This is a genomic window from Gracilibacillus sp. JCM 18860 (assembly GCF_055395245.1).
This window is the reverse complement of record NZ_AP043868.1, coordinates 518,906-634,248: the sequence shown is the minus strand read 5'-3', so window position 1 is coordinate 634,248 and position 115,343 is coordinate 518,906. Positions and strand designations below refer to the sequence as shown.

General features: G+C 35.8%; 130 protein-coding genes (1 of these 130 cut by a window edge). 113 read left to right on the top strand and 17 right to left on the bottom strand.

Going from position 1 to position 115,343, the window contains the following annotated elements; genetic code table 11:
• Positions 1-848 carry the 5' portion of a competence type IV pilus ATPase ComGA gene (comGA, locus tag ACZ5R4_RS03340; RefSeq protein WP_464368067.1) on the bottom strand. The gene continues 151 nt to the left of window position 1, outside the view, so only the first 848 of its 999 coding nucleotides appear in the window; the start codon lies at positions 846-848; its stop codon lies off the left edge, out of view.
• Between the two features lie 112 nt (positions 849-960).
• Between comGA and ACZ5R4_RS03335 the strand changes: the two genes are divergently transcribed.
• Complete coding sequence (locus ACZ5R4_RS03335; RefSeq protein ID WP_054788883.1) at positions 961-1,473, top strand: shikimate kinase; 513 nt, start codon at positions 961-963, stop codon at positions 1,471-1,473.
• 49 nt (positions 1,474-1,522) lie between these two features.
• On the top strand, positions 1,523-1,702 hold the full coding sequence (locus ACZ5R4_RS03330; RefSeq protein ID WP_054859296.1) for a YqzE family protein: 180 nt from the start codon (positions 1,523-1,525) through the stop codon (positions 1,700-1,702).
• A 47-nt stretch (positions 1,703-1,749) separates the two neighbouring features.
• On the opposite strand, the gene ACZ5R4_RS03325 is transcribed toward ACZ5R4_RS03330, so the two are convergent.
• The 3 genes from ACZ5R4_RS03325 to ACZ5R4_RS03315 form a co-directional block, all read right to left on the bottom strand.
• A complete protein-coding gene (locus ACZ5R4_RS03325) occupies positions 1,750-2,550 on the bottom strand; it encodes a YqhG family protein (protein ID WP_054859297.1) in 801 nt (266 codons plus the stop codon).
• A complete protein-coding gene (locus ACZ5R4_RS03320; protein WP_109984187.1) occupies positions 2,547-4,196 on the bottom strand; it encodes a DEAD/DEAH box helicase in 1,650 nt (549 codons plus the stop codon). Before ACZ5R4_RS03320 ends, ACZ5R4_RS03325 begins: the two co-directional genes overlap by 4 nt.
• 118 nt (positions 4,197-4,314) lie before the next feature.
• Entirely contained in the window at positions 4,315-4,710 is a 396-nt protein-coding gene (locus ACZ5R4_RS03315; protein WP_109984188.1) for a rhodanese-like domain-containing protein, read from the bottom strand.
• Between the two features lie 329 nt (positions 4,711-5,039).
• Between ACZ5R4_RS03315 and mntR the strand changes: the two genes are divergently transcribed.
• The gene (mntR, locus tag ACZ5R4_RS03310) at positions 5,040-5,456 is read left to right on the top strand and encodes a transcriptional regulator MntR (RefSeq protein ID WP_054788886.1); all 417 of its coding nucleotides are present in this window, start codon (positions 5,040-5,042) and stop codon (positions 5,454-5,456) included.
• A gap of 65 nt (positions 5,457-5,521) precedes the next feature.
• Positions 5,522-6,415: a patatin-like phospholipase family protein gene (locus tag ACZ5R4_RS03305; protein ID WP_464368066.1), complete on the top strand. Its 894-nt coding sequence runs from the start codon at positions 5,522-5,524 to the stop codon at positions 6,413-6,415.
• Between the two features lie 21 nt (positions 6,416-6,436).
• Here ACZ5R4_RS03305 and ACZ5R4_RS03300 read toward each other — a convergent pair whose 3' ends face one another.
• Entirely contained in the window at positions 6,437-6,826 is a 390-nt protein-coding gene (locus tag ACZ5R4_RS03300; protein ID WP_054859299.1) for an SA1362 family protein, read from the bottom strand.
• Between the two features lie 300 nt (positions 6,827-7,126).
• Here ACZ5R4_RS03300 and ACZ5R4_RS03295 point away from each other — a divergent pair, with 300 nt between their 5' ends.
• The 29 genes from ACZ5R4_RS03295 to ACZ5R4_RS03155 all read left to right on the top strand — a co-directional run bounded on the left by ACZ5R4_RS03295 (position 7,127) and on the right by ACZ5R4_RS03155 (position 32,427).
• Complete coding sequence (locus ACZ5R4_RS03295; RefSeq protein WP_054859300.1) at positions 7,127-7,609, top strand: YqhR family membrane protein; 483 nt, start codon at positions 7,127-7,129, stop codon at positions 7,607-7,609.
• Between the two features lie 60 nt (positions 7,610-7,669).
• Positions 7,670-8,119, top strand: a complete 450-nt coding sequence (gene aroQ / locus ACZ5R4_RS03290) for a type II 3-dehydroquinate dehydratase (RefSeq protein WP_109984191.1) — start codon at positions 7,670-7,672, stop codon at positions 8,117-8,119.
• Complete coding sequence (locus tag ACZ5R4_RS03285; protein WP_109984192.1) at positions 8,112-9,182, top strand: M24 family metallopeptidase; 1,071 nt, start codon at positions 8,112-8,114, stop codon at positions 9,180-9,182. Before aroQ ends, ACZ5R4_RS03285 begins: the two co-directional genes overlap by 8 nt.
• A 52-nt stretch (positions 9,183-9,234) precedes the next feature.
• Positions 9,235-9,792, top strand: a complete 558-nt coding sequence (gene efp / locus ACZ5R4_RS03280; protein ID WP_109984193.1) for an elongation factor P — start codon at positions 9,235-9,237, stop codon at positions 9,790-9,792.
• 214 nt (positions 9,793-10,006) lie between these two features.
• A complete protein-coding gene (gene spoIIIAA / locus ACZ5R4_RS03275) occupies positions 10,007-10,927 on the top strand; it encodes a stage III sporulation protein AA (protein WP_109984194.1) in 921 nt (306 codons plus the stop codon).
• The gene (gene spoIIIAB, locus ACZ5R4_RS03270; RefSeq protein WP_109984195.1) at positions 10,924-11,436 is read left to right on the top strand and encodes a stage III sporulation protein SpoIIIAB; all 513 of its coding nucleotides are present in this window, start codon (positions 10,924-10,926) and stop codon (positions 11,434-11,436) included. The genes spoIIIAA and spoIIIAB overlap by 4 nt, the downstream gene beginning before the upstream one ends.
• A 14-nt stretch (positions 11,437-11,450) precedes the next feature.
• Positions 11,451-11,657, top strand: coding sequence for a stage III sporulation protein AC (gene spoIIIAC / locus ACZ5R4_RS03265; protein WP_054788890.1), 207 nt, complete (start codon positions 11,451-11,453; stop codon positions 11,655-11,657).
• Between the two features lie 6 nt (positions 11,658-11,663).
• Complete coding sequence (gene spoIIIAD / locus ACZ5R4_RS03260) at positions 11,664-12,056, top strand: stage III sporulation protein AD (protein WP_054788891.1); 393 nt, start codon at positions 11,664-11,666, stop codon at positions 12,054-12,056.
• A 19-nt stretch (positions 12,057-12,075) separates the two neighbouring features.
• Positions 12,076-13,245, top strand: coding sequence for a stage III sporulation protein AE (spoIIIAE, locus tag ACZ5R4_RS03255; RefSeq protein WP_109984196.1), 1,170 nt, complete (start codon positions 12,076-12,078; stop codon positions 13,243-13,245).
• 15 nt (positions 13,246-13,260) lie between these two features.
• Positions 13,261-13,875, top strand: coding sequence for a stage III sporulation protein AF (gene spoIIIAF, locus ACZ5R4_RS03250; RefSeq protein WP_054859304.1), 615 nt, complete (start codon positions 13,261-13,263; stop codon positions 13,873-13,875).
• Position 13,876: 1 nt separating this feature from the next.
• Positions 13,877-14,518 carry a stage III sporulation protein AG gene (spoIIIAG, locus tag ACZ5R4_RS03245; RefSeq protein WP_054859305.1) on the top strand — a complete coding sequence of 214 codons (642 nt, stop codon included), beginning with the start codon at positions 13,877-13,879 and terminating at the stop codon, positions 14,516-14,518.
• 20 nt (positions 14,519-14,538) lie between these two features.
• Positions 14,539-15,132: a SpoIIIAH-like family protein gene (locus tag ACZ5R4_RS03240; RefSeq protein ID WP_109984198.1), complete on the top strand. Its 594-nt coding sequence runs from the start codon at positions 14,539-14,541 to the stop codon at positions 15,130-15,132.
• Positions 15,133-15,415: 283 nt separating this feature from the next.
• Positions 15,416-15,916, top strand: a complete 501-nt coding sequence (gene accB, locus ACZ5R4_RS03235) for an acetyl-CoA carboxylase biotin carboxyl carrier protein (protein ID WP_109984199.1) — start codon at positions 15,416-15,418, stop codon at positions 15,914-15,916.
• Between the two features lie 12 nt (positions 15,917-15,928).
• Entirely contained in the window at positions 15,929-17,284 is a 1,356-nt protein-coding gene (accC, locus tag ACZ5R4_RS03230; RefSeq protein WP_054788893.1) for an acetyl-CoA carboxylase biotin carboxylase subunit, read from the top strand.
• A 35-nt stretch (positions 17,285-17,319) separates the two neighbouring features.
• Positions 17,320-17,712, top strand: coding sequence for an Asp23/Gls24 family envelope stress response protein (locus tag ACZ5R4_RS03225; protein WP_054859308.1), 393 nt, complete (start codon positions 17,320-17,322; stop codon positions 17,710-17,712).
• 170 nt (positions 17,713-17,882) lie between these two features.
• The gene (locus ACZ5R4_RS03220; RefSeq protein ID WP_347834113.1) at positions 17,883-18,035 is read left to right on the top strand and encodes a hypothetical protein; all 153 of its coding nucleotides are present in this window, start codon (positions 17,883-17,885) and stop codon (positions 18,033-18,035) included.
• Positions 18,013-18,396, top strand: a complete 384-nt coding sequence (gene nusB, locus ACZ5R4_RS03215) for a transcription antitermination factor NusB (protein WP_054788894.1) — start codon at positions 18,013-18,015, stop codon at positions 18,394-18,396. Before ACZ5R4_RS03220 ends, nusB begins: the two co-directional genes overlap by 23 nt.
• Before the next feature lies 1 nt (position 18,397).
• Positions 18,398-19,261, top strand: a complete 864-nt coding sequence (gene folD, locus ACZ5R4_RS03210) for a bifunctional methylenetetrahydrofolate dehydrogenase/methenyltetrahydrofolate cyclohydrolase FolD (RefSeq protein ID WP_109984200.1) — start codon at positions 18,398-18,400, stop codon at positions 19,259-19,261.
• A gap of 153 nt (positions 19,262-19,414) precedes the next feature.
• Positions 19,415-20,755, top strand: a complete 1,341-nt coding sequence (gene xseA, locus ACZ5R4_RS03205) for an exodeoxyribonuclease VII large subunit (RefSeq protein WP_109984201.1) — start codon at positions 19,415-19,417, stop codon at positions 20,753-20,755.
• A 4-nt stretch (positions 20,756-20,759) separates the two neighbouring features.
• Positions 20,760-20,996 (top strand): exodeoxyribonuclease VII small subunit, encoded by a 237-nt coding sequence (xseB, locus tag ACZ5R4_RS03200; protein WP_054859311.1) that lies wholly within the window; start codon positions 20,760-20,762, stop codon positions 20,994-20,996.
• Positions 20,997-21,881 carry a polyprenyl synthetase family protein gene (locus ACZ5R4_RS03195; RefSeq protein ID WP_464368065.1) on the top strand — a complete coding sequence of 295 codons (885 nt, stop codon included), beginning with the start codon at positions 20,997-20,999 and terminating at the stop codon, positions 21,879-21,881.
• Between the two features lie 695 nt (positions 21,882-22,576).
• Positions 22,577-23,155 (top strand): hypothetical protein, encoded by a 579-nt coding sequence (locus ACZ5R4_RS03190; protein ID WP_054859313.1) that lies wholly within the window; start codon positions 22,577-22,579, stop codon positions 23,153-23,155.
• Positions 23,156-23,187: 32 nt separating this feature from the next.
• Positions 23,188-25,086 (top strand): 1-deoxy-D-xylulose-5-phosphate synthase, encoded by a 1,899-nt coding sequence (dxs, locus tag ACZ5R4_RS03185; RefSeq protein WP_464368064.1) that lies wholly within the window; start codon positions 23,188-23,190, stop codon positions 25,084-25,086.
• Between the two features lie 6 nt (positions 25,087-25,092).
• On the top strand, positions 25,093-25,920 hold the full coding sequence (locus tag ACZ5R4_RS03180) for a TlyA family RNA methyltransferase (protein WP_109984203.1): 828 nt from the start codon (positions 25,093-25,095) through the stop codon (positions 25,918-25,920).
• Positions 25,921-25,981: 61 nt separating this feature from the next.
• Complete coding sequence (gene ahrC / locus ACZ5R4_RS03175) at positions 25,982-26,431, top strand: transcriptional regulator AhrC/ArgR (protein WP_109984204.1); 450 nt, start codon at positions 25,982-25,984, stop codon at positions 26,429-26,431.
• A 49-nt stretch (positions 26,432-26,480) separates the two neighbouring features.
• Positions 26,481-28,199, top strand: a complete 1,719-nt coding sequence (gene recN / locus ACZ5R4_RS03170; RefSeq protein WP_464368063.1) for a DNA repair protein RecN — start codon at positions 26,481-26,483, stop codon at positions 28,197-28,199.
• 159 nt (positions 28,200-28,358) lie between these two features.
• Positions 28,359-29,642, top strand: coding sequence for a SpoIVB peptidase (gene spoIVB / locus ACZ5R4_RS03165; RefSeq protein WP_277677907.1), 1,284 nt, complete (start codon positions 28,359-28,361; stop codon positions 29,640-29,642).
• A gap of 410 nt (positions 29,643-30,052) precedes the next feature.
• Positions 30,053-30,781 carry a sporulation transcription factor Spo0A gene (gene spo0A, locus ACZ5R4_RS03160; protein ID WP_245902322.1) on the top strand — a complete coding sequence of 243 codons (729 nt, stop codon included), beginning with the start codon at positions 30,053-30,055 and terminating at the stop codon, positions 30,779-30,781.
• A gap of 299 nt (positions 30,782-31,080) precedes the next feature.
• Positions 31,081-32,427, top strand: a complete 1,347-nt coding sequence (locus tag ACZ5R4_RS03155) for an aspartate kinase (protein ID WP_109984207.1) — start codon at positions 31,081-31,083, stop codon at positions 32,425-32,427.
• Positions 32,428-32,468: 41 nt separating this feature from the next.
• On the opposite strand, the gene ACZ5R4_RS03150 is transcribed toward ACZ5R4_RS03155, so the two are convergent.
• Positions 32,469-32,711 (bottom strand): DUF2627 domain-containing protein, encoded by a 243-nt coding sequence (locus ACZ5R4_RS03150; protein ID WP_109984208.1) that lies wholly within the window; start codon positions 32,709-32,711, stop codon positions 32,469-32,471.
• A 147-nt stretch (positions 32,712-32,858) separates the two neighbouring features.
• Here ACZ5R4_RS03150 and ACZ5R4_RS03145 point away from each other — a divergent pair, with 147 nt between their 5' ends.
• The 8 genes from ACZ5R4_RS03145 (at position 32,859) to ACZ5R4_RS03110 (ending at position 41,735) form a co-directional block, all read left to right on the top strand.
• On the top strand, positions 32,859-34,478 hold the full coding sequence (locus ACZ5R4_RS03145; RefSeq protein ID WP_464368062.1) for a sigma 54-interacting transcriptional regulator: 1,620 nt from the start codon (positions 32,859-32,861) through the stop codon (positions 34,476-34,478).
• Positions 34,479-34,481: 3 nt separating this feature from the next.
• Complete coding sequence (gene buk / locus ACZ5R4_RS03140; protein WP_464368061.1) at positions 34,482-35,600, top strand: butyrate kinase; 1,119 nt, start codon at positions 34,482-34,484, stop codon at positions 35,598-35,600.
• The gene (gene lpdA / locus ACZ5R4_RS03135; protein WP_054859321.1) at positions 35,570-36,985 is read left to right on the top strand and encodes a dihydrolipoyl dehydrogenase; all 1,416 of its coding nucleotides are present in this window, start codon (positions 35,570-35,572) and stop codon (positions 36,983-36,985) included. Before buk ends, lpdA begins: the two co-directional genes overlap by 31 nt.
• Positions 36,978-37,976, top strand: a complete 999-nt coding sequence (locus tag ACZ5R4_RS03130; protein WP_277677911.1) for a thiamine pyrophosphate-dependent dehydrogenase E1 component subunit alpha — start codon at positions 36,978-36,980, stop codon at positions 37,974-37,976. Before lpdA ends, ACZ5R4_RS03130 begins: the two co-directional genes overlap by 8 nt.
• Positions 37,976-38,959 (top strand): alpha-ketoacid dehydrogenase subunit beta, encoded by a 984-nt coding sequence (locus tag ACZ5R4_RS03125; protein WP_109984213.1) that lies wholly within the window; start codon positions 37,976-37,978, stop codon positions 38,957-38,959. Before ACZ5R4_RS03130 ends, ACZ5R4_RS03125 begins: the two co-directional genes overlap by 1 nt.
• Before the next feature lie 19 nt (positions 38,960-38,978).
• Entirely contained in the window at positions 38,979-40,241 is a 1,263-nt protein-coding gene (locus tag ACZ5R4_RS03120; RefSeq protein WP_277677913.1) for a dihydrolipoamide acetyltransferase family protein, read from the top strand.
• Positions 40,242-40,414: 173 nt separating this feature from the next.
• Positions 40,415-41,080, top strand: a complete 666-nt coding sequence (locus ACZ5R4_RS03115) for a transporter (RefSeq protein WP_464368060.1) — start codon at positions 40,415-40,417, stop codon at positions 41,078-41,080.
• Positions 41,081-41,099: 19 nt separating this feature from the next.
• Positions 41,100-41,735, top strand: coding sequence for a trimeric intracellular cation channel family protein (locus tag ACZ5R4_RS03110; RefSeq protein WP_109984214.1), 636 nt, complete (start codon positions 41,100-41,102; stop codon positions 41,733-41,735).
• Here the strand turns inward: ACZ5R4_RS03110 and ACZ5R4_RS03105 are convergent.
• The gene (locus ACZ5R4_RS03105) at positions 41,732-42,409 is read right to left on the bottom strand and encodes a TerC family protein (protein ID WP_245902302.1); all 678 of its coding nucleotides are present in this window, start codon (positions 42,407-42,409) and stop codon (positions 41,732-41,734) included. The genes ACZ5R4_RS03110 and ACZ5R4_RS03105 overlap by 4 nt on opposite strands.
• A gap of 196 nt (positions 42,410-42,605) precedes the next feature.
• Between ACZ5R4_RS03105 and ACZ5R4_RS03100 the strand changes: the two genes are divergently transcribed.
• The 3 genes from ACZ5R4_RS03100 (at position 42,606) to ACZ5R4_RS03090 (ending at position 46,031) form a co-directional block, all read left to right on the top strand.
• On the top strand, positions 42,606-43,601 hold the full coding sequence (locus ACZ5R4_RS03100; RefSeq protein ID WP_054859325.1) for a BMP family ABC transporter substrate-binding protein: 996 nt from the start codon (positions 42,606-42,608) through the stop codon (positions 43,599-43,601).
• 30 nt (positions 43,602-43,631) lie between these two features.
• Positions 43,632-45,479, top strand: a complete 1,848-nt coding sequence (locus ACZ5R4_RS03095) for a sensor histidine kinase (protein WP_277677916.1) — start codon at positions 43,632-43,634, stop codon at positions 45,477-45,479.
• A 120-nt stretch (positions 45,480-45,599) separates the two neighbouring features.
• Entirely contained in the window at positions 45,600-46,031 is a 432-nt protein-coding gene (locus ACZ5R4_RS03090) for a BrxA/BrxB family bacilliredoxin (protein WP_109984217.1), read from the top strand.
• Between the two features lie 103 nt (positions 46,032-46,134).
• On the opposite strand, the gene prli42 is transcribed toward ACZ5R4_RS03090, so the two are convergent.
• The gene (gene prli42, locus ACZ5R4_RS03085; RefSeq protein ID WP_181397486.1) at positions 46,135-46,248 is read right to left on the bottom strand and encodes a stressosome-associated protein Prli42; all 114 of its coding nucleotides are present in this window, start codon (positions 46,246-46,248) and stop codon (positions 46,135-46,137) included.
• 128 nt (positions 46,249-46,376) lie between these two features.
• Between prli42 and ACZ5R4_RS03080 the strand changes: the two genes are divergently transcribed.
• Positions 46,377-47,495 carry a M20/M25/M40 family metallo-hydrolase gene (locus ACZ5R4_RS03080; RefSeq protein WP_277677917.1) on the top strand — a complete coding sequence of 373 codons (1,119 nt, stop codon included), beginning with the start codon at positions 46,377-46,379 and terminating at the stop codon, positions 47,493-47,495.
• Between the two features lie 9 nt (positions 47,496-47,504).
• Complete coding sequence (locus ACZ5R4_RS03075; protein WP_277677918.1) at positions 47,505-48,614, top strand: DNA polymerase IV; 1,110 nt, start codon at positions 47,505-47,507, stop codon at positions 48,612-48,614.
• Here the strand turns inward: ACZ5R4_RS03075 and rnz are convergent.
• Both rnz and ACZ5R4_RS03065 read right to left on the bottom strand, forming a co-directional pair.
• The gene (gene rnz / locus ACZ5R4_RS03070) at positions 48,580-49,530 is read right to left on the bottom strand and encodes a ribonuclease Z (RefSeq protein WP_464368465.1); all 951 of its coding nucleotides are present in this window, start codon (positions 49,528-49,530) and stop codon (positions 48,580-48,582) included. The genes ACZ5R4_RS03075 and rnz overlap by 35 nt on opposite strands.
• A gap of 12 nt (positions 49,531-49,542) precedes the next feature.
• Positions 49,543-50,280 (bottom strand): glycerophosphodiester phosphodiesterase, encoded by a 738-nt coding sequence (locus ACZ5R4_RS03065; RefSeq protein WP_464368059.1) that lies wholly within the window; start codon positions 50,278-50,280, stop codon positions 49,543-49,545.
• Positions 50,281-50,521: 241 nt separating this feature from the next.
• Here ACZ5R4_RS03065 and ACZ5R4_RS03060 point away from each other — a divergent pair, with 241 nt between their 5' ends.
• From ACZ5R4_RS03060 to ACZ5R4_RS03050, 3 genes are all read left to right on the top strand, one after another.
• Positions 50,522-51,628 carry a glycerol dehydrogenase gene (locus tag ACZ5R4_RS03060; RefSeq protein ID WP_109984222.1) on the top strand — a complete coding sequence of 369 codons (1,107 nt, stop codon included), beginning with the start codon at positions 50,522-50,524 and terminating at the stop codon, positions 51,626-51,628.
• Positions 51,629-52,016: 388 nt separating this feature from the next.
• Complete coding sequence (locus ACZ5R4_RS03055; RefSeq protein WP_464368058.1) at positions 52,017-52,808, top strand: SDR family NAD(P)-dependent oxidoreductase; 792 nt, start codon at positions 52,017-52,019, stop codon at positions 52,806-52,808.
• Between the two features lie 14 nt (positions 52,809-52,822).
• Positions 52,823-53,143, top strand: a complete 321-nt coding sequence (locus ACZ5R4_RS03050; protein ID WP_109984224.1) for an iron-sulfur cluster biosynthesis family protein — start codon at positions 52,823-52,825, stop codon at positions 53,141-53,143.
• Positions 53,144-53,280: 137 nt separating this feature from the next.
• Here ACZ5R4_RS03050 and ACZ5R4_RS03045 read toward each other — a convergent pair whose 3' ends face one another.
• The gene (locus tag ACZ5R4_RS03045) at positions 53,281-54,195 is read right to left on the bottom strand and encodes an aldo/keto reductase (RefSeq protein WP_464368057.1); all 915 of its coding nucleotides are present in this window, start codon (positions 54,193-54,195) and stop codon (positions 53,281-53,283) included.
• A gap of 155 nt (positions 54,196-54,350) precedes the next feature.
• On the opposite strand from ACZ5R4_RS03045, the gene ACZ5R4_RS03040 reads away from it, so the two are divergent.
• The 18 genes from ACZ5R4_RS03040 (at position 54,351) to ACZ5R4_RS02955 (ending at position 69,798) form a co-directional block, all read left to right on the top strand.
• Positions 54,351-54,893, top strand: coding sequence for an NUDIX domain-containing protein (locus ACZ5R4_RS03040; protein WP_245902303.1), 543 nt, complete (start codon positions 54,351-54,353; stop codon positions 54,891-54,893).
• Between the two features lie 3 nt (positions 54,894-54,896).
• A complete protein-coding gene (locus tag ACZ5R4_RS03035) occupies positions 54,897-56,048 on the top strand; it encodes an endonuclease Q family protein (protein WP_464368056.1) in 1,152 nt (383 codons plus the stop codon).
• A 69-nt stretch (positions 56,049-56,117) separates the two neighbouring features.
• Positions 56,118-56,756, top strand: a complete 639-nt coding sequence (spoIIM, locus tag ACZ5R4_RS03030) for a stage II sporulation protein M (protein ID WP_054859332.1) — start codon at positions 56,118-56,120, stop codon at positions 56,754-56,756.
• 105 nt (positions 56,757-56,861) lie between these two features.
• Positions 56,862-57,323 (top strand): ferric iron uptake transcriptional regulator, encoded by a 462-nt coding sequence (fur, locus tag ACZ5R4_RS03025; RefSeq protein ID WP_109984228.1) that lies wholly within the window; start codon positions 56,862-56,864, stop codon positions 57,321-57,323.
• A gap of 65 nt (positions 57,324-57,388) precedes the next feature.
• Positions 57,389-57,607, top strand: coding sequence for a DUF4227 family protein (locus tag ACZ5R4_RS03020; RefSeq protein WP_054787953.1), 219 nt, complete (start codon positions 57,389-57,391; stop codon positions 57,605-57,607).
• 12 nt (positions 57,608-57,619) lie between these two features.
• On the top strand, positions 57,620-58,507 hold the full coding sequence (gene xerD / locus ACZ5R4_RS03015) for a site-specific tyrosine recombinase XerD (protein ID WP_109984599.1): 888 nt from the start codon (positions 57,620-57,622) through the stop codon (positions 58,505-58,507).
• 147 nt (positions 58,508-58,654) lie between these two features.
• Entirely contained in the window at positions 58,655-59,839 is a 1,185-nt protein-coding gene (gene deoB / locus ACZ5R4_RS03010; protein WP_109984229.1) for a phosphopentomutase, read from the top strand.
• A 79-nt stretch (positions 59,840-59,918) separates the two neighbouring features.
• Positions 59,919-61,223 (top strand): pyrimidine-nucleoside phosphorylase, encoded by a 1,305-nt coding sequence (locus ACZ5R4_RS03005; RefSeq protein WP_109984230.1) that lies wholly within the window; start codon positions 59,919-59,921, stop codon positions 61,221-61,223.
• A gap of 230 nt (positions 61,224-61,453) precedes the next feature.
• Entirely contained in the window at positions 61,454-62,647 is a 1,194-nt protein-coding gene (locus ACZ5R4_RS03000) for a D-alanyl-D-alanine carboxypeptidase family protein (protein WP_425454573.1), read from the top strand.
• Between the two features lie 145 nt (positions 62,648-62,792).
• A complete protein-coding gene (gene spoIIAA, locus ACZ5R4_RS02995; protein ID WP_109984231.1) occupies positions 62,793-63,146 on the top strand; it encodes an anti-sigma F factor antagonist in 354 nt (117 codons plus the stop codon).
• Complete coding sequence (gene spoIIAB / locus ACZ5R4_RS02990) at positions 63,143-63,583, top strand: anti-sigma F factor (RefSeq protein WP_054787954.1); 441 nt, start codon at positions 63,143-63,145, stop codon at positions 63,581-63,583. Before spoIIAA ends, spoIIAB begins: the two co-directional genes overlap by 4 nt.
• 3 nt (positions 63,584-63,586) lie before the next feature.
• A complete protein-coding gene (gene sigF / locus ACZ5R4_RS02985; protein WP_109984601.1) occupies positions 63,587-64,336 on the top strand; it encodes an RNA polymerase sporulation sigma factor SigF in 750 nt (249 codons plus the stop codon).
• Positions 64,337-64,617: 281 nt separating this feature from the next.
• The gene (locus ACZ5R4_RS02980) at positions 64,618-65,232 is read left to right on the top strand and encodes a stage V sporulation protein AA (protein WP_109984232.1); all 615 of its coding nucleotides are present in this window, start codon (positions 64,618-64,620) and stop codon (positions 65,230-65,232) included.
• A gap of 1 nt (position 65,233) precedes the next feature.
• Positions 65,234-65,662 carry a stage V sporulation protein AB gene (locus tag ACZ5R4_RS02975; RefSeq protein ID WP_054859335.1) on the top strand — a complete coding sequence of 143 codons (429 nt, stop codon included), beginning with the start codon at positions 65,234-65,236 and terminating at the stop codon, positions 65,660-65,662.
• A 28-nt stretch (positions 65,663-65,690) separates the two neighbouring features.
• Positions 65,691-67,160: a spore germination protein gene (locus ACZ5R4_RS02970; protein WP_464368055.1), complete on the top strand. Its 1,470-nt coding sequence runs from the start codon at positions 65,691-65,693 to the stop codon at positions 67,158-67,160.
• Positions 67,161-67,419: 259 nt separating this feature from the next.
• Complete coding sequence (gene lysA, locus ACZ5R4_RS02965; protein WP_464368054.1) at positions 67,420-68,724, top strand: diaminopimelate decarboxylase; 1,305 nt, start codon at positions 67,420-67,422, stop codon at positions 68,722-68,724.
• A 2-nt stretch (positions 68,725-68,726) separates the two neighbouring features.
• A complete protein-coding gene (locus ACZ5R4_RS02960; protein WP_054859338.1) occupies positions 68,727-69,158 on the top strand; it encodes a peptidylprolyl isomerase in 432 nt (143 codons plus the stop codon).
• A gap of 283 nt (positions 69,159-69,441) precedes the next feature.
• The gene (locus ACZ5R4_RS02955) at positions 69,442-69,798 is read left to right on the top strand and encodes a GNAT family N-acetyltransferase (protein WP_054787956.1); all 357 of its coding nucleotides are present in this window, start codon (positions 69,442-69,444) and stop codon (positions 69,796-69,798) included.
• 200 nt (positions 69,799-69,998) lie between these two features.
• On the opposite strand, the gene ACZ5R4_RS02950 is transcribed toward ACZ5R4_RS02955, so the two are convergent.
• The gene (locus ACZ5R4_RS02950) at positions 69,999-70,082 is read right to left on the bottom strand and encodes a YjcZ family sporulation protein (protein WP_054787957.1); all 84 of its coding nucleotides are present in this window, start codon (positions 70,080-70,082) and stop codon (positions 69,999-70,001) included.
• Positions 70,083-70,269: 187 nt separating this feature from the next.
• Between ACZ5R4_RS02950 and ACZ5R4_RS02945 the strand changes: the two genes are divergently transcribed.
• From ACZ5R4_RS02945 to ACZ5R4_RS02880, 14 genes are all read left to right on the top strand, one after another.
• Positions 70,270-70,992, top strand: a complete 723-nt coding sequence (locus ACZ5R4_RS02945; RefSeq protein WP_054859340.1) for a segregation/condensation protein A — start codon at positions 70,270-70,272, stop codon at positions 70,990-70,992.
• Positions 70,993-71,052: 60 nt separating this feature from the next.
• Positions 71,053-71,637, top strand: a complete 585-nt coding sequence (gene scpB, locus ACZ5R4_RS02940) for an SMC-Scp complex subunit ScpB (RefSeq protein ID WP_054787994.1) — start codon at positions 71,053-71,055, stop codon at positions 71,635-71,637.
• Between the two features lie 80 nt (positions 71,638-71,717).
• A complete protein-coding gene (locus tag ACZ5R4_RS02935; RefSeq protein WP_245902305.1) occupies positions 71,718-72,821 on the top strand; it encodes a D-alanyl-D-alanine carboxypeptidase family protein in 1,104 nt (367 codons plus the stop codon).
• On the top strand, positions 72,818-73,405 hold the full coding sequence (locus tag ACZ5R4_RS02930) for a nucleoside recognition domain-containing protein (protein WP_109984236.1): 588 nt from the start codon (positions 72,818-72,820) through the stop codon (positions 73,403-73,405). Before ACZ5R4_RS02935 ends, ACZ5R4_RS02930 begins: the two co-directional genes overlap by 4 nt.
• Positions 73,405-73,935, top strand: coding sequence for a spore maturation protein (locus ACZ5R4_RS02925; RefSeq protein WP_109984602.1), 531 nt, complete (start codon positions 73,405-73,407; stop codon positions 73,933-73,935). The genes ACZ5R4_RS02930 and ACZ5R4_RS02925 overlap by 1 nt, the downstream gene beginning before the upstream one ends.
• A gap of 111 nt (positions 73,936-74,046) precedes the next feature.
• A complete protein-coding gene (locus ACZ5R4_RS02920) occupies positions 74,047-74,778 on the top strand; it encodes a pseudouridine synthase (RefSeq protein WP_109984237.1) in 732 nt (243 codons plus the stop codon).
• 55 nt (positions 74,779-74,833) lie between these two features.
• Positions 74,834-75,406, top strand: a complete 573-nt coding sequence (resA, locus tag ACZ5R4_RS02915) for a thiol-disulfide oxidoreductase ResA (protein WP_054787995.1) — start codon at positions 74,834-74,836, stop codon at positions 75,404-75,406.
• Positions 75,407-75,427: 21 nt separating this feature from the next.
• The gene (gene resB, locus ACZ5R4_RS02910) at positions 75,428-77,044 is read left to right on the top strand and encodes a cytochrome c biogenesis protein ResB (protein WP_464368053.1); all 1,617 of its coding nucleotides are present in this window, start codon (positions 75,428-75,430) and stop codon (positions 77,042-77,044) included.
• Between the two features lie 24 nt (positions 77,045-77,068).
• Entirely contained in the window at positions 77,069-78,262 is a 1,194-nt protein-coding gene (ccsB, locus tag ACZ5R4_RS02905) for a c-type cytochrome biogenesis protein CcsB (protein WP_109984239.1), read from the top strand.
• A gap of 105 nt (positions 78,263-78,367) precedes the next feature.
• Entirely contained in the window at positions 78,368-79,081 is a 714-nt protein-coding gene (locus ACZ5R4_RS02900) for a response regulator transcription factor (RefSeq protein ID WP_054859342.1), read from the top strand.
• A gap of 259 nt (positions 79,082-79,340) precedes the next feature.
• Positions 79,341-79,724 carry a DUF4430 domain-containing protein gene (locus ACZ5R4_RS02895; RefSeq protein WP_054787959.1) on the top strand — a complete coding sequence of 128 codons (384 nt, stop codon included), beginning with the start codon at positions 79,341-79,343 and terminating at the stop codon, positions 79,722-79,724.
• Positions 79,721-80,218: an ECF transporter S component gene (locus tag ACZ5R4_RS02890; RefSeq protein ID WP_342767735.1), complete on the top strand. Its 498-nt coding sequence runs from the start codon at positions 79,721-79,723 to the stop codon at positions 80,216-80,218. The genes ACZ5R4_RS02895 and ACZ5R4_RS02890 overlap by 4 nt, the downstream gene beginning before the upstream one ends.
• A gap of 121 nt (positions 80,219-80,339) precedes the next feature.
• Entirely contained in the window at positions 80,340-80,891 is a 552-nt protein-coding gene (locus ACZ5R4_RS02885) for an RNA polymerase sigma factor SigX (protein WP_109984241.1), read from the top strand.
• Positions 80,872-82,083 (top strand): hypothetical protein, encoded by a 1,212-nt coding sequence (locus ACZ5R4_RS02880; RefSeq protein WP_464368052.1) that lies wholly within the window; start codon positions 80,872-80,874, stop codon positions 82,081-82,083. The genes ACZ5R4_RS02885 and ACZ5R4_RS02880 overlap by 20 nt, the downstream gene beginning before the upstream one ends.
• A gap of 81 nt (positions 82,084-82,164) precedes the next feature.
• Here the strand turns inward: ACZ5R4_RS02880 and ACZ5R4_RS02875 are convergent, their stop codons facing one another.
• Positions 82,165-82,395 carry a ferredoxin gene (locus ACZ5R4_RS02875; RefSeq protein WP_109984243.1) on the bottom strand — a complete coding sequence of 77 codons (231 nt, stop codon included), beginning with the start codon at positions 82,393-82,395 and terminating at the stop codon, positions 82,165-82,167.
• A gap of 143 nt (positions 82,396-82,538) precedes the next feature.
• Between ACZ5R4_RS02875 and ACZ5R4_RS02870 the strand changes: the two genes are divergently transcribed.
• From ACZ5R4_RS02870 to ACZ5R4_RS02860, 3 genes are read left to right on the top strand one after another with little or no spacing between them, the layout of a single operon-like run.
• Entirely contained in the window at positions 82,539-83,567 is a 1,029-nt protein-coding gene (locus ACZ5R4_RS02870; protein WP_464368051.1) for a YpbB family protein, read from the top strand.
• Positions 83,564-85,093, top strand: a complete 1,530-nt coding sequence (locus tag ACZ5R4_RS02865) for a RecQ family ATP-dependent DNA helicase (RefSeq protein ID WP_109984245.1) — start codon at positions 83,564-83,566, stop codon at positions 85,091-85,093. The genes ACZ5R4_RS02870 and ACZ5R4_RS02865 overlap by 4 nt, the downstream gene beginning before the upstream one ends.
• 34 nt (positions 85,094-85,127) lie before the next feature.
• Positions 85,128-85,355 (top strand): hypothetical protein, encoded by a 228-nt coding sequence (locus tag ACZ5R4_RS02860; RefSeq protein ID WP_054859346.1) that lies wholly within the window; start codon positions 85,128-85,130, stop codon positions 85,353-85,355.
• Positions 85,356-85,398: 43 nt separating this feature from the next.
• Here ACZ5R4_RS02860 and ACZ5R4_RS02855 read toward each other — a convergent pair whose 3' ends face one another.
• The 3 genes from ACZ5R4_RS02855 to ACZ5R4_RS02845 are packed head-to-tail and all read right to left on the bottom strand — an operon-like array spanning position 85,399 to position 86,473.
• Complete coding sequence (locus ACZ5R4_RS02855) at positions 85,399-85,968, bottom strand: manganese catalase family protein (RefSeq protein ID WP_054859347.1); 570 nt, start codon at positions 85,966-85,968, stop codon at positions 85,399-85,401.
• Positions 85,969-85,983: 15 nt separating this feature from the next.
• Positions 85,984-86,250, bottom strand: coding sequence for a spore coat protein CotJB (locus ACZ5R4_RS02850; protein ID WP_054787965.1), 267 nt, complete (start codon positions 86,248-86,250; stop codon positions 85,984-85,986).
• A gap of 4 nt (positions 86,251-86,254) precedes the next feature.
• Entirely contained in the window at positions 86,255-86,473 is a 219-nt protein-coding gene (locus ACZ5R4_RS02845; RefSeq protein WP_054859348.1) for a spore coat associated protein CotJA, read from the bottom strand.
• 210 nt (positions 86,474-86,683) lie between these two features.
• Here ACZ5R4_RS02845 and ACZ5R4_RS02840 point away from each other — a divergent pair, with 210 nt between their 5' ends.
• Both ACZ5R4_RS02840 and ACZ5R4_RS02835 read left to right on the top strand, forming a co-directional pair.
• Positions 86,684-87,916: a Glu/Leu/Phe/Val family dehydrogenase gene (locus ACZ5R4_RS02840; RefSeq protein WP_109984246.1), complete on the top strand. Its 1,233-nt coding sequence runs from the start codon at positions 86,684-86,686 to the stop codon at positions 87,914-87,916.
• Positions 87,917-87,939: 23 nt separating this feature from the next.
• On the top strand, positions 87,940-88,914 hold the full coding sequence (locus ACZ5R4_RS02835; protein WP_109984247.1) for a YpdA family putative bacillithiol disulfide reductase: 975 nt from the start codon (positions 87,940-87,942) through the stop codon (positions 88,912-88,914).
• 4 nt (positions 88,915-88,918) lie between these two features.
• Here ACZ5R4_RS02835 and ACZ5R4_RS02830 read toward each other — a convergent pair whose 3' ends face one another.
• Positions 88,919-89,881 (bottom strand): asparaginase domain-containing protein, encoded by a 963-nt coding sequence (locus ACZ5R4_RS02830; protein WP_054859352.1) that lies wholly within the window; start codon positions 89,879-89,881, stop codon positions 88,919-88,921.
• A gap of 56 nt (positions 89,882-89,937) precedes the next feature.
• Here ACZ5R4_RS02830 and prsW point away from each other — a divergent pair, with 56 nt between their 5' ends.
• The 27 genes from prsW (at position 89,938) to ACZ5R4_RS02695 (ending at position 115,199) form a co-directional block, all read left to right on the top strand.
• Positions 89,938-90,603: a glutamic-type intramembrane protease PrsW gene (gene prsW / locus ACZ5R4_RS02825; RefSeq protein WP_054787996.1), complete on the top strand. Its 666-nt coding sequence runs from the start codon at positions 89,938-89,940 to the stop codon at positions 90,601-90,603.
• 200 nt (positions 90,604-90,803) lie between these two features.
• Positions 90,804-91,628 carry a spore cortex-lytic enzyme gene (sleB, locus tag ACZ5R4_RS02820; RefSeq protein ID WP_464368464.1) on the top strand — a complete coding sequence of 275 codons (825 nt, stop codon included), beginning with the start codon at positions 90,804-90,806 and terminating at the stop codon, positions 91,626-91,628.
• 15 nt (positions 91,629-91,643) lie between these two features.
• A complete protein-coding gene (gene ypeB, locus ACZ5R4_RS02815; RefSeq protein ID WP_109984249.1) occupies positions 91,644-92,975 on the top strand; it encodes a germination protein YpeB in 1,332 nt (443 codons plus the stop codon).
• Positions 92,976-93,143: 168 nt separating this feature from the next.
• Positions 93,144-93,809, top strand: coding sequence for a (d)CMP kinase (cmk, locus tag ACZ5R4_RS02810; protein ID WP_464368050.1), 666 nt, complete (start codon positions 93,144-93,146; stop codon positions 93,807-93,809).
• A gap of 2 nt (positions 93,810-93,811) precedes the next feature.
• Positions 93,812-94,390 carry a lysophospholipid acyltransferase family protein gene (locus ACZ5R4_RS02805; protein WP_464368049.1) on the top strand — a complete coding sequence of 193 codons (579 nt, stop codon included), beginning with the start codon at positions 93,812-93,814 and terminating at the stop codon, positions 94,388-94,390.
• 100 nt (positions 94,391-94,490) lie between these two features.
• Entirely contained in the window at positions 94,491-95,633 is a 1,143-nt protein-coding gene (gene rpsA, locus ACZ5R4_RS02800; RefSeq protein ID WP_109984252.1) for a 30S ribosomal protein S1, read from the top strand.
• Positions 95,634-95,769: 136 nt separating this feature from the next.
• A complete protein-coding gene (locus ACZ5R4_RS02795; RefSeq protein ID WP_277677936.1) occupies positions 95,770-96,363 on the top strand; it encodes a YphA family membrane protein in 594 nt (197 codons plus the stop codon).
• Positions 96,364-96,493: 130 nt separating this feature from the next.
• On the top strand, positions 96,494-97,804 hold the full coding sequence (gene der, locus ACZ5R4_RS02790; RefSeq protein ID WP_054859688.1) for a ribosome biogenesis GTPase Der: 1,311 nt from the start codon (positions 96,494-96,496) through the stop codon (positions 97,802-97,804).
• 12 nt (positions 97,805-97,816) lie between these two features.
• On the top strand, positions 97,817-98,857 hold the full coding sequence (locus ACZ5R4_RS02785) for an NAD(P)H-dependent glycerol-3-phosphate dehydrogenase (RefSeq protein ID WP_109984254.1): 1,041 nt from the start codon (positions 97,817-97,819) through the stop codon (positions 98,855-98,857).
• A gap of 58 nt (positions 98,858-98,915) precedes the next feature.
• Positions 98,916-99,176 carry a stage VI sporulation protein F gene (locus ACZ5R4_RS02780; protein ID WP_054859356.1) on the top strand — a complete coding sequence of 87 codons (261 nt, stop codon included), beginning with the start codon at positions 98,916-98,918 and terminating at the stop codon, positions 99,174-99,176.
• A 275-nt stretch (positions 99,177-99,451) separates the two neighbouring features.
• Positions 99,452-99,637, top strand: coding sequence for a DUF2768 domain-containing protein (locus ACZ5R4_RS02775; RefSeq protein WP_464368048.1), 186 nt, complete (start codon positions 99,452-99,454; stop codon positions 99,635-99,637).
• A gap of 20 nt (positions 99,638-99,657) precedes the next feature.
• Positions 99,658-100,374, top strand: coding sequence for a hypothetical protein (locus ACZ5R4_RS02770; protein ID WP_109984255.1), 717 nt, complete (start codon positions 99,658-99,660; stop codon positions 100,372-100,374).
• A 310-nt stretch (positions 100,375-100,684) separates the two neighbouring features.
• The gene (gene spoIVA, locus ACZ5R4_RS02765) at positions 100,685-102,163 is read left to right on the top strand and encodes a stage IV sporulation protein A (RefSeq protein WP_054859359.1); all 1,479 of its coding nucleotides are present in this window, start codon (positions 100,685-100,687) and stop codon (positions 102,161-102,163) included.
• A gap of 487 nt (positions 102,164-102,650) precedes the next feature.
• Positions 102,651-102,923, top strand: coding sequence for an HU family DNA-binding protein (locus ACZ5R4_RS02760; protein WP_054787972.1), 273 nt, complete (start codon positions 102,651-102,653; stop codon positions 102,921-102,923).
• 237 nt (positions 102,924-103,160) lie between these two features.
• Entirely contained in the window at positions 103,161-103,922 is a 762-nt protein-coding gene (locus ACZ5R4_RS02755) for a heptaprenyl diphosphate synthase component 1 (RefSeq protein ID WP_054859360.1), read from the top strand.
• On the top strand, positions 103,919-104,644 hold the full coding sequence (menG, locus tag ACZ5R4_RS02750) for a demethylmenaquinone methyltransferase (RefSeq protein ID WP_109984256.1): 726 nt from the start codon (positions 103,919-103,921) through the stop codon (positions 104,642-104,644). The genes ACZ5R4_RS02755 and menG overlap by 4 nt, the downstream gene beginning before the upstream one ends.
• 1 nt (position 104,645) lies before the next feature.
• Positions 104,646-105,617, top strand: coding sequence for a heptaprenyl diphosphate synthase component II (hepT, locus tag ACZ5R4_RS02745; protein WP_109984257.1), 972 nt, complete (start codon positions 104,646-104,648; stop codon positions 105,615-105,617).
• Between the two features lie 18 nt (positions 105,618-105,635).
• A complete protein-coding gene (gene ndk / locus ACZ5R4_RS02740) occupies positions 105,636-106,082 on the top strand; it encodes a nucleoside-diphosphate kinase (protein WP_464368047.1) in 447 nt (148 codons plus the stop codon).
• Between the two features lie 32 nt (positions 106,083-106,114).
• Positions 106,115-106,885, top strand: a complete 771-nt coding sequence (locus ACZ5R4_RS02735) for a CheR family methyltransferase (RefSeq protein ID WP_277677940.1) — start codon at positions 106,115-106,117, stop codon at positions 106,883-106,885.
• Positions 106,886-106,975: 90 nt separating this feature from the next.
• On the top strand, positions 106,976-108,142 hold the full coding sequence (gene aroC, locus ACZ5R4_RS02730; protein ID WP_109984260.1) for a chorismate synthase: 1,167 nt from the start codon (positions 106,976-106,978) through the stop codon (positions 108,140-108,142).
• The gene (gene aroB / locus ACZ5R4_RS02725) at positions 108,143-109,219 is read left to right on the top strand and encodes a 3-dehydroquinate synthase (RefSeq protein ID WP_054859364.1); all 1,077 of its coding nucleotides are present in this window, start codon (positions 108,143-108,145) and stop codon (positions 109,217-109,219) included. It begins immediately after the preceding gene.
• Between the two features lie 2 nt (positions 109,220-109,221).
• A complete protein-coding gene (gene aroH, locus ACZ5R4_RS02720; RefSeq protein WP_109984262.1) occupies positions 109,222-109,590 on the top strand; it encodes a chorismate mutase in 369 nt (122 codons plus the stop codon).
• 34 nt (positions 109,591-109,624) lie between these two features.
• On the top strand, positions 109,625-110,713 hold the full coding sequence (gene hisC / locus ACZ5R4_RS02715) for a histidinol-phosphate transaminase (RefSeq protein WP_109984606.1): 1,089 nt from the start codon (positions 109,625-109,627) through the stop codon (positions 110,711-110,713).
• Positions 110,714-110,728: 15 nt separating this feature from the next.
• The gene (locus tag ACZ5R4_RS02710) at positions 110,729-111,829 is read left to right on the top strand and encodes a prephenate dehydrogenase (RefSeq protein WP_464368046.1); all 1,101 of its coding nucleotides are present in this window, start codon (positions 110,729-110,731) and stop codon (positions 111,827-111,829) included.
• Positions 111,830-111,838: 9 nt separating this feature from the next.
• Positions 111,839-113,131, top strand: a complete 1,293-nt coding sequence (aroA, locus tag ACZ5R4_RS02705) for a 3-phosphoshikimate 1-carboxyvinyltransferase (RefSeq protein WP_109984264.1) — start codon at positions 111,839-111,841, stop codon at positions 113,129-113,131.
• A gap of 212 nt (positions 113,132-113,343) precedes the next feature.
• Positions 113,344-114,612, top strand: coding sequence for a tetratricopeptide repeat protein (locus ACZ5R4_RS02700; protein ID WP_054859367.1), 1,269 nt, complete (start codon positions 113,344-113,346; stop codon positions 114,610-114,612).
• Positions 114,613-114,632: 20 nt separating this feature from the next.
• On the top strand, positions 114,633-115,199 hold the full coding sequence (locus ACZ5R4_RS02695) for a ReoY family proteolytic degradation factor (RefSeq protein WP_054859368.1): 567 nt from the start codon (positions 114,633-114,635) through the stop codon (positions 115,197-115,199).
• Positions 115,200-115,343: the final 144 nt, after the last annotated feature.

The window sequence follows — 115,343 nt, the reverse complement described above, 5'->3', positions numbered from 1 at the left end:
TCACGATATTTCCATACATGTAGAGGAATTAATTGTACCGAAGCTACTGCTAATAAGCTTTGCTTTAAATCCATTGGCTGAATCTCCATGTCAATTAATCGCTGTATGGTACCGAGTGTATCTTTTGCGTGTAAGGTTGATAATACTAAATGACCTGTATAAGCGGCTCGAAAGACGAATTCGGCTGTTTTTTTATCACGAATTTCTCCAACCAAAAGTATGTCTGGATCATGTCGTAAGGCAGCCTTTAAGCCGTCATCATATGTGATGCCAGTCGATTCATTTATTGGCACTTGTATCACATCATTTAATTCTTTTTCAATAGGATCTTCTAATGTAATAATTTGATATTTTCGGTCCTTCATTAAGCTTTTCACCATTGCATAAAGAGTGGTTGTTTTTCCAGATCCTGTAGGACCTGTTAATAAAATAACGCCAGCGCGATACTTTAACCATTTATTTATTTGTTGTATTTGTTTTGGGAATAAAAATAATTCTTCTAATTGTTGAATTTTTTTTTGAGGTAGGATACGAATCACTAAGCTTTCAGTGGTATTAGTAGGTAAAGAGGAAAGCCTTAAGGAGAATTTTTGGCTCTTGTAAGAAATGGATATGGCTCCTTGCTGGGGTTTTCTTGTTTCTCCAATATCCATGTTACTAATAAATTTGTAATAAGCTAAGATCGTGGTATAAGCTTGGAGACTTAATTGTTTGAAAAACTGTCTCTTTCCAATCACACGGAAATAAATATCTATCTTGCTCTCTTTTGGAATGTAGTGGATGTCTGAAGCATTTTGTTCGATAGCAGTATGGAGTATTTGATTCGATAAAATGGTTGCATGGTTCAAATATATATTCACCTCCCTGATTAAAGATGCTACAATGTCTAATATACATATTCGACGTCATTGTTTAATATCCTTCTTTAAAAACACAAAAATGGGAGGTAATCTATAGTTTATGAAAAGTATTTATTTAATTGGCTTTATGGGTAGTGGAAAAACGACTGTCGCAAATGGTCTCTCTCAAGCATTTACAAAAGAAGTGCTAGATACCGATGAGATCATTGTACAGAAATACCATCAATCGATTCCAGAGATTTTCCAACAGAAGGGTGAATCAACATTCAGAGAATATGAATCATCCGTATTATTCCAAACACCAACAGAGGATACCATCATTGCGACTGGTGGAGGAATAATTGAGAAGGATAGTAATAGAAAATGGCTAAAAGAAAATGGTATTAGCGTCTTTCTGAAAACCTCTTGGGAAGAGATTAACCAACGTTTGATAAATGATACAGATCGACCTATATGGAATAATCAGTCTCGAAATAAAAGAATATTACTAGAAGAGCGTATACCTAAGTATGAAGAAGTTGCAGATATCATCGTACATACAGATGGTAAATCGATTGGGGATATCGTAAAAGAAATACAAGATAAGCTTCTTGAAATGAATAAATCGATATAAGCTGGGCAATAAATAAATTAAAGACACTTATTGCTAGAGGGTGTAAACGATGTCCAGTGAGGATTATGTAAAATACATGACGCAAAAAATCGTGAAATATATGGATACACCAAAAGAAGAAAGACAAAAGCAGAAAAAGCCGAGAGAAAAGGAACACCATGTATACTCGAATCGTTGGTTTGGTGTTTTACCATTTGCCTTTCGACTATTTTTGCGAAGAAAGAAATAAAAAAGGTGCTGGCTTATATTGTCAGCACCTTTTTATCTTAGAAAAGTTTATTGAGAGATGATCGACGCATTTGTATTTTCACTTAGATAGAAGAGCCCAGCGTTTATTACTTTGAGAGAAATCTTTGGTTCTAACCGTTCCTTTACTCTATATAGCTCCTGCTCATACAGGTCAGAGAGATCATCGTTCTTCGAGAAAAAGTGCTCCAACAACTTGCGTTCATCCTCTAATGCTTTCTGAGCATCGGACGCCCAATACATATCTTCGTTGCTCAATTTCTCCTCAAAATATTGAAAAATTCGATAAAAACCACTAGATGGTTTGATTAAAGGAGATATCGTATAGCTATAGTCTGACATCACTCGTTGTAAAGGAAGAGAATCTAATTTCAACATCATATTGGTTAACATCGTGCCATTGATAAGTTGAAGTCCAATCGATTGAATATGATCTTTTTTTTGCTTGCCGAAGTATTCCATTTTAACATTGACTACTAACCAAGGGAGAAGGGAGGTTTTCATCTCTCCATCGGTTTGTTCATATAGCAAAGTAATTCTTGCTTTATCTTGGATATAGGAAAATATTTGTTGCAATCTTGGGCTCCCGAAATGTATCCATTCTTTTTGGTCATCCAATTTCTCAGGACTAGTATTTAAGGATAAAGACATTGGAACACCTTGCTGGCCCATTTTATCCATATAATGCCAATAAAATGGACGATTCATTAAGGCTTGATCCAATTCTCTCGTTAATTGGACTTCTAATGTATGCTCTGTTTCTTCACGTATAGCACAATCCTGAATGGTAAAGAAATCATATAAGAATTGATGCAAATTAGTTAATTTCATGAAGTTTCACCTACCTGTTCATCTACCATGGAGGAGATTACAGAGCTTAAATTCTCCATTTTAATTTTCGTTTCGCCTGCAGAATTTGATTCAGCGAAAATTTGTGAAATTTCCTTTTCTAAATTTTTCATTTCTAGCTTTGCAAGGATTTGATCTAGCTGTCCGATGACATTCTCAAATAGGCTAATTTTGTTATAAAGTAATTCCATTACTTGCTCTTCCATTGTTTGTTTAGTGGCAAGATTATAAATAGTAACATCGTTTTCCTGGCCATAACGATGAATTCTACCGATTCTTTGCTCAAGTCGCATCGGATTCCAAGGAAGGTCATAATTAATAAGGTGATGACAAAACTGTAAATTTATCCCTTCACCAGCTGCCTCGGTCGCGATCATCACTTGAGCATGCTCTTGGAACAGTTGTCTCATCCAATCTTTTTTTCCTTTTTTAAATCCACCGCGATAAATAACTGCAGGAATTCCTTCTTGTTTTAATAACCATTGTAAATAAATTTGGGTTGCTCTGTATTCGGTGAACACAATGAATTTCTCATCAGACTTTTTGATTAATTCTGCGACCTTTAAAGCCTTCGCATGGTGTGGTAATTGTTCTATTCTAGCCATTACTTGTTGAATTTCTTCCTTAATTTCCATCGATTCAGAAGATTCCAGCCATTTTTTTAAGGAAAGATAACAGGCTTCGCGTGAACTACAAAATTCCCGCTTATAGGTGACACTTGAAAAAGCTTGAACTCCTTGGAAAATGGTTTCGATTAAATCATAGACTGCCTGCTCTTCTTCGGAAAATTCCACCCAAATGGTTTCCACTTTACGTTTTGTCCATTCAATTCCTGTATCTTCTCTACGATTCCGCACCATTACTTTACTGATTAGCTGTTTTAAATAAGGATCCTTTTCCATTTCTTTCTTTTGATCACGGTATAGTTGAAGAAAATCATCATAAGTACCTAAATACCCGGGCTTTATTAAACTAATTAAATTAAAAATATCTGTTAATTTATTTTGAACAGGCGTTGCTGTTAGTAGTAAAAAATACTTCTTCTGTAAAGCTTGAACAAATTGATAATTCTTCGTTTGGTGATTTTTTAGCTTATGTGCTTCATCTACAATGACAAAATCATAGTTTTGCTCAAGTATTGCACTTCTATGTGGCTCACGCTTTGCTGTATCCAATGTGGTTATAATAATATTGGCAGCTTGCCAATTTGTTCGCTTTCCGGCAGTTAGGGCAGGGATGAGAAATTTCTTATTTAATTCTAATGCCCATTGGTTTACGAGAGAAGCAGGAGCTAAAATAAGTACTTTCTGTACTAAACCTCTTATTAAAAACTCCTTAAGAATTAATCCTGCTTCGATTGTTTTTCCTAGCCCTACCTCATCGGCTAAAAGTGCTCTTCCATTCATCTCCTGTATCACCGTTTCCGCACATTTTTGTTGATGAGGGAGGAACGTTAAGTGTGGTAAGAACTTAGGAGAAACAAGGGTATCGAAATCTTCAATTTTTAATGTTTCAGCGATTTGGTAGGATTGCTTAAATAATTTCCAATCACATAATTGATCTGGACTATGAATAAGGTTCGAAAACTCTGAAATAAAGTTATGATCTTTTTCTATTGGTATCCGCATAATCAACCGTCCTAGTCTTTGTTTTCCATATCAACATTTTTACTTTTTAATAGTGTTGACAAAAACCAAAAAAAAAAATCAGGGAATCCTGATTTTTTTAATACATAAGTGAATCCTATTAATAATCCATCTTTTTTGTTTTCTTAATTTTCCCAGACCATTTTTTAAAACCACCGCTAAGATTATATAAATCTTGGTATCCATTTTTGTGTAGAAGTAATGCAGCACGCATCGATCTTGAGCCATTTTGGCAATAAAGATAGACAGGCTTGTCTTTTCTGAGCTCAGTTAATCGTTGTTTCATTTGTGTAAGAGGAATATTTCTCGCCCCTAGTATATGGCCACCATCAAATTCGTTAGGCTCGCGAACATCGATTAATTGCGCTTTTCTATAGCCATTTCTGAATTCTTCCTCACTCAATTGCTTCAAGATCTTCTTTTGTTTAAAATATCGATAAACGGTAAAAAGAATAAAAACTAATAGAATACCGATTACGATGTATAATTCTAACATAATATTTCCCCCAACTATTTTATCTACTAAAAAGGATTATACCATTTCTATGCATGAAATAAAGTAATAAATCATTTTTTTGAAAAATTCGTAACAAGAATGAAGTTTTCTTGTTTGTCAGGCTATTCTATTGTATGCTTTTATCATAGATAGGTATGATTTATGAAATACTGTACAATATGAGGTGCTATAAAATAGAATAGTAAAAGGATTTTTAGGATATAAAAAGCTTTTTTTTAATAAACTTTTCTCCTTAAGGTGAAATGATAAGCATTCACCTATCCTAACAGGTTTTCATAAACAAATGTAGATTGAATGGAGGATTGTCAATGCCTACACCAACAATGGAAGATTACATAGAACAAATTTATTTACTAATTGAATCAAAAGGTTATGCACGAGTATCTGCTATTGCTGAAGCTTTGCAAGTTCAGCCTTCTTCTGTAACTAAAATGGTTCAAAAACTAGACAAAGATGAATATTTAAATTATGAAAAATATCAAGGCCTTGTATTAACACCGAAAGGGAAGAAAATAGGTAAGAGACTAGTATATCGTCACGAGCTTCTAGAGCAATTCCTTCGCATCATCGGAGTAGAGGAAGACAATATTTATACAGATGTGGAAGGAATCGAGCATCACCTCAGCTGGAATTCGATTGATCGTATAGGCGATTTAGTACAATACCTAGAAGAAAAGAAAGAGAGAGTGGAGCAATTAAGATTAATTCAACAAAAGGACGAGTAAATCATTCTATTTTTAAAGCCTATTGTATACATATATAATAGGCTTTTATGAATCGGGTGATTTTTATGAAAATTGATGGAGTTTTTTCTGGTGGCGGTGTAAAAGCATTTGTTTTTATCGGTGCATTAAAAGCGTTAGAAGAAGAGAATATTTCGCTTGAACGTGTGGCTGGTACATCTGCAGGAGCTTTATTTGCGACATTGGTTGCTGCTGGTTTTCGAGCAAAGGAGCTAGAGGAATTATTTTTAACCCTTGAGCTAAAGCAATTCTTAGATCAATCTAGAATTGGGTCTATCTTCCCGTTTATTAAATGGTTGACCTTATATCAAACAATGGGACTATATCGTGGAGATGTATTTCAACAATGGCTAGAAAAAGTATTACGTGAGAAAGGAATTCAATCCTTCCAAGATTTAAATCCACATCAGTTAAAAATTGTAGCTGCAGATATTTCGATCAATCGTGTCATCGTATTTCCTGATGATTTGGAAGAGAGCTACCAGATAGATCCATCCTTCTTTTCTATTGCAAAGGCAGTAAGAAGCAGTATTTCCATTCCATATTTTTTTCGCCCGTCGAAATTAATCCACCCATTATCCAATCAAAAAAGCTTATTAGTTGATGGGATGATATTGAGTAATTTTCCCCTTTGGGTGTTTGATCAGCCAAATCGAAAGCGGGAACGCCCCATTCTCGGCATGCAATTAAGTAGTCCACAACATTTAAACCACCTTACTACCATTCACAATTCCCTTGATTTACTTAAAGCGATGATCGTTACAATGCGAACTTCTTATGATAATCGCTATATTAGTGAAAATGTCGCAAAGGAAATATTATTTTTCCCCATTGAAGATGTTCAGGCAACCGATTTTGATCTATCAAGATCTGAAAAGGTAAGCATCATTGAATATGGTTATCAACAGACAAAACAGTTCTTGAGTAGTTGGACCTACTAAAAGCAGCGAAAAAATAGAGCCTTATAAGGAGGCTCTGTTTTTTCGCTTCTTGTTATTTGCATTTCCCTCAATCACTCGAAGATGTGGAGCGTTTTTACGATGCTTGAGTGGGGATTTATTTGCTGTGAAAGTCGGTTTTGGTTTAGTTGCTGTACTGCTTTTTCGTGTAAAGTTTGTTTTATATTTTTGCTTGGATTGTTTTACCGCTTTACGATATTTTTTAAGCTCATTAGTCGATCTTTTTCGGAGAAAGAGAAAGTAGAACGCGCCAAATATAATGGCACCAATAATTAAAGAAAATAAAAGACTTCTAATTAATCCAAATGTGTCTGTAAACAATGTGACGGTGAAACCAATCGCAGCTAATCCGATAAATAGATAAACTAGCCAAGTACTCCAATTTCTAGACATCACATGTCCTCCTTTCAAGATGCTACGGTCTTTAAATGCTTGTTATTTTAGTTATACCCGATTTTATATGGTAATTATACAAAAATAATCAACAAATTTGAAAAAATGACTGTCTCCAGCGAATTATATTGGATTCATAACTACATAGATGCAGGATAAATAATAACGCTTACATATCCTTATAGACTAATTTCATTACTTACTTCTATTTTATTAGAATTTTTCGATTTTGACCAGATATCTTTTTAATATGGGATGAAAAAAGCCTATATTGGTTATTCTAGGGTTGAGGTGATATTGATGCGTTATCAAAGAAAGAGAGAAGAAGAAAAGGGACAATCTCTTATTTCAAAAGTGGTTAGTATTGGTTTTTTTGGTGGATTAATCTGGAGTGTTGTTGCATCTGTTGCAGCTTATTTTCATTTTACCTCTGTCTCGCCTAAATCGTTTATCTTGCGTTCATGGCTACAGATTGAGTGGACAGATCAATGGCTAGGTCAGCTTATTTCTATCTTAGTCGTCAGTCTATTATCCATAGGTATTGCGTTTCTTTACTATTTTATTCTAAAAAAAATCAGAGGCATCTGGATAGGTATAGGATTTGGTGTGGTTCTATGGTTTATTCTCTTTTGGCTATTTGAGCCGATTTTTCCCAATATACCAACCATTTTTAATATGGATAGTGATACGATTGTTACAACAGTATGTCTTTTTATTTTATATGGTGTATTTATTGGTTATTCGATATCTTTCTCCTATCAGCAATATAAAGATGAAAATTAAACGGAAAATATGTTACTATGAATAATATTGATATTGTTGGATGAGGATGGTGGAGTCCTAATGGGGAAGATCTTATTACTAAATGGCCCAAACTTAAATAGATTGGGAAAGAGAGAACCAGACATATATGGTAAGGAAACATTGGATGATGTCGAAAGGGATGTAAGAAAAGTTCTTCAAAGATATTCTCATGAGTTAGATGCTAAACAGTCGAATCATGAAGGAGAGCTCATCGATTGGCTTCATGATGCCAATGATCATTATATTGGAGTGATTTTTAATCCGGGTGCTTACACTCATACTAGTATTGCGCTTAGGGATGCCATACAATCGATAAACGTACCGGTGATTGAAGTACACATTTCAAATGTTCATAGTAGAGAATCCTTTAGACATACATCCCTTTTAGCACCGGTTTGTCAAGGCCAAATAGTTGGACTTGGTACAAAAGGCTATCAAATGGCAGCGATCTTTTTAGGTGAAAGGAATGGGGAGGAAAAAAATGAGTAGATTAAACCAATTACGTCAGCAGCTTAAGGATCATAACTTAGATGCAATGCTTATTACAAGCGCAGTCAACAGACAGTACATAACTGGATTTACAGGCACAGCAGGAGCAGCTGTCGTCACAAACGATCAAGCGTTTTTCATTACTGATTTCCGTTATACGGAACAAGCGAAAGATCAGGTGAAAGGCTTTACCATAATCGAACATAAAGAACCCATCCCAAAGGTTGTAGGAAATATTGTAAAAGATTATTCGATATCGACAATTGGATTTGAAAAAGCAACATTGTCCTATGAAGGATATGAACAATTTGATGCAGAAATCGATGCGGAATTTACCCCAACAAGTGGAATCATCGAAAAAATTCGCTTGATTAAATCGGAAGATGAGATTACTATATTAAAGGATGCGTGTAATATAGTTGATCGTGCTTTTGAGCATATTTTGAATTACATAAAGCCAGGTGTGAAGGAAATAGACATTGCCAATGAACTTGAGTTTTTTATGAGACGAAATGGTGCACAATCTTCAAGCTTTGATATTATTGTTGCATCAGGTTACCGTTCAGCACTTCCGCATGGTGTAGCTTCTGATAAGGAAATAGAAGCAGGAGAGCTTGTTACAATGGATTTTGGTGCGCTCTACAAAGGTTATTGCTCAGATATAACAAGAACGGTAGCAGTTGGTGAAATTTCTAGTGAGCTAAAAGAGATATATGATACGGTATTGGAAGCACAGATAAGAGGCGTAGCCGGTATTAAGCCAGGAATAACTGCAAAAGAAGCAGACGCTCTGACAAGAGATTATATAGATAGCAAAGGGTTCGGCAAATACTTCGGTCATTCTACTGGTCATGGTCTTGGATTAGAAGTTCATGAATCGCCAGGATTGTCATTTAGATCTAATCAAGTATTGGAAAAAGGCATGGTTGTCACAGTTGAACCAGGCATCTATATCCCTGAAATCGGTGGATGTCGAATTGAGGATGATATATGGCTAACAGAAAACGGAAACGAGCGGTTAACCCATGCACCAAAAGAATTAATTACGCTTTCGGTATCGTAATATATTGACAAAATAATGTACAAAATGGAACAGAGTTGGAGGAGGAATTTGAATGATTTCAGTAAATGATTTTAAAACAGGTTTAACGATAGAGGTAGATGGTGATATTTGGCAGGTTATGGAGTTTCAGCATGTTAAGCCGGGAAAAGGGGCGGCGTTTGTTCGTTCTAAACTACGTAATTTAAGAAATGGTAATATTCAAGAGAAAACATTTCGTGGCGGAGAGAAAGTAAACAAAGCCCATATAGAAAATCGTAAAATGCAATATTTATATGCTTCAGGGGATACTCATACTTTTATGGATACGTCGAGTTATGAACAAACAGAGTTACAAGCAGGTCAAATTGAGCGAGAATTGCAATTCTTAAAGGAGAATATGGAAGTTAATATTCTCACATATCAAGGAGAAACAATCGGAGTCGATCTTCCAAATAATGTAGAGCTCACTGTTACGGAAACTGAGCCTGGTATTAAAGGGGATACAGCTAGTGGTGGTACTAAACCAGCCACTTTGGAAACTGGCTTAACGGTACAAGTACCCTTCTTTGTTAATGAGGGTGACGTACTTGTTATAAGCACTAGTGATGGTAAATATGTGTCCCGCGCCTAATAGATGAATATTCGATAGTAAAAAGAGCTACAGGGCAATGATGTCTTGTAGCTTTTTTGTGTTTTTAAAAACTACATGAACACAGAATGGAATGTAAGAAAAAGGTATAGAACGTCTTCTTTTTCTCTATTAACAAAAATATCATCTAGGTTATATCTAACAATTAAAAGCATAGAATGTAAAAGAAAAAGTTATGTTGAAATGAGGCAATATGATGGAAACCATACTCTCTTTACTACCCATTGCAATCGCAACAGAGATTGATCATTACCTTCAAGCAAAACAAGTTGTACCAGAAGAGATTCGACTTCGCATTAATCGGCCAATTGAAATTAATACAGGGAAAAGTGTTATGTGGTTATCCCATGTAAGAACTTCCAAAGAAGATGCTCAGTCCATATTAAATAGAATAAGCGATTATTCTCTCTATCGATTAGAAGAAGAATTAAGACAAGGTTATATAACGGTGAGAGGTGGACATCGAATTGGGATTTCTGGTTCCGTAATTATAGAAAATGGCTATGTAAAGGCAATCAAGCACGTGTCTTCTTTTAATATTCGACTAGCAACCGATAAAGTGGGAATCACCAAATCGTATTTACCCTATCTTTACAAAGAACATTTTTTAAACACACTCATCATTGGACCCCCACAGTCAGGGAAGACGACTTTTCTTCGAGATCTAGCTCGATTTGTTTCTACAGGTACAAAGGAAATGAAAGCACATAAAACCGCAATAGTGGATGAACGCTCGGAAATTTGTGCCGCAACAGAAGGAGTTCCGATGTCCTCCATAGGACTTCGTGTAGACGTTTTGGATCGTTGTCCTAAATCAGAAGGTATGATGATGTTCGTACGATCGATGTCACCTGATGTGATTATTGTGGATGAAATTGGTAGCGATAAAGATGTACAAGCCTTAATGGAAGTGATGAACGCAGGAATAAACTTAATTTGCACGATTCATGGAAAAGACTTAAAGGATATCCAGAATCGACCTGCGATCACACCACTTATAAACGCCGAAATTTTTGACAGATTTATTGTTTTATCAAATAAACATCATACAGGAGAAGTCCTAGACATATTAGACAGTAAAGGACATCCGATATTGGAGAGAGTGAACCAATCATGAAATGGATCGGGGCTATTTTGATTATTATTACATTTTTTTGGATAGGGATAGAGTTTGCCAATAGAATGGAGAAACGACCGAAGTTAATTCGGACATTAAAAAATGCTTTATTAATATTGGAAGCAGAAATTGTATATAGTCAAACAGCTGTACAGGATGCGTGCATTCATATTTCGAAACAAGTTCCGCAACCAATTGCCTTATTTTTTGAACAGGTTGGGCTTCGATTAAAAAACGAGAACAGAGAGCTTTATTCAATCTGGGAGCAGGAGGTAGAACTATTTTGGAATAGTGTTCCCTTATTCTCTGATGAAAAAGAGATTATGAAACAATTCGGTAGAACACTTGGGCAGCATGATACGGTTCAACAACAAAAATATATTCAATTAGCATTAACTCACTTGAATAATAAACATACAGAAGCGGAGGAAATGTACCAACGTTATGGGAAGATTTCCAAAAGCTTAGGTTTTCTAACAGGAATATTGATTGCTTTACTCTTGCTATAGAGAGGGGATAACGGATGGTTGGCGATACTAGTATTCTTTTTCAAATTGCTGGAATCGGGATAATCGTTGCCATGATTCACACAGTTTTGAAACAGATGGGAAAAGAGGAATTTGCACAATTTGTTAGTTTAGTTGGCTTTATTATTGTACTTTTGTTCGTACTAAACAGTATATCGGATTTATTTCAGCAAATTAGAGCCGTATTTTTCTTTAAAGGATAATGCATAATGGGGATTATTGAAATTGTTAGTATCGGTATTATCGCTGCAATTTTCGTTCTGCTTTTACAAGAGAAACAACCAACGATCGCATTTTTAATCATTTTACTCACCGTACTTTATTTATTTATCTATTTAATTCAATATGTGCAGGAAATTTTGCAACTTGTTACCTATTTAGGAGAGCAGGCAAATATTCATCACTTTTATATTAAAACGATTCTACAAATTATAGGAATTTCTTATATAGCAGAAATCGGCTCAAATATTGTCAAAGATGCAGGATTAGAGTCGATTGCTTTAAAAATCGAACTAATTGGTAAGGTGTTTATCATAATATTAGCCATTCCTATTTTTAAATCATTGATTGAAACCATTATCAATCTTTTTCCAATCTCGTAATGATGGAAGGAAATCTAAAATGAAGCCATTTCCCAAAATTTTATTCATTGTTTTCGTATTAATCGTAATAGGACAACCCCTTGAACTAGTTGCATCCCAAAATAAAGGTATTTTAACAGGATATGAGTCATTATTAGAAGGAAGCGAATTGGAAAGCTATTGGCAGCAATTAAGCAAAGAGTATAGTCATGTCCTGCCAGAACTTGAGAAAAATGATTTTTGGTCAATGGTACACAGTGAAGGAAATATCAGTATAAAAGATTGGCTAAAAGGGTTTTTACGATATTTTCTCTATGAATTAATGGAAAATGGAAAATTGCTTGCCACTTTAATGTTATTAACTTTATTTTGCTTGTTGCTTCAAACGATTCAAAACGCTTTCGAAAATCAAGTGGTGAGTAAAGTAGCTTATGCCGTTGTTTATATTATGCTAATCATTATTGCACTGCAAAGCTTTCAGTTAGCTACTAACTATGTATTGGATACGATAAATTTATCGAAGAATTTCTTAATTGCATTACTACCATTATTACTCGGTTTATTAGCATCCCTCGGGCATTTATTAACGATCTCTTTTTTTCATCCAATCATTATTTTCTTAATTCATGTAAGTGTTTTTGTTGTTTCTAAGCTAATTGTTCCTTTATTTTTATTGTCTGCTATTTTGCAAATTGTTAGTACCCTGAATCCAGAATTTAAAGCAACAAAGCTAGCTAATCTCATGAAGAACATAGGGATTAGTATTATGGGGATTCTATTAACTGTTTTCTTGGGAGTTATTTCTGTTCAAGGTGCAGCAAGTGCGATTCAGGATGGCGTAGCAATGAAAACTGCGAAATTTGTAACAGGAAATTTCATCCCTGTCATAGGAAGATTGTTTACAGATGCTACCGATACTGTCTTGAGTGCGACTATCTTAATTAAAAACGCAATTGGCTTAATAGGTGTTGCGATATTGATCGGTATCGTCATGTTTCCTGCTATAAAAATATTAGTAATATCCATCATGTATAAGGTTACCACAGCAGTACTACAACCTGTAGGTGATGGTCCTGTTATTGAATGCTTGGATATTATTGGTAAACATATTCTTTATCTATTCGCAGCACTTCTATTGGTTTCTTTTATGTTTTTTTTTACGATTGTTATTTTAATCATAGCAAGCAATCTTACGGTAATGGTGAGATAAAGGGAGGAAGTGATTTTGGAATTTCTTTCAGGCTGGGTATTACAAATTGTAATTTTTATCATTTTGGCGATGGTAGTTGATTTAATACTGCCAAGTTCCAAAATAAAACAATATGCCAAGCTCGTTATTGGGCTACTTCTTATATTAATTATCTTACAGCCAATCCTATCCATTTTTAAAGTGGATGTAGAACAACTGATTTCACCTGTTTTTCAAACCTCAACTAATTCGAATTTAGAAGCCGAGATAGAAAATCAAACAAATCAAAAGAAAAATGAAATAGAATCGATAAATCGTGCATATGTATTACAAGAGATGGTTGTCCAGATGAAAAATTTAGTAGAAGAGGAGTTGAATCAAGATTATCAATCAGCAATAGATCATTTGGAAGTAGAGTGGAAAGAGGAAGAAACTGCTGAAACAACAGAAGACATTACCGCAATATATGTGCAGTTAAAGCCATTCCAAGAGGGAAATTTGGAAACAGTAGAAAAAGTAGAGATTAACATCGGGGAATCTGAAAAAGAATTGGACAATGAATCTTTTGATAATCAAGAAATTATTGATTTTTTAGCCGAACAATGGCAGGTAGAGGCAGATATTATTCATGCGAGATGGAAGGAGGAATAAGGTGGTTGAATGGTGGAAAAAAATACTTTCTTCTTTAAAAATATCTGATAAGAAACCAAATAAAATACATTACATTGTGTTAATAGGATTAATCGGTATATTCATATTGTTAGTAAGTAATTTACTGGGTTCCGATCAATCAAGTGAATTACCTAATTATTCTTCTTCCTTACCTCAGTCTGAAAGTGAAGATTCAAAAGAGGTATGGAAACAAAAGGATGCTAATAATGCATCTGAAAAAATGGCAGGAATTGAGGAGGCGTATGAAAATGATTTAGTAGCTTTATTAGAGAAAATAACCGGTGTATCCAATGTGGAGGTAATGGTGAATCTTGATGCAACCAACGAGAAGGTTTATCAAAAAAATTTAATCATTGGTTCACAAGTGACAAATGAATCTGATCAAAATGGTGGAACGAGGAAAATAGAAGATGAGACTAGGGAGCAAACAGTTGTCATCATTCGCCAAGGAGAAGAGGAAGTTCCCTTACTTGTGCAAACAAAGAAACCAGAAGTTAGAGGTGTTTTGATTGTTGCAAATGGAGTGGACAACCTAGAAGTTAAGAAATGGGTGATGGATGCTGTTTCAAAAGTTCTTGATGTTCCAGCACATCGCATCTCTGTTCAGCCTAAAAATAAATAAATCATTTGGGAGGTAACACTATGTTAAAAAAACAAACAGTTTGGTTATTAACAATGTTAAGCTTAATGGTTGTTTTAAGTATTTATTACTTAAATGCACCGAGTGAAGGGGATCTTGCATATTTTGATACAGAAGATGTAGAAGGTGATCAAACGACATCCCAATCCTTAACAGAGATCACTAATAAGGAAGAGACAACTAACGAAGAAGGTAAAACGGATGAGGATGCAACAGAGGAAGCAGATAGTTCTACCGTTAATTCTGATGAGTTTTTTGCAGCTGTGAGAATGGAAATTACGAATCAAAGAAGCATGGAAAAAGAAAGACTTGAGAAAATTGTTTCATCAAACGACGCTTCAACAGAAGAGAAAAATGAAGCATATGAAGCGATGAAAGAAATTGAATACGTAGAATCAAAGGAAATGATTCTAGAAGATACATTAAAATCAACAGTTGGCTATGACCAGGTGCTTGTCCGTAACATGGAAGGGGACAATATAGTCGTAACGGTCCAAGCAGACTCTTTAACACCGAAAGAAGCAAATACTATTATCCAACATACAAAGGATGAATTTGGTGAAGTGGATGTAGAGGTAGTCTATCAAACGAGCTAATGATAAAGGCGACGACGCTAAACATAATTTTCGGTTCTTTATCCCTACAAACGGTTAGCGTTTTTGTAAATATATTTAAAATGGTCGAAAATCCGGGCATGTATTCAGTAATGAGGAGAATTTCTGAATCAGTTCGGATTTTCTCATTTTAACTTAAACAATTGTTCGTTATAAAGCTGGATTAAAATCTATAGTTGCAGTTTTACAATTGTTTGCGTAAAATGTTATAAGGAGTTATTAGTACCTGTTATTAAATGTAACTTAAGAGAAAGGGTGCAGATACATGTTATCTATCCAAGAAATGGAAGCTTTGATTGATAAACTAGATCAATCATCAATTGATGAATTTTCATACGAAGCAAATGGAGCAAAAATTAAATTAAAAAAACATCATTCTGTTGTACAAACTGTGACGAATGAAGCGGTACATATACCACAAACGCCACAAATAAAGGAACAGGTTGCTCCATCTATTGAAAAGCCTAGCCAATCAGAGCAGGCTACAGTTCAAGAGGAAAAACCAGTGGTAGAATCAAAGGATTATGATTTTGAAGTGGTATCACCAATGGTAGGTACTTTTTATAGTTCTCCTTCCCCTGATAAGCCTGCTTTTGTACAGGTAGGGGATCAAGTAAGTGAGAACACCGTTATTTGTATCGTAGAAGCAATGAAATTGTTCAATGAAATCGAAGCAGATGTAAAGGGTACTGTAACAGAAGTGTTAGTAGAAAACGGTGAATTAGTAGAATATGGTCAGCCGTTATTCCGTATTAAGACCGTATAAGGGGATGAAACTGTGATTAAGAAACTCTTAATTGCCAATCGTGGAGAAATAGCAGTCAGAATCATTCGTACTGCTAAAGAAATGGGAATGGAAACTGTCGCTATCTACTCAGAAGCGGATAGTGAAGCCCTACATGTACAAATTGCAGATGAAGCATATTGTATTGGACCGAAGTTGAGCAGTGAAAGCTATTTAAACTTTACCAACATTATGAGTGTTGCGACATTAACACAAGCTGATGCGATTCATCCGGGGTATGGATTTCTTTCTGAGAATGCTGATTTCGCTGAGATTTGCGAAGCTTGTAATGTGACATTTGTTGGTCCTAGTGCTTACGCTATTCAAAAAATGGGAACAAAGGATGTTGCCAGAGAAACCATGAAAGAGGCAGGTGTTCCTGTAGTTCCAGGTTCTAATGGCATTATCGCCGATGAAGAAGATGGATTAAAAGTGGCTAAACAAATTGGCTTCCCAGTTATTATTAAAGCAACTGCTGGTGGTGGCGGAAAAGGAATTCGTGTAGCTCGTAACGAAGAAGAACTTGTAAAAGGTATACAAGTGACGCAAAATGAAGCAGAGAAAGCATTTGGAAATCCAGGTGTCTATATAGAAAAATATATCGAAGACTTTCGCCATGTAGAAATACAAGTATTAGCAGATAATCATGGAAATGCTATCCATCTAGGTGAACGTGATTGTACAGTGCAAAGACGTCTTCAGAAGCTAATAGAAGAAACACCTTCTCCCGCAATAAATGATGCCATGAGAGAAAAAATGGGAGAGGCTGCAGTGAAAGCAGCAAAAGCAGTAAACTATTCTGGTGCTGGTACAATTGAATTTATTTTTGATAATAAAGAAAATAAATTCTACTTCATGGAAATGAATACACGAATTCAAGTAGAACACCCAGTTACAGAAATGGTGACAGGTGTTGACTTAATAAGAGAGCAATTACTTATTGCGAATAACGAGAAGTTATCCTTCGAACAAGAGGACATAACCTTTAATGGTTGGGCAATGGAATGTAGAATCAATGCCGAAAACCCTGAAAAGGACTTTATGCCATCACCTGGAGAAATTAAAATGTATTTACCACCAGGCGGTCTAGGGGTACGCGTCGATTCTGCAGTATATCCTGGTTATAAAATTCCGCCCTATTATGATTCCATGATCGCAAAGTTAATCACTTACGGAAAAACGAGAGAAGAAGCGATCAAAAAGATGGAACGAGCACTAGATGAGTACATCATAGAAGGGATCCATACAACCGTTCCTTTCCACCGAAGAATGATGGTCCATCCAGTGTTTAAAAATGGTGATTTTAATACAAGATTTTTGGAAAAGTATAGTATAATGGAAGAAGAATAAAAAATTATTTATCCTCATAGTTAGGAGGGATAATAATGGCAGAGAACAATTTATTAGATGTTGGTCAATCTCCGCAGCTTGGTAAGGTAGAAATTTCACCAGATGTGCTTGAAGTAATCGCAGGATTTGCCACTTTAGAAGTAAAAGGTGTTTCGAGCATGAGAGGGAACTTTGCATCTGGTGTGGCCGAGAAGCTGGGCAAAAAAGCACACGGAAAAGGAATCAAAGTAGAATTGAGAGACAGTGGTGTAACTGTTGACGTTCATACAGTGATTGACTATGGCTTCTCTATTCCTAAGGTTGCTGAGCAGATTCAAACAAGCATTAGACAAGCAATAGAGAATATGACTGCAATCTCTATTCAAGAGATAAATGTACATGTTGTGGGAGTACACATGGAACAAAATCCAGAAGAGTTAACTGAGTGAAAAATAAGGCTCAAGCTGATTAAAATTAATCGGCTTGAGCCTCTTTGTTCTCTGATTATGTTACAATGCCATCTCAATCAGCCACAAAATCAAAATTGAGAAGTTAAGTATTACTTATAAGGTTCTGAAAAAGCAACTACTCAAAAGATGAAAGTCTTACTTTTTCGAAAGTGGTGTATAAAATTATTAAGGCCTTTTTCCATTATATAATTGGTAATCAAGCGTATAACATGATATTATTTGTAAATGAACCTAATGTGTCGGAAATTGGCATAGATCGTGATAAGGAGTATGGAATAAATGAAGCGGAGAATGGCACGTGAAAAAGCATTGCAAGTATTATTTTCAATTGATCAATCAGATTTTGATGCAGAAGAGTCTATGAAGTACATTATAGAGGACGAGTCCGATGATTTTCTGATAAGAATTGTCCATGGTGTCGTGAACCATCAACAAGAAATCGATAAGAAGATTTCTCAACATTTAGAAAAATGGTCACTACAACGACTTGCGGCAGTGGAAAGAACATTATTAAGAATTGCGACATATGAATTATTTTATGATAAAGATGCACCAGAGAATGTTGTCATCAATGAAGCGATTGAAATTGCTCATGTCTTTGGTGATGACCATTCAGGAAAATTTATAAATGGTGTACTTTCAAAAATGTTAAGGGGGAATTAAAATGTCAGCAGAAGTTATCTATGGCAGTGAACTGGCTCAATCGATGAGAGATGAAATGAAAGAAGAGGTTGTGAAATTAAGAGAACAAGGAATCGTACCAGGGCTAACAGTCATTTTGATTGGGGAGGACCCTGCTTCTAAGTCATATGTTCGAGGGAAACAAAAGGCATCTGATTATGTTGGGGTAGATTCCGATCTCATGACACTTCCAGAGAGTACTACTGAAGAGGAGCTACTATCCCTTATAAAGAAATTAAATGAACAAGAGACGGTACATGGTATTCTTGTCCAATTACCACTTCCGAAGCATATCAATGAAGAGAAAATCATCGAAGCGATTTCTCCAGAAAAGGATGTAGATGGATTCCACCCGATCAATATTGGACGAATGATGACAGGAAAAGATACCTTTTTTCCATGTACGCCATTCGGTATTATCCAAATGTTAAAATCAAAAAATATTGAAATAGCTGGGAAGCATGCTGTCGTTATCGGTCGAAGTAATATTGTAGGAAAGCCAGTTGGACAATTATTACTAAATGAAAATGCTACCGTAACCTATTGTCATTCCAAAACTAATAATATGAAGGATTATATAGCTTCCGCAGATATCCTTATAGTAGCGGTAGGTATAGAGCATTTTATAAATGGGGATTTTATTAAAGAGGGTGCAGTTGTGATTGATGTAGGTGTTAATCGAACGGCAGAAGGTACTTTAACAGGCGATGTTAACTTTGATTCTGCCAAAGAAAAGGCAAGCTATATTACGCCAGTACCTAAAGGGGTAGGTCCAATGACTATCACGATGCTGTTACATAATACGATTAAGTCTGCCAAAATTGCTCACGGTGTATATAACGGATAGTTAGAAAACAATGAAATTCATTGGCTATGCTTTTATACTATCTGCGAACAAATAAGTCCATTTAGATAGTATAAAAAGGTCATTCAACCACAGATGTTTGGGAATGGCCTTTTCTCTGCTTAAACAATTAAACGATAAAAGTGAGTGTGACGGATGGAACATAAGTACCTAACAGTTACAGCGTTGACTAAATATATAAAGAAAAAATTTGATGTGGATCATCATTTAACGAATGTTTACCTTAGAGGCGAGATTTCTAATTTTAAGCATCATAGTCGCGGTCATATGTATATGACGATCAAAGATGATATGGCAAGTATTCGAGCGGTAATGTTTCAAGGACAGAATAGCTTACTCAAATTCAAGCCGGAAAATGGTATGAAGGTGTTGTTACAAGGAAATATTAGTATTTTTGAAGCGAGTGGTCAGTACCAATTATATATTCAAGATATGCAACCAGATGGTATTGGTTCTCTTCATCTTGCATATGAACAACTGAAGGAAAAATTAAGACTAGAAGGACTGTTTAATACAGAACATAAAAAACAACTACCAACATTTCCAAAGAAAATTGCAGTGCTGACCTCACCAACTGGTGCTGCCATAAGAGATATTGTGACAACTCTAGAACGAAGATATCCGTTAGTTGATCTCATCATTATTCCAATCTTAGTACAAGGGAAATTTTCTGCAAAATCAATTGTGGAAGGGATTGAAAAAGCGAACAAGCTTACCGGTATTGATACCATTATTCTAGGGCGTGGTGGAGGATCCATAGAAGAATTATGGTCTTTTAATGAAGAGATTGTCGCAAGAGCTATTTTTGTATCTGAGGTTCCAATTATCTCTGCTGTTGGTCATGAAACGGACTTTACTATTAGTGATTTAGTTGCAGACGTCCGGGCAGCAACCCCAACAGGAGCTGCAGAATTAGCTGTTCCATCTAGATTGGATCTTTCTGAACGAGTGATACAGCTGAATAGAATGTTAGAGCATTCATATCAACAACAATTAAAGCAAGCAAACGAGAAGCTTCAACGGATCAAACAAACCACTGTTTTTCGTTTTCCGAAGCGATTTTTAGAAGAAAAAGAACTATTACTTGATCGGATCGTTGAAGAGCATCAACAAAAAACGGAATTATTCATGAAGGCGAAAAAGGATAGATGGAATTTGCTCCATACACAGCTTCAATACGTTCGGCCTCAATTAATCATTCGACAAAGAAGAGAGCGATGGTTACAATTTGATGAAAGACTAAAAAATAATATAGTAAGGATTCTGCAAGATAAAAAAATCCAGTTTACTAATAAACTAAATCAATTAGAATTATTAGACCCAACAAAGATTATGCGAAGAGGTTATTCTATTGCGTATTCCAATGAAGATGAGATTATCTATCAATCAGAACAACTATCGATAAATGACGAAATTAAGGTAAAGTTATCTGATGGAGTTATCCACGCTAATGTGACTAAAATAGAGGAGAAGTGATCGTATGACAAAAAATAAAGACGAGCTTTCTTTTGAAGAAGCTTTGTCTAAACTAGAGGAAATCGTCAATAAAATGGAAGAGGGAGATATTCCGCTAGAGCAAGCAATGAATTATTATGCGGAAGGTTCAAAATTATCGAAAATTTGTCATGATAAATTAGTAAAGGCCGATCAACAGCTACAGGAAATAATGAATGAAAAAGGGGAACTGATTAGCTTTGACATGCAGGAGGAAAAATAGGTGAAAGAAGAGCTCTTACAATATATAACAATAGAAAAAGAAAAAATGAATCAATTACTGCTTCAGTATATAGATACTCTTAATATTCCTGAGAGATTAAAACGGTCTACGAAATATTCTATCAATGCTGGTGGTAAAAGGCTACGTCCTATCCTAATGAGGCTAACATGCGAAGGGCTTCAAGGAAACTGTGAGAAAATTTTTCCTGCAGCAGTTGCATTGGAAATGATCCACACGTATTCCTTAATTCATGATGATCTTCCTGCAATGGATGATGATATGTATCGAAGAGGAAAATTAACCAATCATCGTCAATTCGACGAAGCCACTGCCATTCTGGCGGGCGATGGTTTGCTCACGAATAGTTTTCAAGTGATTGCTTCCGCAAACGTATACAATGCAGAGGAAAAAGTATATTTAATCAACAGGCTAACTGAAGCAAGTGGAATGGAAGGAATGGTTGGCGGACAATTGTTAGATATGGAAGCAGAGCAACAAGAGATTACTATCGAACAGTTAGAGCAAATTCATCGGTTAAAAACGGGCTGCTTATTGTCGTTCGCTATTGATGCTGGGAGCTATTTGGCAGGAGCAAATGACAAGACACGCTCCATATTGCGACAATTCGCTGAGTATATCGGTTTAATCTTCCAAATTCAGGATGACATTCTGGACGTAGTAGGGGATCAGCATCTAATGGGCAAAGCTTCAGGTAGTGATCAAGGTAATAGTAAAAGCACCTACCCTTCTGTTTTAGGCTTAGATGGGGCCATTTCACATAAGAAGAGTTATGTAAACAAAGCTAAACAATGTCTAGAGCAGGCAGGATTAAAAGGTTCCAGATTGGAAGGGCTAACTGACTATTTAAGTGAAAGAGATTTGTAAAGATTGAGTAAAGCTTGAAATTATGTTAGAATAAAAGTAACAAAGTGGAATGGTGCAGTATTCTAGTCAATCCTCCATTTCTGAAGGCAGGCCTAAAAATCTGCCAAAGGGCACATCGATGAAGTTCCTTGTGTTGGCTTGAGGCGCCCAGCCTTGGGTCGATGCTGGGAGTTAAGGTTGAAGGGCGATCCACAAAGGCATGTGGGCGAAGACCCTTCTTCCGCGGAGGCCCATCACTGTTTTCTTTTCTTAGCCAAGTAAAGAGAATGGAATGGGGTATGAACCTATCGAATAGGGATCGGGTATTTCTATTCATAGCGTAGCCTGCCTTGAGTGGTACGAAGGGGATTATAGGCAATAGAGTGTTTCATTTTGGATGGCCACTAATTTGGGACACGTTTTCTATATGAAATTCGTACTGCAAAAGAGGCTAGGAAATGGTCAAAGGTTGCTGAGGAAATCTCCTAGACTGTTCCAAATGGAAGTTTAAGAAGGATTATAGTACGGACTGAGTGGTAATCCAGTCTAGCTGTTGGTGACAACGCTAAGATATGTTTAAAGGGGAACCGCCAAAGTGGCAACACTTGGTACATATCTGGGAAAACCTACTGGACCTAAGCCGTAGTCTTTACTTCTTAAATGACCATTCCGCATCATACATAATAATAATGTTAAACACTTTAACGGGGTTCGTTATGAATAAAAAACAATTGCAAAAGTCGATAAAATTTAGCCTTAGTATTGCCGTTATCACATTTGTGTTAGCGGCTATTTTTTCAGTTGTTTCTTCATCCATACTAAGTGGAGTTATGTCTGTTGTAGGTTTACTAATCGTATTATTCATTGTATTGATTGGTGTATTCTTTGATATGTTAGGAATTGCGGCAGCAGCAGCTGATGAGGCACCTTTTCACGCTATGGCTGCTGAGAAGGTAAGTGGCGCAAAGCATGCTGTACTGATTGTGAGAAATGCAGACCGCTTCGCAAGTTTTTGTAATGACGTGATTGGTGATATTTCTGGTATTATTAGTGGTACAGCATCTGCAGTCGTTGTCTTACAAATTGCTAATGTATTCGGATATGAGGAAGGTACTAGCATTCAAATTACCATCTCAGTAATTCTCACAAGTCTTGTAGCAGCTTTAACAGTGGGTGGAAAAGCTTTAGGCAAATATTTTGCTATTAATTCTTCGACACAAATTATTTTCTTAGTCGGTAAAATAATTGCATTTTTAGAGGAAAGACTTAAAATAAAAGTATTATCAAAAAGTTAAAGATACAGAATCTTAATAGGGAGGATTCCATCATGGATCTTACCAAAATCAAGCAACCGAATTTTTTAAAACATTTAACAAAAAAAGAACTAGAAGATCTCGCATATGAAATCAGACAATTTCTCATTAATAAGCTCTCGGTAACAGGAGGGCATTTAGGGGCTAATTTGGGTGTTGTAGAGCTAACACTTGCTTTGCACAAGCATTTTAACAGTCCCACTGATAAGCTAATATTTGATGTTGGACATCAATCCTACATTCATAAAATTTTAACAGGTAGAACGGAACAATTTGATACACTGCGACAATATAACGGGCTATGTGGATTCCCGAAAATGTCAGAAAGTAAACATGACGTATGGGAAACCGGACATAGTTCCACCTCCTTATCTGCTGCTATGGGGATGGCGATTGCACGTGATATGCAAGGACTGGATTATGCAGTTGTTCCAATTATTGGTGATGGTGCTTTAACAGGCGGGATGGCACTGGAAGCGTTGAATCATATCGGTCACGAGAAAAAGAACATGACCGTGATTTTAAATGATAATGAAATGTCGATAGCGGGTAATGTAGGAGCATTGCACAAGGCACTTGGAAGAATGAGAAGTGCAGGTAAGTACAATCGAATGAAGGATGAAATAGAAGTACTAATGAAACGGATACCAGCAGTTGGGGGGAAGATCGCACAAACTGCTGAAAGAGTAAAAGACAGTATGAAATATTTCATGGTACCAGGTATGTTATTTGAAGAGTTTGGATTTACTTATTTCGGTCCCGTTGATGGACATGATTTCAAGGCACTAGAAGAAAACCTACAATATGCATCTAAAACGGAAGGCCCAGTATTAGTTCATGTCATCACTCAAAAAGGAAAAGGTTACCAGCCGGCAGAAACAGATCAAAAAGATAAATGGCACGGTGTTGGTCCATATAAAATTGATTCTGGAGAAAAAATCAAGCCAGTAGATGATAAGCCTGCCTGGAGCCAAGTTGTAAGTGATACATTAGAAAAAATCGCAGAAAAGAATGAGAAGCTTGCTGTGATCACGCCAGCAATGGTACTTGGTTCCAAATTAGATAAATTTCAAGAGCACTTCCCGAAGAGACTATTTGATGTTGGTATTGCTGAACAGCATGCTACTACAATGGCCGCAGGTTTAGCAACTCAAGGAATGAAACCATTCCTGGCCATTTATTCTACCTTTTTGCAACGTGCCTATGATCAAATGGTTCACGATGTCTGCCGCCAGAATTTAAATGTTGCTTTTGGGATTGATCGAGCAGGACTAGTTGGAGCAGATGGAGAAACACATCAAGGGGTATTTGACATCGCCTTTTTGCGTCATTTACCTAATATGGTGCTGATGATGCCAAAAGATGAAAATGAGTGTCAACATATGGTGAACACAGCAATTGAATACGAAGATGGACCGATTGCCTTACGTTTTCCAAGAGGGAATGGACTAGGTGTAGAAATGGATTCAACATTAAAAAATATCCCTATCGGTAAATGGGAGGTTCTCACTACAGGTAAGGATGCTGTTATACTAACCTTTGGTACAACAATTGAAATGGCAATGGCTGCAAGTATTCAGCTTGCCAAAAAAGGTATGAGTATTGAAGTAATTAATGCACGTTTTCTAAAACCATTAGATGAGGAAATGCTGCACGGTGTAATGAAAAGAAATATACCGATTCTAACTATAGAGGAATCCGTTCTACAAGGTGGATTTGGAAGTTCTATTTTAGAATTTGCTGAAGAAAATCAATACCATCCAACGATAAAACGAATGGGAATTCCTGACCGTTTTATTGAACATGGAAGTGTGCAACAGTTATTAGAAGAAATTCATTTAACAAAAGAACAAGTGATTGAGGAATTGACGAATATGCTACAAATGGATAATAATAAGCAAAAAAGGGCTTGATAATAAATGGCTAATAAAATGCGGATTGATCAACTCATTGTAGATCGAGGATTAATCGAATCAAGAGAAAAGGCAAAAAGATCCATTATGGCGGGTTTAGTATTTTCTAATGGCCAAAGAATAGACAAGCCTGGAACAAAGGTTTCCGATGATATTGATATTCAAGTTAAAGGTAAATTATTTCCTTATGTTGGACGTGGTGGACTAAAGTTAGAAAAAGCGATCAAGACATTTCATCTGGACCTAAAGGAAAAGATAATGATCGATGTCGGGTCCTCTACTGGCGGATTTACGGATTGCGCCTTACAAAATGGTGTTAGTCTAAGCTATGCTGTTGATGTAGGCTATAATCAGCTCGACTGGAAATTAAGGAATGATCCACGCGTTATTGTTATGGAAAGAACGAATTTTCGGTATGTAACTATTGACATGCTTGAGGATAAGCAACCTGACTTTGCTACAGTTGATGTCTCCTTTATTTCTTTAAAATTAATTTTACCACCGTTGTTTAAGCTATTAAAAGAAAACAGTGACTGTGTGATCTTAATCAAGCCACAGTTTGAGGCAGGTAAAGAAGAAGTTGGCAAAAAAGGGATTGTACGAGAGGCTGCCATACACGAAAGAGTATTAAATGATATTCTAACATTTTCGCACCAAACAGGCTTTGAATTTCTTAATCTTACGTTCTCTCCGATAACTGGAGGGGATGGAAATATTGAGTTTTTAGCATGGTTAAGGAAAAGTTCTGTTAACGAATGTAGCTTACCAGAAATGGTGGGACAAATTAAAGAAGTTGTACAGACAGCACATCTAGAATTAAACAAAAAAGATTAGGACTACCTATTTACAGTAGTCCGTTTTCGTATGGGATACCTTATTGTTGGAGGATGAGGATATGAACAAAGCACAAAGGCATATAAAAATTAGAGAAATTATTACAGAAAATGAAATCGAGACACAAGATGAACTTGTCGATCAGTTTCGTCAGTTAGGCTATACGATAACCCAAGCAACTATTTCCAGAGATATTAAAGAATTACACCTTGTGAAAGTTCCTACTGCGGATGGCAGATATAAGTATAGCTTACCAGCAGATCAAAAGTTTAATCCTTTAAATAAACTTAGAAGGTTGATCATGGATGCTTTTGTAAGTATTGATATCGCTTCACATTTTATAGTAATGAAAACACTGCCGGGAAATGCCCAAGCTATGGGGGCATTGATCGATAATTTAAGCTGGGATGAAATTATGGGAACCATCTGTGGGGATGATACGATCTTAATCATTTGTAAAACAGTGAAAGATGCAGAATTGATGAAATCTAAATTTTTAGAAATGCTTTAATTCTGTATTAATTTGTTAATGGGAGTTTCTTTTTGATGGGAGTGTGGGTATGTTAACAGAGCTTTCGATTAAAAATTTTGCCATTATAGAAGAAATGTCGATTACCTTCCAAAAAGGCTTAACAGTACTGACTGGAGAAACTGGTGCAGGTAAATCAATCATTATTGATGCCTTAGGGTTACTTATTGGGGGAAGAGGATCGGTTGAATATATTCGCTTTGGTGAGAAAAAAGCAGAGCTAGAAGGACTTTTTATTATGGAGGAAAGTAATCATCCTGTGTTTCAAAAGGCAAATGAACTAGGTATCGAAATTATGGAAGATCAAATGCTCGTATTACACCGAACTATTTCACAAACTGGTAAAAGCATTTGTCGAATAAATGGTAAGCTAGTGACATTAGCTATATTGAAGGAAATAGGTCAGTTACTCATTGATATTCACAGTCAACACGAAACACAATCATTGTTGAATGTGGATAAACATATTGAATTGCTTGATTCTTATTACCAAGTAAACGATCCACAATTTCTAAAGGAATACGAGGAATTATATCATAAATGGAGCCAACTAAAGAAAGACTATAAAGAACAAAATCAAAATGAAAAAGAATTAGCTCAAAGGTTAGACCTTCTAACTTTTCAATTAAATGAAATTCAATCGGCAAATTTAATCCCAAAAGAAGATGACGAACTGTTAGAGGAAAGAAACACCTTAGTTCATTTTGAACGAATTTTTCAGAGCTTAAAGGATGCGTATAATGGATTACATGGAGAAATGCGGGGATTGGATTGGTTATCACATACAGCCAATCATTTAGAAGCAGCAGGAGAAAACAATCAAGAATTGCAGAAGCTATACGAAGACTATATTGATCATTATTATATGATTGAAGAAATATCCTACAAAATTAGGCAGCATATTGATGGGATGGAATTTGATCCGGAAAGACTAGAATTTATCGAATCACGATTAAATGAACTTAACCAGTTGAAGAAAAAATACGGATCAAATGTAGAGGAAATTATGGAATATAGTGCCACCATCGAAGAAGAACTGGAAACCATTAAAAATCGAGATGAGCATTTATTAAGATTAGAGCAGAGGTTTAAAGAATTAACAGAGGATTTACTTTTAGAAGCAAAGCAGCTCCATGATGTGCGTGTAAAAGCAGCCAAGGGATTGGAGAAGGCTGTTTTAAAGGAGTTAAAAGAATTATATTTGGAAAAGGCAAATTTTATTGTAGAAGTGGCGTATACCAAATCTGACCAGAATGAGCTAATGCTTGAAGGTTCATCGGTTCGACCAAATAATAAAGGAATTGATCGAATTCATTTCTATATATCCACAAATCCAGGTGAACCACCAAAAGAATTGAACAAGATCGCTTCAGGCGGTGAAATGTCACGTATCATGCTAGCGATGAAAAATATATTTGCCCAGCATCAAGGGATTACAAGTGTTATTTTCGATGAGGTTGATACAGGTGTAAGTGGCCGAGTTGCCCAAGCGATGGCAGAGAAAATGTATAATATTTCGATTGATTCACAAGTACTCTGTATTACTCATTTGCCACAGGTTGCAGCAATAGCAGACACTCATTTGCGAATCGAAAAGCATATGAATCATGATCGAACTACTACGTCCGTTACAGAATTATCCCGTGAAGATCGCATCGCCGAGATTGGGAAAATGATTACTGGTGAAGAATTAACAGAAGCATCTAAACAACACGCAAAAGAATTAATTGAGATGAATAAAAGCCGCTGAGGAAAAAGGATAAAAACTCCACCGATGGCAAACTCCTATTAGAAATGTGGAAAACATCACCCGAAATTGTTAAGTTTAAACGGGTTTAAAAACCCCCTTAAAAGGTCAAATTAGATATACAGATGAAATTGAATCTGTACTAACAAGGAGGGTGATGTGATGAAGACTGACTGGATTAGAAAAGGAATAGGACTAATACTCCTTGTCTCTTTATTTGCACTTCCATGGTTGACACCATTTCAAATATATCTTTCCATTCCCAATCAAATAAAAACATTCGAAGGCTTACATGATATTAGCTTGCCTACTTTAGGTAATTCCATAGAACTTCAAGCTGAGAATGAGCAAACAGTTCAACATGCAACGGACATTATTCCATTTTCCTTTGCGGAAAGTGGAGAGCAAGAAGTTGTTTACACTTTTTCTGATATTCCTGTAAAAAAGGTGGATATCTCTGTTTATGAGGATATCCGTATAGTGCCAGGAGGACAATCGATAGGGATTAATTTGCACACACAGGGGGTTCTAGTTGTTGGACATCATCTTGTCTCCACAGAAGAAGGTGATCTGTCTCCTGGTGAAAAAGCGGAAATAAAGGTCGGAGATAGTATTGTCAGTATAAATAATCAGCCAATAAAGGAAATGGAGCAAGTAGCCCCGTTAGTAAAAGAAGCTGGTGAAAATAAAAAAGATCTTGATGTAGAGATAAAACGTGGAAATAAAACGATTCAAACGAGTTTGACACCTCAATATGATACAGATGATCAAGAGTTCCAAATAGGGCTTTATATTAGGGATACAGCAGCTGGGATTGGTACAATGACCTTTTATGAACCAAATTCCAAAAAGTATGGCGCACTTGGTCATATTATTTCAGATATGGATACAAGAAAACCGGTTGAAATAAATGATGGAACGATTGTGAAATCAAAAGTTACGGAAATTCAGAAAGGGGAAAATGGTGTTCCCGGAGAAAAGAGAGCCAATTTTGATGTTAACGAAAGTGAACTTGGCAATATTACGAAAAATACACCTTTTGGAATTTTTGGTACATTAAATGGAAAAGTAGAGAAAAGTAAGTGGAATGAACCGATGCCGATAGCATTACCAAATCAAGTCAAAGAAGGGCCTGCCAAAATTTTGACAGTTATTGATGGAGAGAAAGTGGAAGCATTTGATGTGGAAATTGTCAATACAGTAGCCCAAGAATCACCTGCAACAAAGGGTCTCATCCTCAAAATAGTCGATGATCGTTTGTTAGAAGCTACTGGAGGCATTGTTCAAGGAATGAGTGGAAGTCCAATTATTCAAGACGGGAAAGTAATCGGAGCAGTAACCCATGTTTTTGTCAATGATCCGACATCTGGATATGGGGTTCATATTGAGTGGATGCTAAACGAAGCTGGAATAGATATATATAAAGAAGATAAAAAGGCAAGTTAGAGGGAATGGTTATCAGGAAAAGCATTATCCTGATAACCATTTTTTTTGTACGCATAAAATTCGTAGCAAAGGTGCCAATTATAAGCAAAACTAGGCATTTACCAAAGAAGGAATACAAGCTTTTCTAAGTGTTCATTCATCTTGTAGTCACTAGAAAATATTGTTATAATAACAATTAAAGATTATTCGACAAAACCAATCCATACCATGGGTAAACAAAATGAAAATAGTCGAAAAATGAAGATAATTAAAGCAAATAGAAAAAAATAAAAGTTTTTCTAATGAAAAGCAGGAATTATTAAGCTTTTGTCGAAAATATAATAGTGTAAAGCAATTGTTGAAGGAGGAGCTTTTTAGTGGAAAAGTCTAAAGTATTGTTAGTCGATGATAATAGGGAACTTGTTCAATTAATGGAAGAGTACTTAGGGGATCAAAATGATATGGAGGTTGTAGGAAAGGCTTACAATGGTAAAGAATGCCTTGATATGATAGAGGATGTGCGCCCTGATGTAGTCGTATTAGATATCATTATGCCACATGTTGATGGATTAGCGGTTTTGTCAAAAATTAAGCAATCTGAGCATACGAAACATATCCATGTCATTATGCTAACAGCTTTTGGTCAAGAAGATGTGACCAAAAAAGCAGTAACCTTAGGTGCTTCTTATTTTATTTTAAAACCATTTGACCTAGAGCATTTAGCTGAGCAAATCAGACAGGTGCATGGAATGCAGCCTTCCATACATAACAATGAGATCAAAACATCTACAAACCATTCTAAAAAGTTCGATTTAGAGACAAGTATTACACATATTATCCACGAGATTGGTGTTCCTGCCCATATTAAAGGTTATATGTACTTAAGAGAAGCCATAACAATGGTTTATAACGATATTGAGTTATTAGGATCGATCACCAAAGTATTATACCCAGATATCGCATCTAAATATAACACAACTGCTTCTCGGGTTGAGCGTGCTATACGCCACGCAATTGAAGTAGCATGGAGTAGAGGGAACATTGATTCCATATCGTCTTTATTCGGCTATACGGTAAGTGTTTCTAAAGCAAAGCCGACAAATTCAGAATTTATAGCAATGGTTGCTGACAGACTTAGACTAGAACATAGAGCTTCATAATATTGCAATTTCACTCTTTTACAAGAGAAAGAGCAGGATTCTTTTCTCTTGTAAAAGAGTTTTTTTGTTATCAGAACCTAATCATATGACAAAAACTGGGAGATATAAAAAAACAAATGCGCTCTCCTATAATATAGGTAGAAATAGTCCAGTATTTTTGCAACAGATGCGATCTATCTCGATAAACGTGTATATCCTCCTATATATTTTGAATTAGACATCACTTTTATATAACAAAATATTGCGAAGTATGATAATATTTTTAATGTCATAAAAATAAATATTGGAGAGGTTATAACATGAAAGTAGCAAAATTTGGAGGAAGTTCAGTTGCAAATGCTGAACAACTGCGTAAAGTAGCAAATATTATTCAAGATGATCGAGAAAGAAAGGTAATTGTTGTTTCAGCGCCAGGAAAAAGATTTTCAGAAGATACAAAAGTAACAGATTTGTTAATTGAATTGGGAGATGCCTATTTAAAAAATGAACCATATGATTCAAAATTACAAAAAATCTTAGATCGTTTTCAAGAAATTACAACAGAACTTCAAATTTCTGATCGTGTTATCAAGGAAATTGAAGATGGCATACATTCTATCTTATCTTCAGATGATAGTGATGCATTAAAAATGGATGCATTAAAAGCAACGGGTGAGGATTCTCTCGCAAAAGTTTTAAGTGTTTATTTGCAATCACTAGGTTTAAAGGCCGCTTACTTAAATCCTAAGAATGCAGGGATTTTTGTAAGTGATAATCCAGGAAGTGCTCAAATTTTAGATGAAAGCTATGAGCATCTGTATAAATTAAGAAATCGCGATGATATTGTCGTCATCCCTGGATTTTTCGGTTACACGTTAGATGGAAAACTGATTACATTCTCAAGAGGAGGATCAGATATTACTGGATCCATTGTCGCTGCTGGAGTTAGAGCTGACCTATATGAGAATTTCACAGATGTAGACTCCGTCTATTGTGTCAATCCCAATATTGTTGAAAATCCAAAAGAAATCACTTCACTAACATATAAAGAAATGCGTGAATTGTCTTATGCAGGCTTCTCTGTTTTCCATGACGAAGCATTAATTCCTGCTTTCAAAGCAGATATACCGGTTTGTATTAAGAATACGAATAATCCTCAAGGAATGGGAACTATTATTGTTGCTCAAAAAGCTGCACAACCTAATCCTGTAGTAGGTATCGCTAGTGATACAGGCTTTGTAAGTATTTATGTTAGCAAATATTTAATGAATAGAGAGCTTGGTTTTGGTCGCAAACTATTGACGATATTAGAGGATGAAGGTATCTCCTTTGAACATACCCCTTCTGGAATTGATGATATTTCTGTCATTGTAAGAGAATCACGCATGCCCAAGGATAAGGAAGAGCGTGTCATTGCCCGTATCAAAAAAGAATTAAAGCCAGATACGGTTCATGTGGATCGTGATCTTGCTTTAATTATGGTAGTAGGGGAAGGAATGGACAGTACTGTTGGTTTAGCTGATAAAGCTACACATGCTTTTGCTAAAGCGAACGTTAATTTAGAAATGATTAACCAAGGATCCTCTGAGGTATCGATGATGTTTGGAATTAAAGCATCAAAGGTAAACGAATCAGTAAGAGCATTATATGAAATGTTCTTTCAATAAAAGGAATTTATAAACTGAATAAAATAACAAAAAACAACAGGCTACGAACGATACCTGTTGTTTTTTCCTCCTTTTATCAATTGACGCTTTCGATCCCGATGTAAAATGAACCCACCGATAAATGCAAGTCCCCCAATAAACAAAATGAGACCAATAATAAATTGAATAATAATATGAAAAAAGATGACGGTTAATTCCCCGAAGAAAGCATCACGCATCAGCTTAATACCGTAAGTGGCTATGATGGCTGGCATCACTAGTAATAGTAATGCAATAATTCTCATGTCTTATTCCCCATTCTATGTTACCTAATCCTATTTTTTATTAGTATAGCATAATCCCAATCATTATGAAATTCATGTTATTACTTGCTAATTATTGCATATAATATTATTATAAAAGTGCGCAAAAAAATGCAGGGTGTGATGAAAATGTCTGCAAAATCTCTTGTTAAGGATGCAGTTCATGTTGAAAATCTTCCGTATGGAGCACTAATTATTAATACGGACGGGATCGTTAAGGAAGCAAACGAAAAGGCAACATCACTATGGAAACAACCTTTAATTAATCAGCCTTGGAATGATTTGATTGAAGAGGATTCGATATCAAAGGTATTGCAACAGAGAAAGGTATTGCATCGAATTGAGCAAATTACAAAAAATAAAAAGAAACTTTTTACCACTTATAGCCCTTTATTAGATGAACAAAAACGTACGATAGGAGTACTATTACTTTGTGAAAATTTCGAAAATTATGTAGGAAATCTTACTGCACATGCCGATTTGTTTTCCATGGAGGAAATCTTTACAGTACTAGCTAACCATGTTGATTTTGCTGCTTCTTTTCAACTTATAGAGCAATTACAACCAATACATAATACTAATTGGACACAATTAATCCATTCATTTGAAATTGAAGATCGTAAAAAGATAGAAGCAAAAGTAAAGCACGTTCAATCCATCACTTTTCAGGATCGAAGAGTTGTGAGTGAATCGATCCGAATTGGACAATGGGAGCAAGAGATAAAAATAAGCTCCACTCCAGCCTTTATTAGAGGTAGGCTAATAGGATGTCTAATGATGATGCAAAACTTAAGTGAAATAAAAAAAGAAGCGCAAAAATTAGAGCAAGCTAAGCGATTAATTAGAAACTTGGAAAAGACATTCACTTTTGAAGATTTTATCGGTCAATCGTTCGAGATTAAAATGGCGAAGGAACACGGTAAATTATACGCAAAAACAAATGCCCCTCTATTTATAGAAGGAGAGACAGGAACTGGCAAGCGAATGCTAGCCCATATCATCCATTTTGCCAGTAATCGAAGTAAGCATCCATTTCGCCATATTCGTAACGATGGTCAAAATGTCAAGAGGCTGGAGGAACTACTCTTCGGTAACCAACAGCAAAAAGGCATCATAGAAACAGTTAAAAACGGAACACTCTTTATCGAAGAGATTACCGCTATACCGATAAATATACAATTGCAATTGGTAGAATTATTTCAAAACAATAAATATAATATTCGCTTAATCGTGAGTACTAGTAGAAAGGATATAAGGCAGAAGCTCGATTCAAAGTTTGCAGAGATGTTCCTTCGCTTTCCTATTCATTTACCGTCATTAAAGAAAAGAAGAGAGGATTTAACTTTATTAGTGAATCATTTTATTACACAAAATAATTTGAAATATGGTATGAATATTAAAACAGCTGATGAAAATGTATTCGATTATTTTTACACATACGATTGGCCTAAAAATGTGTCAGAGCTAAAGTATTGGATGGATATAGCTTTTACTCATGCTGATTCATTAACAGAAGTATTAACTCTTGATCACTTTCGATCATTCATAGTAAACAAGCAAAAGGATATTTCGATTGATGATTCTCTTCCTTTGCAATCAGCTATGGATTTGTTTGAAAAAAAATATATATTGCAAATGTTAGAAAAATGTAAATATAACAAAACACAGACTGCTAAATCATTGGGAATTTCAGTTCGAAATTTATACTATAAAATGGATAAATATCAGATCAATAGGGAGAGTTCATAGCCAATGTCGAATAGCTATCGGGTTTTAGTAATTAATCCATTACTTTATACGACTAGAATTGCCGTATTCGAGAATGAACAAAATTTATACGAAGAAGAATTACCCCTTTCACTTCACGATGTAAATTTAGATATCTATGAACAGGTTCATATTAGAAGGGATGCAATATTTCAAGCATTTCGAGAAATTGGCTTAAACATTTCATCCGTAGATGCTGTTTGTGGCAGAGGTGGTTTACTTCAACCAATCAGTGGTGGAACATATGTTGTAACCGAAAAGATGATTGAAGATTTGTTTCAATCCATTAATGGAAAGCATGTTTCCAATTTAGGGGCAATTTTGGCTAATGAAATCGCTAGTAATCTTAATATTGATGCATATATTGTTGACCCCGTTGTAGTGGACGAGATGACGACCATTGCAAAAAGAACAGGAATACCTACTATTCAAAGGAAGAGTATTTTTCATGCATTAAATCAAAAATCAGTAGCTCGGGAAATAGCTGAACTATCTAATTCTAACTATGATGAGATGAATTTAATTATTGCACATATGGGTGGCGGTGTAACAATTGGAGCCCATGCCAATGGCAAAGTAGTTGATGTCAATAACGGCTTTGATGGAGAAGGACCCTTTTCATTAGAGAGAGCAGGCAGTATTCCAAATAATGAATTAATTAATTTGAGCTATCAACATCATGATCAAAATATGCTAAAGGAAATGATTATACATCAAGGTGGTATATATGCATATTTAGGAACAAATAAAGCAAGGGATGTAAAGGATCTGGTGGAAGCTAACGATAATAAAGCTATTTTAGTAATAGAAACACTTGCTTACCAAGTAGCTAAAGAAATAGGTAAAATGGCTGTAGTTCTTGAAGGGAATGTTGACAAAATAGTTCTAACAGGCGATTTAGCAGAGATTCACTATTTAAATCAAAAAATAATGAATCGTGTTAGTTGGATTGCAGACGTCCATGAATATCCTGGCGAGAATGTAATGCTAGCTTTATCAAGAGGAGCCTTAAGAGTTTTAGAAGGTACGGAAATACCAAAAGAGTATGAGAAAGAAATAAAGGATGATGGAGAATGGCAAAAGAATATGATCTGGTCCTATTAGGTGGCGGAACCGGAGGCTATGTTACCGCAGCAAGAGCAGCACGCTTTGGATTAAAAACAGCAATTGTGGAAAAGGAAAAACTAGGCGGCACTTGTCTTCATAAAGGCTGTATACCTACAAAAGCATTGCTGAAAAGTGCAGAAGTTTTCCAACAGGTAAAGAATGCAAAACAATTTGGTGTGGAAGTGAAGGAAACACAATTTCATTTGAATCAAGCAATAGAACGAAAGAATCAAATTATTAACACCCTACATAATGGTGTAAAATCTTTAGTTCAAAGTGCAGAAATCGATGTCTATCAAGGGTATGGCAGAATTTTAGGTCCTTCCATATTTTCTCCGATGGCAGGTAGTATCTCCGTAGAATATCAAGATGGAAGAGAAAATGATATCTTAGTACCAAAAAATGTAATTATTGCAACAGGTTCTGCACCAAATACGTTACCAGGCTTGGAGATTGATGGGGAAAAAGTCATCACATCTGATCATGCTCTTACATTAAATGAGCTACCAACTTCCATTATGATTGTTGGTGCAGGAGTAATTGGCGTAGAATGGGCATCCTTCTTCCAAGATGTTGGTGTAGAAGTAACGCTAATAGAAGCGGAGGAACAAATTTTACCTCACATGGATCAAGATATTTCGTCTGAGATGAGTAAATTGTTAACTAAAAGAGGGATTCAAGTATTAACCAATACAGCTGTTGATCCGAATACGCTACGTAAACAAGATCAGGTCGAGATTGAAACAACTAATGGAAAAAAAATCAAAACAGATCTCATGCTAGTTGCTGTCGGTAGAAAAGCAAACACTCAAAATATCGGTTTAGAAAATACCGATATTCGAACATCAAGCAATGGTTTTATTGAAGTCAATAAATATTTTCAAACAAAGGAATCTCATATATATGCAATTGGCGATGTTAATGGAGGGAAACAACTAGCACATGCTGCGACATATGAAGGCAATATTGCAGTCGAACATATTTCTGGTAATTATCCAAGCTTATTAAAAGAAACAGCTATCCCTTCATGTGTTTATGGCAAAATTGAAATTGCAACAATAGGATTATCTGAATCTGATGCAAAGCTTCAAGGAAAAACAGTCAAAATATCCAAAACATCTTTCCAAGCAATAGGAAAAGCTCATGTAAACGGAGATGTAAGTGGTTTTGCTAAGATTATTTTGGACAAGAATAATGATGATGTATTAGGTGTTCACTTGATTGGAAAAAATGTGACAGAATTAATAGGTCAAGCTAGTTTAATCCAATATTTTGATGGATCAGGGATAGAAACATCTGAAGCGGTATACCCACATCCGTCATTAAGTGAGATTATTGGAGAAGTTGCTTTAGCAGCTGAGGGGAGGAAAATTCATGGTTAACTTAAAAAATAATAGCTTATTGAATGAGGAAACATTGTTAGAAATGTATAGAGAAATGCTCTTAGCTAGAAGAATAGATGAAAGAATGTGGTTGTTAAATCGTTCTGGCAGTATACCGTTTGTTGTCTCAGGCCAAGGACAGGAAGCACTACAAATAGCTGCAGCGGCGGCGCTGGATAATCAAGTCGATTATGTCCTGCCCTATTACCGAGATCTAGGTGTTGTGATCCATTTTGGCATGTCAACAAGAGAAATATTCTTACAAGCTTTTGGAAAAGCCGAGGATCCAAACTCTGGCGGGAGACAGATGCCTAGTCACTTCGGTCAACGAAAAAACCGAATTGTCACAGGCTCTTCTCCTGTAACTACACAAGTTCCACACGCTGTAGGCTTTGCTTTAGCTGCCAAAATGGAAAATAAATCACTCGTTAGTTTTGTTACACTTGGGGAAGGTTCATCAAATCAAGGAGATTTTCATGAAGGGTTAAATTTTGCTGGTGTTCATAAACTACCTGTCATTTTTATGGTAGAAAATAATAAATACGCCATTTCTGTACCATTAAACAAACAAGTAGCATGTGAAAAAATTTCCGATCGTGCAATAGGTTATGGTATGTATGGGATAACTGTAGACGGCAATGACCCAATTACGGTGTATCAAGCAGTAAAAGAAGCAAGGGAGCGTGCTTTAAAAGGGGAAGGACCGACCTTAATTGAAGCAACTTCCTATCGTTTAACCCCACATTCAAGTGATGATGATGATATGACGTATCGAACGAAAGATGAAGTGACAACCGCTCGAGAGACTGATGGTATTTGGTTATTTAAGCAGGCACTGCAAGAAGAGAATATTTTGACAGAGGATTTGGAACAGGAAATGGAAGAAAAAATAAAACAAGAAATAAACGAAGCAACCAGTTATGCCGAAAATGCTCCATATGCGGATATTCGTACATTGACAGATCATGTATATGGGGAGGAGGGAAAATAATGGCAGTATTATCCTATATTCAAGCAGTTACAGCTGCACTAAAAGAAGAAATGGAAAGAGATGAAAAGGTATTTATTCTTGGAGAAGATGTTGGTCCAAGAGGGGGAGTTTTTCGTGCAACAGACGGGCTATACGATCAGTTTGGTGAACAAAGAGTATTGGATACACCTTTAGCTGAATCTGCAATTGCTGGAGTTGGAATTGGTGCAGCGATGTATGGGATGCGCCCAGTCGCAGAAATGCAATTTGCTGATTTTATTTTGCCAGCTGTTAATCAAATCATCTCAGAAGCGGCAAAAATTAGGTATCGTTCGAATAATGATTGGCATTGTCCTATTACGATCCGTGCACCATATGGTGGTGGTGTTCATGGAGGACTATATCACTCTCAATCAATCGAGGCGATTTTTGCTAATCAGCCAGGTTTAAAAATTGTTATGCCATCAAGTCCTTATGATGTTAAAGGTTTGTTAAAGGCTTCTATTCAAGATGATGATCCTGTATTATTTTTAGAACATAAACGTGCTTACCGATTGTTAAAGGAAGAAGTACCAGAAACAGATTATACGGTACCTCTTGGAAAAGCAGAGGTGAAAAAAGAAGGCTCGGATGTAACGGTGATCACATATGGCCTTTGTGTTCATTTTGCGAAACAAGCGGCAGAGAAGCTAGAACAGGAAGGTATCAGTACAGAAATATTGGATTTAAGAACCGTTTACCCTCTTGATCAGGAAGCAATTATTAAGGCTGCTACCAAAACTGGTAAAGTTCTTTTAGTCACAGAAGATAATAAAGAAGGCAGTATTATAGGAGAGGTTGCTGCCATTATCAGTGAAAATTGCTTATTTGATTTAGATGCACCGATTAAACGACTTGCGGCACCGGAAGTACCTGCAATGCCATTTGCATCACCATTAGAAAAAGAATTTATGATCAACCCTGATAAAATAGAACAGGCAATTAAAGAATTAGCGGAATTTTAATTAGATCGGAGTGAGACGCTTGACTGTGGAAAGAATTAATATGCCCCAACTTGGTGAGAGTGTTACAGAGGGAACAGTGAGTACATGGTTAGTCAAGGTAGGGGACTATGTTGAAAAATATGATGCAATTGCTGAAGTCATGACAGACAAAGTAAATGCAGAGGTACCTTCTTCCTATTCTGGAGTGATTAAAGAAATCATCGCACAAGAAGGAGAAACAATAGAGGTCGGCCAATTAATGTGTTATATCGAAATGGAAGCAGAACAAGCAGTTGCTGCACAGGAGAGTGAACAACCGCAGCAAGTCGTTGAACAAGGGCACGTTTCGACTGAGAAAACGATGAAAAACCGTTATTCACCTGCAGTAATGCGTATGGCACAGGAAAACAACCTAGATTTAAAAACGATTAATGGTACAGGAAAAGGTGGAAGAATTACGCGAAAAGATGTAGAAAAAGTCATCGAAAGTAAGCACTCTCCCCAAAAAGATAACCAGGAGCCTATTCCTACTAAAAAGGAAGAAGAAGAATTTGAGGAATTTACACCACCAATCATCCGTCGTAAACCAGTCAAAGCAAGACAAGGTGATAGGGAAATTCCTGTTACTGGCTTAAGAAGAACCATTGCTCAAAATATGGTGCGCTCCAAGACAGAAATACCTCATGCATGGATGATGATCGAGGTAGATGTGACGAACTTAGTTGCCTATCGAAATGCAGAAAAGGATTCCTTCAAGGAAAATGAAGGATATAACCTTTCTTACTTTGCTTTTTTCTTGAATGCCGTAGCAAAAGCTTTGAAAAAATTCCCTGAGCTTAACAGTTGCTGGGCTGGAGATCGAATTATCCAAAGAAATGAGATTAATCTATCCATTGCGGTAGCTCATGAGCATGAATTATATGTACCAGTAATTAAAAATGTGGATGAGAAAAGTATTAAAGGAATAGCAAAAGAAATTCATCAATTATCAAGAAAAGCAAGAACAGGCACCCTTGCAAAAGAAGATATGGAGGATGGCACGTTTACGGTTAATAATACAGGATCCTTTGGTTCCGTTGAATCGATGGGCGTTATCAATTATCCTCAAGCTGCTATATTACAAGTAGAGTCGATTGTAAAACGACCGGTTATTATAGATGACATGTTTGCCGCAAGAGATATGGTTAATCTTTGTTTATCTTTGGATCACCGTGTATTAGATGGGGTCATTTGTGGTGCTTTCATGTCACATGTGAAATCCATATTAGAAAATATATCTAGCGACACTACACCTATTTACTAAAAATAGGTTATTCTCTCAAAAAGTTGTTTCTTTTTATAACAAAATTTCGTATACTATGTAAGAAGGAAACCCTAGCACAGTGAGAGGGTTTCCTTCTTTTTAGAAGCTAGCAAATGAGACGCAGTTTAGTCTGTAAGTGTTGCTAAGTACAAAGGTCTTGGATGACATACACCTTGACTCACATCTCTAAGGCGTTAGCTAGCAAGCTATTATGTATCGAGATTTGGATGGATATTATGCAAAAACTGTTGAAAATCTTATATGATTCGCTTATGATTTTATTGATTATTGTAACCATATTAACCCTATGGTCCGACAATGAAATAAATTCTGAGATACACTTTATTGTCTGGTTAGTGTTTGCAATTGATTTTATTGTAAGATTTGCCTTGGCGAAAGAAAAGTGGCAATTTATTAAGAAAAACCCTTTTTTGATAATAGCAGTTATTCCGTTGGATCAATTTTTTCAGTTAGCTAGAATAGTGAGGATTTTCTATCTTTTTCGAATTAAGACAATCACGAAATATTATATTAAACCTTATTTAGAGAAATTAGAGCGAACTCATAAACTAATCATAATATGTATAATTCCTTTTGGGTTATGGATAGAAGCACTAATTATCTGGAGAATGGATAACAAACTGGATTCATGGAATAATGCGATAATAGAAGTTTTTAGTCATCTTTTTTTATTTGCTAAAAGTATAGAAATGATACAACATTTTCCTACTATTATTCTGTTAAGCATCACTTCGATATTAGGGGTACTACTCCAAGGTTTAGCATTACAGTGGTTTTTTACAAAAATAGAGGATGTTTATCGCCGAAGTGTGAATTAGTTTCGAAGGAGGACATGGGATGTTTTTAATTGAAACATTTGTTTATATTGGAACAATGGCGTTTGCTATATCGGGTTCTATTTTAGCCATACGTAAAAATTTAGATATATTTGGAGTTTTGTTATTAGGACTAACTACTTCTTTGGCTGGTGGAGTTATACGTGATTTAATGATCGGAAATATACCGCCAACAAACTTGATCTACCCGCAATATTTTCTAGTCAGTTTGTTGGCGAGTTTAGTGACCATTTTATTTTATGAAAAGATTCGACAGTTTAAAAATAGTATTGCCTTTTTTGATGCGATTGGACTTGGTGTATTTACTGCTGTTGGCGCAAACGCAGCAATTAGTTTAGATTATTCACAACCCTTTCTTATTGTAGCAATGGGGCTGGTGACAGGGATTGGCGGTGGTGTTTTACGAGATGTATTCGTTAAAGAGATTCCGTTAGTATTTCGGAAGGAAATTTACGGAATAGCCTCCATAGCAGGGTCCCTTGTATTAATTCTAACAAATGATTTCCTTCCATTGATGATTAGCCTATATCTTTGTTTTATTATGACGTTTGCTATACGTATGCTTGCACTTAAATGGAAGTGGAATGTTCCAGTTGTCACCAAAAGAACTAAAATAAAAAATACGATCAAGTCTTAAGTAGCTTCTCGATTCGTGATATAGCCTGTCAGAATTACAGCCAATGTTAAAATACAGGAGAATAATAAAGGAATAACGGCATGATGAATTTGAAATAGCTGGATGATAAATTCTTCATGAACAATCATGTCGGCACCGGTGTAGACTAAAATTGCTGATCCAACATACATTAAAGACGGGAATTTTTTTAATAATATCACAATAAATTTAGCACCAAAAACCATAAGTGGGATGCTAATAATCACTCCGATAGCTAATAACGGAATATTTCCTGCTGATGCTCCAGCGATAGCTACTACATTGTCTAAGCTCATTACTAAATCAGCTGAAATGATTGTGAGGATGGCACGATATAAGGAATGATGGGAAGAGATGTCTGGATTCTCTTCTTTTTTTATTAATATTTTGTAACCAATCCAAATGAGTAGGAGACCACCAATTAGATAGATAAATGGAAATCTCAACAAGTAAATAATTCCACTGGCAAAAAGTATTCGAAGCACAATTGCTCCTGCAACACCTATGAAAATGGCTCTATTTTGATATCTTTTCTCAAGATTTTTAGTTGCCATCGCGATAATTAGTGCATTATCACCAGATAGGACAATATCAATGGAGATTACTTGTAGCAAGCGAACCCAATCAATGTCCCATTGTAATAAATAAAATAACAATATAACCCCCCCTTGTAATGACTTACTATATTCTATGCTTATCCAATTTTCCTTTATGACAAAATGGTCCGTTTTTTTGTACGAGCTACTTAAAATGTTTTTGTCGAATTAAGGTGAATTATGTAAAAGTATGTGTTCAAATCGAATTCTTTTATGTATAATGAAAATGGAAGACATCAATATAGGGAGTACAAAAATGGATGCTAAAAAACAAATAAAATTAATTTTTACTGTTATACTATCAATTATTTCCATTTTCTTTATCATCTTATGTGTCAAGACAACACAAATTATAAGTGATATGAATGCTTCTGAAAAAAAGACGACAAATGTACTCATACTAACGACAGATGAAATGACTGACCAGAGCTGGGGAAGTCTTGCTTATAAAGGGAAATTATTAATAGAAAAACAATTTGATGTTCAAGTTTCCATGGAAGATGAAGTAGATATTGACTCGGATTTAAAAAATTTGATAAAGGCAAACAATAATGAAAAAGAATTGGATTTAGTAATTGGCCATGGAAGAGAATTTTCAGAGGCTTTTTATACGATATCTAATCAATTTAAAGATATTCAATTTGTTACGATTCATGGTGATTATCTAAATTCCAATTTAACGGTTTATACATTTGATCATCAGGAGATGGAGTATGTTGCAGGTGTTGCTGCAGCATTACAAACAAAGACAAATAAAATAGGTGTGATTGACGCAGTTAATAATGAGCATTCGGATTGGGGGTTTTCCTCTGGGATAGAAGCCATTAATCCGAAGATTGAATTATTATATGAAGTTGTTTATAGTAGAGAGGACAAAGAAAGAGCCCTCTCGATAGCTGAAAAGATGATAGATGACGGTGTCGATATTATTTATACAAAAGGAAATGGTTATAACCAAGCCGTTATTAATTATGCCAAAACGAAAGGTATATATATGATTGGATACTTAGAAGATCAATCTTATATGGCAGAGAACCATATGTTAACAAGTGTGTTAAACAATGTTCCGCAAATGTATGTCGCTATTTTGAAAGATTTTCAAAAAGACCTTAAGACTCCGGAAAAGAAAGTTTATTTAGATTCATATGACGGAGTTTACGGACTAGCGCCATTAGGGAAAATGTACACAGAAGATGAAATAGAAATTATTGAACAAGAAAAAAAGGAAATTTTATCACAAAACAAAAAATGAAAGTGTTAAGAAGTGATTGGAGTAATGCAAATGCGTGATTTTTTTAAACAATTTTCATTAAAAAATAAGCTTTTAAGCATTCTCCTCTTTATCTTGGTTATTTTTAGTGGTTTTTCTCTTTTCCTGATTCAATCCATTGATGAAATAAGTGAAATCACTAATCGGATTAAAAACAAAAACATTCCAGAATTAACTTGGTATAAACAATTAGAGCAAGAAGTGATGATAAAAAAATATCTAGTGGAGGCTCACCTTGAGAAAGGAATAGAACCTGACCTAGTTGATAAATATCAAGATCTAGAAACTGAAAAACAAGCAAGTGATTTGTCTGAATTAATGCCTATCCCAAAAGATTTGGAAGCTTACCAAAATCAAGTACAGACATTGGATTTTATCATTGTAAATAAAGTGGGAGGATTGCTAGAATACGAAAATCAAGAAGTAGCCGAAGATGTGATCAGAAATGAATACTTACCGAAGCTAGAAGAAATACATACATCCATTCAGTCTGCAAGTAATGAGGAATTTAAAATCTTTAATGAGAATGCCAATACTTATCCAGTTATTATTGAAAAGTCTTTGATCGTATTATTAGTTATTACATTAGTAGCATTTATCATTTCCATCATTTTATCCTATCGCATTAGCCGAAGTATGACAAAGCCAATTGAATCAATGGTGGAGAAGGTGAATAAAATTGCGAAAGGTAACTATGGTGAAAGACTAAAGCATTCCAACCAATTAGAGCTGCAAAGTCTGACGGAATCGATTAATCAAATGTCTCTTCAATTACAGCAGTCATTTCAAACCATTATTGGAGATAAAATAAAGCATGAACAGGTACTTAATTCGCTACCAATTGGCATTATTACATACGATAATAAAAGTCGAGAATATACGACTAACTCCTTTGTTTATAATACTTTGAAGATTACGACAGATGAATTGAAGCGATTAGTCATTGAGGAAACAGAGGAATTACATCCATTATTAGAAATGTTTATTTCCGAAAGAAATTATCACAATAAAAAGATTCTCATAGATTTAAATAAGAACAAATATGTATATTTAGTATCCCAAACAAAGTTAAGAGATCAGGAAGATAACATTACAGGTCGAATTTTTTATTTTATCGATGTCACAGAGTCAACACTTCTAGAAAAAAGAATTGTTCAATCTGAGAAATTAGCTCTAGTTGGGGAAATGGCAGCAATGTCAGCACACGAAATCAGAAACCCACTAACAGTTATTCATGGATTTTTAACGTTAATGCTAGAATCATCTGAAAAAGATTTGATGGAAAAGTATAATGTGAATTTAATGATGAAAGAAGTAGAAAGATTGTATTCCTTAGTCGAACAAATGCTTCTTATGTCTAAACAAAAAGAACCCGAAAAACAACTAACGAAAGTGAAGGATGTTTTAGATGATTTAATGCCTTTACTTAATAGTACTCTAGAGGCCAAGAATATTCATTGCGAGTTAGATATAGAAAATCATTATATTTTTGCTGATATGAAGCAATTAAAGCAAGTATTTCTGAATCTATTTAGAAATAGTATTGAAGCAATTGGTTCAAACGGAAAAATTGAAATCAAGTCAATGGTCGCGGCAGACCAGTGTATACTATCTTTTAAAGATAGTGGCCATGGAGTTCCTGACCATATAAAGGATAGTCTATTTGAACCTTTCTCAACGTCCAAATCTAATGGAACTGGTCTAGGGTTAAATTTAGTTCGACGTATAATAGAAAATCATAATGGCAAAATTTGCTTATCCCATTCAGACAAAACAGGAACGGAATTTAAAATTTCCCTTCCCATTGTTAAGGAAGCAATAACTAATAAAGGGGAGCCTCCTCCTAAACCAAACAATTGAAATAACAGACTGCTTTTTGATAAGATATAAGAGAAGCATTCGTCCGACAATTGCAGTCATTTCTAATTAGTACTGAGTATCGAAGGGTTACATATAGATAAATAGAGGAGTGGAAGAAGAATGGATTTTAATATTTTTATGGGTGATGTAGTGGAAGCGGCCAGAAAAGAGATTAAGGAAGCAGGATATACAGAGCTTCAAACCCCAGAATCAGTAGAAGAAACCCTTGAAAAAGAAGGTACCACCTTAGTGATGGTTAATTCTACCTGTGGTTGTGCAGGGGGTGTAGCAAGACCTGCTGCAGCAAGTGCGATCCATTACGACAAACGACCGAATCAATTAGTTACTGTTTTTGCTGGTCAAGATCGAGAAGCAACAGAAAAGGCTAGAGAATATTTTAAAGGTTATGCCCCATCTTCGCCATCATTTGCCTTATTGAAGGATGGAGAAATCTTAAAAATGGTGGAACGCCACGAAATCGAAGGACATAGTCCAGTAGAAGTGGTGAATAAGTTACAGCAATTATTTGATGCTTATTGTGAGGAAGTATAAGTTAAAGAGGTAAGCAGAGAAGGGAAAGGATGTGATGATCTCCTTTCCCTTTTAATTGTAATATTTTCTGTTATTATCCTGAAGTTCACTGTTCGCAAGGAGTTTATTGGGAGATAAATGCTGATAATCCCATTGTGAATGTTGATAAAATCATTGCAGCAATCATAAGATAAACAATTAACTTAATTCTTCTTTGTCGTTTTGATTTTGATGCCATGCCGATAGCCTCCTTTTAGCAATACTACTATTTATTTTACATGGTATTTTATCATTGGACAAGTACATAATAGAATAAGATTCCTCGTCGTGTATATAGAACAATTTAAATGAAAGGATGGAAATAGGATGAATGAATTACGGATCGTACATCAATTTATTGAGCTCGTTCAAATTAATTCCGAAACGACAAAAGAGCGTGAGATAGCAGATTATATTTTAGATAAAATGAAAGATTTAGATCTTGAAGTATTAGAAGATGATAGTTACAAAGATACACAACACGAAGCTGGAAATATAATTGGCAAATTAACTGGAAAAAACGAAAATGCGGACAAGATTTATTTCACTGCTCATATGGATACAGTAACACCAGGAAATAATATTCAACCACAACAGAAGGATGGTTACATTATGTCAGATGGTAGCACCATACTAGGGGCGGATGATAAAGCAGGGATTGCAGCTATTTTTGAAACGATTCATCTCCTAAAAGAAAAGGATATCGAACATGGAGACATCTATTTTGCTATTATGAGTGGAGAGGAATCAGGATTAGTAGGTTCAAGACATTTTGACAAAAAGCATTTACCAGTGGATTATGGATATGCATTGGATAGTGATGGAACGGTAGGTCATATCATCACTTCTGCCCCTTCTCAAGCAAAGATCTATGCTACTATAACTGGTAAAGCGGCACACGCTGGTGTTCAACCCGAAAAAGGAGTATCTGCTATTAATATTACGGCCAAGGCGATTACTAAAATGTCACTTGGTCGTATTGATGAAGAGACGACAGCGAACATTGGAAGTTTTGAAGGTCGAGGCCCTACAAACGTTGTATGTGATGAAGTGTTGCTAGTTGCAGAAGCTCGTTCCCTGTCAAAAGCTAAGCTAGATACGCAAGTAGAAATGATGACAAATGCGTTAAAAGAAACAGCAGAGCAAATGAACGGGAAAGCAAAGGTTAATGTAGAATATATGTATCCTGCATACCATTTTAGTAAAGAAGACAAAGTGGTTAGGAATGCAATGGAAGCAGTGACAAAGATTGGACGAACTCCAAAACTCGTGAAAAGTGGTGGAGGTAGTGATGCAAACCACTTATCCGGAAAAGGGATTCCTACAGTTAACTTAGCAATTGGATATGAAAATATCCATACCAAACATGAAAAAATGCCGATAGAGGAATTATTAAAAATTCCAGAATTAATGATTGAAATCATTAAACAAGCAATTAAAAAGTAGTGAGAGAAAATGAATAAATGGTATCCGAAAAATGGTCGTGTAATCTTACATGTTGATATGAATAGCTTTTATGCGTCTGTTGAAATTGCCGATGACCCTAACTTAAAAAACAAGCCTGTGGCAATAGCGGGAAATCCAGATGAACGAAAAGGAATTATAGTAACAAGTAGTTATGAGGCAAGAAATAAAGGAGTAAAGACGACGATGCCTCTATGGGAAGCTAGAAAGCTATGTCCTGACTTAATAGTCATTCGTCCTAATTTCCCGCGCTATCGAGAAATTTCCCAACAAATCTTCAAGCATCTAGAAACGTACACAGAATTTGTGGAGCCAGTCTCTATAGATGAAGCCTATATGGATATAACAAAATGTGCACATATTGGCTCTCCTTTAGAAATCGCTAAAATGATTCGAGAGGAGCTTCGCAAGGAACTAGGTTTACCATGTAGTATTGGTATTTCCCCGAATAAATTCTTGGCTAAAATGGCTTCTGATATGAAAAAACCAAATGGAATTACTATATTACGTAAAAGAGATGTTGAGACAAGGCTATGGCCACTACTATTAGAGCAAATGTATGGCGTTGGAAAAAAAACAGCGGAAAAATTACAGAAATATGATATTCATACTATCGGTGATTTAGTAAGAGCAGATACGCATGCTTTAAAAGCAATATTAGGGGTGAATGGGGAAAGGCTACAAGCAAGGGCGAAAGGAGAGGATCCACGACCAGTAGATCCTGATCAGGCGCAAGCATTTAAAAGTATAGGCAGTTCCATGACTTTTCCAATGGATATTGATGAGTATGATGAGCTTATTGTACAACTACAAGACCTTTCTAAAAAGGTCGCTTTCCGGTTAGAAAGGAAAAAGGCAGTTGGAAATACCATTCAGCTTGTGATTCGTTATAACAATCGTCATACAGTTACACGCCGAATAAAATTACCTCATTTCATTGAGAAGCCAGAGCAGATCTTTTACTACAGTGAAACACTTTTAAGTAAGCATTGGAACGGTGAACCAGTTCGGTTATTGGGCATAACGATGCAGAATACGGAAAAAAAGGATGAATTATTTTATCAAATTAATCTTTTTGATTACCTTGATGAACTTCCGTAGTTTTAATCAAAAATTCGTCTAAATCGTTGGCGATTTGTGTATTAGTAAATACGGATTGTGCCTCCTGTAATAATTGATTGGACTCACTCTTATGAAATCTTGCGGAAATATGGGTTATAATTAACCGTTTTACTCTCGCTTCTTTAGCTAGATGGGCAGCTTGAATAGTGGTAGAATGAAAATAATCCCTTGCAAGCTGTCCTTGCTCCTTTGAAAAGGTCGCTTCATGAATGAGTAATGTTGCATTCTGCGCAAAAGCAATATGCTCCTCATTATACCTTGTATCACCGAATAAAACGATTACTCTTCCTTTTCTTGGCTTATCTATATATGGACTTGTATCGATTTCTTCCCCGCTTGGCAATGTTACAAAATCATTTTCTTTTATTTGTTGATAAACGGGGCCGGGTAATATATTGTCTTTCTTTAACCGATCGACAAGCAATTTACCTGGCAAATCTTTTTCTTCCATACGAAAGCCGTAGCTTGTAATTCCGTGATCTAATTTTTTACAATAGACTTTAAATTTACTATCCTCAAAAATTAAACCTTCTTCCAATTCTTTAAAATATATGGAATAAGAAAGCCTTGTGCCACTAATCTCTAAGCTAGTTTCCACAAATTCTCGGATACCTTTAGGACCATAGATAAAAACAGGCTCCCTACCAGCTTGAAATGCCCGACTGCTTAAAAAACCGGGGAGGCCAAAAATATGATCACCATGAAGATGTGTGATAAAAATCTTATTAATCTTTCTAGGACTGACAGTTGTATGAAGTATTTGATGCTGGCTAGCTTCGCCACAATCAAACATCCAAAATTCATTTAGTTCTTGTCGCAGATCTAACAGGATTGATGTAACATTTCGATTTTTGCTGGGCATTCCAGCTCCTGTACCGAGAAAAGTAACATTCATTTGATTCATTCCTTAAGGGTTGGTTAATTTTTTTCTGATTTGTATAGCTAAGCTTGGTATATCCGTAAATAATCCGTGTGCGCCTAATCGCAATACTCGAGCTATCGAGAAAGGATGATTAACCGTATAGACAGCCGTATAAATTTTTTCTGTCTTGGCTTTTTCGACTAATCGCTTGGATAATAATCGGTAGCGAATATGAAGACCTGTAACCCCTAATTCTTTAGCAAGTTGGACCAGATCGGGATTTCTTCTACTTGTTAAATAGGAGTATGGTATTGCACAATTAAGCTTTTGCAGACGCTTAAGACTCTTAAAATTAAAAGTCGAGATGACAGAAAGTTTTTCCATCTTATGTGCTTGGATTCTTTCACAAACAATTTTTTCAATGTGCTCATAATCAATGACACCATTTTTTAATTCTATATTCAGCTTTAACTTCTTCTTTTTATTCCATGCTAGTAACTGATCTAAAGTTGGGATGGTGGTATTGGAATAAGTAGAAGAAAACCATGACCCTGCATCTAATTCTTGGAGCTCTTTATATGTATAGTCTTGAACAAAACCAATTCCATCCGTCGTCCTTCTTACATTTTCATCATGAATGAGTACTGGTATTTGATCCTTCGTTAGTTGAACATCTGTTTCAATACCATCTGCTCCTTGTTTAGCAGCTAGTTCAAAAGCAGGCATTGTATTTTCTGGAGCTGCTTTACTTGCACCCCTATGTGCGTAAATAATTGGTGCCATTATAAATCCACTCCCGCCCTTTTAGTCTCTTCTGATTGTCTAGTATTTCTTATAAATTGTCAATGCTCTTATCATTCTTTACCTATTGTATTAATGATAGGACCTTTTTAGTCTTTATCCTTCGTTTTTGAGGTAATGTTTCGAATGGATGAATAAAGCAAATTACACCTTAAGAGCATGATTATTTCATTATAGGAAGGATAAACTAAAGTATCAATTAGTGAAAGGGTGTTAGCAGTAAATGGAAAAAGTGTTTATTAGTCCAGCGAAATATGTTCAAGGTAAAAATGTAATAGAAAATATTAGTCAATATGTAAAGGGAATGGGAGATCAAACCATTGTCATGGCAGATGAATTAGTTTGGGACATTGCGGGACATAAAGTAGTCAATGAATTAAAAAAAGGAAGTATAAAGTCCGAAGAGGTATTATTTAAGGGAGAGGCATCAAAGGAAGAGATTAACCGTATCTCACAAACCGCAAAGGATACAGGGGCAACTATAGTTGTAGGTGTAGGTGGTGGTAAAACCCTAGATACTGCAAAAGCAGTAGCAGATGACCTTGATGCCTATACGGTTATTATACCAACCGCTGCCTCTGCAGATGCACCAACTAGTGCACTTTCTGTCGTTTATTCCGATGACGGCATTTTCGAGTCCTATCGCTTCTATAATCGGAATCCTGATTTAATCCTAGTAGATACAAAGGTGATTGCAGAAGCACCGCCACGACTTTTAACTTCTGGTATCGCGGATGCTATGGCGACCTGGATTGAAGCAAGAAGTGTTATTCGGTTCGGGGGAAAGACAATGGCTGGTGGTGCAACAACAATTGCTGCAGAAGCAATTGCAGAAAAATGTGAGGAAACGTTATTTAAATATGGCCATCTAGCTTATGAATCAGCAAAAGCCAAAGTAGTAACACCTGCACTAGAGTATATCGTGGAAGCTAATACATTACTTAGTGGACTAGGCTTTGAGAGTGGGGGATTGGGAGCTGCACATGCTATTCATAATGGTTTTACGGCACTTAAAGGAGATATACACCACTTAACTCACGGGGAAAAGGTAGCTTTTGGTACATTAGTGCAGTTAGCCTTAGAAAAGCATAGACTAGAAGAAATTGAAAAATATCTTGGATTTTTTATTAGTCTGGATTTACCTGTAACGTTAGCTGATATCAAACTGAAGGATGCTACTAGAGAAGATATTATGAAAGTGGCAAAAGCTGCAACCATTGATGGCGAGACCATTCACCAAGCATTTCATATTACAGCAGATCAGGTAGTGGACGCGATCTTTGCTGCCGATCAGTACGCTAAAGCATATAAGAAAAAGCAGCAGTTATAATTTGATTAAAAGAATGTGACCTTATGGGTAGGTTAACGAATCAGGTCACATTTTTTTGTAAGGTAAGACAGATAAAAATATGATCCCAAAGAAAAAGAGAAGCGCATTGGGCAACGTCCACGACGCGCCTAGAAAATAGGTAGGCGACTTCCCGCACCACCCTGCGATAAGTCATCATCGGTTTTAAATGTGAATGAAGGCTGACTAAATACGGATTGTGCGTCCAATGTCGGCATACCCCTATGAAGGGACATATTTCCATAATCTCAGTTGTGCACTTCGTCGCTACGTTTCTAAACGGTCGCCCAGCGCTTTTATTGCTGCCATGCATGTATGTGTTTACTGACTAAGTCTTCGCTATATGGTAAAATAATTATAGGTGATGTGAATGAAATCGATCAATGGCAAAAAGGTTTTAATAACCGGGGCATCAAATGGTATTGGTGCTGCAGTGGCCCTTGAGCTTGCAAAAAGAGGGGCCATTCCGATTATGGTAGCTAGATCAAAAGACAAATTACAAACATTACAAAATAGATTAAAGGAAGATTTTCAAATTGAAGCTACGTACTATCCGGTTGATCTACTAAACCTTTCAGAGTGGAAACAAGTGATAGAACGAATAAAAATCGAAAATGTAGCGATAGATGCCATTATCAATAATGCAGGGATAGGTTTATTTGAATCATTAGACAAGATCGAGTGGAAAGAAGTAGAGAAAATGCTAAGACTTAATAACAAAGCATTGATATATACGACACATGCTTTTTTGCATCGGTTGAAACAGCGCCCAGAAGCTCACATTATTAATATAGCTTCACAAGCTGGCAAAATTGCCACACCAAAGTCTGCTGTTTATAGTGCAACGAAGTCTGGCGTGATCAGCTTTTCCAATGCTTTACGTCTCGAATTAATCGATACAAACATTCGAGTGATGACTGTTAATATTGGGCCTGTGAAAACAAACTTCTTTGACCATGCAGATCCATCAGGTAGTTACCAAAATAATGTAGCGAAATATATGTTAGATGCAGATTATGTGGCCAAGAAGATAGTCCAAGCAATGTTCACGAAAAAAAGGGAGATCAATTTGCCATACTGGATGCAAGTAGGCGCGATTGTTTATCAGCTTTTTCCAGCAACGATGGAAAAAGTTCTGCATAAGCAATTTCATTCAAAATAGGGGAGGTAGCAATTATGGAATTGACAATTACGAAAGATGCACTTCAAAAAATTAATACTCTAAATGATCGAAAGAAAGAGTGGATTCATTTAGCTTATGATACGGAAGATTGTGGTTGTGGGGTAAATGGTATGCCTACCTTTGAACTAAAGGATCAGATCGAGGACAATGAGAAGCGTGTTTCTTGTGATCAGTTTTCTGTTAGTGTCCATTACCAGCAAGCAGTGTTTTTTGCTAAAGAAATGACCCTTGACTTTAATGGACAAACCTTTCGACTATCCAGTCCTGAAGGGGTTCTAAACCCATTTATTCCACCATCTGTAATAGGTCACTAATAAGTGCAATCAAAAAAGTCGGTTTCTATTTACAAGGAACCGACTTTCATTTTGTTAACATTTTACATCAATATGACTACTCCTACTGCCCGAAATGATGATTTTACTACTTCTTCTAATTGGGATAGAACCCCTATTTATCGATGCTTTTCATATTTATTCTGTTTGGCAATATGAGCCACTTGTTCGAGTTGAGCTGTTGTAAAAGATTGTTCCAATGCTTTTACATTTTCGCTTAATTGAGTAGAGGAACTAGCCCCAGCTACAATGGAGGATACTGCCCCATTTTGGAGAGCATATTGGATGGCTAAACCGGTCAAAGTCTGGTCACTATTTAGTAGATCAATTAATTGCTTTATCGTGGAGAGTAGCTCATCCTGACGATAATCCAGATAGCCTTTCTGTGCTTTCGCTTGAGTAATCGATAAGGCATCCTTTGTAAGCATGCCTTTAGCAAGACTACCCCTAGTAACAACACTAATTTTTTGTTTCTGTAATAGTGGTAGTATCTCTTCTTCTGCTCTACGATCAAAAATACTATATTGCATCATGACACTTTGGATGCTTGCTTTATTGACAAACTGCTTAATGACATTAGGACGAATCGAAGAGATACCATAATAACGAATGACCCCTTCTTCGACGAGTTCTTCGAATGCTTCAATTGTTTCATCGATTGGATCCTCTATTGTTCCACCATGTAATTGGTATAAATCAATATGATCTGTTTGAAGACGCTTGAGACTACTTTTCACCTGTGATTTTATGTAAGCTTTTGACGGATCCCAATACCAGCTTCCATCTTCCTTCAGATGATTGCCAACCTTTGTAGCTAAAACAATATCATTTCTTCTTTTTTTAATAGCTTCTCCGACTATTTCTTCATTTCTACCTTGATCATATAAATCGGCAGTATCTAAATAATTGATTCCATAGTCGAGAGCTTGATCGATTATATAATTGGCTTGCTTTCGTTCCGTGCCGAGTGACATACATCCTAAAGCCAGCTCCGATACATATAAATTAGAGTCACCTAACTGTACCTTCCTCATCTACAAACATCCTCTCTTTATATAAATGGCTGTTCTTTTTCATTGTATATATAGCGATTAAGAAATACAATAATTGTAGCTCATCTGTAATGAGTGTAGATTATGTAGTAGAAGTATATTGTGGAACTAATTGTAGAAAAAGGAGCTTATGTGTAGTGAATTTAGAAGAAAAAACAATCCAAACAAAAGAAATTTTTGATGGCAAAATTATTAAGGTGCAGGTGGAGGATGTTACACTACCGAATGGGCATACTTCCAAACGAGAAATTATTAAGCATCCGGGAGCCGTTGCCGTAATTCCAATTACGAAGGATAATAAAATCATATTTGTGAAACAATATCGAAAACCGTTAGAAAAGGTTTTAGTAGAAATCCCTGCTGGTAAATTAGAAGAAGGAGAAGCACCAATTACTACAGCTCTTCGTGAGTTAGAGGAAGAAACCGGCTATACAACGAAGTCGTTACATTATGTAACATCCTTCTATACTTCACCAGGCTTTGCAGACGAGATTATTTATTTATATGAAACGAGCGATCTAGAGAAACTAGAGGTTGAAAAACAGCTGGATGAAGATGAATTTGTCGAGCTATTAGAATTAACATTAGAAGAAGCAGAGCATTTAATACAAAGTCAAGAAATACATGATGCGAAAACTGCTTATGCAATCCTTTATTTAAAAAGCAAAGGTATGAGATAAAACATGAATACATTTTTTGCCGATTTACACATTCATATTGGTAGGAACAAATTTGGAAAACCTGTGAAAATTACGGGTTCGAAGAGTTTAACAATTACTAATGTATTAAAAGAAGCTTCTGAACGAAAAGGAATGGATTTAGTTGGAGTAATCGATTGCCATGCTCCAGCAGTATTGAGTGAGCTTGAGGATGCTATTCAAGATCAGATGGCAGTCGAGCTAGAGGAGGGTGGAGTTCGTTATCAGAATACAACCCTACTATTGGGAAGTGAAATCGAAATATATGATAATCATTGCCGCGGTCCGATTCATGTCCTTTGCTATTTTCCAACCATTAATAAAATGAAGCAATTTTCTCAATGGTTAGTTGGGAAGATGAGGAATCTGGAGCTTAGCTCTCAACGCTTTTATGGGGAAGCGGTTGAATTGCAACGAACGGTGAAGGAGCTAGACGGATTGTTCATTCCTGCCCATATCTTTACCCCTTTTAAAAGTCTATATGGTAAAGGAGTGCACCGTAGTTTAAAGGAAGTATTAGATCCATCCCTAATAGATGCTATCGAACTTGGCTTAAGCTCTGATACACAAATGGCAGATCAAATAAAGGAATTACATGAATATCCCTTTTTGTCCAATTCAGATGCTCATTCCCTAGCGAAAATAGGAAGAGAGTATCAGCAATTACAGATGAAAGCAGCAAATTTTGATGAATGGTATAAAGCATTACGGAATGTAGATGGTAGAAAAATAATCGCTAACTATGGACTTAACCCTAAGTTAGGAAAATATCATAATACCGTATGTAAGGAATGTTTATCTCCAATAAAAGAGACTCCATGTCCACATTGTGGTGCCACATCCATGATAAAAGGTGTAGCAGATAGAATAATGGAGTTATCGAGTAATGGAGAGAGTCCAGAACGACCACCATATATTTATCAAGTCCCTCTAGAATATGTACCAGGACTTGGAAGGAAAACCTTTGAAAAGTTACTTGACCACTTCGGCAATGAAATGAACATCATTCACTTTGTTGAGAAAAACGACTTAATAGATGTAGTAGGTGAAAAAATAGCAAATTCTATCATTAATATTAGAAAAGGAAAAGTGGAGATTATTACTGGTGGCGGAGGTAGGTATGGCAAAATAACTTAATAAGTAAGTTCTATTTCTAGCATCCTTTTCATAGATTGAAATGAGACTATGTTCAAGGATGTGAAGGAAATGCTAAAGAAGAGAAATCATATTGTAGCACATTTAAACCAACACTATACTATTTATATATTTACTATTATCTTGTTTTTGACTGGGATCATTTTCGGAGCCATTATAGTGAATAGTATGTCATTTATTCAGAAACAAGATCTCTTTTTTTATTTAGAACGATTCTTCCAAAATTTTTTAGTGGAGGATGGCGTTACTCGTAAAGCTCTATTTCAAAATGCCATGCTTTACCATATACAGTTTCTTGCACTTCTTTTCTTCCTGGGACTAGCAGTTATTGGATTACCAATAATTTGGGTCCTATTATTCGTCAAAGGAGTAGCAATTGGTTTTACTGTTGGTTATTTTGTAAATCAACTTGGATGGAAGGGATTACTGTTCTCTTTTTCTGCCATTGCACCTCAGAACCTCATTGTTATACCTGTTTATATAATGGCGAGTGTTTTTGCAATGATCTTTTCCTTTACGTTAATACAAAGTATCTTTTCGAAACGGTATAAGCTTCCTGTACTGCAAGTGTTTTATCGTTATATTGCATTGTTCGTCCTTTTAATTATAGGAGCAAGTGTTGCAGCGGTTCTAGAAACAGTCGTTTCATTTGAATCGATGAAGCTTATATCTGAGCAAATTCTTAAATGATAACAATTTCAATTTAGAAATTAATATTATTTATCTAATTATAATAATTTTAATTGACAGTCGGAGGACCTCTATTTATAATTGTTTTGTAGGGAGGTCTTAGGTATGGAACATCGATTAGACCGTATCAAAAAAGAATTACATGCACAAAGCTATAAGTTAACCCCTCAAAGGGAAGCTACGGTTAGAGTACTTTTAGAACGGGAAGAAGATCATTTAAGTGCTGAGGATGTCTATTTATTAGTTAAAGATAAAGCACCTGAAATTGGCCTAGCAACAGTTTATCGAACATTAGAATTACTGACAGAGCTAAAAGTAGTAGATAAAATAAATTTTGGTGATGGTGTTTCTCGTTATGACCTTCGGAAGGAAGGGGCTAAGCATTTTCATCACCATCTAGTTTGTACAGAATGTGGGTCTGTAGAAGAAATAATGGATGATTTATTAGAAGAGGTTGAGGAAATCGTTCAGAAGGATTGGGGATTTCTCGTGAAGGATCATCGACTAACCTTCCATGGGATCTGTAGAGTATGTCAGGAAAATATGGAGGAAGAGGAGAAGAATTAGGTATATTTCTTCTTTTTTTTGGTATAAATTCTAATAGAATAATATTTTCTATTAGGAGAATCAAAATGTCTAAAATGATCAAAATTATATTAGAGATGACAAAGGTTTTGTTGATCTTTGTCATATGTACATTATTGTTTTATTATGTTATAAAGGCATTACACCAAGAGTATGAACAGCTGGACCGCTATGAAATGCCAAAAGGCAACGCAGTAGAGGTTTTCGAACAGGAGGAAAATGATCTCCTGGAAAGGATAAGTATATTTTTTCGATTGGGTGAATAGATCATGGATGACATGTTATATCCTGTAGAAGAATTCTATCATTATTTACGAATTGAGCGAGGCTTATCAAATAATACACTTCAGGCCTATCGCAGAGATTTATCGCATTATTATCAATTTTTAAATGAAAATAAAAAGCTTGAAAAATGGGATAATGTCTCTAGGCAAGATATCTTGCAATTTTTATATCATTTAAATGATACGGGAAAATCAACCTCGACGATTGCGAGAACACTATCTACGATTCGATTATTTCATCAGTTTTTGATTAGAGAATTTCAACTTTCTCAAGATCCGAGTTTACATATCGAAACACCAAGAACCGGAAGGAGACTTCCCAAGGTTCTTTCGACGGATGATGTAGAAAAACTACTAAGCATAGAGCCCAAAGACAAATATTCGATTCGTAACAAAGCAATGCTAGAAACACTTTATGCAACTGGCTTGCGCGTAACCGAATTAACCGATTTAACATTAGCAGATCTACATTTGACAATGGGCTTTGTGCGCTGTTTTGGTAAAGGCTCTAAGGAGCGTATTGTACCATTAGGTGACCTAGCAAAGGAATCGGTCGAAATGTACCTTGAACAGGCGAGGCCAATGTTAGTAAGCAAAAAAAATACGGAAAATGTATTTGTTAATCATCACGGAAATCGGTTATCACGTCAAGGTTTCTGGAAAATTATTAAGCAAATTGCCAAAGATGTAGGAATTGAAAAAGAAATATCTCCACATACATTAAGGCATTCCTTTGCTACACATTTATTAGAGAATGGTGCTGATTTAAGAGCTGTTCAAGAAATGCTTGGACACTCTGATATTTCAACCACTCAGATTTACACACATGTATCGAAGTCCCGCTTGAAAGATATTTACAAAGAGCATCATCCGAGAGCTTAGTCCGAAGATTACAGCACCCATTGACATTCGTTTAAACTTGTCAATGGGTGTTAACTTTCTCCTAAATAAAACTTGATTATTAGGTAACGTAAATTTTTCGCATAGTAGGTTAAACTATAGGGTAATGATTACTGGGAGGGAAAGAATATGTCACCATTTAAACGAATATTTTTAATTGTGTTAGATTCTGTAGGAATAGGCGAAGCTCCCGATGCAGAAGCCTTTCAAGATAAAGGAGCAGATACTTTAGGACATATTGCAGAACATCGAGGTGGCCTAAACATGCCAAATATTGCGAAGTTAGGATTAAGTAATATACGTGAAATAAAGGGCATTGAGCCAGCAGCTGAACCTAAAGCCTTTTATACCAAAATGCAAGAGGCATCAAATGGGAAGGATACGATGACTGGCCATTGGGAGATTATGGGACTAAGAATAGATACTCCATTTCGTACGTTTGAGCAATTTCCAGCTGAACTAATACATGCCCTTGAGAAAAAAACTGGACGTAATGTGATTGGAAATAAGCCTGCCTCTGGAACAGAGATAATTAAGGAACTGGGAGAAGAGCATATCAAAACAGGAAATTTAATTGTATATACCTCTGCTGATTCCGTTCTCCAAATCGCAGCACACGAGGAAATAGTCCCTATCCGAGAGTTATATAAAATTTGCGAAATTGCTCGTGAGTTAACGTTAGACGAAAAGTATATGATAGGGCGAGTCATTGCAAGGCCATTCATAGGGAAGCCAGGAGCCTTTGAGCGCACTTCTAACCGACATGATTATGCGCTGAAACCGTTTGGTAGAACAGTTATGAACGAATTAAAGGATGGTGGCTTTGACGTCATTGCACTTGGCAAAATTTCAGATATTTATGATGGTGAAGGAGTAACCGAAACAATTAGAACAAAGGATAATACAGATGGCATACAGAAGTTTATTGATTCCATGTCCAAATCCTTCCATGGTTTAAATTTTCTTAACCTAGTCGATTTTGATGCTAAATATGGTCATCGTAGAAATCCAGCTGGCTATGCAGAGGCTTTAGAAGCGTTTGATACAAGACTACCAGAAATTCTAGAGAATATTGGTACAGATGATTTATTGATCCTTACGGCAGATCATGGCAATGATCCAACCCACCACGGCACCGATCATACTAGAGAATTTGTACCATTACTAGTCTTTCATCAAAATATTACCAAGGCAAACCGATTACCAATTCGTGAAACTTTCGCGGATATCGGTGCAACCATTGCAGAAAATTTTGATGTGAAAAGGCCACAACATGGGACAAGCTTTTTACAGGATATTTTAGCTAATAGCTAACCGTTGGTTTAATGGAATTTCCTTGATATCATAATTGCTTATGCATTTATGAAAATTACAACTAAAAGGATGAGTTTATATGAGAATGGTTGATATTATTAGCAAGAAACGAAATGGAACGAAACTAGAGGAAGCGGAAATTCGCTTTTTCATCGAAAACTATATGAAAGATGAAATTCCAGATTATCAGGTTTCTGCTTTATTAATGGCAATATATTATCAAGGAATGGATCAAGATGAAACGGCGTTATTAACAAAAGTGATGGTAGAGTCTGGAGATGAGATTGATTTATCCCCAATTAAAGGTCATAAAGTTGATAAACATTCTACAGGTGGAGTAGGCGATAAGACAACATTAATTGTAGGACCATTAGTAGCAGCTGCGGGTATACCTGTTGCTAAAATGTCAGGTAGAGGTTTAGGACATACAGGTGGAACGATTGATAAATTAGAGTCTATACCTGGATTTCAAGTGGAGATAACGAATGATCAATTTATTCGTAATGTTAATCAATATAAGCTAGCAGTTGTCGGTCAAACAGGGAATCTAGCTCCTGCAGACAAGAAGCTATATGCGTTGCGAGACGTAACCGCAACAGTGGAGTCTATACCGTTGATAGCAAGCTCTATAATGAGTAAAAAAATTGCTTCAGGTGCAGACAGTATTGTTTTAGACGTGAAAACTGGTTCAGGGGCATTTATGAAATCGTTAGAAGATTCGAAACGTCTGGCTAAAGAAATGGTCCAGATTGGAAATCAATTAGGTCGACGAACAATAGCTGTTATTAGTGATATGAATCAACCATTAGGTTATGAAATTGGGAATGCAAATGAAGTGAGGGAAGCTATCCATGTCTTACAAGGAAAACAAGTAGAGGATCTTCGAGAACTTGTATTAGAATTAGCTGCTCATATGACAATATTAGCAGGAATTTACTCAAGCTATGAAGAGGCGATAGCAAAACTGACCATATTATTGGATGAAGGCCATGCTCTAAAAGCTTTTAAAGATTTTATATTGGCACAAAACGGAGATATTTCGGTTATTGAAGATCCTGAAAAGCTACCGAGCTCTTCTTACCATATTCAAGTTAGTGCAAAACAAACAGGATATATACACGAAATAACAGCTGATACTATTGGAATCGCAGCAATGCATCTTGGAGCAGGACGTGCGAAAAAAGACGATCAGGTTCATCATGGAGTTGGAATAACCTTACACAAGAAAATAGGTGATAAGGTCGAAATCGACGAACCACTAGCAACTCTCCATGCTGATCAGGAGGATGTCCAAGAGATCATGGAACTCATTAGGGATGCTATTACAATCCAAGATAATCCTTCTAATAAACCTAAGATGATTTATGAAGTAATAGATAAGTAAAGAACCTTAGTATTCGTAAAGCGATGAACTCATTCATCGCTTTTTTTTTACGTTAGGAAGCATAAAATTTCTACACAGTAGAAGTTTCGAAGTAGCTGAAATTTTAAGGTATTAGGTATAAGAAAAACTAGGCATTCACCAAAAAAGAGTGAATCCGAGTTTTTCTAATGTTATAAAAATACTCGGTTTTGGCAAAAATAATTAGTGTTAACTATTGGAGGTGTATGTAGGTGAAAATGGTAAATAGACTGCTACTAATAATGGCAAATGTTCTGCTTCTAACATGCTTTTCAGGATATCTAAATATCCATGCTTCCCATCATCAACCAGTAAGTGAATCTGCTTCTCTTGATTTAGCTGAAAATTCAAAATCAGCTATATTAATAGAACGAGATACTGGTAAAGTTTTGTTTGAGAAAAATGCTGACGAGTCCTTACCACCAGCAAGTATGACTAAAATTATGACAATGCTATTAATTATGGAAGCTCTTGATAAGGGAGAAATAACCTTAGAAGAAACGGTTCGAGTCAGTGAGAATGCTGCTTCCATGGGTGGCTCACAAATATTTTTAGAGGCAGGAGAAGAAATGACCGTAAACGATTTACTGAAAGGTATAGCGGTAGCTTCTGGAAATGATGCAAGTGTTGCGATGGCCGAAAAAATAGCCGGTAGTGAAAAAGCATTCGTAGAGCTAATGAACAAAAAAGCGAAGGAATTAGGTCTTAAGAATACGGTCTTCCAAAATGCGACTGGACTCCCCGCTGAAAACCATACAAGTACAGCAGCAGAGATGGCCACAATGGCAAAGGCTTTATTAAAATATGAAAATATAACAGATTATACAAGTATTTATGAAGACTATTTACGTGAAGGCAAGGAAAATGAATTTTGGCTTGTGAATACAAATAAGCTGGTAAAATTTTATGATGGCGTAGATGGTTTGAAAACAGGATTTACGAATGAAGCGAAATACTGTCTAACTGCTACTGCTGAAAAAGAAGGAATGAGGGTGATTGCAGTAGTGATGGGTGCTGGGTCCACTAAGGAACGTAATAGTGATGTTAGTCAAATGCTCGATTATGCTTATAGCAAATATGCAACAAAACCGTTATTCGAAAAAAACCAATCGATTACTAGTTTTGAATGGCTAAAAGCTGACAAACAAAATGTGGATATCATTACTAATGACTCTATTTCCATTGTACATCAAAAAGGGGAGGACTTAAGTGGAATTGAAACAAAAATGAAAATAAATCAAAATATATCCCTTCCAATCAAAAAAGGAACTACTGTTGGTAAGCTACAAGTGATGCAAGGTGGAAAAGTGATCAGTGAAACAGATCTCGTCCTTTCTGAGGATATGAAAAAAGCAAGCACATTCCAATTATGGAAGAGAACTTGGCGGTCGCTCTTTTCTCTATAGTTTTACCGTAAATATATCGTTTCCTAAATTGAAGAAATGATTTTGCAATATTTGCTCGATTTCGTTCTAGTTTTGTCATAAAGCAGGATAATAAAAGATCTTTGTAGAAATAGAAACTCAAGTTAGAAAAGAGGGAGGATGAATAATGCAATTAACGACACAATTTGTTCCTATTGAAAATGTATTAATTGTACGATTAGAAGGAGAGCTAGATCACCATTCTGCAGCAAGACTAAAGATAGATTGGCAAGAGGAAATGAGAAAAAACCGAACAAAACATGTGGTTTTAAATTTGCAACATCTACATTTCATGGATAGTTCAGGTCTTGGAGTTGTCTTAGGTAGATATAAAGAGATTAAACAACTGGGCGGCGAGATGGTTGTTTGTTCTATTTCCCCTGCAGTAAAACGCTTGTTCGAAATGTCGGGTTTATTCAAAATAGTTCGATTAGAATCAGATGAATCCTTTGCATTGCTTACGTTGGGGGTGGCCTCATGAATAATTCGATGCAATTACATTTTAAAAGTATTAGTGAAAATGAAGCATTTGCACGGATTACGGTAGCTGCCTTTGTATCCCAAATTGATCCAACGATGGATGAATTAACAGAAATCAAAACTGTTGTCTCCGAAGCGGTGACCAATGCAATTATTCATGGTTATGAGGAAGACCCGAATCAATATGTCTATATTGAGTGTTCCATTACAGATAGCACCTTATCCATTTCTATTCAGGACCAAGGCCTAGGAATTGAGAACATAGATTTAGCTAAAGAGCCATTGTTTACCTCTAAACCAGAGCTTGAAAGATCGGGGATGGGCTTTACCATCATGGAAAACTTTATGGACAAGGTAGAAATACAATCAAGTCCTGGAGAAGGCACCACTATCAGAATGGTCAAAGACTTCCAACGAAGTAAAAGTTTTTGTAATTAGGTGATGCGGATGACAAAAATGAAAAATGCATCCCCCCTTCAGGATAAAGAGGTCAAACGATATATTCAATTAAGTCAAGAAGGCGATGAAAATGCTCGATCCATTCTTGTAGAAAAAAATATCCGGCTAGTATGGTCAGTTGTGCAACGATTTTTAAATCGGGGGTATGACCAGGACGATCTTTTTCAAATTGGTTGTATTGGTTTGCTGAAATCGATTGACAAATTTGATCTGAATTACGATGTGAAATTTTCTACCTATGCAGTACCTATGATAATCGGTGAGATTCAACGATTTATTAGGGATGATGGAACGGTGAAAGTAAGCCGATCCCTAAAGGAGATTGGTAATAAAATTCGTCGCACCTCGGATGAATTAACGAAGGATTTAGGGAGAGCACCAACAATTCAAGAGATCGCTAATAAGCTCGAACTAAGCCCAGAGGAGATCATCCATGCACAAGAAGCAACGAAGAAACCACAATCCATTCACGAGACTGTTTTTGAAAACGACGGCGATCCGATCACCCTGTTGGATCAAATTGCAGATACAGGAGATAACTGGTTTGAAAAAATTACGATGGAACAGTTAATTAATGAATTAGATCAAAGAGAGAGACTTATTGTTTATCTTAGGTATTATAAGGATCAAACACAAACTGAGGTTGCCAATCGTTTAGGTATTTCACAAGTTCAGGTTTCTAGGATTGAGAAAAAGATATTAGAAAAAATGAAAGAAGAAATGTTGAATTAAAATAGTATAGCCTTTACGTAATAACTCGGCGAATGCCGAGTTTTTTATTTTACGTTAAGAAAGTATAAAATTTTTGGCAGGAAGTAAAGCAACGAAGCGAAAATTTTGAAATCCAAAGTATAAGAAAAGCTAACGCATCGGCTAAAGGACGAGCGAATGCGAGTTTTTCTAATGCTGGAAGAGTCGTTGTTTTTCTTATATGGGTATAATTTTTCCCTAATTTCAAAAACTACTTCATAACCAACAGTTTATAACTAAGTTTGTATAAGGGGTGATGCTTAGTGGAGGAAAAAGTATATATCCGGCTTAGAAAGAAAATTAGAGTTAAACATAATCACCTTATTTTACTGAAGGATATCGCTTATTTAACAGGGAATATTTCTTATCTTGATAAGTTAGATCACTTAAAGATTTATCAGATTACGGAAGAGGATAAAAATGTATCAGTTATTGATGGATTTCATCTGTTAGATAAATTAATTAAAGCATATCCATCCTTGACTTTTGAATTAGTTGGACCTAGTCAGACAATTGTGGAAATTAGCAAACAAAAAAAACAAGCCAATATTTTGCTCGTTACAGCAATCTGGCTACTTCTGTTCGTGGGATCCGCCATGGCAATTATCAATTTTCACTATGATGTTAGCATGCAGGAGGTTCATCAGAGTTTGGCATATTTCTTTACAGGGGAAAGAGTGAACAAACCACTATGGATACAAATTCCATACTCGATCGGATTAGGACTAGGAATGGTACTCTTTTTTAATCACATCTTCCAAAAACGATTTAATGAGGAACCGAGCCCGCTCGAAGTAGAAATGTTTAATTATCAGCAAGATTTAGATACCTATCTTATTAATCATGAGAATGTTTTGAATAATAGAGACAATGAATGACATGCGATCTATTATTGCAGAAACCATTATCGGGTTTGGTTCTGGAATTATTGTTGGTTCAGGTCTAGTCGCTTTATTAACAGTGTTAGGAATTATTCCACGGTTGGTCCAGCTGAGTAAATCTTATACTTTTGTCAAATCATATCAAGCAGCTGTCATACTAGGAGGTATAATAGGGACACTTTTTTCCTTCAGTCAAATTTCGATCCATGTTCCCATACTTATCCAAGTATTGTTCGGACTATTCCATGGTGTTTTTATCGGAATGCTTGCAGCAGCATTGACAGAGGTGCTAAATGTTTTTCCCATCTTAATGAAAAGATTAGGAATGAGCACAGCACTGTTGTGGTTATTAATGGCAATCGTATTAGGCAAAATTTTTGGCTCTCTTTTCCACTGGATCACCTTTGTCGATATTATGTCATCGTGAAATATGTTAATTTAATGAGGGATAATAGATGAAAAAAACCAAAAATCAAAAAAAAATCTCATCATCTATAAATATGAATGAGTCTTATTTAAAATCAAAGCTCGGAATAGGTGTTTCCTTTGATGTCGGATTTCGAGAATTAGTGGTACTTAAAAAGAGAATACAATTATACTATGTAACAGGGTTAGTAGACACGGATTTTGTCATTGAGATCATGAAAAAATTGATTTCTATTAATGATGACGAAAATGCTCATACTGATATCTATGATGAGCTAAATAATCGTGTTGTTCACCAACAAGTGGAAAAGACCGATCGATTTGATAAGGCAATGGATCGATTACTATCTGGTTTACTGGTGATTTTTGCAGACGGAGAAGAAAATTGTTTTATCGTGGATGTCAGACACTATCCAGGAAGAACTCCGGAAGAACCTGACACAGAAAAGGTGGTTCGAGGTTCTAGAGATGGCTATACAGAAAATATTATTGAAAATACTGCATTAACTCGAAGAAGAATACGAGACGAACGACTAAGAAACGAAATTATGCAGGTTGGAGAAAGATCGAAGACAGATATTTGTATATCTTATATCCAAGATGTAGCAGATCCGGATTTAGTAAACTTAATTAAAGAAGAACTACAAAATATTGATGTTGACGGAATATCTATGGCAGACAAAACAATAGAAGAATATTTGGTTCATCAAGGATTAAATCCATATCCCCAAGTAAGATATACAGAAAGGCCAGATGTGGCATCGACTCATTTATTTGAAGGACATGTGTTAGTGATGGTGGATACTTCACCTAGTATGATTATTGTGCCTACAACTTTTTTTCACCATGTTCAACATGCAGAAGAGTACCGGGAAGCACCGGCTGTCGGTACCTTTATTCGTTGGATAAGATTTTTAGGTATATTTGCCTCTTTATTTTTATTGCCATTGTGGCTATTGGTAGTTCTAGACCCTACATTATTACCAGAAAAACTACAATTTATCGGGCCGAACGAAACAGGTAATGTTCCGATAATTGTACAAATTCTTTTAGCTGATATAGGGATTGAGTTTTTAAGGATGGCTGCCATTCATACACCAACCCCTTTATCAACCGCCATGGGTTTGATTGCAGCAGTATTAATTGGAGAAATTGCAATCGAGGTTGGTTTGTTTAGTTCAGAAGTCATTCTTTATGTTGCGATTAGTGCAATTGGGACTTTTGCCACACCTAGTTATGAACTAAGTGTAGCCAATAAGATAGCAAGATTACTTTTGCTCATTGTGACCTTTTTCTTCCATGTTCCAGGTTTTCTCATCGGAACAACCTGCTTCATACTGTTTCTTGCTAGTACAAGGTCGTTACAGACACCTTATTTATGGCCACTTTTACCGTTTAATGACAAGGCATTGTGGCAAATATTATTCCGAGTAGCTGTTCCGTTATCGAAAACACGTCCGAGCATTGTACAAACAAAAAATCATCGAAAACAATCTTAGAATTCTTGTACAAAACTGCTTTTGCGGTTATGCTTGAACTTAGGAAGGCTGTGTGGTAAATTATTTTTATACTTTTTTCGAAATGATTTATTTATGGTACTGCGGGAATAGAAAATCCCTTACTACTTTACCAAGCAGGTGAATAGGAGGGTTTTTTCTTTGTACACATTAGATTGATAGCAGATTTTTTACTAATAAATCATGGAACGCTAAATTTTATTAGATGACAGAAGGCTATCGTTACTAGGGGGATGACTATATGGCAGAGCAATTCAGTTATAATGAAAAAGGGCACTTATTGTTTGGAGGACTTGATACCATCGATTTGGCGAAAAAATATGGAACACCATTATTCGTTTATGATGTAGAAAAAATTCGGGAAAACGCCCGTGCATTTGTGGAGACATTTCAAAAGCATGGTATAAAGGCACAGGTTGCTTATGCAAGCAAGGCTTTTTCAAGTATAGCAATGGTACAGGTTGCAAAACAAGAGAATCTTAGTTTGGATGTTGTGTCTCAAGGGGAGTTATACACGGCACTTCAAGCTGGTTTTCCGGTTGACAAAATTCATTTTCATGGTAATAATAAAAGTCTTGAAGAACTTAGAATGGCGATTGAGAGTAAAATTGGCTGTATTGTTATCGACAATTTTCATGAGATGGTATTGTTAGAATCACTACTAGCTGAATATGATGCAACAATGGATGTACTCATTAGGGTAACGCCAGGTATTGAAGCACATACACATGACTACATTTTGACTGGTAACGAAGACTCTAAATTTGGGTTTGACCTAACAAATGGTCAAGCAGATAAGGCAATACAACAGCTTTTAGCGAAAGAGCGTATTCATCTGAAGGGCTTGCACTGTCATATAGGTTCTCAGATATTTGAAACAGATGGATTTATGATGGCAGTGGAACGGCTTTTTGAGAAATTAGCAGAGTGGTCAAAAAGCTATCAATTTACTGCTGAAGTGCTTAATTTAGGTGGTGGTTTTGGCATTCGCTATACGTCAGAGGATGAACCGTTACCATTAGAGAAATACGTAGAATCATTAATAGAAAAAGTTTCCTCCCAAACTAATAAATATAACATGGTGTTTCCTGAGATTTGGATAGAACCAGGCAGATCTATTGTCGGGGATGCCTGTATCACTCTATATTCAATTGGTTCGATCAAGGAAATTCCGAATGTGAGAAAATATGTAGCGGTAGACGGCGGGATGACTGATAATTTGAGGCCTGCGCTATATCAAGCGAAATATGAAGCAGTTGTCGCGAATAAAGCCCAACAACCGAGCGATGAAGAAGTTTCTATTGCTGGAAAATGCTGTGAATCAGGAGACATGTTAATTTGGGATATTATGTTGCCAGAAGTGGAGGCAAATGATATATTAGCTGTATTTAGTACAGGTGCGTATGGTTATTCTATGGCAAACCACTACAACCGTTTTACCAAACCAGCAGTTGTATTTGTAGAAAAAGGGAAGGATCAGTTAGTGGTCAAAAGAGAAAGTTACCAAGACTTAGTAACAAATGACTTATCCTACGAGGAGGAATAACAATGAAGCAAGCGACAATAGCATTTGAAAATGGAGAAGAAATCGTAATAGAGTTATTTGAGGAGGCTGCGCCAAACACCGTAGCTAATTTTGAAAAACTAGCAAACGATCATTTTTATGATGGTGTTATTTTTCACCGTGTCATTCCAGGATTTGTTGCGCAAGGCGGAGATCCTACCGGAACCGGAATGGGTGGTCCTGGCTATACTATAAAATGCGAAACGGAAGGAAACCCACATAAGCACGTCGCTGGAGCATTATCTATGGCTCATGCCGGTAAGGATACGGGAGGTAGTCAATTCTTTTTAGTTCACGAGCCTCAGCCACATTTAGATGGCGTGCATACCGTGTTTGGACAAGTTATAGAAGGAATGGATACCGTCCTTCGAATCAAACAAGGTGATGCAATGAAAACCATTCGTGTGACGGAATAGAAATTGTCAAGGTTTGACATCTTTATTTGATTATACTATTGTAATGATTAGAATGTTTAATTTCTAAATTAAAAGGGAAAGATAGGGATGAATCAAAGACGCAAAAATTGGATATTGTTGATCTTTCTTTTTGTCATTGCAGTGATATGGGGTTTTTATTATTGGTTCGGTATAGCACTACCAAATGGTTAAATGATTCAAATTTTTATCCAAGGTAACGACACATCGAATCAGAACATAACATAACAGTATGAATAATGTTATGAATAATGAGGGGTTCAAAATGTTAATTCGTTATAAGAAAAGGCTTGAAAAGATAGCAATGGGACTCTTATCTTTTATGCCTGATGAGAAAGAAGTTAAACGACTACAGGATACGATCAAGGAATATGAGACAAACGATCAATGGCAGCTATTTTTATGGAAAGAAGAAGACGATGTTCTAGGGGCTATTGGTTTGATTGTCAAGGAAGATAACAAATCAATTTTAGTACAGCATATCACGGTAGATCCATCACATCGTAATATGGGCATTGGAAAGAAAATGGTACATGCATTAGAAGGTTTTTTCGATGAGTCCTACTCCATCCATGCGAATGAGCAAACAGAACGATTTCTAGAGAAATGTAAAACATCTTAAACAATTATATAGATACAATGAATGCATCCTGATAGCCAGTCAAATAATGACAATGGTATGGAAGGTGCAAGAAATACGACTATGGTAAAATAGAAAAGAACCTTTGTGGGTTTCACAAAGGTTCTTTTCTTGTCGTTTAACATCGTAAAAGTGGATGGCTAGGGATGGTTGGTGAGTACCATTATTCTAAAGTCCGTTTTTTAATACCAAGCTGCACCAACAATAATCAACAAGATAAATAACACAACGATCAACGCAAATCCACTACCGTAAGAATAACCCATTTTTATTCCTCCTATTTTCAATTTTAAATCAATTATAAAATTGATTTCTCGAGATTAATGTATGCTAACAATGGAAAAAAGTATGGGCATATGTAATAGTATATAATAAATGATGGCAGTTTGTTTTTACACTTTTCTTATAAAGAATGATTTAAAAATATTTGTGTGATTTTTGGAGGAAAAATGTGTGGCTAATCAGTATGAAGTAAAGTTAGACTCTTTTGAAGGACCATTAGATTTATTATTGCATTTAATTAATAAGTATGAAATTGATATTTATGATATACCTGTTGCGGAAATCACCTCTCAATACATGGTATATATACATACAATGCAGCAATTAGAGCTTAATATTGCAAGTGAATATTTAGTGATGGCGGCAACCTTATTAGAAATTAAGAGCAAGGTGTTATTACCCAATCCTTCTATAGAGGTGGATGAGGAATATGAAGAGGATCCTCGTGAGGAATTGATGAGAAGGTTAATTGAATATCGAAAGTATAAGGAAGCGGCAGAACAACTAAAAGAAAGAGAGATGGAACGAAGTCACATACATACGAGAGCTCCTGTTCCATTAGAAAAACCAAAAGGAGTTACTGTCCCAGAAGGTACAGCTAGTGTTTATGATATGCTAAACGCAATGGCAAAAGTATTAGAGCGGAGAAAATGGAATCAACCAATGGAAACATCTATTCAGAGAAGGGAGATACCGATAAAAGAAAGAATGGATGCAATATTATTACAATTGCAGGAATCTGATCAAGGTATTTCCTTCTATCAACTATTTCCAGAAAATACGAAATCCTATGTTGTGGCAACCTTTATAGCGGTTTTAGAATTAATGAAGGATAATAAAATTCATTGTATTCAAGAGAAACAATTTGATGATTTAATGGTTTATCAGGCTTAAACACAAAAAGGATCATTCCGTAATTATGGGTTTATGAATGAAGGACGGTGTATCAATCTAGTGGAACTATCAGAGATGAAAGCAATTATAGAAGGTTTAATTTTTGTATCGGGAAATGAAGGTATTACAAAGAAGGAAATTCAAAAGGTATTAGATTTAGATAAGGACATGGCTGAGCATGTATTAAATGAGTTAAAGTTTGACTATGAAAGTAGTAGTAGAGGAATGATGTTAGTCGAATCAAAAGGTTCCTTATTTTTGTCCACAAAACCTGAGCATGGTGAATACTATACCAGCCTGACTGAAACGAAGACTATTTCAAAGTTGTCACAGGCTGCATTAGAAACATTAGCAATCATAGCTTATTTACAACCAATAACCCGAACGGAAATTGAAGAGATTAGAGGAGTTAAGAGTGACAGGCCTGTACAGACATTAATTTCTCGTGCACTTATTGAAGAAGTAGGTCGAAAAGAAGGAGTAGGACGACCAATTCTATTTGGTACTACCTTAGATTTTTTAACTTATTTTGGTTTAAAATCATTAGAGGAGCTGCCTCCATTACCAGAAAACATAGAAGATATTGATGTCGAAACGGAAGCAGATTTATTTTTCGATCGTTTCCAAGAGCTTGAACAGGAATAGGAAAAATACGTGAGCATATGCTTGTCTTTTCTGCATACAATGAAGATATAAAAATTAATTGTCTGAGAAGAGGTGAAGCAGTGCGTTTTGCTATCACAATCATATGTCTTGTATTTGGAGGCTTACTACTATCTCCAGCAGTAGAGGCTCAAACAGAGATAAACGTGTCTGCCGAAAGCGCAGTACTCATAGACCAAACGTCTGGTCGAGTGTTGTACGAAAAGAATGCTCATAACCAATCCTTGATTGCTAGTATTACGAAGATCATGACAGCCATTGTTGCCATTGAATCAGGTGAGTTAGATAGTCAAGTAAGCATATCGGATAATGCCATCGGCACAGAAGGTTCTTCTATTTACTTAAGGTCCGAGGATCAGTTTACACTGGAGGAATTAATCTATGGGCTGATGCTACGCTCTGGAAATGATGCAGCTGTTGCGATAAGTGAACATGTTGGTGGTAGCTTAGAAGGGTTTGTTCATCTAATGAATGAGAAAGCCCATTGGATAGGCATGACAAACACACATTTTTCCAATCCTCATGGTCTTGATTCAGAGGACCATTACTCTACTGCCTATGATATGGGACTCCTAATGAAGTATGCAATGGAAAATGATACTTTTCAAAAAATATCAGGTGCAAAATCATTTCGAGCAAATGACCGTGATTATTCCTGGCAAAATAAAAATAAATTATTAACAAGGTATTATGAATATTGTACTGGGGGTAAGACAGGTTTTACGAAGGCTGCCGGAAGAACGTTAGTGACAACGGCGCAGAAGGATGGACAAACCTTGATTGTGGTTACTCTCAATGCTCCTGATGACTGGCAGGATCATATTAGACTATATGAATGGGGATTTGAGCATTATCCTCTTGAGGAAATCCAATCTGAGGGGGAATATTCCTACGAAAACAAGAAAGATGAAGGTCTTACAAATGGTTGGATTTCGGACGATGTTCTCTATCCTTTAACCGATTCAGAAATAAAAAACCTTTCTTCTAAGGTATTTTTAACAACAGAAGCATTAGCATTTGACCAAATTGGAAAAAAGATATTCTACCTAGATGGGGAGAAGATTGCAGAAACTGCTATTTATCAAGAAGAAGTAAATGAAGAAAAAAGTGGATTTTGGCAAGCTACTCTCGATACCTTTCAAACATTATTAGGTGAAAAGCAATGATTAACCTTATTTGGGTACTAATGGCCGCTATTGGTATTGTGTATGCAATGTTTAATGGGACGATGGAACAAGTTAATAAGTCATTGTTTGATGGAGCAAATGAGGCTGTCACATTAGTTATTGCGCTTACTAGTGTTCTAGTTTTTTGGTTAGGTATGATGAGAATCGCAGAAAAGGCAGGATTATTGAAAGGGCTTAGTAAACTTTTTCGTCCACTCGTAGTAAGACTCTTTCCAGAAATTCCAGCAGATCATCCAGCGATGGGCTATATATTAGCGAATTTTAGCGCAAATTTGTTTGGTTTAGGTAATGCAGCAACACCAATGGGAATCAAAGCAATGGAAGAAATGAAGAAGCTAAGTAATTCGAGCACTGTTTCTAATTCCATGATCACCTTTCTCGTAATTAATACGTCAAGTATTACTTTAGTCCCGACCACCGTTATTGCGATTAGAATGGAGTATGGATCTCACTCACCAACTGAAATTGTAGGCAGTACTTTAATTGCTACACTGGCAACTACCATTACTGCCATTCTCGTAGATCGTCTATTTCAGAAACGAAGGGAGAAGAAGCTGTCTTGATTCAAATTGTGACAACGATAAGTGTTTGGCTCATTCCTTGCATTATTTTAGTCATATTGCTTACTGCTGTATGGAGAAAGATACCTGCATACGAGGAATTTGTGGAAGGTGGGAAAGAAGGCTTAAAAATGTCGATTTCCCTTCTTCCATTTTTATTAGGGATGATGGTAGCTATTTCCATTCTAAGGAGCTCTGGAGCTCTGGATGCGTTTATTGGGTTACTCCAACCATTTCTCGAGAAAGTAGGTTTCCCTGCGGAAATTACACCATTAGCGTTGATCCGTCCTATTTCAGGAACTGCTGCCTTAAGTGTTACATCTGAAATGATTGAACTATATGGTCCTGATTCGTTCTTAGGGAGGTTAGCTTCCACCATGCAAGGTAGTACTGACACAACATTATATATTTTGACTGTCTATTTTGGAGCAGTTGGCATTAAAAAAATGGGGGATGCGCTTAAAGTTGGACTGATTGCTGATTTTATTGGTATAATTGTTTCAGTTATTGTAGTATCATGGATGTTCTTGTAGTATCATGGATGTTCTTGTAGAAGCGTTAACATAGGTTAACGCTCCTTTTCATGATAAGGGTTATGTGAAAATGACGAACTAACTTAAAAAAACAGAGGAAGAGTGTATAGCATGAGTGAACGTCTACAAAAAGTGATTGCAAAGAGCGGAATCACTTCAAGAAGAAAAGCAGAAAAACTAATTGAAGAAGGTAAGGTAAAGGTAAATGGTAAAGTGATAACGGAATTAGGAGTGAAAGTAACCGATAGTGATCAAATCGAGGTGAACAACATTCCAATAGAGAAGGAAAAGCCTGTCTACTTTCTCTTTTATAAACCGAGAGGCGTTATTTCTAGTGTATCTGATGATAAGGACCGTAAAACGGTTGTGGATTTTTTTGAGGAATTTGAACAAAGAATTTTCCCTGTTGGAAGATTAGATTATGATACTTCCGGCTTAATCATTATGACAAATGATGGTGACTTTATGAATGTATTACTTCATCCAAGGTACAAAATGGACAAAGAATATATTGTGAAGACAAAAGGAATTCCAGCAAATGAAGCTCTTAAAACATTTAAAAAAGGTATCCGTTCAGAGGGTGATATTCTAAAGGCTAAGCAGGTCAAAATCATGTCAGTAGATAAAAAGAAGCAAACAGCCATTGTGAAGGTCATTCTTCATCAAGGAAAAAATCGCCAAATTAGAAGAATGTTTGATGCCATCAATTGTCCAGTAATGAAATTGCGACGCGAAAGGCTTGCTTTCTTAACACTAGATGGATTGCAACCAGGGGAATATCGTGAGCTCAAGCCTCAAGAAATTAGCGATTTAAAAAAGTTAGCTCAAAAAATTGTTAAATAACTGTCACAATATTGTGATAAATATGATGGTAAAATGTTCGAAGGGAGTGAAAATCATGAATAAGGTAGAGAAAGCAAATCAACAAAAACGTAAAAAAAAGCGATTTCGCCTAATTTATCGAACAGCCATTTTAGTCGTTTTGTTTGGCGCTATGCTCTTTGCCATTGTTTCAAATGTACTTAGCGAGGATGAAGCGGTTGATGTAGGTGAACAGGCCCCAGACTTTCAATTAACACAATTAAATGGAGAAAATGTAGAGAATCTACGTCTATCTGATTTAAAAGGGAAAGGGGTTATGCTTAATTTCTGGGCAACTTATTGTGAACCTTGTAAGCGAGAAATGCCTTATATGGAATCCTTGTATCCACAATACAAGGAAAAAGGAGTAGAAATTGTTGCAGTAAGTGTTGATATGACAGAAATTGTGATCAATAAATTTGTAAATCAATATGATTTAACCTTTCCTATCCTTCATGATAAGTCATCAGAAGTAATGGATGCATATGGAATTAAACCACTTCCAACAACCTATTTCATTGATGAGAATGGAGTTATTGTAGAAAGGGTCTTAGGAGAATTAACTCTAGAAAACCTGGAAGGTTATCTAGAGCAAATAGTACCTAGTTAATATGTAAACGAGGGGTTTTTTATGGGAGCGTATACTTGTAGGGCTTGTGGATTTGAAAATAAAGAAGGTACCTCTATTTGTAACAAATGCGGTAATCCATTAGATGTAGAAAATAAAAAATTGCTCAATATGCGTTATGACGGTAGAGCAATTCGTTCCAAGACGAGAAATCAATCCATTGTTGATAAGATATGGAATTTTTTCTCATCTATCAAGGTAGGAGTTACCCTAATTGCGATTGCTCTTGTAGCATCAGCAATCGGAACCATCTTTCCACAAGAGATATACATACCAAATACCGTTAGCGCATCAGAACATTATCGAGATCAATATGGCATTTTTGGTCAAATCTATTATCAGCTAGGATTTCATCAGTTATATAGTTCCTGGTGGTATATGTTATTAATAGCACTTATAGGTATTTCTATTTTTATTGTTAGTTTAGATAGAGGTATCCCATTATATAAAGCATTGAAGCACCAAAATCCTAAAAAGCATGCTGCCTTCTTAAAAAGGCAAAAGCTTTATGGGGAATATAACAACTATGAGCAAAATGATGTAGACCAATTGTTATCCCACCTACGCAAGAAACGATATCGTATAACAGAAAAAGATGGCCATTATCTTGCTGAGAAAGGAAGATTCTCCAGATGGGGACCTTATGTTAACCATCTCGGTTTAATTATATTCCTTCTTGGAACCTTATTGCGCTTTGTTCCATTTATGTATATCGATGAGTTTGTATGGGTTAGAGAAGGAGAAACTGAAGTTATCCCTGGGACAGATCAGCAATACTACGTAAAAAATGAGAAATTTATTATTGAGACTTACGGAGAAGAGGAAGAGGATGCTAAATTTGACGAGGTAATTAGTAGTCAAGAGGCTCCTATTCCTAAGAATTTTCAAACGAATGCTGTTGTTTTTCAGGATATATCTGAAAATCTTCCTGGAATGGAACCAGAATTAAAAGAAGTGAAAAGTGGAGAAATTATTGTCAACGAACCTATGAAATTCGACGGATTAGCACTATATCAAGATAGCTATCAATTAAATGAGTTTCAAAGTATGTCATTTAAGTTACATGAGAAAGATGATGCAAACGAAAAAGCGATGGTTGAATTCACGGTTGACTTAACTGATCCTAAATCTGAATATACGTTTGATAATGGATTTCGTATTGAGCTAGATAGTTATTATCCGGATTTTGTGTTAGAGGATGGTATGCCAAAGTCAAGAACCAATTATCCTCGAAACCCTGGTTTTGTCTTTTTTGTATATCCTCCGAATTCAGAAGAACCTGAGGTAAGCTTCTTAGCTATTGGACAAAATATTGATCCAAATAATCAAAACAATTATAAAATTGGTTTAACTGGATTTGATGTTCGAAATGTAAGTGGATTAAAAGTGAAGAGGGATTATACGTTACCGGTAATTGGAATAGGTGCGTTCATCTTTATGATTGGTGTTGTGCAAGGGATGTACTGGCAGCATAGAAGAATATGGATTCATCCAGAAGAATCTAAACTTTTAATTGCTTGCCATACGAATAAAAACTGGTTCGGTATGAAAAATGAATGGGAGAAGGTTTCTTCCAATACTAAATTTAAATTCCTACAGGATCAAGAAGACAAAGAGTAATGATTACCGATTAGGAGGCTTACAATGGAAGACTTAATAACTTGGAGCGGCAGGCTCTTATATAGTGCCTTTATTATTTATTTAATAGCCACGTTATTATTTGCTGCTACGATAAAAGACAAAAGAAAAGAAAAAACATTTACAAAGCTACACCTTATAGCTATAAGTACAACCATTATTGGTTTTCTTGCACAGCTAGGTTATTTCTTCACGCGTTGGGCAGCAAGTGGACATGCGCCAGTTAGTAATATGTTTGAATTTGTTACGTTTTTTGGTATGATGCTTGTACTAGCATTTATTATCCTTTACTTTATTTATCGAATCGAGCTACTTGGCTTATTTGCATTGCCAATAGCCCTTTTAATTATTGCTTATGCGAGTATGTATCCAAGGGAAATCTCGCCATTGGTTCCTTCCCTGAAGAGTCACTGGTTGTACATCCATGTAACAACCGTTGCTTTAGGTGAAGCGATTTTAGCTGTTAGTTTTGTTGCTGGAATTATCTATTTAATAAGACAGATTAACCAATCAAAATCGACTGCTAAGACGAAATGGTTGGAGATCATTATGTATGCAATCTTTTCTACGTTAGGATTTGTTATCATCACTACCGCTTTTTCGATTGCAGATTATTCTGCTACATTTGAGTATACGCTGGAAGGAAATGCTACAGAACTGGATTATCAAATACCGGCAATATTTGGTCCACCTGACGGAGAGCTTCTTACTGAAGAAAGAATGGATGCACTTATTCCAACTCCAGAATGGCTACATGGCGCGGAAGCACCTCGTAAGCTAAATACATTAATATGGTCCTTATTAGTTGGATTACTATTATATACAGGAATAAGATTAATTCTAAGAAAAAGGGTGGCTGCAGCCATTCAGCCTTTTTTGAAAAAAGCGAATCCTGAATTACTTGATGAGGTTTGCTATCGATCAGTGGCGATCGGATTTCCAGTGTTCACATTAGGTGGTCTAATATTTGCAGCCATTTGGGCTCAAGAGGCATGGAATAGATATTGGGGTTGGGACCCTAAGGAAGTATGGGCACTAATCACGTGGTTTTTCTATGCTATCTTCCTTCATTTGAGGTTGACGAGAGGTTGGCATGGTGAAAGGTCAGCATGGCTAGCTGTAGTTGGATTTGCGATCATTATGTTTAATTTAATCGTCGTTAATCTGGTTCTAGCAGGTTTACACTCCTATGCCGGTTAAACCATAGCTAAAAAAGAATAATAGATCTGCGAGAAAGTACAAGAGATATTTGTCCCTTGTGCTTTTTCCGTATATACTAATAGAGTAGTGATAGGAGGTAAAATCATGGATAAGGAGCAGAAGAAAGTATTAGTTGTGGATGATGAAGACCGTATTCGTAGATTATTGAAGATGTATTTAGAGAGAGAAGAATATACGGTGGAAGAAGCAGCTGATGGAGAGGAAGCTTTAAAAAAAGCTTTAAATGAGGATTATGAAGTTATATTATTAGATTTAATGATGCCTGGGAAAGATGGATTAGAGGTTTGTAAGGAAATTAGAGAACATAAATCTACACCGATCATGATGCTAACAGCAAAAGGAGAGGAATTAAGTAGAATTCATGGTTTCGAAGCAGGGACAGATGACTACATAGTAAAACCATTCAGTCCAAGGGAAGTAGTTCTAAGAGTAAAAGCACTTTTAAGAAGAGCTGGTAATTTACAACTACAGAATCAAAGTAATCGTTCGAAAGATATGATAGAATTTCCACATCTAGTAATAGATAATGATGCACATAGAGTTCTAGCTGACCATAAAGAAGTTAACTTAACACCGAAGGAGTACGAGCTACTATTATTTTTAGCAAAAGCTCCAGATAAAGTTTTTGAACGAGAGGAATTATTAAAAGAAGTTTGGAAATATGAATTTTTCGGTGATTTAAGAACCGTAGACACCCATGTAAAAAGACTCCGCGAAAAGCTAAGTAAAGTATCCGAAAATGCTGCTAAAATGATTGTTACTGTATGGGGAGTGGGTTATAAATTTGAAGTAAAATAAATTAATTTGTAATCATTAACGATGTAATGAGTACTTAATGGGGAATCTTGTGAAATCCAGTTCTGTCCTCAAACTGTATGTACCGAGCGTATGAGAAGATTCTTAGTAGGCTAAAAGCACAAGCCAAAAGACCTGCCATTAAGCCAAATGGTTATGCTTAGAGGATTGAGCATGAAAGTATAGTTGTAGAGACCGCCAATGTATTAGACTCTTGATTTACTTTTTTGTAAAATCCTCCAAAGATTAAGGAGGAAGAATGATGCGCCGTAATTTTAGCATTTTATGGAGTCTTATTTTAGCTATTGTATTTATATCTGGATGTTCGACAAATGATCTAGATCCAGACAGTTCATCTGTTACCACAGCAAATATACAAATTTATAATGAAAATAACCTTATAAAGGAAGAAAATGTAGAAATTGATGAACAGTCTGTACTACTAGATGTACTTCAGAGAGAATTTGAAGTGGAGGTAACAGAAGATGGCTTTATCACTTCAATAGAAGGTTATGATCAAAATAAAGAGAAGAGCAAGTACTGGTTATACACGGTAAATGATGAAATGCCATCTGTCGGTGTGAATGATTATATCATTCAGGACCAAGATCAGATTGTCTTAGAATTAAAGGTGATTACTGAATGAAATTGCGTTTATCTCAATTAACTACAATTTCATTATTAGCAGCCTTAGCAGTAGTTGGGAGAATATTTTTTCAGTTTCTCCCTAATATTCAACCCGTTTCCTCCATTATCATTCTAAGTGCTTTTTATTTGGGGCCATTGGCAGGCGTACTTCTTGCAATTACTGCTGCATATGTATCTAACCTGGCACTAGGAGTGGGGATCTGGACGATATGGCAAATAATTAGCTGGGGAATCATCGGCTTAATAGTAGGATTTATCGGTATGAAATGCTGGAATAAGCCATTCATGGTAGTACTAACCATTAGTTTAATATCTGGATATGTATATGGCTTTATTCTCTCGCTCGGCACTTATACTTATAGTGGTACTTTTTTCGCTTACTATATTGCTGGCCTTCCATTTGATACCTTACATGCCATTGGAAACGTAATATTTACTATTTTGTTATATCCATTTCTTGCAAAAAACCTTCCGAAGCAAGCTTTGTCTTAGTTTTAGCAAGTGTAAGAGGAACCGCAGTATTCTTGCTGTGGTATTTCAATATGGAATTTGACATTTGGTGTAACCTTTCTTCTGTTTAATCGACAAATTACAAGAGTGAGGGGGTCTATTGGTGAAGACCACTTTTGAACAATTATACGATGAATACCACAAGGACTTATATCAGTACATTTTTTATATGGTAAAAAACAAAGAGCAAACAGAAGATATTTTACAAGATGTGTATATCAGAGTATTAAAATCCTATCAAAAGTTTAAAGGAAATAGTTCCGAAAGAACTTGGTTATTTTCTATTGCACGGCATGTCACTTTTGATTATTTTCGCAGCTTAAAAAGAAAGCGTCAGCGAATTAAAGAATTTTTTAATTGGGGTGCAGAAGGAGAGATGATTAAAGCGAATGAACCATTGCCTGAGGAAGTTACGATTTTAGATGAGCAAATGAAGTTACTGTATCGATTACTTGATCAGTGCAATTGGGATCAAAAACATGTCATTATTTTAAGGTATCTTCAGGATTTTAATATAAAGGAAACAGCAGATATTCTTGGCTGGTCAATCAGCAAAGTGAAAACAACGCAGCATCGTGCATTAAAAGTACTGAAAGCATTAATGGAGGATGCTAGGGAGAAGGAGGATGTTGATCATGAAAACAAATCATTCTAATAATAAGCAAACAGTAGAGGATTTGTTAAAAAGGCTTCCTAAAATCCAAGACAAACGATCCAAACAAGAAATCCTCCGAAATATTGAAAAAGAGTTTCAAACAATCGATGATGATACACGGCCAAGAAAAAGAAAAAAACTTTGGATTCCTGTAGTCGCAACTTTCTGCTCCATCATTGTTCTTCTTGTCGTTGCTCGAAGTTTAGATTTTGACTTGATTCAGAGGAATAATTCTTCTATGGATATTGCAATCAACGAGTCAGCGACAGAAAGAGAATATTCATCTGAATTACCAGAGAATGATGTCATAGAAAACAACTCTGTTGCAAATTCAGCAGATAGATTATTAACGGACGATTCCTTGTCCCCTTTTAAAAATATTAATGAAGACACCTTCTCTTATTCTGTTGAGTATATACAGAAAGATAACACGATTTATACAGCATGGCTTGTGGAGGACTTATCCTACATTATTCCGATCAGTTTGATCGATAGTGAAGGTCTAGTTACAAATTTAGATGATTATTATATGAAATTGGATCAATTTGTCCAACCAGAAACATATGGTTTACGTAATTTACAACTCGAAAAGCTAGATATTCAGTTAGATTCGGCTCCAAACGAGTTGGAAGTTATCTTCAATGACACTTATCCAGTAACTGCATCTAGTAACCATTTACAATCATTTAGGAAATTGATCTCCTATATGTTTAGACCATATGGTTATGAAAAATTAAAGGTAAGTGGAAATCATCCATTTGTTGAAAAGCTGTCTGAACACAATATGTTAAGCTTAATGGAATTACAGCCAGTAGCCTATAAAAAATTCCAATCTTCAGACAAAGAAACAACATGGCTCATACCAATTGAAAAAGGGCATATTTCATCATTTGAAGAGGCACTTACAGAAATGACGTTAAATGAGTCTGCTAATGAAGTTCTTGCTACGGTACCAAATGATGCTCAAATTGAGGTAGAAACAAAAGAGGATAGTGTGAGGGCAATGATACGTTCCGAGCTATTAGGAAATAACCAAGGAACAGTGACTATGATTGAAGCTATTTTAATGACCGCTAAAAGCTATGGCTATGATAAAGTAGATTTGGATATTGGATACAATCGTGTAGGGAAGTATGACCTAACAAAAGAACTAACTGTACCTATTCAAGTAAACCCGATTCCAATTCAGTAGGTTAAGTGGTCCATTGTGTCATCGAAGGCTATTTGTACACAATGGACTACATCTATTAAATATATAAGTTAACTGCCGTTCCTATCTATTGTTCGTATTTTCCATTACCTTAATGGACTCCGTAGGGCAACCTTCCTTTGCATCCAAAAGATCCTCTTCCTCTTCCTTTTTGATCGGTGTGCTCCCTTGATTGTTATCTCTCTTCGCAAATGCTATTCCTTCATCGTTATAATCAAAAATACTCGGAGCAGTTGCTCCACATACCCCACATGCAATACAGGTTTCTTGATCGACCCATGTATATAAAGGCATAAATAGGTCCTCTTTTCTTTAAAAAATATTCAATAATATTGTATCATATATATGAATTTCATATCTATTTTCTACATCCATTGGTACAATAATAAAAAGGAGTGTAAAGTAGAAAAATGTTTCAATGGATTTTATTATATTGTTTGCAGCAAGTTCAAGGTGAACGTTCTGTAGCAAACATATACCACTTAATTGTAGGGAAAAAATCAACACAATCTATTCAAGATAGTTATATTTATAACCTTTCAAAATATTATGGAATTTATCGCATCTTAAAGCGTGATCAATTTGAAGAGATGATCCATCAGTTGATAGCCGATGGATATATGAAGTTAGACCAGGATGGAAAAGGAACCCTTACAGAAAAAGGCTCTCTTTATCTAGTAAAAGGTAGTCATTTGCAGCTGCTTTCACTTAATGGGGAGAAATTTAGTGAAAAGGCACCTGCCTTTTTAGATAAGCTATTACTTCTTATACAAACTATGACGAATGTAATGGCAGGACAACGTGGGTTTATTCCGGTTATCGATAATCCTTTAATCCAAAGGGAAGTGAAACAAATAATCGCTCGGCATTCCTTATTAAGCCAAGCGAATTTCTCTAACTTATACAAGGATTTATATTCACATTTAAACACAATCCCATCAAGCTATGCGGATATTTTCGTTGACCATATGACTACATATCGACAAGTTGGATTAAGTAAACAGCAACTAGCACTTAAATATCAAGTAACTGTGTTCGATATACATTGTATATTAATGAATATAATCCACCAGCTTCTAGCGTCAATACAACAATCCTCATCCTTTTATGTGTTAGATAAAATTGATTTGGATCATAAGTCTATTCCGATAACAGAATCTGCTCAAAGAACTTATCAACAGCTGAAAAAGGGAATGGATATAGAACAAATTGCCAAGAGAAGAGGCTTAAAAGAGAATACAATTCAGGATCATATTATTGAAATAGCTTATTGGGAAAATAATTTAGTTTGGTCGGAATTTATAACGAAAAAGATATATGATGAAATTTTGCAGATAGTAAATCATCTCAATACCAATAAATTAAAAAACATTAAGTCTCATTTACCCGAGTATGTTAGTTATTTTCAAATAAAACTCGTAATTGCGTTAGAGAATAAGAAGTCCAGAAAGGAACAAACACAATGACTGGCAGGCTAGAACAACATCTAAAGCATCATTTTGGTTATGATCATTTCCGAACTGGTCAGAAGGAGATTATAGAAGCGGTGCTTTCTGAGCAGAATGTTGTTGCGGTTCTTCCCACTGGTTCTGGTAAATCAATCTGTTATCAATTGCCAGCTCTTTTGTTAAAAGGTACCGTAATCGTTGTATCTCCTTTATTATCCTTGATGACAGACCAGGTGAAGGAATTAAAAGCACACGGATTTAAGCAAGTTGCCGCAATCAATAGCATGATCACAGAATCCGAAAAACAATATATATTCAATCGTCTAAGTGAGTACAAGCTATTATACGTATCACCAGAAATGTTACAAAATAATTTTCTTCTTAAAAGGTTATACTCCCTTACCATTCCCTTAATGGTAATTGATGAAGCCCATTGTATTTCACAATGGGGCTTTGAATTCCGACCGGACTATTTAAGACTTGGTGAAGTCCATCACAAATTAAATAAACCGACTATTTTAGCACTAACAGCAACAGCTACGAAGGAAGTGCAAGAGGATATTATTCAGTCACTTCAAATGAATAATTGCATAAGATTAATATATCCGATGGATAAACCGAATATAGCTTTTAAAGTAAAACAGTTTACGGAAAGAGAGCGGAAAAAGGAGTACATTATTTCTAAATTGAGGGAATTTCCCGTTCCAACTATGATTTATTTTTCCAGTAGGAAGGAAGCGGAAAAAATAGCGATTCACCTCCAAAGCGAGCTAGCAGATCTACGTATTGCATTTTATCATGGTGGTTTAGAAACCAATGATAGGCTATTGATTCAGCAACAATTTATGCAAAACCAACTGGATGTTATATGTTGTACAAGTGCTTTTGGAATGGGGATCAATAAACAGGATGTTCGTTTAGTCATCCACTATCACATACCATCACAGATTGAATCATTTATTCAAGAGGTAGGTCGTGCAGGTAGAGACGGAGAGGAAAGTATTAGTATCCTATTGTATCATGATATGGATAAATTCATTCCTAAACGACTAACACAATCTGAATTACCAGATGTTACTACTGTTAGAATGGTATTAGAAGAAATAAAACAAAACCCTCAACTAGACTTACAAGAAATAAAGGATTTTATCTTAAGCTTGACCCAAAATAATGAAACACATTGGAGATTTTTACATTATCAAGTAGAAAAATTAGGTGTTCTCGACGTAGACGGAAAGGTTAATCATTCGTTCAACATTGATCAAAGTATGTATAAAATCGAAAAAACCATTCAAAATCGACTGGATCAAAAAAATCTAAAATTACAAGAAATGGTCGACTGGATAAATACAAAAAAGTGTAGAAGAGCGACATTGTTTCAACATTTTCAAAAAGGGTACAATAACCCTAAAGGAATATGCTGTGATAAATGTGATTTCGATTGGACTAAATGGAAGCCTGCTAAAAGAAAAGTAAATCTACAACTTAATAGCTGGAAAGATAAATTAGCCTATGCTTTTATGCAGGAAAACATAGAAAGCTAAAAAGGGAGAACAAGGTAATGGAGGGGAGTCAATCATGACGGATTTTAAAGATGATCAAGCAAGTTCCCTTCGTCAACTAGTTGATGAGCATAACAGTCAAATGGAAAGGGACCAAATATCTACTTTTCCACCGAGAAGTACAGTGCATCGTCGAATCAAAAGAAAGAATAATCCTTTCTTATTCATTCGTATACTTCTCATTGCCTTTATCGTCATTATTATTACTACCATCATTTTTAGTCTGATGGAGAAGAATTTCTAGCATGTAAAAAGCGCCTAGTTTAATGCATAGGCGCTTTGTCATATTAAAAAATCTTTTTTCGATCACGTTCTTCCTTTAATATTTCAACCGCTTCATGGAAACGTTGTGAATGGACAATCTCTCTTTCCCTTAAAAACTTCAAGGAGTCATTAATAAAAGGGTCATCCGATAAATCAATGATCCATTGGTAAGTTGCTCTAGCTTTTTCTTCTGCTGCAATATCCTCATACAAATCAGCTATCGGATCTCCTTTTGCTTGGATATAGGTTGCCGTCCAAGGAGATCCAGCTGCATTATGATAAAATAAAGCATGATCATGATTAACAAAATGTGCGCCTAAGCCAGCTGCTTCTAGTTGTTCAGGAGTGGCATCCTTTGTTAATTTATAAACCATTGTCGCAATCATTTCCAGATGGGCAAATTCCTCTGTACCGATATCATTTAACAAGCCAACAACCTTATCTGGTATCGTATAGCGTTGGTTGAGATAACGGAGTGCTGCTGATAATTCTCCGTCTGCACCACCATATTGCTCGATTAAATATTTCGCAAGCATTGGATTACATTGACTAACCTTTACAGGGTACTGAAGTTTTTTTTCGTAATACCACATTGCTGTTCCCTCCCTTTACACTTGCCATGGCCATGGGGCATTTTTCCAATCCCACGGATAATTCGAAAAGCTTCCACCAAATTGCATAAGAGGACCGAACTTACTCTCAAACTCTGCTTTTAATTGTTTGCTTTCATAAGAGGCTTGGTTAAATTGTTTTATCGCATCAAGGTCATCGGGATGGGTATCTAAATAGAGTGTAAGATCGACTAACACGAAGTCAACTGCTTGAATTTTCTCTAATAGCTGATAATAGGACTCTGGTAAAGCGGATTGACTCATCTGGTTATGCCTCCTCTCGCTTTAGATAATATGGGTCATAAAGAAATGGCCAAAGTGTACCACGAAAAAGGGCTTCTCGTGCTGTTGGATATTGTTCTAAATTAGTTGGCTGAAAATTTAAATAAAGATTAGGTGGAGTTGAATAACATTTTTTTAAGATAGGTTTGCAAGGATCTAATGGGCTTATATACGGTGTATAACATTTCACTAATGTAAAATTCAATAAAACCTTCTCCTTTCTTATCCATACCTATATCATAGTATGTGCAGGACGTTTGTCCTATGTTATTCTGAAGAGGATTCTTTTTCCTTTCTATTGCACTACATAGTAAGAAAAATATAGGAAAAACCATATCGGATATTTCACAATCGCAAAATAAAATTGTATACTAATATTATGTATTTTTACGTGGATCGGTAGGAGAGGACAAAATTGAACACTAGCTATGAACATTTGCAAAATATGATGGAAGATGTGTTAAGACAACTAGGATATCCTAATGAAATATATCACTTATTAAAAGAACCTTCTCGAGTGTTAAAAGTACGTATTCCTGTTCGGATGGATGATGATAAAATCCGAATTTTTACCGGATATAGAATACAGCATCACGATCTATTTGGTGTGACCCAAGGAAATGTCCATTTTCGACCAACATTAACGGAAAAAGAAGTCTCAGCATTGGCAATCTTAAGGAGCGTAAAAGCAAGTAATCTACAGCTACCATTAGGAGGAAGCTGTGGAGGAGTTGTGTGTGACCCTCGAGAATTATCCTATAGGGAATTAGAAAGACTATGTAGAGGATACGTTCGGGTCATTCAACACGTTATTGGCCCACAACTAGATATACCTTCATCGGATGCTTCACTTGATCCACAGATCATGGCCTGGATGATGGATGAGTATAGTAGATTGAACGCAAACGAAGATCCCAATTTTATTACAGGTAAGCCATTTGTGCTAGGTGGTTTGAAAAAGAAAGAAGAAGCTATCAAACAGGGGATCCTTCAGACAATCCTTTCTTTGACCGAGCAGCATCAGCTGGATTTACATAATACGAGAATATTAATACATGGCACTGGGCAGATCGGTAGTTATTTAGCAGATGCGTTATATGAGAAAGGTGCGAAAATTGTAGGAATATCTGACCCACAAGCTGCCATCTTTGAAGAAGATGGTATTGACATACCAGAGTTATGGAAATCTAAGGATCGTTTTGGAATCATTACAAGAAACAAAAATAGTATAACCATCGAAGAACTAATGAGACAGCAGGCAGATGTGCTAATTTTAACAACGAAAAATGAACAAATAACTAAAGAGCTTGCTGAACAATTACATTCTACTTTCATTGTTGAAACAGTCAGCCATACATTAGAAAGGGAAGCAATTCACTTCTTACATCAGCAACAAGTTCAAATAATTCCGGAAGTATTATCTACAACCGGAGGAATTATATATGCCTATATCGAGTGGATGGAACATAAGCAGGGAAAAAAGTTCACTGATGATGAGATTACAGAGTTATTTGGTACTATAATCAAGCAAGCAATCCAAGCTGTTTCAGACATCGCAGAACAGAAAGATGTAAATTTATATACTGCAAGTTATATGATTGGGTTAAGAAATCAAGCAGAAGCGTTACGATTTAGAGGCTGGCTTTAAATTAAAAGGGAGTGTTAATAAAAATGCAACAGGAGCAAGCGATTATTATTGGAGCAGGTCCATGTGGGATGTCTGCAGCCATTGAATTGCAAAATATTGGAATTGATCCATTATTGATTGAAAAGGGAAATATTGTGGATGCGATCTATCGTTATCCAACCCACCAAACCTTCTTCAGTTCAAGTGATAAATTAGAGATAGGCGATGTTGCCTTTGTTACAGAAAAACAAAAACCTGTTCGAAATCAAGCATTAGCCTATTATCGAACAGTAGCTGACCGGAAGCAATTAAGAATTAACAGCTTTGAAGAGGTAACTTCTATTGATAAGAAGAGCAACTCCTTTATTCTAGAGACCGTTAATTATGATAAGGAAATCAATCAGTATAAGGCAAAGTATATTGTTATCGCTACTGGTTATTACGGGCAACCAAACCGTATGGGGATTAAAGGAGAAGAGCTAAACAAGGTTTCCCATTATTTTAAAGAAGCACACCCCTTCTATCAAAAAGAGGTGTGTATCATTGGAGGTAAAAATTCTGCTGTAGATGCAGCGATTGAACTACAAAGGGCACGAGCTAAAGTCACTGTACTATATCGTGGTCAAGATTATTCTCCAAGTGTAAAACCATGGATTTTACCAGAATTTGTTTCACTCATCAAGCATGGTAAAATCAAAATGGAATTTAATGCTGATCTATTAGAAATAACGAGAGATAAAGTTATTTATGAAGTAGATGGGAAGAAAAAAGAATTAGATAATGATTTTGTATTTGCAATGACAGGATATCAACCAAATCAATCCTTCTTAAAGGATATTGGGATAACTGTGGATCTTGCTACCGGTCGACCAACCTTTAACCCAGATACAATGGAAACAAATATTGAAAATGTCTATATTGCCGGTGTTATCGCAGCCGGTTATGATAATAACGAAATCTTTATCGAAAATGGTCGATTTCATGGAGGGTTAATTGCCAGATCAATTCATAACAAATAATGTTTTAGTCACAAAAAGCTTGTTCTAATTCATAAGTTGTTGCTCCTTGTTCTAAAAGGAGCATTAACTTTATTCTTGCTTTAGGACCATTCACATGATTAGCAAAGATCACTCCAATATCCTGTAATGTTTTCCCGCCACCTTTATAGTTATAAGTCGGTTGAACTCTGCCTTGATAGCAACGGGTGACCAAAACAATGGTAATACCATAATCGATTAATTGCTTTAGAGCTGGCAGAATATCTGGTGGCACATTTCCTTGCCCAAATCCTTCTATAACAAGACCGTCAACTTCTTGACTGCATAGGCACGATAGGATGGAAGGAGACATACCAGTAAAAGCTTTTATTAGAAATACATTCCTCGTTAATTGCTTAGGTTGATAATATTCTTTTTCATCCGTTAATAGCTGATAGAAGTTTATACTTTTTTTATTAACAAAACCGATCGGTCCAACAGGAGGACTCTTAAAAGTTGAGACATTACTAGTCGATGTTTTCGTAACATATTTCGCTGTATGTATCTCATCATTAAATACAACAAGTACGCCATGGTTTCCTGCCTTCTTATATGAGGCAACTTGAATAGAGCATAGCAGATTGTACAAGCCATCTGAACCTACATCATTACTAGAGCGCATGGCACCTGTTAACACAATAGGTATAGAGGTCGATAGGGTAAGGTCAAGAAAATAAGCAGTTTCCTCTAAAGTATCGGTGCCATGGGTTATGACGACACCTCTCGTTGTCTCTTGAATATTGCTTTCCACAAATTGTGCAAGCTTTAACATATGGTTTGGTGTAATATGTGGCGAAGGTAATGAGAATAATTCTATTTCTCTAATCGTAAAATCTGTTGATTGAACTTTATCTAATAAAGGATGATTCTCACTTGATCCAACATGACCTTCATGGTCTTGAACCATCGATATGGTTCCACCAGTATGAATTACTAAAATTTCTTTCATTTTATCCCTGCCTTTTTAGGTAGTGTATTCGTAGTTTTTTGAGAGTAGGTGTCGATTTGTTTGGACTTTTAACAGCAGCTATAGCTCCCGCTTTTGCCATATTAGCTTTTTTTTACCTAAAGGATGAATATGAATTAGAACCTTTATCCGCAGTAACCAGAACTTTTACCTATGGAGCTTTATTAGTGTTCCCTATTATGTTCATCCAATATGCTTTTATCGAAGAAGGGATTGCTCAAACACCCATGTGGAGAAGCTATTTTCTCTTTGGTTTATTAGAGGAATTCTTTAAATGGTTCTTCTTCTTAATTACTACCTATAAATATTCGAAATTTTCCTCTGTATATGATGGTATCGTTTATGGTGTATCGATCAGCTTAGGATTTGCTACGGTTGAAAATTTGCTTTATTTATTCGCACATGGTATTGAAAGTGCCTTTAGCCGTGCCATATTCCCTGTATCCTCCCATGCTCTATTTGGTGTTATTATGGGATATTACATGGGAAGAGCAAAGTTTCGTTCTAAGAATAGCTATTTCCATTTATTGATCGCATTAATTATACCAGTTATTTTACACGGAACCTATGATTTTATTTTAGAAACCATCACCAAATCTTGGTTATATTGGTTAATACCATTTATGATTGTATTATGGTTTTATGGATTAAGAAAGGTAAAAATGGCCAACGAATATTCCAAGCTTCATCAATATGAAATATGAAAAAGCTAGCAGGTGGAAATTTTCACCTGCTAGCTTTTTTGATTATTTATAAACAGTGGACTTAACAGATTTATTCCTTCATCAACACTTACACAAAAAATCATGAATAATTTACCTTTAATTAATAAAACCTATCGATATATCAATTCAATTTATGGGGCTAAATGGAGGTAATGAAAATGAAAGTGCTCAAAACTGGCATGCTAATTGTATTTATTTTTTCCCTTCCTTTCTTGTTAACATCACAAGAGACGGAGGTTAAAGCATTTAGTGATCAAGTAATACAACACGGAGCAACTGGTGAAGACGTCATTGAGCTTCAAGCAAGACTTCAATATCTTGGTTTTTATAACGGAAATATTGATGGAGTATTTGGCTGGGGGACTTATTGGGCTTTAAGAAATTTCCAATACGAATTTGGGTTAGATATTGATGGATTAGCTGGGGAAGAGACAAAACAAAAGTTGATTAGTGCTAGCGAGTATAACAAACAATATGTAAGAGAACAGATAAACAAAGGAAAAGACTTTACCCATTATGGCGGAATGGATATGGAGAAACAAACAAAAGAAAAAAATCCATCACCAAATAATCAAGGTCAAGAAACGGAACAAAATAATGCAAAGGAAGAGGATCTTGAGCCAACAGCAGTGAACGTTCCTCAAGGTTTTTCACAAAATGATATAAAATTGATGGCAAATGCCGTTTATGGTGAAGCAAGAGGAGAACCATATCAAGGGCAAGTAGCTGTAGCTGCTGTTATTTTAAATAGAGTGGAAAGTCCAAGTTTTCCCAATACCATCTCAGGTGTTATTTTTGAGCCACGTGCGTTTACAGCTGTAAGTGATGGGCAGATTTGGTTAACACCAAATGAAAAAGCACGGAGAGCTGTATTAGATGCGATTAATGGTTGGGATCCAACGGGTGAAGCTATCTATTATTTTAACCCTAATACAGCCACATCTGATTGGATATGGTCAAGACCACAAATCAAAAAAATAGGAAAGCATATATTCTGTATGTAAATTGGAGGTGTTATGATGTTTAGATGGCTATTAATTACTTTATTAAGCTTAGGAATAGTTGGGGTTTCTGTTTGGGGATATCAAGAGCATCAAGAAAAAAATGCCATATTGATACAAGCAGAGAACAGCTACCAACGCTCCTTTCATGATTTAGCCTATTATATGGATTTATTACATGACAAAATCGGATCAACCTTAGCGATGAATAGTCGTGAACAATTATCTCCACAATTAGCTGAAATTTGGAGACTTACTTCTATGGCACACGGGAATGTTGGTCAACTCCCACTCACGTTACTACCTTTTAATAAAACAGAAGAATTTTTGTCACAAATGGGTGATTTTAGTTACCAAACAGCAATTAGAGATTTAGAAAAAGAACCATTATCAGATAAGGAACTACAAACCTTTGAATCGTTATATGAAATGTCTGGAGATATTGAATCAGAATTAAGAAAAGTTCAAAATATGGTTTTAAATGAAAACTTGAGATGGATGGACGTCCAGTTAGCATTAGTAAATAATGATGAACAAGCAGATAATACGATTATTGATGGATTTAAAACAGTGGAAAAAACGGTAGAAGGATATTCTGAAGGAAAAATGAATGCTAGCTTAATGGGAACATCTAGTAAAAAAGATGGTTTTAGCATCCTTGGTGATGAAAAAATATCGAAAGAAGAAGCAAAGAAAAAAATAAGAGAATTACTACAAGTGGATAAGGAAACAGAAATCAATGTTACTACTACTGGAGACGGGGCTACAGTTCCTTTATACAGTGGATCGTACCAGAAAAATAACCAATCAGGTTATATCGATATTACGCAAAATGGTGGTCATCCACTTACAATGATGATCAATCGAGAGGTGACGGAAGCTAAAATTGGTCTAAATAAAGCAACTCAACTAGCAGAACAATATCTGCAGGATTTAGATTTTGAGGAGTTAGCTTTATTAGAAAGTAATCAATATGATAATGTAGGGGTCTTTCATTTTATTCCTCAAGTCGATGACGTCTGGATTTATCCTGATGTGATTCAGGTTAAAGTAGCTTTAGACAATGGAGATATTTTAGGACTTGTGGCAAAAGATTATTTTGAGAACCATCGGGATCGAGAGATTCATTCACCAAAAATTACAGAAGAAGAAGCGAGAAAGGAAGTCAATCCTAACCTGAAAATTCATGAAAATCATCTAGCTATTATCGAGGATGATTTAGGAGAAGAAGTCCTAGCGTATGTCTTCTTAGGTACATTAGGAAACGACAGCTACAAAATATTTATCAATGCAGAGTCCGGTGATGAAGAGCGTGTTGAAAAGCTAAAACAAGCAGAAATTAGATATTAGTTCGATCTAGAGAAGGGAATCTGTTCCCTTCTCCCTTTTTTTTGTGATAATATATAAGAGGTATTTATTCATCATCCATAGAAGAGTTATGGCGCTCTAGTAGGTGGTCCTAAGGATGATGACGGTTTACGCTCTGAAAAGAGAACCACAATGAAAGGGGCTTTTAGTGTGACAGAAAAAAAAATAGCTATTGCGATTGATGGTCCTGCAGCAGCTGGGAAAAGTACAGTAGCCAAAAAGGTCGCAGAAAAACTACATTATGTATATATTGATACGGGTGCGATGTATCGCTCGTTAACATACAAGGTGCTCCAAGACAATATAGATATAAAGGATGAAAATGCTGTCCTTAATCTTCTAAAGAAAACAAACATTTTATTGGATCAACATTTTGATGTATACGTAAATAACGAAAAGATAACGGCGGAAATTAGAACATCAGATGTAACGGATCATGTGTCTCTTATAGCTTCTTATCCTTCAGTTAGAGAAGAAATGGTTACACGTCAGCAAAAGCTTGCAACAGATCGTGGGGTTGTCATGGATGGTCGAGACATTGGAACAAGAGTGCTACCTGATGCGGAAGTAAAGGTGTTTTTAATAGCAAGTGTGGAGGAAAGGGCAAAAAGAAGACATGAAGAAAATGTTACTAAACACCTCCCTAGTAATTTCGAACAGATTAAGTTAGATATCGAGAAGAGAGATCGAATGGATACTGAAAGAACCGCTTCACCTTTAAAGAAAGCAGATGATGCGATCGAAATTGACACAACCTCACTTAGCATTGAGGATGTAGTCAATAAAATTCTTTCATTAGTGCAAGAGGTGGAATAAATATGAGTTTCTATAAATTTGCTCGCTCTGTTGTTAAGCTATGGTTAAAATCAAAGTATAAAGTAATAACTGTAGGAACGAAACATATCCCTAAAACAGGTCCCGTAATTATTTGTTCCAACCATATTTCTAATTTTGACCCCCCAGTAGTTGGAATTACGTGTCCACGAGAAATTCATTTCATGGCAAAGGAAGAGCTATTTAATAATAAAATGCTTGCGTTTATTTTAAAGCATGTCCATGCATTTCCAATCAAAAGAGGGATGAAGGATAGAAATGCCCTTCGAAAGGGCTTAGAGGTCTTAAAGGATGGAAATGTGCTTGGCTTGTTTCCAGAGGGAACGAGAAGTAAGACAGGTGAATTAAAAAAAGGTTTAGCAGGAGCTGGGTTTTTTGCTCTTCGTTCTAAGGCAACCATTATTCCTTGTGCGATTATTGGTGATTATCGTGGTAAGGATCCACTAAAGGTTTCCTATGGTCCACCAATTGATATGGAGGGATTAAGAAGTGAAAAAGCTTCCGCACAAGAAGTAACAGATGTTATAATGGAACATATTAAAAAAATCAAAGAAAATTATTAACTTCAACATCGTTTTAACTTGACAAATTTGTCTAAATGTTAGAAGTTAGAAAAAAGCACATTTATGTTTTTTGTGTTGTAATTTGAAGGAGGTCTTTGTCATGGAAGAGATGAACCAAGAAAATTCCGAAATTAAAGAGCTTTCCATTGGTGACATTGTTAAGGGGAAAGTGGTTAAGGTAGAGGAGAAGCATATACTAGTAGATATCGGTCAAAAGGTGGAAGGAATTGTTCCTATTAGTGAACTATCTGCCTTGCGTATTGACACTGCAAGTGACGTGGTTAATGAGGGAGACGAACTAGAATTACAAGTAAAGAAAATAGAAGATGAAGAGATCGTTTTATCTAAAAAAGCGGTCATTGCTGAAAAGGCTTGGGAGGATTTACAAAAACAGTTCGACGAAAATCAAACACTTGAAGCAGTAGTGAAGGATGTCGTAAAAGGTGGTCTAGTGGTAGATGTGGGAGTAAGAGGCTTCATCCCTGCTTCCTTGGTAGAAACACACTATGTAGAAGACTTTTCAGATTACAAGGATAAACCACTTACATTAAAAATTGTCGAATTAGATAAAGAGCAAAATCGTATTATTCTTTCCCATCGAGCTGTAATAGAGCAAGAAGCACAACAGAAAAAGTCAGAATTGCTAGAGCAATTAGAAGAGGGTCAAGTGTTAGAAGGTACCGTTCAACGCATCACAGACTTCGGTGTGTTCGTAGATATAGGTGGAATTGATGGTTTAGTACATATTTCCCAATTATCACATACTCATGTCGACAAGGCTTCTGATGTTGTATCAGAAGGTGATACCATTCAAGTTAAAGTACTATCCGTGGATAAAGAGGAAGAAAGAATCTCATTATCCCATAAAGCTACACTTCCTGGCCCATGGGACAACATCGAAGACAAGATTGCAGTAAATGATGTGGTAGAAGGTACAGTTAAACGCTTAGTGAACTTTGGGGCATTTGTAGAAGTATTACCTGGTGTAGAAGGACTTGTTCATATTTCTCAAATTTCGAGAGAACATATTGGAACTCCAGGGGAAGTACTAGAAGTTGGTCAAAAAGTAAATGTGAAGGTGCTTGAAGTGAATGCTTCTGAAAAGCGTATTTCATTGAGTATAAAAGAACTAGAAGAGGAAAAACAAGACCAGGAGATCAAACAATATGAAGCTACAGAAGATCAATCAGGATTCCAGCTTGGAGACATGATTGGCGATAAGCTAGATAAGTATAAAAATTAGTGTTTTTAAGGGCTACTTCATTTAACAGATGAGTTGAATGTGGTAGCCCTTGTTTTTTGCTCCACTTTCTTTCATATAGTTTATCATCAGATGTATAAATAAAGCTGTCATGTCGATAATGATAAGGGTGATAGCTATGAACGAAAATCTATTTTTATGGGGTATTTGGTTGCTTTGGTGTTTAGTTACCTTTTTTATGGGGAAGTCGATCCAGCGGACTTATTATGGAATTGGTTTGCTTCTATTAAGCATATGTGTTCCTTATACACTTGAACTAAGTGGTATTTTATTTCCTATGTCCCTTATATTCCTTTTATTATACAGCTTTCTAGGTCTTGTGTTATTCCCGCTAAAGCTAAAAAAATATCTGCTTATCCTCTTATTTGCTTATCTTTATGTGATTTATTTCCTTTGGAGATTTACTAGCCCAATATTTGATGATAGCTGGTTTGTTACCTTAGCTATTGTGTTCTCTACTGTTGTATTCATGTTCGTTGAAAAACAATTTCAGTCGAAAATCTTAATGTGGTGTACAAGTCTAGCGATTGGTCACACACTTTATACATTTATTTGTTGGAGTTATTATTTACAATACAATATTAACTTTCAACACTTCTACAATATCTTTGTCGGAGTGATCGTCCTTTTTACGATACAACACTTTTGGAAAACATTTATGCATAAGGTGGATGTGCTACTTCAGGTGATTGAATCAAAAAAGGTAAGTTAATTCTTTTTAATAAACGATAATTATGTTATGTAAACTAAACTTCTATAAGCTTGTCTTTTTCCAATCGTTTATGGTAACTTTAATAGGTGATATGAAGATGGTGAAATTTATTGAGGAAGGATGTGCCTTCATGAGAAATTCAGTAGTTGCGATAGTAGGAAGGCCTAATGTTGGAAAATCGACGATATTTAACCGATTAGTAGGAGAAAGAATTTCAATTGTTGAGGATATACCTGGTGTTACAAGAGATCGAATTTATGCAAAGGCTGAATGGTTAAATAATAATTTTCGATTAATTGATACTGGTGGTATTGAAATAGGAGATGAACCATTACTGATACAGATGAGAGAGCAAGCAGAGGTTGCAATCCGTGAAGCAGATGTCATCATTTTTCTAGTAAATGGACGTGAAGGAATTACCGCAGCAGACGAAGAAGTGGCAAAACTGCTATTTAAATCAAGTAAACCAATTGTCCTAGCTGTTAATAAAATAGATAATCCTGAAATGCGTGAGCAAATATACGAGTTCTATTCTTTAGGATTTGGTGAGCCATATCCTATATCAGGAACTCATGGACTCGGTTTAGGTGATCTATTAGATCGAGTAGTAGATCTATTTCCTGAACATCTTAATGATGAAATTGAGGATGATGTTATTCATTTTAGCTTAATTGGGAGACCTAATGTAGGGAAATCCTCTTTAGTAAATGCATTGTTGAATGAAGAAAGGGTAATAGTAAGTGATATTGCAGGCACCACACGAGATGCGATTGACACATCTTTCACTAAGGAAGATCAGGATTTCGTCATTATCGACACTGCCGGGATGAGAAAAAGAGGAAAAATCTATGAAACTACAGAAAAATACAGTATTTTGAGAGCATTAAAAGCAATCGAGCGATCTGATGTCGTTTTGACTCTAATCGATGCAGAAACAGGTATAATTGAGCAGGACAAAAAAATTGCTGGCTATGCTCACGAAGCAGGTAAAGCAGTAGTTATTGTTGTAAATAAGTGGGACACGATCGAACAACATGATCATGCAATAAAGGAATTTGAAGAAAAAATTCGAGCACATTTTTCATTTCTTGATTATGCACCAATTGTTTTTCTTTCAGCAAAAACCAAAAAAAGAATTCATACATTAATACCAAAAATAATTCAGGCAAGTGAAAATCACACCAAAAGGGTGGAAACGAATGTATTAAATGATGTCATCATGGATGCTCTAGCTATAAATCCAACACCGACGAAACACGGGAAGCGTCTTAAAGTACTATACGCTACTCAAGTTGCTGTAAAACCTCCAACTTTCGTGGTATTTGTTAATGATCCTGAATTAATGCACTTTTCTTATGAAAGGTATTTGGAAAATAAAATAAGAGAAGCATTCGGTTTTGAAGGAACACCGATCAAGATTTATGCAAGAAGACGGAGTTAGGGGGAATTAAAGATGTCAAAAGTTGCTGTTTTAGGTGCAGGTAGTTGGGGAACAGCTTTAGCAATGGTTCTCCAAGATAACCATCATGATGTTCGGTTATGGACACATAAAGAAGAACAGAAAAAAATGATGATTGAAACTAAAAAAAATGAAAAATATTTACCAAACATTGTTTTGCCATCAGACTTAAAGATTGTAGATTCAATGGAAGAAGCAACTAAAGATGTAGATGCGGTTGTATTAGTAGTGCCAGCCAAAGCGATTAGAGAGACATGTAAAAAACTTCAGCCATATCTTCATGACAACCTTCTCGTTATTCATGGTTCGAAAGGGATTGAACCAATTTCACATAAGAGAATTTCTGAAATTATTGAAGAAGAATTAACGGGAACAAACTATTTGGATATTGTTGCATTGTCCGGCCCAAGTCATGCAGAAGAAGTGAGTTTAAAACATCCTACCACGGTAACAGCTGCCTCAACAAAGGAAGAGGCTGCTAGAATAGCCCAGGATCTCTTTATGAATCAATACTTTAGAGTGTATACAAGTAAGGATATTATTGGGGTTGAGTTAGGTGGGGCATTAAAAAATATTATTGCCTTAGGTGCAGGTATTTCCGATGGACTCGGCTATGGTGATAATGCGAAAGCAGCCCTAATTACGAGAGGACTTGCAGAGATCTCTAGAATTGCTACTGTATTAGGGGCAAACCCATTTACCTTTATTGGTTTATCAGGAGTAGGGGATCTAATTGTAACCTGCACGAGTGTACATAGTAGGAATTGGCGTGCAGGAAATTTATTAGGAAAAGGGAAAAAATTAAAGGAAGTTCTCCAGCATATGGGGATGACGGTCGAAGGTGTTAGAACAGCTGAGGCCACATACCAGTTAGCTGAAAAATGGGAAGTGGAGATGCCTATTACTTCGGGGATATATGAGGTGATTTTTCATGACAAGCACCCAAAGGATGTTGTTGACAAATTGATGCAAAGAAATAAAACAAATGAAATGGAAGACATCATCCGAATATGGTCCAATAGGTATTCTCATTAACTGTTTACACACTCCTTGCATACTATGGAATGGAAATCTATAGTTAGGAGGAGTGACATTGAGCGATTACAAACAAAAAATGTTTGATCAAATACAAAAAAAATCAAACATTCAGGCTGATGAAATTATGAAGGTAGCCCAATCTGTGCAAAATGCAGATTTTTCTGACGAAGCTACTGTTAGAAAGTTAATTCGCCGCCTTTCAAATATGGCAGGTAAACCTGTCTCAAAAGAAAAAGAAGATAAAATTGTCAAAGCCATTACGAACAATAATATGCCTGCAGATATGAATACACTGAGTAAATTATTTAAAAAGTGATCCTATGGGCACATGAGGATGCAATATCCAATTGCTTCGCATAGAATAAATCGCACAAGCATTCACTTTCAGGGTGAATAAGGGTATTAATTTAGTCATTGCCGAAGTAGATCTGCCCCTTCTACCTCGGTTTTTTTTTATTAATCATTGTTTTTTGTTCATTGAAGAAAATTAAGGATGATGGAGTAATTGTGCTATAATATTTATGATCGATAGGATCTAAACGATTTGAATGCTTATACGAAGGAAAGGATGAAATGATATTGTCAGCTTCAATGATGATGATGTGGGTTTCTTTTGCTGGAATGTTTGCACTATTTTTGGCAATTGGGCTAATCTTACTAAGTAGATATAAATTGAAAGGGATTGTAGCAGGCATTGTAGCAACATTTGCTTATGCTTTTTTAATTATTGGCGGTTTAATTATCGCATTTGTTGTACTAAGAGGACCTACAGCATAAATGGAGGCGAAAGAGACAGAATGACACTAAGAAATAACTTTTTACTAATCTTATTACTATTAATGTTATCAGGCTGTATGTATCCACAAGAACAATTGAGCCAAAATGAACTCACAAACGATGCACAATTGAATATGGTTCAACAAGCTATTAATCAATATCAAGAGAGAAATGAAGGAAGACTCCCAATTATTACAAAAGATCAGGATACACCTATTTACCAAAAATATCTTATTGATTTTACCTTATTAAAACAACAAGGATTAATTCAATCCATCCCTGGATCTGCTTTCGAAAATGGTGGATTCTATCAATATGTTCTAATTGATGTAGAAACAGAGCCGACTGTAAAAGTCATCGATTTAAGAGTGACAGACCAATTAAGAGAAGTACAGCAAAAGCTTAATTTTTATCGGAATGAACATACATATCCACCATTTGGTGAAAAAGAAGGAGAAGGGGTCTATACCTTGAATTATGAGGCATTAAACCTAGACAAGCCTCCGCATATTGAAAGCCCTTATTCGGGGAATAATTTACCAATATTGATTAATACAGATGGTGAATTGATCATTGACTATCGATTAGATTTATATCCATTACTCGAAGAAACAGACCGTACTTTTCAACAGGATGAAGATATTCGATCACTTTTAACCGATCAATATCCTATTGTACCAGCATATTCTGCTCCATATTATGTAAAAAATAACGAACCTGTTTTTGCAATCCAATAAAATAAGAAACCGGACTTTATCAGAAAATGAGGTAGATAAAGTCCGGTTTTTCATTTCTTACATTTTTTACTTTTTATATCATTTTGTGCTTGAAGCATATTTCGGATTAATTAAAATAATATAGGACTAGATAGAAAAATAGGTACTATCTATCGTCTACTACTAATTTAGGACTTGTTTACAGACAATAGATAAAATTATTTTCCACTACTTATTATTTCTTAGCATATTTTAATAGGACAACATCATAAACTATAAATGTCAATTGCTCGAGTTATCATAAATGTTTAATAGATCGGGAGGGGATCACTTGGAAAGAGTAGATATCTTCAAGGATATTTCGAAGCGTACGAACGGTGATATTTATCTAGGTGTTGTAGGAGCAGTTAGAACAGGTAAGTCTACATTTATTAAAAAATTTATGGAAAAAACAGTATTACCTAATATTCCGAATGAAAGTGACCGATTAAGAGCACAGGATGAATTACCACAAAGCGCAGCAGGCAAAACGATTATGACAACAGAGCCGAAATTCATTCCAAATCAAGCAGTAACGCTACAAGTAGATGAAGGCTTAGAAGTAAACGTTCGACTAGTGGATTGTGTAGGCTACACCGTGAATGGGGCACAAGGTTTTGAGGATGAAAACGGTCCAAGAATGATTCATACACCATGGTATGAAGAGCCTATCCCATTCCATGATGCTGCTGAAATTGGAACGAGAAAAGTCATCCAAGAGCATTCTACTATGGGAATTGTAGTAACAACAGATGGAACAATTGGAGAAATCCCAAGAGAAGACTATGTGGATGCGGAAGCAAGAATTGTAGAAGAATTAAAAGAAGTAGGAAAACCGTTCATCATGGTTATTAATTCTGTTCAGCCATTTAATCAAGAGACTGAATTACTTAGACAAGAGTTAACAGAGAAATTTGATATTCCAGTACTAGCGATGAGTGTCGAGAGCATGACAGAACATGATATAAATAATGTTCTGCGAGAAGTATTATATGAATTCCCTGTGCTCGAGGTTAATGTGAATCTTCCTAGCTGGGTTTTAGTATTAGATGATAATCATTGGCTAAGACAAAACTATCAGGTTGCGATTGAAGAAACAGTAAAAGATATTAAAAGATTAAGAGATGTGGATCACGTTATCGGTTATTTTGATCAATTTGATTTCATTGATCAGGCTACATTAGCAGGAATTGAGATGGGAGAAGGGGTTGCAGATATTGATCTCCACGCTCCTAACGAATTATATGATCAGGTGTTAAAAGAGATCGTAGGTGAAGAGATAAGAGGGAAGGACCATTTATTACAGCTTATGCAGGAATTTACAAATGCCAAAAAAGAATACGATCAAGTCTCCGATGCTTTGAGAATGGTCAAGCAAACTGGATACGGAGTTGCTGCACCTGCTCTAACAGATATGGCATTGGAGGAGCCTGAGATCATTAGACAAGGGCCAAGATTCGGCGTTCGGTTAAAAGCTGTTGCTCCTTCTATCCATATGATTAAGGTGGATGTAGAGTCAGAATTTGCACCTATCATTGGTACGGAAAAACAAAGTGAGGAGCTGGTTAGATACCTAATGCAGGATTTTGAAGAAGATCCATTATCCATTTGGCAATCTGACATATTCGGACGTTCCTTAAGTTCTATCGTTAGAGAAGGAATTCAAGCAAAACTGTCTCTAATGCCTGAGAATGCAAGATTTAAACTAAAAGAAACATTGGAAAGAATAATTAATGAGGGCTCTGGTGGTCTGATAGCAATCATTTTATAACCAATAACGATTTTAAAAGCGATAATGCTACATGCGTTACGCTTTTTTATTTTTTGTGAAAAATTTGAAATAGGAAATGTTTTCATAGTTTAACCGTGATTCTCCATTTCCATCAAAATGTAAGAAAGAAGAGGTTCTTAGATGGAGTTTCCTCCTAATTTCGTTCATTTTTCAGTATAGAATCTCAAAAAATGTCTATACTGTTGATAAAATAGATAAATTGAATTTCCAAATCATAACAAATGCTGATATCATGGCATTTGAAAACACTTGCATCACTTTAGAACATGTGATACTATTCTTGTAAATTCAACAAAAATTCACTAGAAATAATTTTTTTCTAGTGAAAAACAAGATTAATTGTTGAATTATATTGGATTCTCAGTTATTATAAGCCTTGTCATCACATTCTGATGACAAAGCTATAAAGAATTCTGTGAAAATAATTTCCGAATTTTATAGCTTATTTTGGGAGGAGGTGAATATCATGAACAAAACAGATCTAATTAATGCAGTTGCTGAGAAAAGTGAGCTATCTAAAAAAGATGCTACAAAAGCTGTTGATGCGGTTTTTGAATCTATCATGGATTCACTTAAAGGTGGAGACAAAGTTCAATTAATTGGTTTTGGAAACTTTGAAGTGCGCGAACGTGCTGCTCGTAAAGGACGTAACCCGCAAACTGGAGAAGAAATCGAAATTCCAGCAAGTAAAGTTCCTGCTTTCAAACCAGGTAAAGCCCTAAAAGATATCGTAAAATAATAGATATTACATATGGGCAACTATAAAAAGGGTGCAAAATTGCACCCTTTTTTTTCACTATTTATAGTAGAAGGCTTAATAAAGCAAAGGGAATAACCGTTTGTTCCTTTTGTTTTATTAAGTCAGACTAAACGGGCATATTACGATTAGGAACGTTTTTACGAGAGAATAATGTAAAATTATGATATACTTATGATATGATAATAAAGGATTTTTCAAGAATTGCGGTGATTTCTCATGAGGCAGCATCCATTATTCGAGCATTATACGAATTTAATACATACTTCTACAAAAAATAAATACTTAAACAAGCATCTAGACAACGTTTTTGTTGAGACAGAAAAAATTCAAGCATTAGATTGTCTTATTAACAATAATGCGAACAAGGAGAATTTTATTCTGGCAACAATGCTTGTTCAAATTGCACTTAATACACATGATCAAATAGATAAACAGATGGATGATCAAGATATTAAAGCCAAAAAAGAACAACAACTCACTGTGTTAGCAGGTGATTATTATTCAGGCATTTATTATCACATCCTTTCCCAATCCAGTGACATAAGCTTTATACGCCAGCTCGCCGAAGGTATTCATGAACTAACAAAACTTAAAACAACCGTTTTTTATCAAGCATACGATCGTACGGATCGCTTTTTGGCAGACTATTCTGCCTTAAACAGCATGATTATAAAATCTGTTGCAGCATATTTTAATCGAGAGACTCACTTTGATTTTGTTAGTAAATGGCTGCTTGCGATTAAATTAGAAAGAGAATATTCTAGGTTAGAGCAAGGGGACCAGACTTTTTTTCATCAATTGGTACAAGATAAACTACTAAAGCAAAACACAACAAAGCATTTACAGAATTTGCTTAAGCAGATGATTCATTATACCAAAAGAGAATTGAGTGACTATAAAAAATTATTACCAGAATATCTTCACCCTTTAACCACTTTTTCTGTTAATACCATTTTGGAAGAAGGATTATCGAAATGAAACCACAATCAAAAGAAGAAAAAGTACACCAAGTATTTGAAAAAATCTACGATAATTATGATCAAATGAATTCTATCATCTCCTTTCAGAAGCATAAAAAATGGCGTCAGGATGTTATGAGGAGAATGCAAGTTAATAAAGGGGAAAGGGCCTTAGATGTATGTTGTGGGACAGGTGATTGGACATTTGCCTTAGCGGAACAAGTAGGTAGATCAGGAGAAGTGATCGGCCTTGATTTTAGTAAAAATATGCTCTCTGTAGCCAAACAACGAAATCAAAAGGGAGAATTGCCACAGATAGACTTTGTTCATGGTAACGCAATGGATTTACCTTTTGAGGATAATTATTTTGACTATGTCACCATTGGCTTCGGATTAAGGAATGTACCAGATTATTTAAGGACGTTGGAAGAAATGTATCGCGTGGTGAAGCCTGGTGGAAAGGTGATTTGTCTAGAAACTTCTCAGCCAACCATCCCTGTATATAGACAGCTCTATTATTTCTATTTCAAAAATATCATGCCACTATTTGGAAAGGTTTTTGCCAAAAGTTATCAAGAGTATGTATGGTTACATGAATCAGCAAAAGACTTCCCGGGTAAAGAAGAATTAAAAAAATTATTCGAGAAAGCTGGTTTAAGTAATATTAAAATAAAAAGCTATACTGGTGGTGTAGCAGCAATGCACATGGGGGAAAAGATAGTAAATAGTAAAGGTGACTAGAATGAAGCTTGCTAAAAATTATGCGTTTTTAAGAAGAGACTTAAAGCAAATCGAATCAACATTAGAGGATACGATCTTCACAGATCAGCCAGTGTTACATGAAGCATCTACTCAATTATTAAGGGCTGGTGGAAAAAGACTTCGCCCTATTTTTGTTTTATTGGCAGCAATGTTTGGGAACTATAACCTTAGTAAAATAAAGAAAGTCGCAAGTGCTGTGGAGCTAATACATATGGCGTCATTAGTTCATGACGATGTGATAGATGACTCAGATACGCGAAGGGGAAAACCTACCGTGAAGTCACATTGGGATAATCAAATTGCTATGCTAACCGGTGATTTCATCTTCGCAAAGGCACTACAGCAATTCACAGATATTGAATACCCGAGGGCACATCAGATATTGTCTAAAACAATGGTTGAATTAACCATTGGGGAAATTGAACAAATAAGAGATAAGTTTAATTATGAGCAGAATTTCCGCTCCTATCTTCGGCGGATTAGGAGAAAGACGGCATTGCTCATATCCTCTAGTTGCCAATTAGGAGCAGTTGTAGCCGAAACTTCTAGTGAAACAGAAAAAGCATTATATAATTATGGTTATTATATGGGAATGTCTTATCAAATTATTGATGATATTCTTGACTTCACAGCAACAGAAAAAGAGCTCGGGAAACCATCTGGAAGTGATTTACTACAAGGAAATATCACTCTTCCCGTATTATATGCGATGGAAAATCCACAAATAAAGGCTTCTATTATCAATCTATTTGCAAATAAAGAGCAAATGAACCAGGTAGAACTAAAACGAGTGGTAGAGGCAATTGCAAAATCTGGTGCTATAGAAAAAGCAAGAAGAGTAAGTAATACATATTTAAAGAAAGCTTATCACTCGTTAAAAAAATTACCAAATAATCAATCCAAAAGTGCTCTTGAAAATATTGCAAACTTCATAGGTAATAGAAAAATCTAACTATTCGAGGTGAATCAAATGGAAAGAACATTTTTGATGGTAAAACCAGACGGTGTACAACGCAACTTAATTGGAGATATTGTGTCACGATTTGAGCAGAAAGGCTTCAAGATAGTCGGGGCTAAATTAATGACTATTTCAAAATCACTAGCTCAAAAACATTATGCTGAGCATGAAGGAAAGCCGTTTTTTGATCAACTAGTTGAATTCATTACTTCCGGTCCTGTATTCGCTATGGTATGGGAAGGCGAAGAGGTTATCTCTACAGCAAGAAAAATGATGGGAAAAACGAATCCATCGACAGCTGAAGTAGGGACGATTAGAGGAGATTATGGAATGGTTACACATCGAAATATCATTCATGGATCTGATTCCGAAGAGAGTGCAGAGAGAGAAATTTCACTATTTTTTAATAAGGAAGAACTAATCGAATACTCAAAAGATGTTGATAATTGGCTTAGATAACCACTTGTTTACAATACTAAGGGAGAAGAGAAATGGAAGAATACCAAGCGTTCATTCAAAAGGTTCATAGTAAAACGGGCCTTGATCTAAGCTTGTATAAAGAAGCACAAATGAAGAGAAGATTAACTTCACTAAGGAATAAACGGGGATTCCGAACGTTCGATCACTATTTTGATGCCATTAATAAAGACCAGACATTATTACAAGAATTCTTGGATAAAGTGACTATTAATGTATCAGAATTTTATCGAAATCCTAGTAGATGGAGCGTTTTAGAAAAGGAAATCTTCCCGAAGTTAAAAGCAAAGAAAGACAAAATAAAAATTTGGAGTGCAGCATGTTCTACAGGAGAAGAACCATATACATTAGCAATAATTGCAAGCAAATTCTGGCAAACCACCGAAGTGGATATTTTAGCAACAGATATTGATGATAATGTAATTGCTAGGGCGAAGCAAGGTATCTATAATGAGCGTGCTGTACAGGATGTGCCAGAAGAAATGAAGGAAAGGCACTTTATACAGCAAGGAAATACTTACAAAGTAAAGGAATATATTAAGCAATGTATTACCTATAAAAAACATAATTTACTAGCAGACAAATATCCAACTAATATGGATTTAATAGTATGTCGAAATGTGCTCATTTATTTCACAGAGGAAGCAAAAAATTCTATTTATCATCATTTTAGTAAGTCCTTAGCAGATGATGGTGTGTTTTTTGTCGGTAGCACGGAACAAATTTTTCGTCCGGAAAAATTTGATCTGCGTGTCATGGATACTTTTTTTTATACAAGAAAGTAGTTTATTTTCATACTTTGTGAAATTCATTTACTTACAAATAAAAAAAATATGATATAGTAATACAAAATGAATCTACTGGGGGGACTTTTTATGCGCTACTTAACTGCAGGTGAATCACATGGTAAGCAGCAAACCACGATAGTTGAAGGCTTACCAGCTCAAATGCCAATCACAAAAGAAGATATTAATGAATCCTTATTACGTCGTCAAAAAGGGCATGGTCGAGGAAAAAGGATGCAAATAGAAAAAGATTTAGTGGATATCGTCGGTGGAGTTAGACATGGATATACGCTAGGATCACCCATTGCGCTTGTTGTACATAACGATGATTTCAAGCACTGGGTTGATGTAATGGGAGAAGATCCGGTACCAGAAGAACAAAATATCCGGAGAGTTGTAACAAGACCAAGACCTGGTCATGCCGACTTAAATGGTGCGTTAAAATATGGTCATCGGGACATGCGAAATATTTTAGAGCGTTCCTCCGCAAGAGAAACCACTGCTCGTGTTGCAGCAGGTGCTGTTGCCAAGACATTGCTAAAGCATTTAGACATCCATATTATCGGATATGTAAAAGAAATTGCAGCAATAAAAGCAGAGGAAAAACCTAATTTAAGTATTCAAGAAAGAATCAATATATCAGAGGCATCTCCTGTACGCTCTTTAGACGATGCTGCTGGTAAAAAAATGATGGATGCCATTGACCAAGCGAAAAAAGACGGAGATTCCATAGGCGGTGTTTGTGAAGTTTACGTGGAAGGAATGCCTGCTGGTATTGGTTCCTATGTTCACTATGACCGCAAGCTTGATGGGCGTATTGCAGGAGCCGTTCAAAGTATCAATGCATTTAAAGGAGTAGAGTTTGGTATTGGATTTGAAGCAGCGCGAAAAAATGGTAGTGAAGTGCATGACGAGATCGCATGGACAAAAGAACAAGGATATTACCGAAAAACGAATCGATTAGGTGGTTTTGAAGGTGGCATGACAACAGGAATGCCTATTGTAGTAAAAGGTGTTATGAAACCAATTCCTACCCTTTACAAACCATTACAAAGTATAGATATCGAATCAAAAGAACCATTTAGTGCAAGTATCGAACGTTCAGATTCTTGTGCGGTGCCTGCAGCTGCTGTGGTAATGGAGCATGTAGTTGCCTTTGAAATAGCCAAAGCAATTTTAGAACAGTTTCCCAATGATCAATTTCCAAAACTTAAAGAAGCGATTGATCAATATCGTGAGGAAATTAGGTGTTTCTAAATGCATAAACAAACGATTCAAACAAGTACGAATAAATATGATGTGATAATCGGTGAAGGGTTATTAACAAATATTGCTGAATATTTTCCTAAACGATACACAAATATATTAATCATTACAGATAGCGCGGTAAGGTCATTATATGCCGAAACGATTCAAACAGGACTAAAGTCACACTGTGATAATATCGGTATAGCCACTGTCCCAGCTGGTGAAGCATCGAAAAGTATCGATTATTATTATCAGCTTTTAACAGAAGCAGTCGATCATCATCTTGATCGGAAATCATTAATCATTGCACTTGGTGGTGGAATGATTGGCGATCTTGCTGGGTTCGTTGCTGCAACCTATATGCGTGGTATTGATTTCATTCAAGTTCCAACAACAATCTTAGCACATGATAGTAGTGTCGGTGGTAAGGTAGCTATTAATCATCCGAAAGGAAAAAACCTAATCGGAAATTTTTATCCACCTGTGGCAGTTATTTATGATGTCAAGACATTAACTAGCTTGCCTGCTAAAGAAATTCGATCTGGTTATGCAGAAATTGTTAAGCATGGATTTATTAGTCGAAAAGCGTTCTTAGATCAAATCATGAAGACTAATTTACGTAACACATTGGACCCATACGATTTAGTCGATCAATTAGAAAAAGGAATTGCAGTAAAAGCAAGGATTGTAGAACAAGATGAGAAGGAAAATGATATTCGGAAATTTCTGAATTTTGGGCATACTCTTGGACATGCGATCGAGGCTGAATTAGGTTACGGTAACATTACACACGGAGAAGCTGTTGCCATTGGTATGTTATTTGCTATACGTGTAAGTGAACAAATATTCCAAGTAGAGTTACCTTATGATAGTCTACTTCAATGGTTGAAGGAAAATAATTATCCATTAACGATTTCGTCTTTAAACATCGAACACGTAATAGATCGCATGAAACTTGACAAGAAATCAGAGAATGCGATAGTGCAAATGGTGCTTTTAGAAAAAATTGGACAACCAAAGATTGTAAATTTGGAAGACCAAGTGCTTAAGAAACATCTTGAAATTTTTATCAGAGAGTTGGGTTAACATTGATCAGAGGGATACGAGGGGCCACTACTGTTCAAGCTAATCAGGCAGAAGAAATAATTAAAGAAACAAAGAAAATGGTTGAAAAAATGGTAGAAGTAAATCAGGTTAAACCAGAGGACATCGCGTCAGTACTTATATCTGTAACTCCTGATTTAAATGCTACCTTTCCAGCAAAGGCGCTTCGTTTAATAGATGGTTGGAAGTATGTACCAGTTATGTGTATGCCTGAAATAAATGTTCCAGGGAGTCTTGCACAGTGTATTCGTGTTATGATGACAGTAAACACTTCATTGAATCAAGAAGAAGTAGAGCACATCTATCTAAATGAGGCAATTAAATTAAGACCAGATTTATTAGGAAAGGATTAGTACAATGAGAAATCGCGAAAATGATGAAATGCGTATTCAGGCGAAACAAGTTTTTCAAAGTATGTCTCCATACACTCCTGGAAAACAGATTGAAGATGTAAAAAAAGAATATGGCTTAAACCAAATTGTAAAATTAGCTTCGAACGAAAATCCATTCGGCTACTCATCAAAAGTAAAAAAAGCCATTCCTCAAATGCTAGATCACTTAGAAATTTATCCAGACGGATATGCAAAGCAATTACGTGATGGATTGGCATCTAAGTTAGAAATTAACGAGGAGCAGTTAACGTTTGGTTGTGGATCAGATGAGATTGTTGATATTATCTGTCGTTCTTATCTGGAAAAAGGGACAAATACCATTATGGCTACGCCTACGTTTCCTCAGTATAAGCATAATGCTTTAATACAAGGAGCGGAGATTATTGAAGTACCATTAATCAATGGTTATCATGATCTTCCAGCAATGCTTGATGCAATCAATCAACAAACAAAAGTTATCTGGCTGTGTTCGCCTAATAATCCAACAGGATCCTTAATTCCAAAGGATGAGCTAATTAACTTTTTAGATAATTGTCCATCCAATATTATCGTTGTTCTTGACGAGGCGTATTATGAATATATTGAAAGATCAAAAAAACCAGATAGTATTTCATTGGTTCAAAAATACGCTAACTTAGTTGTATTACGAACTTTTTCAAAGGCATATGGTCTAGCAAACCTGCGGGTAGGTTATAGTATTGCATCAGAGGAAATTACGACGATTCTTAACATAACCCGAGGTCCCTTTAATACGACAAGCATCTCCCAATTATCAGCTTTAATGGCATTAGAAGATGAGGACTTTCTTGAAGAAACATATAAACGAAATATTGAAAATAAAGTCGCATTCATGGAGTTTTGTAATGAAGTTGGATTAGATTATTATGATTCAGAGGCAAATTTTTTATTTGTCAAACTACCAACTAGTGGAGACCAATTATTTGAATTCTTATTAACCAAAGGCTTTATTGTCCGTTCTGGCGAGGCACTAGGGCATCCAAATGGAGTTCGAATCACTATAGGCTCTAAAGAGAACATGGAAGTATTACAGCAACGAATCAAAGAATTTTTAGCAAATGTTTAAAAAGGAGAATAAATCGTGAAACAAACGGTTTTAATAGCGGGCCTCGGTCTTATCGGAGGCTCGCTTGCTTTAAGTATAAAAGAGATAAAGGGAATAAGGTTGATCGGTTATGATGCAGATCGACATGCCCTAGAATATAGCAAAATGAATGGTATTGTCGATGATATCTATTATCAATTCGATAAGGCGGTATTAGAAGCAGATATTTGTATTTTTGCTACACCTGTTTCCAAAACGGTTGACTTAATTCATCAATTAAACGAATTGACTTTAGAGAAAGAGTTGCTTGTTTCAGATGTTGGATCAGTAAAATCGTTAATTATGAATACTGCAGAAAAGATTACTTCAGATAAGGTAACCTTTATTGGTGGTCATCCAATGGCTGGGTCTCATAAAAGGGGCATCCAATCAGCAAAAGCTCATTTGTTTGAAAATGCGATTTATGTGTTAACGCCAACAAAAAAGAGTACTGCTGAGGATATGGAAAAATTGAAGGCTCTCTTAACACCTACGAAGGCCAAATTTTTGATCCTTGATGCAAAAGAGCATGATGAAATGACTAGTGTTATCTCCCATTTTCCACACTTAGTTGCTTCCTCTCTTGTTCATCAGGCAAGAGAGTGGCAAAAAATCCATCCATATATTCCGAAGCTAGCAGCAGGAGGATTTCGTGATATCACAAGAATTGCCTCCAGTAATCCAAGTATGTGGAAGGATATCTTTTTTCAGAATCGTGATAAGATGAGTCGTCTTCTAGCAGATTGGATAGAAGAAATGAAGAAGCTCAAGGATTTAATTGATTCTGGTGAAAAAACACAAATTCAAACATATCTAGAACAGGCTAAGGACTATCGAGACGGATTAGATAGTAAGAAAAAAGGTGCAATCTTATCATATTATGACTTATATGTAGATATATTTGATCAGCCAGGTGCACTTTTGAAGGTTGTCCATTTATTAGCAGAGCATGATATTAGTATTAATAATATTGAAATTCTAGAAATTCGTGAAGGAATAACAGGAGTTCTACGATTAAGTTTCCAAAATAAGAATGATCAGCAAATAAGTCAAGCAATCTTGAGTAAAAATAACTATGAAACAATGATAGAGGAATAGGAGAGATCGATGTTGTCTAAAAAAGTTTTATCATTTAAAGATAGAAGTCTAAAAGGGAATATTTCTGTTCCTGGAGACAAATCTATTTCCCATCGTGCCGTCATGTTTGGATCACTCGCAAAAGGGGAAACACGTATTACTAATTTTTTGGCGGGAGAGGATTGCTTATCTACCATTGCTGCATTTCAGGCAATGGGCGTCGATATAGTAAGAAACAATGATTCCGTACAAATCCAATCACAAGGAATCAAAGGATTAAAGGAACCAGCAGAACCAATAAATCTTGGTAATTCTGGAACAACAGCAAGATTATTAATGGGAATCTTAGCAGGTTTACCTTATCATTTCACCTTATACGGGGATGCTTCTTTATCTAAAAGACCAATGGATCGCATTACAAACCCTTTAAAACAGATGGGTGCAAAAATTGACGGTAGGGAAAATGGTAGACTTTTGCCCATCTCGATTCGTGGTGGTAATTTAAATCCCATCCATTATCATACACCGATGAAAAGTGCACAGGTTAAATCAGGTGTACTTTTAGCAGGCTTACTGACAGATGGAACAACAGTGGTAACAGAGGACACGAAGACCCGTGATCATACAGAAAATATGTTAAAAGCATTTGGTGCAAAGCTTAATGTTAATGGTACAGAAGTAACGGTTGAAGGGAATAAACCCTTAACAGCTTGTGATATCGAGGTGCCTGGAGATATCTCTTCTGCAGCATTTTTCTTAGTTGCAGCCGCAGTTACAGCTGGTAGTGAAGTGAAGATCACAAATGTAGGGCTAAATCAAACACGAACAGGAATTATCGATGTACTCCAATTAATGGATGTAGATATTACGGTCAAAGAAGATCGAATCGTAGGGGGAGAGCCTATAGGTGATATTGTCGTAAAATCATCTAAACCAAAAGCCGCAGTCATCGAAGGTGACATTATCCCACGAATCATTGATGAGATACCAATTATTGCCTTACTTGCTACCCAAGCGGAAGGTAAGACGGTTATTAAGGACGCAAAGGAATTACGTTTTAAAGAAACAGATCGAATCGAGTCTGTTGTGAGCACACTTAAAGCATTAGGGGCAGAGATTGAAGCAACTGAAGACGGGATGATTATAACTGGTGGGACGAAGCTTCATGGTGGAGTGACAAATTCATATGGTGATCATCGCATAGGTATGATGATAGCTATTGCTTCCTTACTTATAGAGGAAGAAGTTGAACTCATTGATGATAAATGTATAGCTGTTTCTTATCCTGGCTTTTTTGAGGATTTAGACAAGTTATCCCATTAGAAAAAGGATATAAGGACCACCTCAAAAACTTTCTGTATGATCATGTACTCTTACTAGGATACTATCCAAAAGCCAAGCATTGTTGTTGGCTTTTTTCTTATGTAATTTTAGTTTTTTTCATCCATCACAAAATTTCGTTTAGTTGCTTCCAAACATTTTTTCCGCTAATATGAACATAAGTAGAGCCTGTTAAAAAAGAAAGGTTGAAGCATGTGAATCCATTAAACCAAGCAATAGAACTCATTCATAATGGCGAAATGAATGAAGCATTCAAGCTATTGCAACAAGAGGCTGAGAATTCAGATACAGACGGCAAATTAGATATAGCGGAGATCTATAGTGAGTTGGGAATGCAGGAGGAAGCAGCTCACTTATTAGAAGAAGTTATTCAGATAGAGCCTTACAATAATGAGGCAAAATTAATGTTGGCCGAAATATTTATTAATGATAATAATGATGAAAAGGCAATAATGTTATTAAATGAAATAGACGAACAAAGTGAGTCATTCTTACAGGCTTTAGTTTTATTAGCAGATCTATATCAGACCCAAGGACTATTTGAAGTAGCTGAATCCAAATTGTTAGAAGCAAAGAGAAGGGCGCCAGATGAGCCAATTATTGATTTAGCACTTGCGGAATTATTATTTTCAATTGGATCCTATCACAAAGCTATCATATATTATGAAAAAATTTCCAAGACAACAGAAGAAATGGGTGGCGTTAATCTTCAGGCAAGACTTGCGGAATCTTTTGCCTTAAATGGACAATTTGAGGAGGCATTACGTCATTTTCAAGCATTAGAAATAGAGGACCCTGATCAACTCTTTCGATATGGTTTTCTTGCCTTTCAAGCAGAACGATTTGAGATAGCGATTCAGGCATGGGAGAGGCTATTAGATTTGGATAGTGAATATCCTTCAGTATACCCATATTTATCAGAGGCATATGAAGAGGAAGGATTATTAGAAGAAGCATATAATATTGTGTCAAAGGGATTAGAAATTGATCCATACAATAAGGAAATTTGGTTTATCGCTGGAAAAATAGCGAATAAGTTGGGAAATAGAGAAGAGTCCTATCAATATATGGAAGAGGCCTTAAAAATTGATCCAGAATATCAAGAGGCACTATTATTTTTGTTAGAGGCATTTAAAAAAGAAGAAAATTACCAAAAGCTAATCAACGTGCTGACAACAATCGTAGATATCGATCATTTAGATGGTGTTTTTCAATGGGAATTAGCCAAAGCATATAATGAAGAAGAACAATATAAAGAGGCATTATTTACTTACCAAAAAGCATACACTAAAATGAACAGTGATACTGATTTCTTAAGAGATTATGGCTATTTCTTAGTAGAAGAGGGGAGGATTTCAGAAGCAATTAGTATTTTCAAGCAATATATGAAATGGGAACCTGCTGATTTTGAAATTCAGCAATATATAGAACGGCTAATGAATCAAAATGATACTCTCTCATAAAAACGGAGGGGAATAGCAAATTGGAAACATCAGTAAGTGTAGAAGATAAAAAAACATTTATTCAATGGTTTCTTGGCCATTACCAACTAAAAAAGAGAGAAAGTGTGTGGATTTTAAATTATTTATTAAACCACTCACAAGTTCTAGAACAGGTTCATTTTGTTTTAGAAGCCAGATTTTGCCCAAGGGCAATGATTATTTCAACACATTGTTCGAAAGAAATCGCATTCCGCTTTTATAAAAAGCATATTGTCACAACCGATGCAGATAAGTCCTTTCATGATATTCGATTACACAATGACGAACCAATTTACATTCAATTAAATTTTAAAGGTGCGCAACAAAGTGTCCAATACATGAATGTTTTGGAGGATAATCCTTTTATTCCTGATGACTATTTTTTATCAAGTCATGACAAAAAGGAGATGGATCTGTGGCTTGATTATTCTCTATATAAATTTAGAAAAGCCAAAATCGAACAAAAAATTAATGAAGCACTAGATCAAAAAAATGAAGAAATGTTTTTAAATTATACAGAAATTTTAAAAAAGCTGGATAATTTGTCAGATTATAGGTATAATGATTAATGAATAGGAACTGTTTATACACAGATTCTCTTATTGATCGAATTTCATTTTGAGAAAGTAGATGGAATTCGTTTTTTTCTTGCATTTTAAAAGATCGTTACTAGCTTTTCCTTCACTAATTGAATGGTTATAAGGTAATACATA

Excerpts from the sequence above, each read along its gene's own strand:
- ACZ5R4_RS03335 (WP_054788883.1), top strand. The coding sequence starts at position 961 with ATGAAAAGTATTTATTTAATTGGCTTTATGGGTAGTGGAAAAACGACT.
- ACZ5R4_RS03330 (WP_054859296.1), top strand. The coding sequence starts at position 1,523 with ATGTCCAGTGAGGATTATGTAAAATACATGACGCAAAAAATCGTGAAA.
- ACZ5R4_RS03325 (WP_054859297.1), bottom strand. The coding sequence starts at position 2,550 with ATGAAATTAACTAATTTGCATCAATTCTTATATGATTTCTTTACCATT.
- ACZ5R4_RS03320 (WP_109984187.1), bottom strand. The coding sequence starts at position 4,196 with ATGCGGATACCAATAGAAAAAGATCATAACTTTATTTCAGAGTTTTCG.
- ACZ5R4_RS03315 (WP_109984188.1), bottom strand. The coding sequence starts at position 4,710 with ATGTTAGAATTATACATCGTAATCGGTATTCTATTAGTTTTTATTCTT.
- mntR (WP_054788886.1), top strand. The coding sequence starts at position 5,040 with ATGCCTACACCAACAATGGAAGATTACATAGAACAAATTTATTTACTA.
- ACZ5R4_RS03305 (WP_464368066.1), top strand. The coding sequence starts at position 5,522 with ATGAAAATTGATGGAGTTTTTTCTGGTGGCGGTGTAAAAGCATTTGTT.
- ACZ5R4_RS03300 (WP_054859299.1), bottom strand. The coding sequence starts at position 6,826 with ATGTCTAGAAATTGGAGTACTTGGCTAGTTTATCTATTTATCGGATTA.
- ACZ5R4_RS03295 (WP_054859300.1), top strand. The coding sequence starts at position 7,127 with ATGCGTTATCAAAGAAAGAGAGAAGAAGAAAAGGGACAATCTCTTATT.
- aroQ (WP_109984191.1), top strand. The coding sequence starts at position 7,670 with ATGGGGAAGATCTTATTACTAAATGGCCCAAACTTAAATAGATTGGGA.
- ACZ5R4_RS03285 (WP_109984192.1), top strand. The coding sequence starts at position 8,112 with ATGAGTAGATTAAACCAATTACGTCAGCAGCTTAAGGATCATAACTTA.
- efp (WP_109984193.1), top strand. The coding sequence starts at position 9,235 with ATGATTTCAGTAAATGATTTTAAAACAGGTTTAACGATAGAGGTAGAT.
- spoIIIAA (WP_109984194.1), top strand. The coding sequence starts at position 10,007 with ATGGAAACCATACTCTCTTTACTACCCATTGCAATCGCAACAGAGATT.
- spoIIIAB (WP_109984195.1), top strand. The coding sequence starts at position 10,924 with ATGAAATGGATCGGGGCTATTTTGATTATTATTACATTTTTTTGGATA.
- spoIIIAC (WP_054788890.1), top strand. The coding sequence starts at position 11,451 with ATGGTTGGCGATACTAGTATTCTTTTTCAAATTGCTGGAATCGGGATA.
- spoIIIAD (WP_054788891.1), top strand. The coding sequence starts at position 11,664 with ATGGGGATTATTGAAATTGTTAGTATCGGTATTATCGCTGCAATTTTC.
- spoIIIAE (WP_109984196.1), top strand. The coding sequence starts at position 12,076 with ATGAAGCCATTTCCCAAAATTTTATTCATTGTTTTCGTATTAATCGTA.
- ACZ5R4_RS03240 (WP_109984198.1), top strand. The coding sequence starts at position 14,539 with ATGTTAAAAAAACAAACAGTTTGGTTATTAACAATGTTAAGCTTAATG.
- accB (WP_109984199.1), top strand. The coding sequence starts at position 15,416 with ATGTTATCTATCCAAGAAATGGAAGCTTTGATTGATAAACTAGATCAA.
- ACZ5R4_RS03225 (WP_054859308.1), top strand. The coding sequence starts at position 17,320 with ATGGCAGAGAACAATTTATTAGATGTTGGTCAATCTCCGCAGCTTGGT.
- nusB (WP_054788894.1), top strand. The coding sequence starts at position 18,013 with ATGAAGCGGAGAATGGCACGTGAAAAAGCATTGCAAGTATTATTTTCA.
- folD (WP_109984200.1), top strand. The coding sequence starts at position 18,398 with ATGTCAGCAGAAGTTATCTATGGCAGTGAACTGGCTCAATCGATGAGA.
- xseA (WP_109984201.1), top strand. The coding sequence starts at position 19,415 with ATGGAACATAAGTACCTAACAGTTACAGCGTTGACTAAATATATAAAG.
- xseB (WP_054859311.1), top strand. The coding sequence starts at position 20,760 with ATGACAAAAAATAAAGACGAGCTTTCTTTTGAAGAAGCTTTGTCTAAA.
- ACZ5R4_RS03190 (WP_054859313.1), top strand. The coding sequence starts at position 22,577 with ATGAATAAAAAACAATTGCAAAAGTCGATAAAATTTAGCCTTAGTATT.
- dxs (WP_464368064.1), top strand. The coding sequence starts at position 23,188 with ATGGATCTTACCAAAATCAAGCAACCGAATTTTTTAAAACATTTAACA.
- ACZ5R4_RS03180 (WP_109984203.1), top strand. The coding sequence starts at position 25,093 with ATGGCTAATAAAATGCGGATTGATCAACTCATTGTAGATCGAGGATTA.
- ahrC (WP_109984204.1), top strand. The coding sequence starts at position 25,982 with ATGAACAAAGCACAAAGGCATATAAAAATTAGAGAAATTATTACAGAA.
- recN (WP_464368063.1), top strand. The coding sequence starts at position 26,481 with ATGTTAACAGAGCTTTCGATTAAAAATTTTGCCATTATAGAAGAAATG.
- spoIVB (WP_277677907.1), top strand. The coding sequence starts at position 28,359 with ATGAAGACTGACTGGATTAGAAAAGGAATAGGACTAATACTCCTTGTC.
- spo0A (WP_245902322.1), top strand. The coding sequence starts at position 30,053 with ATGGAAGAGTACTTAGGGGATCAAAATGATATGGAGGTTGTAGGAAAG.
- ACZ5R4_RS03155 (WP_109984207.1), top strand. The coding sequence starts at position 31,081 with ATGAAAGTAGCAAAATTTGGAGGAAGTTCAGTTGCAAATGCTGAACAA.
- ACZ5R4_RS03150 (WP_109984208.1), bottom strand. The coding sequence starts at position 32,711 with ATGAGAATTATTGCATTACTATTACTAGTGATGCCAGCCATCATAGCC.
- ACZ5R4_RS03145 (WP_464368062.1), top strand. The coding sequence starts at position 32,859 with ATGTCTGCAAAATCTCTTGTTAAGGATGCAGTTCATGTTGAAAATCTT.
- buk (WP_464368061.1), top strand. The coding sequence starts at position 34,482 with ATGTCGAATAGCTATCGGGTTTTAGTAATTAATCCATTACTTTATACG.
- lpdA (WP_054859321.1), top strand. The coding sequence starts at position 35,570 with ATGGCAAAAGAATATGATCTGGTCCTATTAGGTGGCGGAACCGGAGGC.
- ACZ5R4_RS03130 (WP_277677911.1), top strand. The coding sequence starts at position 36,978 with ATGGTTAACTTAAAAAATAATAGCTTATTGAATGAGGAAACATTGTTA.
- ACZ5R4_RS03125 (WP_109984213.1), top strand. The coding sequence starts at position 37,976 with ATGGCAGTATTATCCTATATTCAAGCAGTTACAGCTGCACTAAAAGAA.
- ACZ5R4_RS03110 (WP_109984214.1), top strand. The coding sequence starts at position 41,100 with ATGTTTTTAATTGAAACATTTGTTTATATTGGAACAATGGCGTTTGCT.
- ACZ5R4_RS03100 (WP_054859325.1), top strand. The coding sequence starts at position 42,606 with ATGGATGCTAAAAAACAAATAAAATTAATTTTTACTGTTATACTATCA.
- ACZ5R4_RS03095 (WP_277677916.1), top strand. The coding sequence starts at position 43,632 with ATGCGTGATTTTTTTAAACAATTTTCATTAAAAAATAAGCTTTTAAGC.
- ACZ5R4_RS03090 (WP_109984217.1), top strand. The coding sequence starts at position 45,600 with ATGGATTTTAATATTTTTATGGGTGATGTAGTGGAAGCGGCCAGAAAA.
- prli42 (WP_181397486.1), bottom strand. The coding sequence starts at position 46,248 with ATGGCATCAAAATCAAAACGACAAAGAAGAATTAAGTTAATTGTTTAT.
- ACZ5R4_RS03080 (WP_277677917.1), top strand. The coding sequence starts at position 46,377 with ATGAATGAATTACGGATCGTACATCAATTTATTGAGCTCGTTCAAATT.
- ACZ5R4_RS03075 (WP_277677918.1), top strand. The coding sequence starts at position 47,505 with ATGAATAAATGGTATCCGAAAAATGGTCGTGTAATCTTACATGTTGAT.
- rnz (WP_464368465.1), bottom strand. The coding sequence starts at position 49,530 with ATGAATGTTACTTTTCTCGGTACAGGAGCTGGAATGCCCAGCAAAAAT.
- ACZ5R4_RS03065 (WP_464368059.1), bottom strand. The coding sequence starts at position 50,280 with ATGGCACCAATTATTTACGCACATAGGGGTGCAAGTAAAGCAGCTCCA.
- ACZ5R4_RS03060 (WP_109984222.1), top strand. The coding sequence starts at position 50,522 with ATGGAAAAAGTGTTTATTAGTCCAGCGAAATATGTTCAAGGTAAAAAT.
- ACZ5R4_RS03055 (WP_464368058.1), top strand. The coding sequence starts at position 52,017 with ATGAAATCGATCAATGGCAAAAAGGTTTTAATAACCGGGGCATCAAAT.
- ACZ5R4_RS03050 (WP_109984224.1), top strand. The coding sequence starts at position 52,823 with ATGGAATTGACAATTACGAAAGATGCACTTCAAAAAATTAATACTCTA.
- ACZ5R4_RS03045 (WP_464368057.1), bottom strand. The coding sequence starts at position 54,195 with ATGAGGAAGGTACAGTTAGGTGACTCTAATTTATATGTATCGGAGCTG.
- ACZ5R4_RS03035 (WP_464368056.1), top strand. The coding sequence starts at position 54,897 with ATGAATACATTTTTTGCCGATTTACACATTCATATTGGTAGGAACAAA.
- spoIIM (WP_054859332.1), top strand. The coding sequence starts at position 56,118 with ATGCTAAAGAAGAGAAATCATATTGTAGCACATTTAAACCAACACTAT.
- fur (WP_109984228.1), top strand. The coding sequence starts at position 56,862 with ATGGAACATCGATTAGACCGTATCAAAAAAGAATTACATGCACAAAGC.
- ACZ5R4_RS03020 (WP_054787953.1), top strand. The coding sequence starts at position 57,389 with ATGTCTAAAATGATCAAAATTATATTAGAGATGACAAAGGTTTTGTTG.
- xerD (WP_109984599.1), top strand. The coding sequence starts at position 57,620 with ATGTTATATCCTGTAGAAGAATTCTATCATTATTTACGAATTGAGCGA.
- deoB (WP_109984229.1), top strand. The coding sequence starts at position 58,655 with ATGTCACCATTTAAACGAATATTTTTAATTGTGTTAGATTCTGTAGGA.
- ACZ5R4_RS03005 (WP_109984230.1), top strand. The coding sequence starts at position 59,919 with ATGAGAATGGTTGATATTATTAGCAAGAAACGAAATGGAACGAAACTA.
- spoIIAA (WP_109984231.1), top strand. The coding sequence starts at position 62,793 with ATGCAATTAACGACACAATTTGTTCCTATTGAAAATGTATTAATTGTA.
- spoIIAB (WP_054787954.1), top strand. The coding sequence starts at position 63,143 with ATGAATAATTCGATGCAATTACATTTTAAAAGTATTAGTGAAAATGAA.
- sigF (WP_109984601.1), top strand. The coding sequence starts at position 63,587 with ATGCGGATGACAAAAATGAAAAATGCATCCCCCCTTCAGGATAAAGAG.
- ACZ5R4_RS02975 (WP_054859335.1), top strand. The coding sequence starts at position 65,234 with ATGCGATCTATTATTGCAGAAACCATTATCGGGTTTGGTTCTGGAATT.
- ACZ5R4_RS02970 (WP_464368055.1), top strand. The coding sequence starts at position 65,691 with ATGAAAAAAACCAAAAATCAAAAAAAAATCTCATCATCTATAAATATG.
- lysA (WP_464368054.1), top strand. The coding sequence starts at position 67,420 with ATGGCAGAGCAATTCAGTTATAATGAAAAAGGGCACTTATTGTTTGGA.
- ACZ5R4_RS02960 (WP_054859338.1), top strand. The coding sequence starts at position 68,727 with ATGAAGCAAGCGACAATAGCATTTGAAAATGGAGAAGAAATCGTAATA.
- ACZ5R4_RS02955 (WP_054787956.1), top strand. The coding sequence starts at position 69,442 with ATGTTAATTCGTTATAAGAAAAGGCTTGAAAAGATAGCAATGGGACTC.
- ACZ5R4_RS02950 (WP_054787957.1), bottom strand. The coding sequence starts at position 70,082 with ATGGGTTATTCTTACGGTAGTGGATTTGCGTTGATCGTTGTGTTATTT.
- ACZ5R4_RS02930 (WP_109984236.1), top strand. The coding sequence starts at position 72,818 with ATGATTAACCTTATTTGGGTACTAATGGCCGCTATTGGTATTGTGTAT.
- ACZ5R4_RS02920 (WP_109984237.1), top strand. The coding sequence starts at position 74,047 with ATGAGTGAACGTCTACAAAAAGTGATTGCAAAGAGCGGAATCACTTCA.
- resA (WP_054787995.1), top strand. The coding sequence starts at position 74,834 with ATGAATAAGGTAGAGAAAGCAAATCAACAAAAACGTAAAAAAAAGCGA.
- resB (WP_464368053.1), top strand. The coding sequence starts at position 75,428 with ATGGGAGCGTATACTTGTAGGGCTTGTGGATTTGAAAATAAAGAAGGT.
- ccsB (WP_109984239.1), top strand. The coding sequence starts at position 77,069 with ATGGAAGACTTAATAACTTGGAGCGGCAGGCTCTTATATAGTGCCTTT.
- ACZ5R4_RS02900 (WP_054859342.1), top strand. The coding sequence starts at position 78,368 with ATGGATAAGGAGCAGAAGAAAGTATTAGTTGTGGATGATGAAGACCGT.
- ACZ5R4_RS02895 (WP_054787959.1), top strand. The coding sequence starts at position 79,341 with ATGCGCCGTAATTTTAGCATTTTATGGAGTCTTATTTTAGCTATTGTA.
- ACZ5R4_RS02890 (WP_342767735.1), top strand. The coding sequence starts at position 79,721 with ATGAAATTGCGTTTATCTCAATTAACTACAATTTCATTATTAGCAGCC.
- ACZ5R4_RS02880 (WP_464368052.1), top strand. The coding sequence starts at position 80,872 with ATGAAAACAAATCATTCTAATAATAAGCAAACAGTAGAGGATTTGTTA.
- ACZ5R4_RS02875 (WP_109984243.1), bottom strand. The coding sequence starts at position 82,395 with ATGCCTTTATATACATGGGTCGATCAAGAAACCTGTATTGCATGTGGG.
- ACZ5R4_RS02865 (WP_109984245.1), top strand. The coding sequence starts at position 83,564 with ATGACTGGCAGGCTAGAACAACATCTAAAGCATCATTTTGGTTATGAT.
- ACZ5R4_RS02860 (WP_054859346.1), top strand. The coding sequence starts at position 85,128 with ATGACGGATTTTAAAGATGATCAAGCAAGTTCCCTTCGTCAACTAGTT.
- ACZ5R4_RS02855 (WP_054859347.1), bottom strand. The coding sequence starts at position 85,968 with ATGTGGTATTACGAAAAAAAACTTCAGTACCCTGTAAAGGTTAGTCAA.
- ACZ5R4_RS02850 (WP_054787965.1), bottom strand. The coding sequence starts at position 86,250 with ATGAGTCAATCCGCTTTACCAGAGTCCTATTATCAGCTATTAGAGAAA.
- ACZ5R4_RS02835 (WP_109984247.1), top strand. The coding sequence starts at position 87,940 with ATGCAACAGGAGCAAGCGATTATTATTGGAGCAGGTCCATGTGGGATG.
- ACZ5R4_RS02830 (WP_054859352.1), bottom strand. The coding sequence starts at position 89,881 with ATGAAAGAAATTTTAGTAATTCATACTGGTGGAACCATATCGATGGTT.
- sleB (WP_464368464.1), top strand. The coding sequence starts at position 90,804 with ATGCTAATTGTATTTATTTTTTCCCTTCCTTTCTTGTTAACATCACAA.
- ypeB (WP_109984249.1), top strand. The coding sequence starts at position 91,644 with ATGTTTAGATGGCTATTAATTACTTTATTAAGCTTAGGAATAGTTGGG.
- ACZ5R4_RS02805 (WP_464368049.1), top strand. The coding sequence starts at position 93,812 with ATGAGTTTCTATAAATTTGCTCGCTCTGTTGTTAAGCTATGGTTAAAA.
- rpsA (WP_109984252.1), top strand. The coding sequence starts at position 94,491 with ATGGAAGAGATGAACCAAGAAAATTCCGAAATTAAAGAGCTTTCCATT.
- ACZ5R4_RS02795 (WP_277677936.1), top strand. The coding sequence starts at position 95,770 with ATGAACGAAAATCTATTTTTATGGGGTATTTGGTTGCTTTGGTGTTTA.
- der (WP_054859688.1), top strand. The coding sequence starts at position 96,494 with ATGAGAAATTCAGTAGTTGCGATAGTAGGAAGGCCTAATGTTGGAAAA.
- ACZ5R4_RS02785 (WP_109984254.1), top strand. The coding sequence starts at position 97,817 with ATGTCAAAAGTTGCTGTTTTAGGTGCAGGTAGTTGGGGAACAGCTTTA.
- ACZ5R4_RS02775 (WP_464368048.1), top strand. The coding sequence starts at position 99,452 with ATGATGATGATGTGGGTTTCTTTTGCTGGAATGTTTGCACTATTTTTG.
- ACZ5R4_RS02770 (WP_109984255.1), top strand. The coding sequence starts at position 99,658 with ATGACACTAAGAAATAACTTTTTACTAATCTTATTACTATTAATGTTA.
- ACZ5R4_RS02760 (WP_054787972.1), top strand. The coding sequence starts at position 102,651 with ATGAACAAAACAGATCTAATTAATGCAGTTGCTGAGAAAAGTGAGCTA.
- ACZ5R4_RS02755 (WP_054859360.1), top strand. The coding sequence starts at position 103,161 with ATGAGGCAGCATCCATTATTCGAGCATTATACGAATTTAATACATACT.
- menG (WP_109984256.1), top strand. The coding sequence starts at position 103,919 with ATGAAACCACAATCAAAAGAAGAAAAAGTACACCAAGTATTTGAAAAA.
- hepT (WP_109984257.1), top strand. The coding sequence starts at position 104,646 with ATGAAGCTTGCTAAAAATTATGCGTTTTTAAGAAGAGACTTAAAGCAA.
- ndk (WP_464368047.1), top strand. The coding sequence starts at position 105,636 with ATGGAAAGAACATTTTTGATGGTAAAACCAGACGGTGTACAACGCAAC.
- ACZ5R4_RS02735 (WP_277677940.1), top strand. The coding sequence starts at position 106,115 with ATGGAAGAATACCAAGCGTTCATTCAAAAGGTTCATAGTAAAACGGGC.
- aroC (WP_109984260.1), top strand. The coding sequence starts at position 106,976 with ATGCGCTACTTAACTGCAGGTGAATCACATGGTAAGCAGCAAACCACG.
- aroB (WP_054859364.1), top strand. The coding sequence starts at position 108,143 with ATGCATAAACAAACGATTCAAACAAGTACGAATAAATATGATGTGATA.
- aroA (WP_109984264.1), top strand. The coding sequence starts at position 111,839 with ATGTTGTCTAAAAAAGTTTTATCATTTAAAGATAGAAGTCTAAAAGGG.